89 protein-coding genes and 2 riboswitches (2 of these 91 running past the window's edge) are annotated in these 115343 nt (G+C 40.6%); of the genes, 46 read left to right on the top strand and 43 right to left on the bottom strand.

Annotated features, from left to right (window positions below; translation table 11 throughout):
* The 4 genes from gltB to HUS61_RS03190 form a co-directional block, all read left to right on the top strand.
* Positions 1–3716: the 3' portion of a glutamate synthase large subunit gene (gene gltB / locus HUS61_RS03205; RefSeq protein ID WP_175082187.1), read on the top strand. 742 nt of this gene lie to the left of the window's left edge; the window shows 3716 of its 4458 coding nt (coding positions 743–4458); its start codon lies off the left edge, out of view; the stop codon is at positions 3714–3716.
* A gap of 9 nt (positions 3717–3725) precedes the next feature.
* Complete coding sequence (locus tag HUS61_RS03200; RefSeq protein ID WP_058585227.1) at positions 3726–5141, top strand: FAD-dependent oxidoreductase; 1416 nt, start codon at positions 3726–3728, stop codon at positions 5139–5141.
* A 261-nt stretch (positions 5142–5402) separates the two neighbouring features.
* A complete protein-coding gene (locus HUS61_RS03195; RefSeq protein ID WP_235575464.1) occupies positions 5403–5615 on the top strand; it encodes a hypothetical protein in 213 nt (70 codons plus the stop codon).
* A 13-nt stretch (positions 5616–5628) separates the two neighbouring features.
* Complete coding sequence (locus HUS61_RS03190) at positions 5629–6321, top strand: response regulator (protein WP_175082188.1); 693 nt, start codon at positions 5629–5631, stop codon at positions 6319–6321.
* Positions 6322–6343: 22 nt separating this feature from the next.
* On the opposite strand, the gene HUS61_RS03185 is transcribed toward HUS61_RS03190, so the two are convergent.
* The 6 genes from HUS61_RS03185 to nadK form a co-directional block, all read right to left on the bottom strand.
* Complete coding sequence (locus HUS61_RS03185) at positions 6344–6805, bottom strand: hypothetical protein (protein ID WP_054561715.1); 462 nt, start codon at positions 6803–6805, stop codon at positions 6344–6346.
* A 66-nt stretch (positions 6806–6871) separates the two neighbouring features.
* Positions 6872–8914 carry an ATP-binding protein gene (locus tag HUS61_RS03180; RefSeq protein ID WP_175082189.1) on the bottom strand — a complete coding sequence of 681 codons (2043 nt, stop codon included), beginning with the start codon at positions 8912–8914 and terminating at the stop codon, positions 6872–6874.
* A 66-nt stretch (positions 8915–8980) separates the two neighbouring features.
* Complete coding sequence (locus HUS61_RS03175) at positions 8981–9379, bottom strand: hypothetical protein (RefSeq protein ID WP_175079086.1); 399 nt, start codon at positions 9377–9379, stop codon at positions 8981–8983.
* 47 nt (positions 9380–9426) lie between these two features.
* Complete coding sequence (gene recN, locus HUS61_RS03170) at positions 9427–11100, bottom strand: DNA repair protein RecN (protein ID WP_054561711.1); 1674 nt, start codon at positions 11098–11100, stop codon at positions 9427–9429.
* 68 nt (positions 11101–11168) lie between these two features.
* Positions 11169–11732: a hypothetical protein gene (locus HUS61_RS03165; protein WP_175079087.1), complete on the bottom strand. Its 564-nt coding sequence runs from the start codon at positions 11730–11732 to the stop codon at positions 11169–11171.
* A gap of 95 nt (positions 11733–11827) precedes the next feature.
* A complete protein-coding gene (nadK, locus tag HUS61_RS03160; RefSeq protein ID WP_175082190.1) occupies positions 11828–12712 on the bottom strand; it encodes an NAD(+) kinase in 885 nt (294 codons plus the stop codon).
* A 120-nt stretch (positions 12713–12832) separates the two neighbouring features.
* Here nadK and HUS61_RS03155 point away from each other — a divergent pair, with 120 nt between their 5' ends.
* Both HUS61_RS03155 and grpE read left to right on the top strand, forming a co-directional pair.
* Positions 12833–13777 carry an HrcA family transcriptional regulator gene (locus HUS61_RS03155; RefSeq protein WP_175079088.1) on the top strand — a complete coding sequence of 315 codons (945 nt, stop codon included), beginning with the start codon at positions 12833–12835 and terminating at the stop codon, positions 13775–13777.
* Positions 13778–13835: 58 nt separating this feature from the next.
* Positions 13836–14444: a nucleotide exchange factor GrpE gene (grpE, locus tag HUS61_RS03150; protein ID WP_054551515.1), complete on the top strand. Its 609-nt coding sequence runs from the start codon at positions 13836–13838 to the stop codon at positions 14442–14444.
* A gap of 68 nt (positions 14445–14512) precedes the next feature.
* Here grpE and HUS61_RS03145 read toward each other — a convergent pair whose 3' ends face one another.
* Complete coding sequence (locus HUS61_RS03145; RefSeq protein ID WP_175082191.1) at positions 14513–15703, bottom strand: Bcr/CflA family efflux MFS transporter; 1191 nt, start codon at positions 15701–15703, stop codon at positions 14513–14515.
* 192 nt (positions 15704–15895) lie between these two features.
* On the opposite strand from HUS61_RS03145, the gene HUS61_RS03140 reads away from it, so the two are divergent.
* Both HUS61_RS03140 and HUS61_RS03135 read left to right on the top strand, forming a co-directional pair.
* A complete protein-coding gene (locus tag HUS61_RS03140; RefSeq protein ID WP_054561706.1) occupies positions 15896–16693 on the top strand; it encodes a M48 family metallopeptidase in 798 nt (265 codons plus the stop codon).
* A gap of 113 nt (positions 16694–16806) precedes the next feature.
* Positions 16807–17310 (top strand): hypothetical protein, encoded by a 504-nt coding sequence (locus tag HUS61_RS03135; protein ID WP_175079089.1) that lies wholly within the window; start codon positions 16807–16809, stop codon positions 17308–17310.
* Between the two features lie 58 nt (positions 17311–17368).
* On the opposite strand, the gene HUS61_RS03130 is transcribed toward HUS61_RS03135, so the two are convergent.
* Positions 17369–18151 (bottom strand): outer membrane protein OmpK, encoded by a 783-nt coding sequence (locus HUS61_RS03130; protein ID WP_175079090.1) that lies wholly within the window; start codon positions 18149–18151, stop codon positions 17369–17371.
* A gap of 92 nt (positions 18152–18243) precedes the next feature.
* Positions 18244–19557, bottom strand: a complete 1314-nt coding sequence (locus HUS61_RS03125; protein WP_054561704.1) for a Na+/H+ antiporter NhaC family protein — start codon at positions 19555–19557, stop codon at positions 18244–18246.
* 280 nt (positions 19558–19837) lie between these two features.
* Between HUS61_RS03125 and dapB the strand changes: the two genes are divergently transcribed.
* From dapB to HUS61_RS03100, 5 genes are all read left to right on the top strand, one after another.
* Complete coding sequence (gene dapB / locus HUS61_RS03120) at positions 19838–20635, top strand: 4-hydroxy-tetrahydrodipicolinate reductase (protein WP_175079091.1); 798 nt, start codon at positions 19838–19840, stop codon at positions 20633–20635.
* 207 nt (positions 20636–20842) lie between these two features.
* A complete protein-coding gene (carA, locus tag HUS61_RS03115) occupies positions 20843–21979 on the top strand; it encodes a glutamine-hydrolyzing carbamoyl-phosphate synthase small subunit (RefSeq protein WP_055020805.1) in 1137 nt (378 codons plus the stop codon).
* Positions 21980–21995: 16 nt separating this feature from the next.
* Positions 21996–25214 carry a carbamoyl-phosphate synthase large subunit gene (gene carB / locus HUS61_RS03110; protein ID WP_175082192.1) on the top strand — a complete coding sequence of 1073 codons (3219 nt, stop codon included), beginning with the start codon at positions 21996–21998 and terminating at the stop codon, positions 25212–25214.
* 51 nt (positions 25215–25265) lie between these two features.
* Positions 25266–25742: a transcription elongation factor GreA gene (gene greA / locus HUS61_RS03105; protein ID WP_054561700.1), complete on the top strand. Its 477-nt coding sequence runs from the start codon at positions 25266–25268 to the stop codon at positions 25740–25742.
* 118 nt (positions 25743–25860) lie between these two features.
* On the top strand, positions 25861–26904 hold the full coding sequence (locus HUS61_RS03100; protein ID WP_175082193.1) for a S66 peptidase family protein: 1044 nt from the start codon (positions 25861–25863) through the stop codon (positions 26902–26904).
* A 36-nt stretch (positions 26905–26940) separates the two neighbouring features.
* On the opposite strand, the gene HUS61_RS03095 is transcribed toward HUS61_RS03100, so the two are convergent.
* Positions 26941–27597, bottom strand: a complete 657-nt coding sequence (locus HUS61_RS03095; protein WP_175079094.1) for a nitroreductase family protein — start codon at positions 27595–27597, stop codon at positions 26941–26943.
* A gap of 102 nt (positions 27598–27699) precedes the next feature.
* Here HUS61_RS03095 and HUS61_RS03090 point away from each other — a divergent pair, with 102 nt between their 5' ends.
* Complete coding sequence (locus HUS61_RS03090; RefSeq protein WP_175082194.1) at positions 27700–28638, top strand: LysR family transcriptional regulator; 939 nt, start codon at positions 27700–27702, stop codon at positions 28636–28638.
* Positions 28639–28685: 47 nt separating this feature from the next.
* Positions 28686–28833, top strand: a riboswitch (FMN riboswitch).
* 106 nt (positions 28834–28939) lie between these two features.
* On the top strand, positions 28940–29593 hold the full coding sequence (ribB, locus tag HUS61_RS03085; RefSeq protein ID WP_282658747.1) for a 3,4-dihydroxy-2-butanone-4-phosphate synthase: 654 nt from the start codon (positions 28940–28942) through the stop codon (positions 29591–29593).
* 48 nt (positions 29594–29641) lie between these two features.
* Here ribB and HUS61_RS03080 read toward each other — a convergent pair whose 3' ends face one another.
* The 6 genes from HUS61_RS03080 to HUS61_RS03055 form a co-directional block, all read right to left on the bottom strand.
* Positions 29642–31084, bottom strand: coding sequence for a serine hydrolase domain-containing protein (locus HUS61_RS03080; RefSeq protein ID WP_175082195.1), 1443 nt, complete (start codon positions 31082–31084; stop codon positions 29642–29644).
* A 22-nt stretch (positions 31085–31106) separates the two neighbouring features.
* Positions 31107–32108 (bottom strand): alpha/beta hydrolase, encoded by a 1002-nt coding sequence (locus HUS61_RS03075; RefSeq protein ID WP_175082196.1) that lies wholly within the window; start codon positions 32106–32108, stop codon positions 31107–31109.
* Positions 32109–32179: 71 nt separating this feature from the next.
* The gene (locus tag HUS61_RS03070) at positions 32180–33043 is read right to left on the bottom strand and encodes a D-Ala-D-Ala carboxypeptidase family metallohydrolase (RefSeq protein ID WP_175082197.1); all 864 of its coding nucleotides are present in this window, start codon (positions 33041–33043) and stop codon (positions 32180–32182) included.
* 8 nt (positions 33044–33051) lie between these two features.
* Positions 33052–34668 (bottom strand): murein L,D-transpeptidase, encoded by a 1617-nt coding sequence (locus tag HUS61_RS03065; protein WP_175082198.1) that lies wholly within the window; start codon positions 34666–34668, stop codon positions 33052–33054.
* Positions 34669–34825: 157 nt separating this feature from the next.
* Positions 34826–37978 carry an efflux RND transporter permease subunit gene (locus tag HUS61_RS03060; protein ID WP_175082199.1) on the bottom strand — a complete coding sequence of 1051 codons (3153 nt, stop codon included), beginning with the start codon at positions 37976–37978 and terminating at the stop codon, positions 34826–34828.
* Positions 37979–37981: 3 nt separating this feature from the next.
* Entirely contained in the window at positions 37982–39154 is a 1173-nt protein-coding gene (locus HUS61_RS03055; RefSeq protein ID WP_175082200.1) for an efflux RND transporter periplasmic adaptor subunit, read from the bottom strand.
* A gap of 158 nt (positions 39155–39312) precedes the next feature.
* Between HUS61_RS03055 and HUS61_RS03050 the strand changes: the two genes are divergently transcribed.
* A complete protein-coding gene (locus HUS61_RS03050; protein ID WP_054562006.1) occupies positions 39313–39561 on the top strand; it encodes a YkgJ family cysteine cluster protein in 249 nt (82 codons plus the stop codon).
* A 166-nt stretch (positions 39562–39727) separates the two neighbouring features.
* On the opposite strand, the gene HUS61_RS03045 is transcribed toward HUS61_RS03050, so the two are convergent.
* From HUS61_RS03045 to HUS61_RS03020, 6 genes are all read right to left on the bottom strand, one after another.
* Positions 39728–41566, bottom strand: coding sequence for a TonB-dependent siderophore receptor (locus HUS61_RS03045; protein ID WP_175082201.1), 1839 nt, complete (start codon positions 41564–41566; stop codon positions 39728–39730).
* Positions 41567–41729: 163 nt separating this feature from the next.
* A complete protein-coding gene (locus HUS61_RS03040) occupies positions 41730–42284 on the bottom strand; it encodes a DUF4136 domain-containing protein (protein WP_054561689.1) in 555 nt (184 codons plus the stop codon).
* Positions 42285–42609: 325 nt separating this feature from the next.
* Positions 42610–43152, bottom strand: coding sequence for a DUF4136 domain-containing protein (locus HUS61_RS03035; RefSeq protein ID WP_175082202.1), 543 nt, complete (start codon positions 43150–43152; stop codon positions 42610–42612).
* Between the two features lie 113 nt (positions 43153–43265).
* On the bottom strand, positions 43266–46052 hold the full coding sequence (locus HUS61_RS03030) for an ATPase (RefSeq protein ID WP_175082203.1): 2787 nt from the start codon (positions 46050–46052) through the stop codon (positions 43266–43268).
* Positions 46052–46597, bottom strand: coding sequence for a condensin complex protein MksE (locus HUS61_RS03025; protein WP_062564547.1), 546 nt, complete (start codon positions 46595–46597; stop codon positions 46052–46054). The genes HUS61_RS03030 and HUS61_RS03025 overlap by 1 nt, the downstream gene beginning before the upstream one ends.
* Positions 46598–46599: 2 nt before the next feature.
* Entirely contained in the window at positions 46600–47874 is a 1275-nt protein-coding gene (locus tag HUS61_RS03020) for a hypothetical protein (protein ID WP_175082204.1), read from the bottom strand.
* Between the two features lie 148 nt (positions 47875–48022).
* On the opposite strand from HUS61_RS03020, the gene nhaD reads away from it, so the two are divergent.
* Together nhaD and lysC are read left to right on the top strand one after the other, a co-directional pair.
* The gene (gene nhaD / locus HUS61_RS03015; RefSeq protein WP_054551492.1) at positions 48023–49273 is read left to right on the top strand and encodes a sodium:proton antiporter NhaD; all 1251 of its coding nucleotides are present in this window, start codon (positions 48023–48025) and stop codon (positions 49271–49273) included.
* Positions 49274–49361: 88 nt separating this feature from the next.
* Positions 49362–49534, top strand: a riboswitch (Lysine riboswitch).
* A gap of 81 nt (positions 49535–49615) precedes the next feature.
* A complete protein-coding gene (gene lysC, locus HUS61_RS03010; RefSeq protein WP_175082205.1) occupies positions 49616–50995 on the top strand; it encodes a lysine-sensitive aspartokinase 3 in 1380 nt (459 codons plus the stop codon).
* Here lysC and HUS61_RS03005 read toward each other — a convergent pair.
* Positions 50972–51709, bottom strand: a complete 738-nt coding sequence (locus HUS61_RS03005; protein ID WP_175082206.1) for a 4'-phosphopantetheinyl transferase superfamily protein — start codon at positions 51707–51709, stop codon at positions 50972–50974. The genes lysC and HUS61_RS03005 overlap by 24 nt on opposite strands.
* Positions 51710–51856: 147 nt before the next feature.
* On the opposite strand from HUS61_RS03005, the gene HUS61_RS03000 reads away from it, so the two are divergent.
* Positions 51857–53182 carry a sodium-dependent transporter gene (locus HUS61_RS03000; protein ID WP_105174002.1) on the top strand — a complete coding sequence of 442 codons (1326 nt, stop codon included), beginning with the start codon at positions 51857–51859 and terminating at the stop codon, positions 53180–53182.
* A gap of 105 nt (positions 53183–53287) precedes the next feature.
* Here the strand turns inward: HUS61_RS03000 and HUS61_RS02995 are convergent, their stop codons facing one another.
* Both HUS61_RS02995 and HUS61_RS02990 read right to left on the bottom strand, forming a co-directional pair.
* Positions 53288–54271 (bottom strand): 2-hydroxyacid dehydrogenase, encoded by a 984-nt coding sequence (locus HUS61_RS02995; protein WP_175082271.1) that lies wholly within the window; start codon positions 54269–54271, stop codon positions 53288–53290.
* Positions 54237–54752 carry a glutathione peroxidase gene (locus tag HUS61_RS02990; protein ID WP_054551485.1) on the bottom strand — a complete coding sequence of 172 codons (516 nt, stop codon included), beginning with the start codon at positions 54750–54752 and terminating at the stop codon, positions 54237–54239. The genes HUS61_RS02995 and HUS61_RS02990 overlap by 35 nt, the downstream gene beginning before the upstream one ends.
* 114 nt (positions 54753–54866) lie before the next feature.
* On the opposite strand from HUS61_RS02990, the gene HUS61_RS02985 reads away from it, so the two are divergent.
* Positions 54867–55748 carry an NAD(P)-dependent oxidoreductase gene (locus tag HUS61_RS02985; protein WP_175082207.1) on the top strand — a complete coding sequence of 294 codons (882 nt, stop codon included), beginning with the start codon at positions 54867–54869 and terminating at the stop codon, positions 55746–55748.
* A gap of 39 nt (positions 55749–55787) precedes the next feature.
* Here HUS61_RS02985 and sbcB read toward each other — a convergent pair whose 3' ends face one another.
* Positions 55788–57233, bottom strand: a complete 1446-nt coding sequence (gene sbcB, locus HUS61_RS02980) for an exodeoxyribonuclease I (protein ID WP_175082208.1) — start codon at positions 57231–57233, stop codon at positions 55788–55790.
* A 264-nt stretch (positions 57234–57497) separates the two neighbouring features.
* On the opposite strand from sbcB, the gene HUS61_RS02975 reads away from it, so the two are divergent.
* From HUS61_RS02975 to HUS61_RS02965, 3 genes are all read left to right on the top strand, one after another.
* Positions 57498–57683, top strand: a complete 186-nt coding sequence (locus HUS61_RS02975) for a hypothetical protein (RefSeq protein WP_175082209.1) — start codon at positions 57498–57500, stop codon at positions 57681–57683.
* 72 nt (positions 57684–57755) lie between these two features.
* Positions 57756–58343 carry a hypothetical protein gene (locus HUS61_RS02970; protein ID WP_175082210.1) on the top strand — a complete coding sequence of 196 codons (588 nt, stop codon included), beginning with the start codon at positions 57756–57758 and terminating at the stop codon, positions 58341–58343.
* 113 nt (positions 58344–58456) lie between these two features.
* The gene (locus HUS61_RS02965; protein WP_119851957.1) at positions 58457–58837 is read left to right on the top strand and encodes a hypothetical protein; all 381 of its coding nucleotides are present in this window, start codon (positions 58457–58459) and stop codon (positions 58835–58837) included.
* A 13-nt stretch (positions 58838–58850) separates the two neighbouring features.
* On the opposite strand, the gene HUS61_RS02960 is transcribed toward HUS61_RS02965, so the two are convergent.
* Positions 58851–59270 (bottom strand): hypothetical protein, encoded by a 420-nt coding sequence (locus HUS61_RS02960; protein ID WP_175082211.1) that lies wholly within the window; start codon positions 59268–59270, stop codon positions 58851–58853.
* A gap of 83 nt (positions 59271–59353) precedes the next feature.
* A complete protein-coding gene (locus HUS61_RS02955) occupies positions 59354–60295 on the bottom strand; it encodes a sodium-dependent bicarbonate transport family permease (protein ID WP_054561675.1) in 942 nt (313 codons plus the stop codon).
* A gap of 109 nt (positions 60296–60404) precedes the next feature.
* Between HUS61_RS02955 and HUS61_RS02950 the strand changes: the two genes are divergently transcribed.
* Positions 60405–61355, top strand: coding sequence for a LysR family transcriptional regulator (locus tag HUS61_RS02950; RefSeq protein WP_175082212.1), 951 nt, complete (start codon positions 60405–60407; stop codon positions 61353–61355).
* A 17-nt stretch (positions 61356–61372) separates the two neighbouring features.
* On the opposite strand, the gene HUS61_RS02945 is transcribed toward HUS61_RS02950, so the two are convergent.
* From HUS61_RS02945 to HUS61_RS02935, 3 genes are all read right to left on the bottom strand, one after another.
* Entirely contained in the window at positions 61373–62515 is a 1143-nt protein-coding gene (locus HUS61_RS02945) for a GGDEF domain-containing protein (protein WP_175082213.1), read from the bottom strand.
* 81 nt (positions 62516–62596) lie between these two features.
* Positions 62597–63490 (bottom strand): TIGR01777 family oxidoreductase, encoded by an 894-nt coding sequence (locus HUS61_RS02940; RefSeq protein WP_175082214.1) that lies wholly within the window; start codon positions 63488–63490, stop codon positions 62597–62599.
* A 96-nt stretch (positions 63491–63586) separates the two neighbouring features.
* Positions 63587–64876, bottom strand: a complete 1290-nt coding sequence (locus tag HUS61_RS02935; protein ID WP_175082215.1) for a diguanylate cyclase domain-containing protein — start codon at positions 64874–64876, stop codon at positions 63587–63589.
* A 216-nt stretch (positions 64877–65092) separates the two neighbouring features.
* Between HUS61_RS02935 and HUS61_RS02930 the strand changes: the two genes are divergently transcribed.
* From HUS61_RS02930 to HUS61_RS02920, 3 genes are all read left to right on the top strand, one after another.
* Positions 65093–67111 (top strand): ATP-binding protein, encoded by a 2019-nt coding sequence (locus tag HUS61_RS02930; protein ID WP_175082216.1) that lies wholly within the window; start codon positions 65093–65095, stop codon positions 67109–67111.
* A 122-nt stretch (positions 67112–67233) separates the two neighbouring features.
* Positions 67234–68502, top strand: a complete 1269-nt coding sequence (locus HUS61_RS02925; RefSeq protein WP_175082217.1) for a PotD/PotF family extracellular solute-binding protein — start codon at positions 67234–67236, stop codon at positions 68500–68502.
* A gap of 9 nt (positions 68503–68511) precedes the next feature.
* Positions 68512–70785, top strand: a complete 2274-nt coding sequence (locus HUS61_RS02920; RefSeq protein WP_175082218.1) for an ATP-binding protein — start codon at positions 68512–68514, stop codon at positions 70783–70785.
* A 248-nt stretch (positions 70786–71033) separates the two neighbouring features.
* Here the strand turns inward: HUS61_RS02920 and HUS61_RS02915 are convergent, their stop codons facing one another.
* Together HUS61_RS02915 and cspD are read right to left on the bottom strand one after the other, a co-directional pair.
* The gene (locus HUS61_RS02915) at positions 71034–73256 is read right to left on the bottom strand and encodes an NADP-dependent isocitrate dehydrogenase (protein ID WP_175082219.1); all 2223 of its coding nucleotides are present in this window, start codon (positions 73254–73256) and stop codon (positions 71034–71036) included.
* A gap of 432 nt (positions 73257–73688) precedes the next feature.
* Positions 73689–73904 carry a cold shock domain-containing protein CspD gene (cspD, locus tag HUS61_RS02910; protein ID WP_036968098.1) on the bottom strand — a complete coding sequence of 72 codons (216 nt, stop codon included), beginning with the start codon at positions 73902–73904 and terminating at the stop codon, positions 73689–73691.
* A 209-nt stretch (positions 73905–74113) separates the two neighbouring features.
* On the opposite strand from cspD, the gene clpS reads away from it, so the two are divergent.
* Positions 74114–74422: an ATP-dependent Clp protease adapter ClpS gene (clpS, locus tag HUS61_RS02905; protein WP_161804337.1), complete on the top strand. Its 309-nt coding sequence runs from the start codon at positions 74114–74116 to the stop codon at positions 74420–74422.
* A gap of 71 nt (positions 74423–74493) precedes the next feature.
* Positions 74494–76758 (top strand): ATP-dependent Clp protease ATP-binding subunit ClpA, encoded by a 2265-nt coding sequence (gene clpA, locus HUS61_RS02900; RefSeq protein WP_054561665.1) that lies wholly within the window; start codon positions 74494–74496, stop codon positions 76756–76758.
* 182 nt (positions 76759–76940) lie between these two features.
* Here the strand turns inward: clpA and infA are convergent, their stop codons facing one another.
* From infA to trxB, 4 genes are all read right to left on the bottom strand, one after another.
* Complete coding sequence (infA, locus tag HUS61_RS02895) at positions 76941–77159, bottom strand: translation initiation factor IF-1 (RefSeq protein WP_002962494.1); 219 nt, start codon at positions 77157–77159, stop codon at positions 76941–76943.
* A 90-nt stretch (positions 77160–77249) separates the two neighbouring features.
* Positions 77250–77954 (bottom strand): arginyltransferase, encoded by a 705-nt coding sequence (locus tag HUS61_RS02890; protein ID WP_175082220.1) that lies wholly within the window; start codon positions 77952–77954, stop codon positions 77250–77252.
* Positions 77947–78663 carry a leucyl/phenylalanyl-tRNA--protein transferase gene (gene aat, locus HUS61_RS02885; protein WP_175082221.1) on the bottom strand — a complete coding sequence of 239 codons (717 nt, stop codon included), beginning with the start codon at positions 78661–78663 and terminating at the stop codon, positions 77947–77949. The genes HUS61_RS02890 and aat overlap by 8 nt, the downstream gene beginning before the upstream one ends.
* A gap of 105 nt (positions 78664–78768) precedes the next feature.
* Positions 78769–79719, bottom strand: coding sequence for a thioredoxin-disulfide reductase (gene trxB / locus HUS61_RS02880; protein WP_054551466.1), 951 nt, complete (start codon positions 79717–79719; stop codon positions 78769–78771).
* A gap of 288 nt (positions 79720–80007) precedes the next feature.
* Between trxB and pssA the strand changes: the two genes are divergently transcribed.
* The gene (gene pssA, locus HUS61_RS02875; RefSeq protein WP_175082222.1) at positions 80008–81333 is read left to right on the top strand and encodes a CDP-diacylglycerol--serine O-phosphatidyltransferase; all 1326 of its coding nucleotides are present in this window, start codon (positions 80008–80010) and stop codon (positions 81331–81333) included.
* A gap of 59 nt (positions 81334–81392) precedes the next feature.
* Here the strand turns inward: pssA and HUS61_RS02870 are convergent, their stop codons facing one another.
* Positions 81393–82136 carry a YciK family oxidoreductase gene (locus tag HUS61_RS02870; protein ID WP_175082272.1) on the bottom strand — a complete coding sequence of 248 codons (744 nt, stop codon included), beginning with the start codon at positions 82134–82136 and terminating at the stop codon, positions 81393–81395.
* 227 nt (positions 82137–82363) lie between these two features.
* Here HUS61_RS02870 and HUS61_RS02865 point away from each other — a divergent pair, with 227 nt between their 5' ends.
* Entirely contained in the window at positions 82364–84796 is a 2433-nt protein-coding gene (locus HUS61_RS02865) for a VolA/Pla-1 family phospholipase (protein ID WP_175082223.1), read from the top strand.
* Between the two features lie 115 nt (positions 84797–84911).
* Positions 84912–85928 (top strand): protease SohB, encoded by a 1017-nt coding sequence (sohB, locus tag HUS61_RS02860; protein ID WP_175082224.1) that lies wholly within the window; start codon positions 84912–84914, stop codon positions 85926–85928.
* 71 nt (positions 85929–85999) lie between these two features.
* On the opposite strand, the gene HUS61_RS02855 is transcribed toward sohB, so the two are convergent.
* Positions 86000–87331: a dicarboxylate/amino acid:cation symporter gene (locus HUS61_RS02855; protein WP_055020834.1), complete on the bottom strand. Its 1332-nt coding sequence runs from the start codon at positions 87329–87331 to the stop codon at positions 86000–86002.
* A 192-nt stretch (positions 87332–87523) separates the two neighbouring features.
* On the opposite strand from HUS61_RS02855, the gene HUS61_RS02850 reads away from it, so the two are divergent.
* The 4 genes from HUS61_RS02850 to HUS61_RS02835 all read left to right on the top strand — a co-directional run bounded on the left by HUS61_RS02850 (position 87524) and on the right by HUS61_RS02835 (position 94723).
* Positions 87524–90958, top strand: coding sequence for a hypothetical protein (locus HUS61_RS02850; protein ID WP_175082225.1), 3435 nt, complete (start codon positions 87524–87526; stop codon positions 90956–90958).
* Between the two features lie 309 nt (positions 90959–91267).
* A complete protein-coding gene (gene topA / locus HUS61_RS02845) occupies positions 91268–93928 on the top strand; it encodes a type I DNA topoisomerase (protein ID WP_062564522.1) in 2661 nt (886 codons plus the stop codon).
* A 144-nt stretch (positions 93929–94072) separates the two neighbouring features.
* Positions 94073–94528 carry a carboxymuconolactone decarboxylase family protein gene (locus tag HUS61_RS02840; protein WP_175079546.1) on the top strand — a complete coding sequence of 152 codons (456 nt, stop codon included), beginning with the start codon at positions 94073–94075 and terminating at the stop codon, positions 94526–94528.
* Positions 94529–94537: 9 nt separating this feature from the next.
* Positions 94538–94723 (top strand): YrhK family protein, encoded by a 186-nt coding sequence (locus HUS61_RS02835; protein WP_175082226.1) that lies wholly within the window; start codon positions 94538–94540, stop codon positions 94721–94723.
* 67 nt (positions 94724–94790) lie between these two features.
* Here HUS61_RS02835 and HUS61_RS02830 read toward each other — a convergent pair whose 3' ends face one another.
* A complete protein-coding gene (locus HUS61_RS02830; protein WP_054561654.1) occupies positions 94791–95033 on the bottom strand; it encodes a hypothetical protein in 243 nt (80 codons plus the stop codon).
* Positions 95034–95272: 239 nt separating this feature from the next.
* On the opposite strand from HUS61_RS02830, the gene HUS61_RS02825 reads away from it, so the two are divergent.
* The gene (locus HUS61_RS02825; protein WP_058585177.1) at positions 95273–95821 is read left to right on the top strand and encodes a TIGR00645 family protein; all 549 of its coding nucleotides are present in this window, start codon (positions 95273–95275) and stop codon (positions 95819–95821) included.
* 61 nt (positions 95822–95882) lie between these two features.
* On the opposite strand, the gene HUS61_RS02820 is transcribed toward HUS61_RS02825, so the two are convergent.
* The gene (locus HUS61_RS02820; RefSeq protein WP_175082227.1) at positions 95883–97508 is read right to left on the bottom strand and encodes an alpha-glucosidase family protein; all 1626 of its coding nucleotides are present in this window, start codon (positions 97506–97508) and stop codon (positions 95883–95885) included.
* A gap of 683 nt (positions 97509–98191) precedes the next feature.
* Between HUS61_RS02820 and HUS61_RS02815 the strand changes: the two genes are divergently transcribed.
* The 9 genes from HUS61_RS02815 to HUS61_RS02775 all read left to right on the top strand — a co-directional run bounded on the left by HUS61_RS02815 (position 98192) and on the right by HUS61_RS02775 (position 112321).
* Positions 98192–100981, top strand: a complete 2790-nt coding sequence (locus tag HUS61_RS02815; RefSeq protein ID WP_175082228.1) for a TonB-dependent receptor — start codon at positions 98192–98194, stop codon at positions 100979–100981.
* Between the two features lie 105 nt (positions 100982–101086).
* Positions 101087–102583: a tryptophan halogenase family protein gene (locus HUS61_RS02810; RefSeq protein ID WP_175082229.1), complete on the top strand. Its 1497-nt coding sequence runs from the start codon at positions 101087–101089 to the stop codon at positions 102581–102583.
* 2 nt (positions 102584–102585) lie between these two features.
* Positions 102586–104436: a glycoside hydrolase family 13 protein gene (locus tag HUS61_RS02805; protein WP_175082230.1), complete on the top strand. Its 1851-nt coding sequence runs from the start codon at positions 102586–102588 to the stop codon at positions 104434–104436.
* A 94-nt stretch (positions 104437–104530) separates the two neighbouring features.
* The gene (locus HUS61_RS02800; RefSeq protein ID WP_371319656.1) at positions 104531–106405 is read left to right on the top strand and encodes an alpha-amylase family glycosyl hydrolase; all 1875 of its coding nucleotides are present in this window, start codon (positions 104531–104533) and stop codon (positions 106403–106405) included.
* Entirely contained in the window at positions 106398–107882 is a 1485-nt protein-coding gene (locus tag HUS61_RS02795) for an MFS transporter (RefSeq protein ID WP_055020845.1), read from the top strand. The genes HUS61_RS02800 and HUS61_RS02795 overlap by 8 nt, the downstream gene beginning before the upstream one ends.
* A gap of 12 nt (positions 107883–107894) precedes the next feature.
* A complete protein-coding gene (locus tag HUS61_RS02790) occupies positions 107895–110294 on the top strand; it encodes a glucan 1,4-alpha-glucosidase (RefSeq protein WP_175082232.1) in 2400 nt (799 codons plus the stop codon).
* 60 nt (positions 110295–110354) lie between these two features.
* Positions 110355–111248 carry a sialate O-acetylesterase gene (locus HUS61_RS02785; protein ID WP_175082233.1) on the top strand — a complete coding sequence of 298 codons (894 nt, stop codon included), beginning with the start codon at positions 110355–110357 and terminating at the stop codon, positions 111246–111248.
* 198 nt (positions 111249–111446) lie between these two features.
* On the top strand, positions 111447–111851 hold the full coding sequence (locus HUS61_RS02780) for a hypothetical protein (protein ID WP_175082234.1): 405 nt from the start codon (positions 111447–111449) through the stop codon (positions 111849–111851).
* A 41-nt stretch (positions 111852–111892) separates the two neighbouring features.
* On the top strand, positions 111893–112321 hold the full coding sequence (locus HUS61_RS02775; RefSeq protein WP_308418546.1) for a hypothetical protein: 429 nt from the start codon (positions 111893–111895) through the stop codon (positions 112319–112321).
* An 8-nt stretch (positions 112322–112329) separates the two neighbouring features.
* On the opposite strand, the gene HUS61_RS02770 is transcribed toward HUS61_RS02775, so the two are convergent.
* Together HUS61_RS02770 and HUS61_RS02765 are read right to left on the bottom strand one after the other, a co-directional pair.
* A complete protein-coding gene (locus HUS61_RS02770) occupies positions 112330–113049 on the bottom strand; it encodes a hypothetical protein (RefSeq protein WP_175082235.1) in 720 nt (239 codons plus the stop codon).
* A 182-nt stretch (positions 113050–113231) separates the two neighbouring features.
* Positions 113232–115343: the 3' portion of an OsmC domain/YcaO domain-containing protein gene (locus tag HUS61_RS02765; protein WP_175082236.1), read on the bottom strand. It continues 75 nt past the right edge of the window; 2112 of the gene's 2187 nt are visible here — the last part of the coding sequence; the start codon falls outside the window, past its right edge — the gene reads right to left on this strand; the stop codon is at positions 113232–113234.

Below are 115343 nucleotides of genomic sequence, written 5' to 3'. Positions count from 1 at the left end.
GCCAATGGGCTCGTGCCCGTGCGTATAAGTTTGCCTCACCACTTATTCCTGATTTGCAATCAGCAGCACCATTCGTGAACGAAAGTGGCTCTGACTCTTCAAGTTTAGATAATATGCTTGAATTGTTCTTAGCCGGTGGCATGGATTTATTCCGTGCAATGCGTATGCTTGTGCCGCCAGCATGGCAAAAAAACCGTGCTATGGATGATGACCTACGTGCATTCTACGACTTTAACTCAATGCATATGGAACCATGGGATGGCCCAGCTGGTATTGTAATGTCTGACGGTCGTTTTGCAGCTTGTAACCTTGACCGTAACGGTTTACGCCCTGCGCGCTATGTAATCACGCAAGATGGTTTTATTACCCTTGCTTCAGAAGTAGGTATTTGGGACTACGCGCCAGACGAAGTGGTTGAGAAAGGCCGTGTTGGCCCTGGTGAGTTATTAGTTATTGATACTCATCAAGGTAAAATTTGGCATTCAGATGAGATTGACCAAGATCTTAAGTCACGCCATCCATATAAAGCATGGCTTGAAGCAAACGTTAGGCGTTTAACGCCATTTGAACAGTTATCTGAAAAAGATGCGGGTAACCGTTCTTTTGATGACGAAACACTGCTTAAATATCAAAAAATGTTTGGCTACACCAACGAAGAGCTTGATAGCGTGATTCGTGTTATGGGTGAAAATGGTCAAGAAGCAACAGGTTCAATGGGTGATGACACGCCATTTGCGGTACTGTCAGAGGGTCATCGTTCACTGTTCGATTACTTCCGACAGAAATTTGCGCAAGTAACGAACCCACCAATTGACCCGCTTCGTGAAAATCACGTTATGTCACTGGCAACCTGTATTGGTAGTGAGCAAAACGTATTTAACGAAACAACCGGCCATGCTAAGCGTTTACAGTTTGATACGCCGATTTTGATGTACGCTGATATGCAACAGCTGATCAATGCTGACGATGAGCATTACAGTTACTGTAAAATTGATATCACTTACACACTAGAAGAAGGCTTAGAAAACGCAATCACACGTATTTGTGATGAAGCACAAGAAAAAGCAGCGTCAGGCTGTGTCATGCTTATTTTAAGTGACCGTAACTTTAGCGAAACGCATTTGCCAATCCCGGCTGCGATGGCGGTTGGTTCAATTCAAAAGCGTTTAGTCGATAATAACTTACGTTGTGAATCTAATATCATCATCGAATCAGGCAGTGTCCGTGATGCGCATCAATTTGCGGTATTACTTGGTTTTGGTGCAACGGCAATTTATCCGTACCTTGCTTATGAATCATTAGTTGCAATGAGCGACAAAAAGACCCTGAACAAAAGCTATTGCGAAGTAACGCTTGCTTATCGTAATGCGATTAATAAGGGTCTGTATAAAATTATGTCGAAAATGGGTATCAGTACTGTCGCTTCGTACCGCTGCTCAATGTTATTTGAGGCAGTTGGTTTATCAGATGCGGTTGTAGAAACTTGTTTTAACGGTGTAGCTAGTCGTATTAAAGGGGCATGTTTTACTGATTTTGATGATGACCAACGTAAACTTCATAAGCTGGCATTTAGTAAACGTAAGTTATTAAGTCATGGTGGCTTATTAAAATATGTTCACGGTGGTGAGTACCATGCTTATAACCCAGATGTTATTCAAACACTGCAAAAGGCAGTGCGCTCTGGGGATTATAAAGACTACTTGGCATATGCTGATTTAGTAAATAACCGCCCGATCACCAATTTACGTGACATGCTGGCGGTGAAAATTCCTGATACAGGTGTGAGTGTTGATGACGTAGAGCCAGCAACTGAGCTGTACAAACGTTTTGACTCAGCCGCAATGAGTATTGGTGCATTATCGCCAGAAGCGCATGAAGCACTCGCGATTGCAATGAACCGCTTAGGTGGTTGTTCAAACTCTGGTGAAGGTGGTGAAGACAAGCTACGCTACGGTACAGAGAAAAACTCACGTATTAAGCAAGTTGCTTCGGGCCGTTTTGGTGTAACACCACATTACTTACGTAGCGCTGATGTCATTCAGATTAAAGTGGCGCAAGGCGCAAAACCAGGTGAGGGTGGTCAATTACCGGGTGAAAAAGTAACGCCGTATATTGCAAAATTACGTTACTCAGTGCCGGGTGTGACCTTGATTTCGCCTCCGCCGCATCACGATATTTACTCGATTGAAGATTTAGCCCAGCTTATTTTCGATTTAAAACAAGTAAACCCAGATGCACTGATCTCGGTGAAACTCGTTTCTGAGCCGGGTGTAGGTACTATCGCAACTGGCGTAGCTAAAGCCTATGCAGATTTAATTACCATTGCTGGTTATGACGGTGGCACAGGTGCAAGCCCGCTTACTTCTGTTAAGTATGCAGGTAGCCCTTGGGAGCTTGGTCTTGCTGAAACCCAGCAAGCGCTGGTAGAAAATGGTTTACGTCATCGTATTCGTTTGCAAACTGATGGTGGTCTTAAAACGGGTTTAGATATCATTAAGGCGGCTATTTTAGGTGCTGAAAGCTTTGGCTTTGGTACTGGCCCTATGGTGGCACTAGGTTGTAAATATTTACGTATTTGTCACTTAAACAACTGTGCGACCGGTGTTGCAACGCAAGACGATACGCTGCGCCAAAAGCATTATCATGGCCTGCCAGAAATGGCGATGAACTACTTTAAGTTTATAGCCGAAGAAGCACGCCAAATTATGGCAAGCTTAGGTGTAACTCGTTTAACTGATTTAATTGGTCGTTTGGACTTACTTGAAGCAATTGAAGGCAACACAGAGAAACAAAAGAAAGTAGATCTGTCGTCTGTGATTGCTGTGCCTAACAACCCTACGGGTGAAACCTTATATTGTAGTGCGCCAAATAGCTCACACTACTTAGGTCAGCTAAATGAAACCTTGCTTGAAAAAGCCAAGCAAGCAATTGATGAAAAATCGGGTATTTCGCTGGTTAACCGTATTTGCAATACAGACCGCTCAGTGGGCGCTATGTTGTCAGGCTATATCGCCTCTAAACATGGTAACCAAGGTATGGCTGCTGATCCTGTCTCTATTGAGCTTCATGGTACAGCGGGTCAATCATTCGGTGTGTGGAATGCTGGTGGCCTTGAAATGACACTCGTTGGTGATGCTAATGACTATGTTGGTAAAGGCATGGCTGGCGGTAAGCTAGTAATTCGCCCACCGCTGGGTTCATCATTCGAAAGCCATAAAGCAACCATTGCCGGTAATACCTGTTTATATGGTGCAACAGGCGGTAAATTATTTGCTGCAGGCTGCGCTGGTGAGCGTTTTGCTGTGCGTAACTCAGGCGTACAAGCGGTTGTAGAAGGTGTTGGTGACAACGGCTGTGAATACATGACAGGTGGTGTGGTTTGCGTACTTGGCAAAGTGGGTATCAACTTTGGTGCAGGTATGACAGGGGGATTTGCTTATATTCTTGATGAAGGCAATGACTTTGAAAAACGCATTAACCCTGAGCTTGTTGAAATTGTCACGCTTGAAGGGTTGGCGTCACACCAAGAACATTTACGTGGACTCATTGCTGAGCATTTAGAGCTTACAGGCTCAAACCGCGCTGAGCAGATTTTAGCTAACTTCGATTTATACATGCCTATGTTTAAATTAGTTAAGCCAAAATCTAGTGATGTAAAAAGTTTACTCGGACACAGAGCGCGCAGCAGCGCAGAGCTTCGTGTTCAGGCTCAGTAAGGGGGTAGTATGAGCGAAAATGTATACCAGTTTATCGATGTACAACGTGTTGATCCGCGTAAAAAGCCAATTTCAGCACGTAAACAATCTTTCGTAGAAATCTACGAGCCATTTTCTGAGACACAAGTTAACTCACAGGCGGATCGCTGTTTAGATTGTGGTAACCCGTACTGTGAATGGAAATGCCCAGTACATAACTATATTCCACAATGGTTAAAGCTCATTCGTACTGGCCGTATTTTAGAAGCGGCAGAGCTGTCTCACCGTACAAATAGCTTACCAGAGGTGTGTGGACGAGTTTGTCCACAAGATCGCTTGTGTGAAGGCTCTTGCACACTTGAAGAAGAGTTTGGTGCTGTCACTATCGGTAATATCGAAAAATACATCACTGATACGGCCTTTAAGATGGGCTGGAAACCAGATATGTCGTATGTGGTTTGGTCTGACAAAAAAGTGGCTATCATTGGTGCAGGCCCAGCTGGCTTAGGTTGTGCGGATATTTTAGTACGTAACGGTGTTAAGCCTGTGGTGTTTGACCGTCACCCAGAAATCGGTGGTCTTCTTACGTTTGGTATTCCTTCATTCAAACTTGAAAAAGAAGTAATGCAAAAGCGTCGTGAAATTTTCACTGAAATGGGTGTCGAGTTTCAGCTAAACACTGAAGTTGGCGTTGATATTACGCTTGATGAAATCTTAGCAGAATATGATGCCGTATTCTTAGGTGTTGGTACTTATCAAAGTATGCGTGCAGGCCTTGAAAACGAAGATGCTGATGGTGTGTTTGATGCACTGCCGTTCTTAATTGGTAACACAAACCGAGTAATGGGCTATGCAGAAGATAAGCAAGCTTATATCGATATGGCGAACGAAAAAGTCGTTGTGTTAGGCGGTGGTGATACAGCAATGGACTGTGTGAGAACCTCCATTCGACAAGGTGCTGCAAAAGTAACCTGTGCTTATCGTCGTGACGAAGAAAACATGCCAGGCTCAAAGCGCGAAGTTAAAAATGCCCGTGAAGAGGGCGTAGAATTTACCTTTAACGTTCAACCTAAAGGTATCGTGGTTGACGAGCAAGGTAAAGTTGCTGGCGTTAAGATGGTGAAAACGCAACTTGGTGAGCCGGACGAAAATGGTCGTCGTCGTGCTGAAGAAGTAGCAGGTTCTGAGCATGTTATTGAAGCAACCAAGGTGCTCATGGCGTTTGGTTTTAAACCTCATAAAATGGATTGGCTAGAACCGTATGGTGTTGAAATCAATCACTGGGGTGGTATCAATGCACCAGAAAAAGGTGAATTTACTCACCAAACAACCAACCCTAAAATCTTTGCTGGTGGCGATATTGTCCGCGGTTCAGATTTAGTGGTAACGGCTATTTTCGAAGGCCGAAATGCCGCTGAAGGGATTATGGATTACTTAGACGTTTAATTCTAAGGCGCCATTCAACACTTTAAAAGCAAGCTATCGAGCTTGCTTTTTTATTGCCTATTTTTAAGCTGTTTTGAGAATCAAACCAAGATTCAGAAAAATAATGAAAAAATAACGCTTATTACCTACAATCTACGAATGAATTTTACAGTTAAATAGAAAAAATTCATTATTTCGTACTAACTCCATATTTGCTCCATATTGTTGCGTTTTAATGTTTATCAGAGGCAGAAGCCCATCTGAATATTTGATGCTAACAACATGGATAAAAAGAAAATGTTTTGCGAACACACAAATAACGAGCAGTTAAGCTTTTTTCAGCCAAGTTCAAAATCTGAAAATGATTTACTCAATGAGGTCATGAATAGTGAAGATTTGCACGATATTCTGACTATGGTTTTACTAGATGAAACCTTATCAGACGCCCTCAAAGCGATGGTGAAGCAACAACTAAAAACAATAAAAAAAATATAAAACGGAAATAAAAATGCCGCAGATATTAGTCGTTGAAGACGACTTAGATATTGCAGAACAAGTGCTGTTGTTCTTCAATGCATCTGGCTTTACTACTCACCACATCACTGATGGCAGTGCTGTGGTGTCGTGGGTTAAAGAAAATAGTCCGGATGCAATAATTCTAGATGTAATGTTGCCCAATTTAGATGGCGTGGAATGCATGAAGCAGATCCGCGCTTTTTCTATGGTGCCTATTATTATGGTAACCGCTAAAGTCGAAGAGGCTGATAGGTTGAAAGGGCTAGAACATGGCGCTGATGACTATGTCTGTAAACCTTTTAGCGGTGCAGAGCTGGTGATGCGTGTTAAAGCTATTTTAAGGCGCTGCGCGCCAGTATCTAGTCGCAATGAAACTGTTGAAACGCCAGCTACTATTTGTTTAAACGAAGATGCGCTTGAAGTTGAGATTAAAGGTGTGTCTTTGGGTTTAACTAAAGTGGAATTTGACGTATTTAAGCTTTTGTATAAAGCCCCTAAGCGCGTTTTTTCAAGACAGCAGATACTTGATCATATCCAACCCAATAACTTTGATATTACCGACCGCGTAATCGACAGTCATATCAAAAATATTCGCAAAAAACTAAAGAATTTACAGTTCTCTCCTAAGATAGTCGCTTCCGTTTACGGTGCAGGCTATCGCTATGATGAACGTCAAATCGATTGATTTGGCGTTCATCGCTTTCATATCAGTTACACAAAGTACGTTCACCTTTTCGAATAGAATGGCTGAACACATACACTGATAATTCTCTTGCTTGAATATCTTGCCAAATGCGTTTGCTAGGACTAGGGCACAACGCATAATGTAAATATTGACTTAACGCCTCACCTTCAAGGGCTATCGCAGTAGGCGTTTGTACATAAACCTGAATCGCATTAGTAGAGTACTTTATTTGATTTAAGCGCCACTGGCCCATTAAGAATTGCTTTGCAAAGAACTGAGAAATACGTTGTTTAGCAGCTTCAGATAGTGGAGGGTACTCTATTGGCTTTTCGTAGCTTGCATAATAGAGTCCTGCACTTAACATTATGCTGGCAAGGGCCGCGTAAATTGGCAGTGGCGACTTTTTGGTTTTTTTAACTTTGCTTTGGCGGTGTTTACGCTCAACAGATTTTGCCCATTGAGCGTGCTTTAATGACTCTGACATGGTTCCGTTCCACAGTAGTTTATAGTGCTATTTAAGCAATAAAATGTGGTGGAAAAATGGAGAGGCTTATTTATTGCCTAAAGGCAGTAATATTCTGATACATAAGCCACCTGACTTACCTGGTAACGCGTTAATATTACCTGACATCAACTCAACAAAACTCTGACAAATTGATAACCCTAAACCAGACCCCCCCGATGCACGGCTACGAGACTCTTCAACACGATATAATCGGTCAAAAAGTTTGCCTATATGAGCTTTACCGACACCGGGAGAAGTATCATCGACTTGAATAAATAGTTCTTGCTTGTTGACCCGAACTTTAAGTCGGACATGGCCTGGCGAGTCTGTGTATAGACACGCATTAGTAAAAATATTGTTGAGGATTTGGTCGAGCTTTTGTTTATCTATCGTGACCTCAACCTCATCAGCAATAACAATGTCAGCAAAAAATGTGAGCTGATGACTGCAAACATAACGGCGCATGTCTTGCTCGTATTCAGCAAAAATTTGCGCGGCATTATATTGGTGAAGGTTCAATGTCAGGGTTTTGTTTTCAGCTTGAGATAACTGATATACATCTGAAATTAAGTTATTAAGTTGCGCTATCTTGCCATTAATTTTGCTGTAGGCGAGATCGCGGTTTTCTTGAATATCGAGCTCAAGCGCTTCTATATGCAGTTTTAATACACTCAGTGGGGTACGTAATTCATGAGAGATATCAGCAAGCATTTTGTCTTTTTCAATTAAGTTATATTGATAAAGCTTGGCTTTAAATAACGCTTTTCGATGCTTGAAATAATAGAGTAATAACGCAAGTGTACTAAACAACAAAACAATACCAGCAGATAACAACCAAATTTGTTTTTCTAGTCGCTGGTTATTCATTTGTGCAGTTGCGAGTTTGTTTTTTTGAATTTCATCATCAATACGTTGCTGTTGCTCGATTGCTGTTAATTGCTTTTTATTCTTTTCGACGGCTTTATTTAAATGCTCTTCAAATAAAGACTCGGCCAGTTTATTTTCAAGCTTTAGCTGCTCAGCAGCTAGCTTGTAATCACCGATAAGTTCAGCATAAATTGCGGTATAGCCGTGCTGTTTTTGATTCAATAAGCGGTTATCAATATCAGTTAACAACTCTTTTGTTCGACTTAAATAGAGACCAATTAGCTCAGAGTTTTTAAGTGCTAAATGTAATTCAACTAAGTTAAAGTAAGAGTAAATTTTACTTAAAGCCGAGCCAGATTTAAGCGCTGCGTTGAGCCCCGACTCTGCACTACTCAATGCCATATGCTGGTTGCCTATTTTCAAATACAATTGCATCAACGTATGCTTCGCCGTCGCCATATTTTCATAGGCATTGATATCGGCTAATCGTGTATAGGCGTTATTTAATAAGGGAAGAGCCTGCTCTAAATCGCCTCGTTTATACACCAGCTTGGCAAGTTGTAAGCTGGTATCTGCAATATTCATTTGGTTTTTGGTTTTAATATCAAACTCGAGTGCTTTTTTATAGAAGTACTCAGATTGCGAAAGGTCATCAAGCCTGTGAGCAAGGTTTGCTAAGTTATAAAAATTAGTGGCAACTAGTTCATAATTATCGCTGTTTTCTAATAACGCTTGTGCTTTTACTTGATGATGCATTGATTGTTCAAGATCATTAAGCGTGTCGTAGAGTGAACCTAAATTGCTATGGCTTTGTGCTTGTAGGTTTTTGTCTTCAAGCTCATTTGCAAGTGCTAAGGCTGCCATATAATGATTTTTTGCTTCTATTGTTTTTACTTGGCGACGGTAGTTGATCCCTAGCTCTTTTTGAATGTGGTATTGGTCTTTTTTACTCAAACTAGCAAGCTTTTGTAATGGCGATAGCAGTTCTATCGCCTCGTTATAATGACCTTGTTTACGTAAAAGAGGCGCTTGTGCCATAGCAATTTCGGGGGGCGATGTAGCGCTATTATTATCTTTGTATTGCTCAAGAATAGTGAGTGCTTCACTGAGCTTGCCTTGGTTCTCAAGGTCAGTGACTTGATTTAATAGAGAGCTTGGCAGTGAAGCTGCTACACACAAGAAAGACAGTAAATACGTAGCAATAAGTAAAGAGTATTTCATTTGCAGTCAGAATAAGCTTAATGTGTGCTTATACTAACCAGCAAATGTGTGCAAATTATGGAGCGGCTACCAACAGCCTGTCAGAGAGCTTTTCACTCTATTAGTGTGCTGTTTAAGCAATAAATAACTAATACCAACAAGTAATGTATGGCCTATTGCAAATACAATTAACCATGACGAAAAGTCGAGTGTTAATTGATTAACAGCTAGCATGCTAATTAACATTAATACTAAAGATGAATTTAACACAGTTTGTAGTAACTGCTTAAAGCGTAAATGCTTCCAACGACTCCAAATAACCAACAAAAATGCGGTAGTCGGGAGGGCAATTAAAATACATTCAAATAAAATAACGATTAATTGCGCACCTTGATAAGCTGAATCAGCTGTTGAACCCTGTGAATGGTTTGAACTCAGCGCAATCAAGCCAAGCACTAAAGCGGTAAACATATTTTTAATATTCATTTCTAAACTCTAAACAACTTAAACTCTCAACAGTATTAATTATCAACTTATGCATGTGCGCTAATAAGCTCTTTGGCATTCGCTCGTGCCATTTTACTAATGTTGTCGCCAGCAAGTAGTCGGGCAATTTCATCGATACGGCCATCTTTTGAAAGTTTATTCATTTGTGTAAAGGTTTCGCCGTTTGCAATTTCTTTGGCTACAAAAAATTGCTGATGCCCAGAACTTGCAACCTGTGGCAAGTGAGTTACACAAATAACTTGGGTCGATTTACCTAGCTGGCGTAATAGCTTGCCGACTGCAGAAGCAGTAGGGCCTGAAATACCTACATCAACTTCATCGAAAATGAGGGTCGGCGTTGTAACACGCTGAGCAATAATTACCTGAATAGCTAAACTAATGCGCGATAACTCACCACCAGAGGCCACTTTAGACAGTGCTTGTAGCGGTTGACCCGGGTTGGTCGATACCAAGAACGACACAGTATCAAAACCCATTGCACTTGGTGCTTTATCGCTAGCTTGTTGAATATCAATAGCAAACTTGCCGTTTTCCATCGATAAATTCGCCATGCTATCACTAATTAACTGATTAAGCGTATCTGCATAACTATGGCGGCTTTCACTTAATAGTTGAGCTGCTTGTTTGTACTGCTCAAGGGCATCGCTGATTTCGCTTTCAAGTGCCACAAGGCGGTCGCTGTTATAACTAATTGATGCTAATTCTTCAGAGATTGACTGGTGAAACTCAACAAGCTCTTCTGGCTTTATGTGATGTTTACGGGCAAGATCCATAGCACCTGTTAAACGAGTTTCAACTTCGTCTAAGCGTGCTGGGTCTAAGTCGGTAACATCAACATAGCTGCGTATCTCGCGGCTTGCTTCTTCAACTTGAACGGCAGCTTCACTCAGTAGTGATGCTATGCTAGATAAGCTCTCATCGTAGCTTGCTAGCTCTGCAAATTGTTGAGCACTATGTTGCAATAATGAACACGCACTTTGCTCATCACTTTCGTATAAGTGTTGTAGCTCACGTTGGCATGACTCTAAAATAGTCTGGCTATGGCTTAGTTTATGATGCTCAGCTTCAATCTCTTCAAATTCACCCGGTTGCAGAGCAAATTCATCAAGTTCGGCTACTTGATACTCAAGTAATTGCTTTTGAGCTGCCTGTTGCTGCTGTTGTTGTTCAAGCTGGTTAAATTCTTTGAGTAAGGCTTGGTAGGCTTTAAAGCGTTCTTTAACATCAGCTAATAATTGATTGTGGCCGGCATAGGCATCAAGCAGATGTAGCTGGTGTTCAGCTTTTAATAAATGTTGATGGGCATGTTGCCCGTGAATAGAAATTAAGTACTGACCTAACTCTTTTAACTGTGCAGCGGTAACTGAGCTGCCATTAATATAGCTTTTGCTACGGCCATTTTTGCAAATAACACGGCGTAGTAAACATTCGCCTTCGTTGTTTGAGAGTAAATGTTGCTCTAAAAAGTGTTGGGCAAGAGGGAGTTGGCTAATATCAAATTGTGCGCATATTTCTGCACGATCAGTACCAGGGCGAACGGCACCAGCATCAGCGCGTTCACCTAAACATAAAGAGAGGGCATCAATTGCAATTGATTTACCCGCACCTGTTTCACCTGTAATGGCTGTCATACCATTGTGCCACTCAGTACTTAAATTACTTACAATGGCAAAGTTTTTAATTTCTAACCCGATTAACATACTGTTTATCCATCCAGCTAATTAACTGTTAATTTATACAGTGTTTTCGGGTTTTGCAAATTAAATTTTTAAGCTTTGCTTAATTCTGACAATTGATTTTCTGGTGTGGAATCATCTGACGCTTGTGTGCTCTGGGCTGGCGGCTGATCGTCTTGTAAATCGGCGGGGGGCTGATATTTAATTACTTCAATGAGTGATGGAAGGGACTCTTGGTAAAACGCTTTGTTATATTCAATGCCATTGTAAGGTAATTCAGCCATGAAATACTGTAACCTGTCTGCAAGCTGATCAATCTGTTCTGGGCTTTGTGCTTTACTGGCTTCCATAATGATTGTGTTAAGCAGTAAATCACTAATGTATTCAAGATATGTGAGGTTTTCTTCGTTATGGGCTTGCACAACAAAGTAATTGCTAGTGATCATGCTCAAACGCGAGATGTTCTTCGGACGAATGATTTTACTCTCGCTGAAATCAATTAACTTATCTTTAAAATCATTATTGATTTCTTTTACTCGTTGATTAAAACGTTTTTTTTCAGCTTCAATAGCCTTGCGACGGTTGCTCTCAACCATCCAGTAACAACCTAGCAAGGTGATCAGTAATAACAGAGCAAGAAAAACGATATAGCTCATTTCGCCTTAGAATCCTTAAAATAATACAGCATTAAGTTTGATTATTTTGCGCTATTCAATGTGCCTTGGCAATCAATTGAGATAAAAAAAGCCGCTTAAAATAAGCGGCTTCCCCAGTTTAATTTTTTTCTTAATACATTGTAGTAAGAGTATTCTTTAGGGTGGATCAAGCGCAGACGCTTATCTGCTTTTTTTATCACCACTTCATCGCCAGGTAATACAGCTAAAACCACATGGCTGTCACAACTGACTTGCAGGCTATCAGTATTGTCAAGACTGAGCTTTAAACGCACTTCGTTATCAGCATCAACCACAAGAGGGCGGCTTGATAATGTGTGCGGGAACATAGGCACAAGTGAAATCGCATTAAGCTCTGGCGTCAAAATCGGCCCGCCACCAGATAATGAATAAGCAGTTGAACCAGTTGGGGTTGAAACAATTAAACCGTCTGAGCGTTGCGAGAATACAAAGTCGTTGTTGATAAAGGCCTCAAACTCAATCATGTGGGCAACTTTATCAGCATGAAGTACTGCTTCATTCACTGCCAAGTTTGCACTTTTGAGTTCGGCATGGCGATATACTTCAACTTCAAGCAAGAAGCGTTTTTCTTCGAGGAACTGGCCACTTAATACTTGTTCAAGGCTGGCTTCGAAACCTTCTGGGTTTAAATCAGTTAAAAAGCCTAGATTACCACGGTTTACACCAATTACGGCAACATCAAAACGCGCTAAAACTCGAGCTGCGCCAAGCATATTGCCATCACCGCCGACGACTATGGCTAAGTCTGCACGTTCACCTAAATCGACTAATTTAACAAGGTTTTCTCGGGGAAGATCTTCAAGTTGGCGGCCGGTGCGCTGTTCTACTAGCACTTCAAAACCCAAGGCTCGCAAAAATGTGTGAAGGCGAGCAAGTGTGGCAGCTGCCCCGCTGTGATTAGGTTTGCCAATTAAACCTATGGTTTTAAACGGTGAATCCATGTTATTTGCACTTAAACTTTCATATCGCTAGATTACATTAAAAATTAATGCTTTGAAAATAACTTGAAATAAACTTGCGGCGCCCAAATATCCACTGGCAAGAAGCAAGATGTATAAATTATGAAATTAAATCCGCGTGACCAACAAATTTTTTCAGCTGTAATGAGCCTTTACTGTAACGGTGAAGGCCAGCCTGTTGCCTCTACCCGAATTGCCAAACAAAAAGGCATGGCGGTATGCTCGGCAACGGTTCGTAACGCAATGGCACGACTTGAAAAAGAAGGCTTGCTTTATTCGCCACATACTTCTGCTGGCCGCGTACCTACCAATGCTGGGTTTGATTATTGGCTTACTGAGTTTTTTGCTCTGCCTGAAATTGCAACATATTGGCAGCCCGAGCAAGCACAATTAGTTGAGCTCGCCCATGGTTTGAGTCAGCGCTATAAAGTGTGTTGTTGTGTGGGCTTACCTCAAGTCAGCTCACAGCTGGTCTTTCGAGTAGAGGTGCTTGATTTTGATGGTAGCAATTGGCTTATTCTACTGATCGATAGAGCAGGGCAAAGCCATAACATTTGCATTACCAAACCTGAAGATTCATCGGATGTCGTTCGTTACCAGTTTGCTACTTGGCTTAATACCGTATTTAGCCAGCAAACCTTAATGGAAGGCTTATATCGAATGCAGGCAATGGCAGCCACTGCACCACATAATTGCCATGACTCTTTAACACAATGGACTCGGCAATTAAGTCAAAAACTCGGTTCAGATAACAGCATTGTGGTAGGTGAAAACTACCTTTACCGCCAAGTTGATTGCCAAACCAGCTTAAATATTGGTGTATCGTTTTTAAATTTTGTTGAAGACAAACTCGCATTTAAAAATGGGTTATCGGTGTTAAACACAGAACAATTGCCATTTACAGACTGTAATGAGTTGATGGTGATCAGCGTTCCTTATTTCAATAACCATGAATACCAGAGCCGATTTTGCGTAATTTGTCCAAAATCAGCGCAAATAGAAGCAATCATCCAAGAATTTAAGTTAATCGGCTCATCAGCCTCTTGAATCTTTTAATTCAATCCCCATAATTACCGCAGTTGTAAAGAATTGGAGCATGTAAGCTATGTCTGAGCAGACAAAATCACCAGAGCAAGAAGTTGAACTAAACGAAGAATTTGAACAAATGCAAGCTGAAGTAGAAGCTGCAGAAAAAGCGGCTGAACAAGTTGACGGCGAAGAAATGAGCCCTGAAGCTGAAATCGCACTACTACACAGCGAATTAGAAGCGGCTAAACAAACAATCAACGATCAAAAAGACAGTGTTGTTCGTGCTGCTGCAGATGTTGAGAACATGCGTCGTCGTGCCGCTCAAGATGTAGAAAAAGCGCATAAATTTGCACTTGAAAAGTTTGCTAACGAATTACTACCTGTTATCGATAACCTAGAGCGTGCGATTGAGTTTTCTGATAAAGAAAATGAGCAGCTTAAGCCTGTGCTTGAAGGTATCGAAATGACTGTTAAGAGCTTTAATGATGCGGTATCAAAATTCGGTGTTGAAATTGTTAACCCACAGGGTGAACAATTTAACCCTGAATTCCATCAAGCAATGTCAATTCAGCCGAGCAATGATGTAGCGCCAAATACTGTTCTTGCAGTAATGCAAAAAGGTTATACATTAAATGGCCGTTTATTACGCCCTGCAATGGTTATGGTATCGAAAGAAGCTGAATAAGCTCTAAAGAGATATAAAAAATGCCTGTTAATTACAGGCATTTTTTTTATTACAATTGTGTTCAATATTTAAGTCGATTGGTATCGTTTTCGATGCCAAAGCTGTACAAGTAAGATCAGTATCAGTGCGCTGAACATCATAGCAGAAAATGGAATCGCACTTTGTGGGTGAACAAAAGCAAGGATAGGCCCAACTAAAGCGCCACTGCCGAATCTCAGGGTACCAATAACAGCTGTTGCAGTGCCTGACTTTTCCTCAAATTGCATCAGTATTAATGAGTCTGCATTACTCGCGACAATACCCAAGCTCATCATCAGTGGTGCGATGGTAGCAACGATAAAATACAGCGATAAATGCATCACACTGAATAACAACAATGCCCCGCCAGACACAAAGCCAATACCTAGCCCAATAAATAACAGTTTACGAGAACCTAAGCGCGGCACTAAACGTGTATTCATAAAGTTACCGAACATTAAAGCCAGCACGTTAAAGGCGAATAACACACCGAACAATTGTTCATCTACTTTGAAGAAATCGAGATATACATAAGGTACCGATGTTAAAAAGCAAAAGAATGCAAATGAGGCAAACATTGAGCTGGCAATATCGGCAAGGGCACTACGACGAGAAAATACCGTTTTATAACTATTAAAGAACAGTGCCAAACCACGTTGCTGACTCTTAAAGATTGGAATATCGATTAAATGAATTTGCACCAAAGCTAAAATGGCAAAACTGTAAGCAGCTAATGCAATGAAAATAACCTGCCATGTTGAAATTCCCATGATTAATGAGCCTAGAGTAGGCGCAATTAACGGGGCAACCATCATAATCATCGAGACATAAGACATGCCCTTGGCGGTGTTCTCTCGGTAAATGTGGCGAATAATACCTGGCACTACGACTGTCGCAGCGGCACCTGTGAATGCTTGCACGGCTCTTAAAGACCAAAATAATTCGATGTTGGTACAAAATGCCAGTGCTAATGAGCTGCTCCCAAATAGTGCTAAGCCCACCTTTGCGAGTAATCGTCTACCAAGTTCATCGGCTATCGGGCCAAAAAACAACATACCCAGAGCATAACCCGCCAAATAAATACTGAGCGAGATTTGCACATTTGGCATGGTAGTTTGTAAGTCGTTGGCAATCACCAACATTGCCGGTAAATATAAATCAATTGCTAAAGGCGTAATTGCGACAATACTTGCCAGTAAAGGTAATAAAATGCGTTTATTTAAAGTCTCAGGGGAAGGCATTGTTTACTCATTCATCAAACATTAGGTCACTATTGTAGCAGTGTGAGTCACTGTGGTGAACTTAGTTTGCCTGCTAAGTAAAAGAATTAACCAAATGATAACAAGTGAGCGGGTGATTGTTCATTTTCATATAAAATTAAGCAATGCTTTGCTATATTAGCCACAATTACACTAAGTATTTGAAGGACTAGTATGAAAAAGTTAATCATGGCAGTGTTAGCCACCGCTGTTTTAGCTGGCTGTAAAACCTCTCCAACAGGGCGTACACAAATCGCGCTTTATTCAGACCAACAAATGAGCCAAATGGGTCAAGCAAGTTTTGCTGAAATGAAAAAAACACAACCTGTTAATACCGATCCTGGCGTCAATGCTTATGTGAAATGTATTGCCGATGATGTTATTGCCGTTTTACCTAACGAGTATGCAAAGCAATCGTGGGAAGTAGTCGTGTTTGAAGAAGACTCAGCAAACGCATTTGCATTACCGGGGGGTTATATTGGCGTTCATACAGGTTTATTAAAAGTTGCTGTAAATCAAGATCAACTAGCAACGGTACTAGGTCACGAGGTTGCACACGTTATTGCTGAGCATTCTAATGAACGTGTATCACAAAATGCATTGTTACAAACAGGTCTGCAAGTTGGTGGTGCAGCACTTGATATGGGTAATGTGCAATATCGCGGTGAGATCATGCAAGCTTTAGGTTTGGGGGCACAGTATGGTGTTGTCTTACCGTTTAGTCGCTCACATGAATCAGAAGCAGATATTGTTGGCTTAGATTTAATGGCAAAAGCAGGGTTTAACCCAGAGCAATCTGTATCGCTTTGGCAAAATATGAGTGCTGCGGGCAGTAGCGGTACTCCAGAATTTATGTCGACTCACCCTGCACCGGGTAACCGCATTAAAGAGCTTCAAAAGCACATGTCGGATGCATTAAAAGCCCAACAAGCCGCTAAAGCAAAAGGCAAAACCCCACAGTGTAAACTGTAATTAAATCTTCCCAGAGCTGCTTATGCAGCTCTTTTTGTTTCATTTTTCGTCGATGTCTATTATCATCAAATAACTATCTGATTTAATAATAAAAACAATTAAATGGAATTAATATGAAGTATTCTATCCCTACTTTTTTGCTATGTACTTTAGTGTCTTTAACCGCCTGTAAAAGCACCAAACAGCAGCAAACTCAAGCAATTGCCTTAAAGCCTACACCTCCTATAGCGTTAAATGCAGTGCATTTTGCCCTTGGAGTTGAAGCAGATAAAGTTCAACGTGATTGTGTCATGCTTGATAAGTTAGCTAATTCAATTACTGATTCAGCAAAAAATTATTTAGTAACATTAGTTGAACAACAAGAAAAATCCAAAGCAGAGTATGTCGTTGAAGCGAAATATATTGAAATAAACTCGCATAGATGGGTTTTTCCATCGGTGAGACCAAGCTCATCAGCAACATTACATGTGCAACTTAAAAAAGGTGATGAGATTATAGCTAAAACAACGAAGGAAATTGGTTCAGGAGTTGCTTTTGGTGCCTGCGACCGTTTAGAGAAAATAGCTGTTGCAGGTGGTCGCTATGTGTCTAAATGGACTTCTAATCAATTTAATTAAAACAAAGCCCGTATTCTAGCTGACTATACAGGCTTTAATTTTTTCAGCTTTCAGCTTATTAGAACGTCCACTCAACGTGAAGTTGTGGTACTGACTCAGTTGTGTCTGTACCTAGCTTGTTGTGCCAGTATTGCCACTCAAGGCCTAGCAGTAAGGTGTTTTCTTTCATGCTCATTGCGTGACCTAAATCCCACGTAATGATTGGCTGCGCTAAAATCCACGCTTTAACATCTTCGCCAAATTCATTTTCACGCTCTGCAATGTATTCTACATGGCCTGTTACGTTGAACTTTTGTGAGCCAATAGTAAATGGGTAGCCCCAAGCAACATCAATCATCCAGCTGTTTGTTTCAGTTGGTGCGCCACCGCGTGCTACGCCTTCACTGTCATCGATGTAAGCGGTAAATAAAGTAGATAAAAAGCTAAAGCCCGGTGCTTGCCAGCTAAGCTTTACACCAGGTAAATACTTAAGAACTTTCGAGTCACCTGCGGCATTAAAACCTGCCGTTAAACCCACATCAGCAATTGCGCCGTATGAGAAATCACTGCCAGAGATTTTTGATAAGCTAAATGTTGAATACCACTCACCGTAAAAGTCTTTATCTTGATAGCCATCTTGACGGTCGTCGTCGCTGTAATCAATAAAAAAGAAGTTGTCGCCATAGTCATAACCAGACGCATGCTGTAGTGATACAACCGTGGTATTTGACTTAGTTAATGAAAACGGGTTTTTGTGTTCACCGTTATTAACGTGTAATTGCGTAGAGCTCCAATTAGCGGCATAGCCAGAAGTACTTACTGCACAAAGCGCAGCAACAGAAAGGATCTTTTTCAAGTTCATATCTCAATATTGATGGTGTAAAGGGGGATACAAAGGTTGGATTATAGCAGATACGCCCATATTTGGGCGTATCTTGAGAAAAATTATTTAACTTATGCTTTATTTCTGCGTAAGCAAATTACTGCAACGGCAGTAAAGGCAAGAATAAAGCAGTAGTAAGAAGAGGTAGAGACTTCCCATGGGCTAATTTTGAATGTTGCGCCGAGTAGAAGTGCTTGTGCGCCATACGGCAATGAGCCTTGCGTAACACAAGCAAAAATATCAAGTAAGCTTGCTGAACGCTTGCCTGTAATTTCGCCATCATCTGCTAATTTTTTAGCAATTGGGCCTGCAACAATAATAGACACGGTATTATTGGCAATACATAAGTTACTAGTCATAACCAGTGCAGCAATACCTAATTGATCTGCTACTTTACGGTGCCATTTTGCAATGATTTTTGTAATTGCCTGAATTTTGTTAGCAATATAATCAAGACCACCATTAATACGGATAAACTCTGAAAGACCGCCAATAAACATCGATAGCAAGAAAATTTCCTGCATGTCAGTAAAGCCTTTATAAACATCTTTAACAAAACTCGCACCTTCATAGCTGCCAGTAAAGCCCATAAGTGCAGCGAAGATTATACCGCTAAACAGCACCACGAATACGTTAAAGCCCATTACCGCGAGCACTAAGATAAAGGCATAAGGTAATACTAGTAAGATATCGAAGTCTTGTGTCTCTACAGCTTCTGCAGCAGGCGTTAAGAAGAATAACAAGCCGATAGTTAATGCCGCAGCAGGTAAGGCGATTTTTAAGTTCTCACGAAATTTATCTTTCATTTCACAGCCTTGCGTGCGGGTTGCAGCAATAGTTGTGTCAGAGATGATTGATAAGTTATCACCAAACATGGCACCTGATACAATCGTGCCTGCCATCAGGGATGGATCAATGCCTGTTTTTTGGGCGACGGCATAAGCAATCGGGCCAATCGCACCGATAGTACCCATTGAAGTACCCATCGCAGTCGACACTACCGCAGCAATTAGAAATAACCCAGGTAGTAACAGAGCAGGTGGAATAAGTGATAAACCGGCATTAACTACGGCATCAACACCACCGGTTGCACCAGCAACCGCAGAAAATGCACCGGCAAGCAAATAAATCAAACACATAGTGATGATGTTGCTATGGCCCGCACCTTTAATAAAGGTTTCAACACTGTGGTTGATGGTATTTTTATTTAAGATAAACGCCAGCATGATAGCTGGCAAAATTGCCACTGGAGCAGGCAATTGATAGAAGGCGTAATCGACACCTTGAGACTGTAAGTATAAGCCAGCGCCTAAAAATAAGCCGACAAACACCAAAAGCGGCAGCAAAGAAAGCTTTGCTTTTGTTTTATTAAATGATGGCTGCATCATATTCCTCGTTAGATAACCAATAACACAGCCAAACACTTCTTTTAGCTGTATTTAGTTGTGTCTAAAAGACATCAACAGCGCCCGCAAGCCAAAGACCAAATCGGCGCAAAGGAAGAAGTTTAAATGTATAGATGGCTAAATGCAAAGACTATCTGTTATTATTGTTGTTCTATTAATAAATCTAAAATTAGCTCTGTATTTTTTATAAGCTAACCTGACTATTACATGAGTTTTCGATAAAATCCAGCCAGCTAAGAAGAATAGATAAGGTAACTATATGAACCGCATAGGTGTATTTGGCGCAAACGGCCGCATGGGACTTGCACTTTTAGAAGCTGTCTCAAAAAAAGATGACGCAACATTAACGGGCGCGTACGTGCGTGATAACTCGCCACTTTTAGATATTGCGGTTAATCAATTAAACAGCGCTGCATCATCAGATGTAACATTTAGTAAAGAAACTGACGTAAAAGATGCTGATGTATTGATTGATTTCACTTTACCGGCAGGAATGCGCAACCATTTAAAAACAGCGGTCGAAAAAAATATCGCGATGGTAATTGGTACTACGGGCCTTAACCAAGATGATCTTGATGCGCTTAATGAAGCGGCGAAACACATTCCGATTGTTTTTGCCCGCAACTATAGCGTAGGTGTGAATTTACTGCTTAACTTAGTGCAGACTGCGGCTGTGAAGTTTGGCGATGACATGGATATCGAAATATTTGAAGCTCATCATCGTCACAAAATCGATGCGCCATCAGGAACTGCATTGGCAATTGGTGAAGCTATTGCCGAGGCAAAAGGTTGGCAGCATGATGAGGTCGCGCGTTTTGATAGAAGCAATGACGAACACGCAAAATCGCAAAATGAAATAGGTTATTCAGTCATGAGAGGCGGAGATATAGTAGGTGAACACACCGCATATTTCGCAACTTCTGGCGAAAGGCTAGAATTAACTCATAAAGCAAGTTCAAGAATGACCTTCGCGTTAGGTGCCGTAAGAGCTGCGGGCTGGTTGAAAAATAAACCAGCTGGACTTTATGACATGCAAGATGTGCTTGACTTGAAGTAGTTTAGTTTCTTTTTTGGCAGTTTCAGTGAATTTTTAGTTAATAACGCTTATTTTTACTATTTTATTAATTAAGATTAGATCTGAAAGCTAAATTGCTGTAGAATAGCGCCAATTTGCCAAAAATTCATAAATGCGTGTTTCCAATCGCTATAAACGGGCAGTAGAGCAAATGACTTTACTCCCGTTTTTTACTGTTAGGAGGTTAACTTGACTAAATCCGCTCTGTTAGTCCTAGAAGACGGCACAGTGTTTCGCGGTACTGCAATCGGCGCTGACGGCATGTCAGTCGGTGAAGTAGTATTCAATACGTCTATGACTGGTTATCAAGAAATTTTGACTGACCCTTCATACGCGGAACAAATCGTAACTTTGACGTACCCACATATCGGTAATACGGGTACTAACAGCGAAGACGAAGAAGCGGGTCAAATCTGGGCTAAAGGCCTAGTGATCCGTGATTTGCCACTGCTAGCAAGTAATTTCCGTAACGAGCAATCGTTAAGTGATTACTTAAAAGAACGCAATATCTTAGGTATTGCTGACATCGACACTCGTAAATTAACACGTATCTTACGTGATAAAGGCGCTCAAAATGGTTGTATCATTGCAGGCGACGAGTTAGATGAGAATAAAGCGCTTGAAGCTGCGCAAGCCTTCCCAGGCTTAAAAGGCATGGATTTAGCAAAAGTTGTCTCAACCAAGGAAAATTTTGAGTGGCGCGAATCAAGCTGGACGTTAGGTTCAGGCTTTAAAACGCTAGAAGCAGCAGACGAGAAGTTCCACGTTGTTGCTTATGACTTCGGTGTTAAACGTAATATCTTACGTATGTTAGTTGACCGCGGTTGCAAATTAACCGTTGTTCCTGCACAAACATCTGCAGAAGACGTACTGGCATTAAACCCAGACGGTATCTTCTTATCAAATGGCCCAGGCGACCCTGAGCCGTGTACTTACGCGATTGAAGCAATTAAAACTTTCCTAGAAACAGACACGCCAATCTTTGGTATCTGTTTAGGTCACCAATTACTTGCACTTGCTTCAGGTGCACAAACGGTGAAAATGAAGTTTGGTCACCACGGTGGTAACCACCCAGTTAAAGACCTTGACCGCAATGTTGTAATGATCACAGCGCAAAACCACGGTTTCGCAGCTGACGAAGCAACATTACCAGCGAATTTACGTGCAACTCACGTATCATTATTCGATGGCACGCTACAAGGTATTCACCGCACAGACAAGCCTGCATTTAGCTTCCAAGGTCACCCTGAAGCAAGCCCAGGTCCACATGATGCGGCACCATTATTTGACCACTTCATCGACCTGATGCAAGCACGTTCTAACTAATTTAACCGGAGTAACAATGCCAAAACGTACCGACATAAAAAGCATTCTTATCTTAGGCGCAGGCCCGATCGTAATCGGTCAAGCTTGTGAATTTGACTACTCTGGTGCACAAGCGTGTAAAGCACTACGAGAAGAAGGCTTTCGAGTAATTCTTGTAAACTCGAACCCTGCAACTATCATGACTGACCCTGAAATGGCGGATGCGACGTACATCGAACCAATTCACTGGGAAGTGGTAGAGAAAATCATTGAAAAAGAAAAGCCAGATGCAGTACTGCCTACTATGGGTGGTCAAACAGCATTAAACTGTGCACTTGATTTAGATAAGCACGGCGTACTGGCAAAACACGGTGTTGAGCTAATTGGTGCAACTGCTGATGCAATCGATAAAGCTGAAAACCGTGAGCGTTTTGACGAAGCAATGAAGAACATTGGCCTTGAGTGTCCGCGTGCAGAAATCGCTCACTCAATGGAAGAAGCACACGATGTACTTAGCCGCATCGGTTTCCCATGTATCATTCGTCCATCATTCACTATGGGTGGTACCGGTGGTGGTGTTGCATACAACCAAGAAGAATTTGATGAAATTTGTGAGCGTGGTTTAGATTTATCACCAACAAATGAACTTTTAATCGATGAATCATTAATCGGTTGGAAAGAGTACGAAATGGAAGTTGTTCGTGACAAAAACGACAACTGTATCATCGTATGTTCTATCGAAAACTTTGACCCTATGGGTGTTCACACTGGTGACTCAATCACGGTTGCACCAGCGCAAACACTAACTGATAAAGAATACCAAATCATGCGTAATGCATCGATGGCGGTACTTCGTGAAATCGGTGTTGAAACAGGTGGTTCAAACGTACAGTTTGGTGTGAATCCAGTTGATGGCCGTATGGTTATCATCGAGATGAACCCACGTGTATCGCGTTCTTCTGCATTAGCATCAAAAGCAACCGGTTTCCCAATTGCGAAAATCGCTGCAAAACTAGCAGTAGGTTACACCCTTGATGAGCTACAAAACGACATCACTGGCGGTAAAACACCAGCGTCTTTCGAGCCGTCAATTGATTACGTTGTTACTAAGATCCCACGTTTTAACTTCGAAAAATTCGCAGGTTCAAACGACCGTCTTACAACACAGATGAAATCTGTAGGTGAGGTTATGGCGATTGGTCGTAACCAACAAGAATCACTGCATAAAGCACTACGTGGTCTTGAAGTAGGCGCAACGGGCTTTAACCCAATTGTTGCCCTTGATGATCCGAAAGCAAAAGAAAAAATCATCCGTGAATTACGTGAGCCAGGTGCTGAGCGTATTTGGTACGTTGCTGATGCAATGCGTCACGGTATGAGCGTAGAAGACGTATTCGAATTAACTAAGATTGACCCTTGGTACTTAGTACAAATCGAAGACATCTTAAAAGACGAAGCAACAATCAGCGAAGTAGGTATGGCTGGTCTAAATGCTGAGTTTTTACGTAAGCTTAAGCGTAAAGGTTTTGCTGATGCGCGTATCGCTGAAATTGCCGGTGTTTCTGAAGCAGAAATTCGTAAGAAGCGTCACCAGTTAGATATCGTGCCTGTATATAAGCGCGTTGATACGTGTGCTGCGGAGTTCAGCTCAGACACAGCTTACATGTACTCATCTTATGATGAAGAATGTGAAGCGAATCCATCTGACAAAGATAAAATCATGGTAATCGGTGGTGGTCCTAACCGTATCGGTCAAGGTATCGAATTCGATTACTGTTGTGTTCACGCAGCATTAGCTTTACGTGAAGACGGCTATGAAACAATTATGGTTAACTGTAACCCTGAAACTGTTTCAACTGACTACGATACATCTGATCGTTTATTCTTCGAGCCAATCACGCTAGAAGATGTATTAGAAATCGTACGCGTTGAAAAGCCAAAAGGTGTTATCGTTCAGTACGGTGGTCAAACACCACTGAAACTTGCTCGTGAACTTGAAGCGAATGGTGTGCCAGTTATTGGTACTTCACCAGATGCAATCGACCGTGCAGAAGACCGTGAGCGTTTCCAACAGCTTGTTGAGCGTCTAGATCTTCTTCAACCAGAGAATGCAACGGTTACTTCTTTAGAAGAAGCGATTGTTAAGTCTGCTGAAATCGGCTTCCCACTGGTTGTACGTCCTTCTTACGTACTAGGTGGTCGCGCAATGGAAGTAGTTTATGATGAAGACGATTTACGTCGTTACATGACTGAAGCAGTATCAGCGTCAAATGAAGCGCCAGTACTACTTGACCACTTCTTAGATAACGCAATCGAAGTTGACGTTGACGCTATCTGTGACGGTGAGCAAGTAATCATCGGTGGTATCATGGAGCACATTGAGCAAGCAGGTGTTCACTCAGGTGACTCAGCGTGTTCATTACCAGCTCACTCACTAACTGCTGAAGTACAAGACGTAATGCGTAAGCAAGTGACTGATATGGCACTAGAGCTTGGCGTAGTAGGTCTGATGAATACTCAGTTTGCTGTGAAAGACGGTAAAGTTTACTTAATCGAAGTAAACCCACGTGCTGCACGTACAGTACCATTTGTTTCTAAAGCGACAGGTATTGCACTTGCTAAAGTTGCTGCACGTTGTATGGCGGGTCAGTCGCTAGCAAGCCAAGGTATTACAAAAGAAGTAATCCCTCCTTACTACAGCGTAAAAGAAGTGGTACTGCCATTTGCTAAGTTCCAAGGTGTTGACCCAATCCGTGGCCCAGAAATGCGCTCAACGGGTGAGGTAATGGGTGTTGGTGAAACTTTCGCCGAAGCATTCGCTAAAGCACAATTAGGTGCAAGCAACACTTTACCACGCGGTGGTCGCGCGTTACTATCGGTACGCAACAGTGACAAACCACGTATCGTTGAACTAGCTAAAACCATGACTGATCTTGGTTTCGAGCTAGATGCAACAGGTGGCACTGCAAAAGCACTTGAAGAAGCAGGCATTGCAGTTCGTCGCGTGAATAAAGTATACGAAGGTCGTCCTCATATTCTTGATAGAATTAAAAATGGTGAATACAGCTACATTGTAAACACTACTGAAGGCCGCCAAGCGATTGAAGATTCGAAGGTGTTACGTCGTGGTGCGTTACAGCATAAGACTAACTACACAACGACTCTGAACGCGGCATTTGCTAACTGTACTGCAAACCAAGCAGACGACCGTAGCAAAGTGACGTCAGTTCAGGAACTACACCAGCGAATGAACTAAGGAAATGTGCCAAGGGCGAGGCAATCGCCCTTGGGATTAAGTGAGAATAATATGCAATCAATTCCGATGACAGTTCGTGGTGCAGCATTACTGCGCGAAGAACTTAACGAATTAAAAACAGTTACCCGTCCAAAAATCGTTGCTGATATCGCTGAAGCGCGTGAGCACGGTGATTTGAAAGAAAACGCTGAATACCATGCTGCTCGTGAGCAACAAGGTTTCTGCGAAGGCCGTATTCAAGAAATTGAAGCGAAGCTTTCAAATGTGCAAATCATTGATGTAACTAAAATGCCTAACACAGGTAAAGTTATTTTTGGCACAACGGTCACTATCGTTAATGTTGAAACCGATGCTGAAGTAAAATACCGAATCGTAGGCGATGACGAAGCAGATATCAAAAATAACCTGATTTCTGTTAACTCACCAATCGCGCGTGGTTTAATTGGTAAAGAGGTAGATGATGCCGTTATCATTAAAACACCAAACGGTGAAGTAGAGTACGAAATCATTGAAGTTGAGTATATTTAGTAGCTTAACCAAGCATTGAGAAAAACCGCAGTTAATACTGCGGTTTTTTTATGCCTGTTTACAGGCGTGGATTTATTCGGTACGTTGGCTACAAGACTGTTGCAATGAAGGAGTAATAATGGCGAAAATTCAGTATCCTAAACCGCTTGAGCAAGGTGATAAAATAGCCATATGTGCTTTTTCATCAGGTGTTGATAAAGCCTTTCATGAACGCTTAGACATAGTACTTAATGGCTTAACAGCCAAAGGTTTTACTGTTATTGAAGGTGCCTGTTTACGTCAGTCACACAATAGTGCAAAGCAACGTGCTGATGAGCTAATGCAGTATTTAACTGATGATTCAATAGCAGCCATTATGCCGCCATGGGGCGGTGATCTCACCATGGAGATTTTACCTCTTCTGGATTTCAATGCCATAAGTAAAGCAAGGCCTAAATGGTTGGTTGGCTTTTCAGATATCAGCACGTTTGCATGTGCATTAACAACTCGTTGTGGCTGGGCAACCTTGCACGCTGCAAATTTAATGCAAATTCATCCTGGCGATCCCGATGTTTATTTAGCAAATATATTCAGTGCCATGTCACTTGAAGAAAAACAGCAACTACATCAAGTCGCGTCGCCTTTTTATCAGCAAAAGCCTATTGATTATAAAGCTAAGCCTGAGGCTCAATTTGACTATACCGCTCCAAGCCAATGGCGCTGTATTAACTATAAAGATAAACGCCAAATTGAAGTGTCTGGGCGCTTAATTGGCGGCTGTTTAGATACGTTAGGTCTGTTGTTACCCTCAAATTACTATGCATTGCATGAATTTAAAAAGCAGTATGCGCCTGAGGGGTTAATTTTATACCTAGAAAATGCAGAGCTTAGTCCGATGGCCCTTGCACGTTGTTTGTTATCGTTAAAGTTGAATGATGTTTTTACTGATGTAAATGCGGTGGTATTTGGCCGCAGCCCTGCAATTAATAACGACTGCTACTTTGATGAATACCAAGCAATAGAGCTCGCATTTAAAGGTAATTTATTCCCAGTTATCGTTGATGCCGACATTGGCCACGTAGCCCCTAATTTAGCACTAATAAATGGAGCTGTTGCCACAATAACAGCAGATTTGTGTGAAGGTATGGCGAGTAATGTGGTTGTGAAGACTAACCTAAAATAACAATTATGCAGGCAAAGCCTGCATAATCTTTAGGCTTTAAACTACAGTAATCACCGCATCTTTATCTAAGCGCGATTTTGGTAATGCAGCATTATAATCTTGCTCTGGCTCGTGATAACCAATAGCGAGTGCCACTTCACATACATAACCATCTAACTCATCAGCGAATAGCTCACCGAGTAAGTCTTTATCGACACCCTCCATCGGTGTTGAATCTAAACCTAAACGAGCCACTGTATGCATGGTATTACCTAATGCAATGTAGGTTTGAGCTTTAGTCCAAGCGGCGTTAACACCTTGCTCATCTGTATTTAAATCAACAAAGGCGAAGGCACCAAAAGCCTGCTCTTTGTTTTCAGCTTTTGTCCGGCCATTAGCAATATCGGCATCAATTACTTTTTCATAATCAGCACGTTTATAGCTTGGGTTATAAGCAAATAAAATGGTGTGTGATGCCGCTTTTGCATGAACTTGGTTAAATTGAAACTTATTTGCAAAACTATCATGCAGACGCTGTTTACCTTGCTCTGATTCAATGACCACAAATTTCCATGGTTGAGAATTAATAGACGATGGCGACAGGCGTAATGCTTCTATAATTACAGCTAAGTCTGCTTGGCTAATTTGTTTTGAAGCGTCGTAACGTTTACTTGTATAACGGCGTTGTAAGTCAGAAATGATTGGGTGTGTCATGATTTGCTCCCGCATGTATAACAATTAGGTGCAGTTTACGCCTTGCATACTTTGCGATAAAGCGCATAATCGAATAAACATTATCAAAAATTTTTAGTTAATATGTTGGTTGAAGATCTCAAATTAATCCTCAAGGTGGCTGAATTTCGTAGTATTACAACCGCAGCAGCAAAATTAGACATGCGAGCCGCTACCGCCAGCGCTGCAATTAAACGTGTTGAAGCAGCGCTGGGTGCTGAGTTATTTGTTCGTACAACTCGTCATTTGCGCTTATCTGCGGCTGGGGAGCGCTTTTTACCTCAGTGTCAGCAAGCAGTGCTTATGCTTGAGCAAGCCACACTTGCGTTAAAAGGTGAGCATGATGAAATTGAAGGGGAGCTAAGAGTCGCATTATCTTCAGATTTAGGCCGCAACATCATTATCCCATGGTTAGATGAGTTACTTGATGAGTATCCAAAGCTGAGTATGCGCCCGCATATTAGCGATAGTAATGTCGACTTTTACCGAGACTCCGTTGATTTTGCACTTAGGTATGGCTCGCCATCTGACTCAAATTTATATGGCTTTAAAATTTGTAATGTTCCGCGGCTGTTATGTGCAACCCCAGAGTATATTGCTGAACATGGCGCGCCGACACATCCAGATGAATTAAGTCAGCATCAAGGTCTATTTTATCAACTACAAGATATCATCAATAATGTTTGGGAATTTACCGATGGAACCGAGCGTTTTAAGGTGAAAATGCAAGGCCGTCGAGCATCTAATGATGGTGATTTGGTAAGGCGTTGGTGTGTGGCAGGTAAAGGCCTAGCGGTTAAATCTTGCATTGATATCAGTGATGATTTACTAAGTGGGCTGGTAGTGCCAGTGATGCAAAATTACCCTCACTTATGTGCAGAGCTTTGGCTAATATGCCCAAGTCGACAGTCCATTACACCCGCGGTTCGTCTAGTGCGTGATATATGCCGAGCAAAAACCAAGGCAATCCTCAATCAACTGATTGAAAAAGGCATATTAGATAAGCGGGTACTCGATAACTAATTACTTTAGGTATAGAATAGCTTGGCTTATTCATCTTATTGATTAAGCAACATTCTCAGGGCGGGGTGAAATTCCCCACCGGCGGTATACTTTAAATTTAAGTGAGCCCGCGAGCGCTTTAACTTTGGTTAAAGGTCAGCAGATCTGGTGAGAGGCCAGAGCCGACGGTAATAGTCCGGATGAAAGAGAATATAGTTTATCTATAAAACAGTAATTGGCTGCCTGCGGGTGGTCTTTTTTGCTGTGCCTTTCAATGTCCTGAATCTTTTCATATTTAATTTAATAGGTATTAAAAATGATGATTCAGTCTTCTTTACTCAGCCAATTTGGCGAACCACTTGAACGCGTTGAACGTGCGATTGCTGCTTTGCAGCAAGGTGAGGGCGTACTTGTGGTAGATGACGAAAACCGTGAAAACGAAGGTGATTTTGTGTACTCAGCACAGCACCTGACCACAGAGCAAATGGCCATGATGATCCGTGAAGGTAGCGGTATTGTGTGTCTTTGCATGGGCGATGAGCGTGTTAAACAGCTTGATTTAACACAAATGGTTGAGCATAACACCAGTCAGAACAAAACAGCGTACACAGTGACCATTGAAGCTAAAACGGGCGTGACAACTGGCGTTTCAGCAGCTGATCGTGTAACCACCATTAAAGCGGCAACAGCTGACAATGCAAAGCCTGAAGACTTATCTCGTCCAGGACATGTGTTTGGACTGCGAGCACAAACCGGTGGGGTATTAGTGCGCCGTGGACATACTGAGGCATCGGTTGATTTAATGCAGTTAGCGGGTTTAACACCGTTTGGTGTTATTTGCGAATTAACGAATCCAGATGGTTCAATGGCTCGCTTGCCTGAAGTTAGCAAGTTTGCCAGTGAGCACAATATGCCCGTTGTATCGATTGAAGATTTAGTTGCTTATATCCAAGCAACGCAAAAACAGGCTTGTTAAAAGCTTTAAGCTGTAAGTAAAAAGCTAGGCCACTATTGTGGCCTATATTTATTGTAATTTCTCAATCGCTTGTTTAGCACTTTCACTGTCAGGATTAAGTTTTAGCGCACTTTTGTAACTTGCTAATGCTTTTTGTTTATCACCAGCTGCTAAATATGCTTCACCTAAACTGTCAAACGTATTTGCTGATTCTGGATAAGATTGATTATTGAGTTCAAACACCGTGATTGCGGCGTCTAGCTCATCCATCTGCATTAATTCATAGCCAAAGTAGTTTAGCGACCTTTCTCTAGGCGTATTACCCTCACTCACCATTTGCTGATAGCTATTCTTCAGTCCTGCAATACCTTCACGTTTAAATGAGTTATAAAGTTTACTATCTACATGCTCTGTCGCTTTTTCGTAGGGTTTGCCATAGTAGATTGCAAGTAAGCCATTAGTCATGGGTGTGAGTGGCGCACCACCGGTGTTATTTAAAATGACAACCAGTAATTTGTCTTCGATTATTCTACTTATAAACGCATTAAAACCATTGATGCCACCGCCATGTTGAATACGGGTTAGCGGTTTTCCGTAGGTGCTTTTATCAAGGTTTGTAACTTCCCAACCAAGTGCATAATTTCTTTGCTCAGAAACTTGATACATCTGTTTTTTATATTCGTTGTTCAATAACTTATCTGTGTAGAGAGCTTGATCCCATTTTAGTAAATCTCGTGCTGTTGAATACATTGACCCAGCAGCATACGGGATAGACATATCTAAATAATCAGTATTGCTATAACCTGCTAGGCCATTGTCGTAACCCGATACGCGAAATTTAATGATTTTATTGTGAGAATCATAGCCTGTACTCTTCATATCGAGTGGATCTAAAATATTCTTCTGCAATACGTCTTGATATTTTTGACCTGTTACCTTTTCGATTACCGCACCCAAAATAAAATAGCCAGAATTGCTATAACGAAATTCAGTGCCAGGCTCGAACACTAGATCATCACTACATAATAAGCGAATAAATTCATCAACACTGTAAGGGTTTCGGCTGTACTCATCACGAAAAGATTTTGCCTGAGTATAATTTCCAAGACCAGAGGTGTGATTAAGTATTTGGCGAAGGGTAATTTTAGTGGCTATATCTTTTCTGTAATCAGGGAGGTATGTTGCAAGGTGATCATCGAGTTTAAGTTTTCCATCTTGTGCCAATTGCAGAATTAACATGGCGGTAAATTGTTTGGTAATTGAACCAATTCTAAATTTACTTTTATTACTATGTCTTATATCCCATTCAAAGTTGGCATAGCCAAAGCTTTGCTCAAACAGTACTTTCCCATCCTTAGCAACTAATACATTGCCATTAAACTGCTTAAAGTTATGAAAGCCATTAATAAAGTCAGCCATCTGTGCTTGCATGTTTTGGCTATGTGCGAGGCTTGAAATTGCGACTAAATAAAAAACTACAAGCAACCTTAGTTTATTAAAGAATATGTTCATTGCTGTCCTTGTTATTTGTTGGTTACATTAATCGATGTAAAACCTCATTGCGCATGGCTTGATTGATAAGGCTTACCATTCTGGTGTGGTTCAAATTACTGTAATGCACTATGGATACACTCTTATTTTGAAGTGCTTGCCAATAACTAGCGGGGCTTATTGGGTCAGCGTTACTGACATAGAGTGTGGTTCTATTAGCTGATTGTTTGCCGTTCAGTAGGGCGATTAAATCAAGCTGTGTTTCATCAATACCACTGTTTTGAATTACATTTTTTGCTGCATTTTTAAAATCATTATCTTTGACAAAGTAGCTTAAGGTTGGGTGATAACTTTTAGCTACGGACATTAATGCGGTGTCAAAGTGCATCATTGGTGCAACCATTATCTGTTGCTTTACATTAGGTATTTGCTTTGCAAGTTGCATAGCAGCAATACTGCCCATTGAATAACTTAAAATATCAATTTGTTGGTATTGGTTGGTATTTAAAAAATGCTTTAATACATCAAGACTATTTAGACCAAACTTGAATTCACTATACTGATTGCTCGCAGGCATGAGGATGACATCTTTGCCGGTAAAATGGCTAAGCCAACGGGCTTGAAAGCTATAAATTAAACTACTCACATCATAACCAGGGAATACTATAATCGCTGAATCGTTTTTCCGTTTAGCGCCATTTATAGAGGTCAAAGTTGTTTCAAATGTTTCCATTTCCTCTTTAGATTTTAGTTTAAAAGTTATGCCAAATTGTTCACCTTGCTCAAAATATTCTATTAAATCATTATGGGAAAATATTCTAACTGCTATACAGTTATGCGTAGTGTTACATGTTTTGTGAGGTATACCTTCGTAAACGGTATTTAACATTTGGTCGTCAGGGCCACCGTAAGATATTTCTTCTACAGGTTGAGTGATTTGATAAGCAATAAAACTTTGACAACCACTGAGGACTGAAATATAAAAAATGCAGAGGATAAAGCGCATAATTCCCTTTGTTGTTATTGTAGTATTTCCATTAATCACAACAACTTACCAATCAAGCAGTAATAATGCAATTGGATAATATTTCTTCAAGGGTTATATTAAGCTTGCAATTACCACCTAGCGGTAAATCCACGGTTATCTATGTGAACAAAACCACCGTGGTGGGAGGCGGGTTTATAGCGGCCAATACCGCCATTATAGCGACTGTGTTTTTGGAACTTTTCAAACACTTTATAAAGCACATCAACATCAGCAATCGTTAGTTTACCATCGCCATTTAAATCGTCCATTCGGCCATCACCATCTTCATCTATATATAGGTCAAAGGCATCGCCATATTGGTGTCGGCTGTGTTTGCCATTACCAATTGATCGATTGTAGTAGGGTGTTCTATAGCCGCTGATAAAGGCAAACTTGCTAACTTTAATCCCTTCATTTTGTACAAACGTGAGCAGATCTTCGAGCATCATCAAGCCATCGTTGTTGACATAAAGATACTTCGGAAAGCCACTTATTTGCTTACAAATTACATTTTTAACTTGCACATGAGGAGTCAACTGGCGTGTTAGGTCTTTCTCAAAAATTTCTATAAACCCGTTTGGCGCACCGTATTGTGGGTAGCCTTTATAAGGGGCAGGGTAGAGGCCTATTTGATAATTATTCAATTGCTTATTGTTAGCATTGAATGGTTTTTTCACTATAACGAGTAAGCGTTTGCTGGTTTTGTTGTTACTCAGTACTAGGCTATAAAACCCTGCATTTTCTGGGGCATAAACGGCAATGCTATTTGGCCCTAATCGCTCAGTCTCAACATCTGATACTGTAGTAGCTGTAAAATCAGCCGTGTTATCAAGTGTGAGCACTTGTTTTGCATCAAGTACAAGGCTGTGCAGCGAGTCAGTTAATTCAATGGCAGCAACAGAGCATGTAGTTAACGCTAAGCACACACTAAAAATAATACGGCTGAAATACATAGTGACCTCTAAATTGTATTGTTTGCTAATGGTGTGGTGAGTGCTTTTAATAACGCACCATCGCGATTATAAACGTCGGTATAAAATTGTAGGCCCTCGTCGTTACCCGCAACGGTCCAATACATTAAAAGTACGTCTAGCGGTTTTGATAAGCTGACTTTTTTAGTTTCTTTTGCAGCAATGGCGTCATCAATTTCACTACGGCTCCAATTATCCGAGGTTTCTAAGATTTTCTCAGCTAAGGTGAATGGATCATCAACTCTTACACAGCCGTGGCTAAATGCACGTTGGTCTTGCTGGAATAAACTTTTTGCAGGGGTGTCGTGCAAATAGATTGAGTATTTATTAGGGAACATAAACTTGATTTGCCCTAATGAATTATTCTCTGAAGGCTGTTGTACAAACCAATATGGGAAGTTTTTTCGGCTAGTATTCGGCCAATCAATACTCTCGCTATCAACTGGGTTACGGCGACTATCAACCACAACAAAGTCTTTCTCGTTTAAGTAGTTTGGGTTTTCTTTCATTTTTTTGATGATGCCACCTGAAATACTCCGCGGTACTGTCCACGTTGGATTCATCACGATATAACTCATTTGCCCTTTAAATATTGGCGTTTTGGTGTAGTTTCTGCCTACGACTACATTGGTTTGCCATTTTAATTTATTGTCTTCAAATAAATACAGCAGGTAACCTGCGATATTTACCACTAAGAAGCGCTCTGTTAGCGTGTTGTCAACCCAACGAATGCGCTCTAGGTTTACTAAAATATCATTAACGTACTCACTGTAATCTTTGTTGAGTAGTTTTAACGTCGCATTGCCAATCACACCATCATCAGCAACTTGATGGGCATTTTGAAAACGTTTAACTGCTGCGACTAGCTCATCGTTATAATCAGTGGCATCACTGTTACTGCCGTCAAAATACTTTAGTCGTTTTAACTTTTGTCTTAAAAGCGGCACTGCTGGGTCTGATTGCCCGGGTTTTAATACTTTATTTTGCAGTGCGAAGTCAGGTAACTCGCCGGTAGCATCAAGCTCTCGATAAAACACAAGGGCGTCTTTTAAACGCTTATAATGAGGCAAAACAGGTTTTAGATTTTCAAGTCCCTTATCAAGGCTTTTGGATTTTACATGTTTAAGTAATGAGGCCGCTGCAGCATCTGGGCTGACATCAAACTGTTCATAGTTCCATGTGGCTGCTAGTTGTTTAGGGTTTACTTTTCCGCGAATTAAGTGTTTTGCATAGGTCATCACTGCATCTGTCATTAGTACATCAAACTGGGCTTCTACGGCATCCGCTCCGCGTTTATCTATTTCGCTGGCCAGCGCCATTAATGTATCAAAGTGATAGTCGTTAGGAGATAGCCCTTCAAGTTCTGCTTGCGCAATTAAGTTGAGCGCTTGCTTGGCATATTTTGCGTTGTCCCATACTCGTTCAAAATTATTTGCTTTATAGGTGGCAACGGTCATTTCAGGAGAGTGGATTTGTTGTCCTTCTATACTGTGAGATTCACCAATCAGAATAGGCTCAAGCTGTTGTTGTAAGTATTGGTTTTCAGCCAGCACAGGCATACAAATGGATAAACAACTTACCAAAGCTGTGTAGCGTAGAATTTTCATAGCTATGTCCTTATAACGTATTTAGTAATTTCTTGAATTGTTTCTTTTTTGCTCATTTAAGCTTAGCAAAACAATACGATTTATAGGAACATATTTTTAAATAAAAAACGCTTGGCAAATTTATTGCCAAGCGTTCGGTTGGGATCTTGAGAGGGGCTTAATTACTGGTTGTTTGTAATTTTGCTTCTGGTTCTGCTTTTTTACCTCTTAGCTTGCCAATTAAGCGTTTAAAGTCTTCTAACGCGACGTACTGACAAGGGATTAAAATAAGCGTAATGACCGTTGCAAATAACACCCCGAATGCTAGAGATACAGCCATTGGGATAACGATTTTTGCTTGTAAGCTTGTTTCCATAATGATTGGTAATACACCAATAAAGGTCGTTATTGAGGTCAGTAATATTGCTCTAAAACGACGCGCACCGGCTTGCATTACAGCCTCTTTGATTGCTACACCTTCGGCGCGAGCTTTATTGACAAAGTCGACCATCACTAGCGAGTCGTTTACGACCACACCTGCAACAGCGATGATACCGAATACCGATAAGCTACTCATTGTCATACCTAAAATCATATGACCAAACATCGCACCAATGACACCGAATGGAATAACCGACATGATAATAAATGGCTGTGAGTACGAGCGTAGTGGAATAGCAAGTAACGCAAAGATAATCATCATTGATAAAGCAAAGTCACGTACTTGTTCTGCCACACTGTCCATCTCTTCTTGAATACGACCGGCTACATTACTTTCTACACCTGGGTAGCTTTTCAGTAGGCTAGGTAAGTATTCGTCACGAATTTCTTTTGCAATGGCAAATGGTTCAGCTTGATCAGTATTAACCGCAGCCCACACGTTTACAGTACGTTTAGCATTTTCACGACGAATACGGTTTACACCATCTACAATGTTTACTTTAGCAACTTCAGCAAGCGGTACTTCAACACCTGTTGGTGTAATGATACGTGCATCTGTGATGTCACTTACTGCGTTTCGCGATTCACGAGGGTAGCGGATCATTACTTTGATCTCTTCGCCGTCACGTAAAATACGTTGCGCTTCTATACCGTAGTAGCTAAAGCTAACTTGTGATGCCACATCTGAAAGGGTTAACCCTAAGCTGTAAGCAAGCGGTTTAAGTTCAAGTTGAACCTCGTCAGTTGCAGATTGTAGCGAGTCATTTACATCACCTACGCCTTGCATGCTATTTAGCTTTTCTTTTAACTTTGCAGCAACTTCTTTGAGTTTATTGATATCTTTGCCTTCTAAGCGAAAGCTAACATCACCGTCATCACGGCCGCCATTCATGATACTGTCTTCAATATTCAGCGTTTTCACACCTGGCAGTGGTGGCATTTGTTCGCGCCACATTGCACTTAATTGGAAGGTATCAATAGGACGTAAGTCCGGTTCAACCAAAATCGCCATAATGCGTGCACTTGTACGACCGCGTAAACTAACCGATAAGTCGCGGATCATCGCTTGACCATATTGCTCTTCAAGTTGCTTATCGACATCTAAAATCAGCTTTTCAATGGTTTGCGCTGTTTCAAGGGTTGCTTGCTCAGAAGAAGATAAGTTCATTTCAACTGAGATACGCGGGAAATCATGTGGAATTTTAGGATTCGCAACAAATTTCACTAAACCACCCGCGAACATACCGCCACTAACAATAAGCACACAGATAAAGCCAACAATCACGGTGTAACGGTAATGAATACAGCGGCCAATAAATGGTGTGTAGTAATTATCAACAAAGTTCTTGAGGCCTTTATCCATACCTAAACGTAAGCGATGTAATGGATTTTTAGGGTTCGCAGGTTTATTTTTCATGGCTGCTAAGTGAGCCGGTAAAATTAGTTTTGACTCAATTAGTGAGAAAATTAAACATAGGATAATTACACCACCAATGGCTTTAGAAAACGCAGAGCCAGGCCCTGTTGCCAGTGTTTGTGGTAAAAATGCGGCAATTGTAGTTAACACCCCAAAGGTTGCAGGAATAGCAACGCGTTTTACGCCGCGTACTACGTTATCTAGGCTGTGACCGTGTTTTTCAATTTCAGCACTGGCTGACTCACCGACGACGATAGCATCATCAACGACTATCCCGAGCACCAGTATAAATGCGAATAAAGAAGCTAAGTTAACAGTGATGTCTATAAAGCCCAGTGGCATCATTAAAAATGCACCTAGGAATGACACAGGTAAGCCCATCATTACCCAAAACGCTAAGCGTAGTGGTAAAAATAGCGCCAGTACCACCATCACTAAAATACCACCCCAAATCATGTTGTCGATCATCATGTTTAGACGACCTTCAAGGTAGTAAGTTAAATCAACAATCGGTGATAGTTTTACGCCTGCTGGTAACTGTGGTGCTTTATCTGCTAGATATTTTTTTAATACCGCAGCAACTTTAGTGATGTCTTGATCTTTCGACGCATTTACTTCAAAAGTTAGAGAGTTTTTACCGTTGTACTTAGAGTATTGTAAGCCTTCTTCAAAGCCGTCATTAATTGTTGCTACATCACCTAATAACACCTGTGCGCCATCAGGTAGGTGTAATAAAGGCAGATTTTCGAACTCTTTACCACGATACGCTTGATTTTCAACACGCATCGAAATGTAGCCATTTTCAGAGCGAATTTGACCTGCAGACATATTGGCAGAAAAGCTGCGAACGGCTGTGGCAATATCACGGAAAGTTAAACCATACTCACGTAGTTTATCTGGGCTGATTTCAATGCCAATTTCGTAGTTTAAGCCACTGTAAAAGTTGACCAAGTTAATTTGTGGTAAAGCTTGTAGCTCATCTTTTATGTCGTTACCAAGTTCTTTGAGCTGGTAGTTACTCATATCGCCATATAGCGCGAGTATCATAACTTCTTGCTCAAACTTTTCACGGCGAACAATTGGGCGTTCCATCTCCGCAGGGAAGGTATTGATTGAATCAACCTGCATTTTGATTTCATCGAGTACTTCTTGCGGGTCGTACTTTTCTTCGATTTCTATCCAAGCTTGTGAAAAACCACGGTTCGAATAGGTAATTAAACGCTTAATGCCTTCGAGACCTTCTAAAGACTCTTCGACCTTAATGGTGATGCCTTCTTCTACTTCTTGCGGCGCAGCCCCCGGATAAACAGCTTGAATACTGATCCAGTTACTTTCAAATTGTGGGAACATTTGCTTACGCACCGACATTGCTGTCAATAAGCCTCCCACTAAAATGAAAATCATAAGTAAGTTTGCTGCTACTGGGTTGCGAGCAAACCAGGCAATAAGCCCTTTTTCTCTGTGCGTGGTCATGACTTATTCCTCTTTTAACGCTAACTGTGTTGTTGGCACACTCAGTGTTGCGTCATCTAGCTTGACCGCCATGCCTTCAGTTGGGTATTCAAGTGCCGAGGTAATAAGTTGCTCACCGTTAGCAAGGCCATTATCGGCGATCACCATGCCATTTTGTTCGCGAACGATGTTAAGTGTTTTAAAGGTAAGCGTTTCGCCATCTTGTAAAACAGCGACTTTTTTGTCTTTAACTAAATGATGCGGAACAACAATCGCATTATCCAGCGCACGGCCTTCGATAGTGGCATTAATGTATGAGCCAAAACGTAATGGCTGCTTTTGCTCATAAGGCGTTGCTACTTGTGCTACTAAGTAATTCATGCGGCTACGTTGGTCTACAACTCCTTCGCTACGTACGATAGTTGCTTGCCAGGTTGTTTGTTTACCTGCAAATTCAGCATTAATTGATACGCTGGCACCAATTCCTTGGTTATTTAGGTATTGCAGATCTTTATCAGCAACAGGTAAACGAATTTCGGCCAGTGACGTTGAGCTCAGGCTACCAAAGCTGTTACCAGGGTTTACTACACTGCCTAAACTAATTAGACGCTCGTCAATAATCGCATCGTAAGGCGCTTTAATGTATGTGCGCTCAAGATTACGTTTAGCTCGTTTTACACTTGCTTGCGCTGCACGGTAACTTGCAAGTTTTTCAGCAAGTTGTGGTTTACGTAAATAAAGCTCAGATGGAATAATTTGGTTTGAGTCACCTTTGATGCGGTCCCACTCAGCTTGCGCAACTGACACCTGTGCACGTTCTATCTCAAGCGCTGAGCTTGCTTGTGCCAAACCGGCTTCAGCTTCAATGAGTGCCGCTTCGTAATCATTTGGGTCAATACGTGCTAGAATGTCGCCTTGCTTAACAAATCCACCTTGTACAAATTGATCTGATAACGACACAACCTGACCACTCACTTGCGCAACAAGTTCAGTTTGGTTTTTAGGTTTAACGATACCGTATGATTTTACATCAAGGGTAATAGCGTCAAAACTTAACGGTTTGATTGATACAAGCGGGCGCAGATCTTGTTCTGGTTTTTCGACTGGCGGTTGCTTCATAGAGGCAAATGCGAATGCCATTCCAAGTCCGCCGACTAATACGGCGATAGGGAGAATGATTTGTTTTTTACTAGCCACGGGATAGTCCCTCACGGTTGACGGTAATTAAAAATAAATTTGATAGGCTAAGCATACGCAATAAAGTGTTTACAAGGCGTTTGAAGATGTAACAAACCATTACACATATTACAAAGGCGCTACAAAGGTTCTATAAGAGGTACTCAATGACAGATAAAATGGCATGTAGATTAGGCTGTGGCGCCTGTTGTATTGCACCCAGTATTAGCTCACCGATCCCAGGAATGCCCAACGGCAAAGCAGCGGGAGAACGCTGTATTCAACTTGATGATAATAACCTATGTAAATTATTTGGTGATGAATCAAGGCCTAAGGTGTGTAGTGACTTTTCTGCCACTATTGATGTGTGTGGCACCACTAACGAACAAGCACTGTATTTAATTACCGAACTTGAGCAGATGACTTAAAAAAGATTAAACCTTTAACACTTTTTAACGGTTGCTGAGGTGTATTTTTTATAAGCAAAGTTTTCTTTATGGCGTTTAATTTAATTTTGGTTATGGTTTGATAGATACCTCGAAAGGTAACGTGACACAATAATGCCAGTCAATTGACTGGCATTATTGTTTTTGCTTACCACGTATAAGTAGCGCTAAGAGTATATTGTTCGCCGCGGCCTGGGGTACCCGGTACTTCTTCGAAAGATTCATCCCAAATGTTGTCAGCTGCAAAGGTAACAAACACATTATCAAGCTGAGCTGGGGTGAATTTTAGCGTTAACTGCGTGAAGAAGGCTTCATCATCAGAGTTACGTAAGCGGTTACTATGTTGCTTACGCCATTCGTTATCGATACGCAGCTCAAGTACATCCATTGGTTGCCATACTGCACCCAGTGTTACACGATGATCAGGGTAGTTAAGCGCATAAAAGCTCGCATCAATATCTGCCGTGCCATAGTCTTCTGACTTTTCTAAATAGGTGTAGCTGGCAATCAACTCAGTGCTTTCAAACGACTTATTCGCTAAAAACTCAACGCCTAAGGTGTCTATATCAACCGGGTTTGCAAAACGAGCTGAGGTTGCATCAAAGCGATATGTCCAATCCGTAAGGTTTTTATCTTTACGGTAGAAAATAGCTGAATCTAAACGCCATGAAGACTGTTCAATCAGTAAACCTAATTCAAGGTTATCGGTAGTTTCGCGCTCAAGGCTGTAGTTACTTCTGAATAATCCGCCTGTTTCACTGCCGCCGATGGCGGTATAACCGGGAACTTGTGTTGCTTCTGCGTATGACGCATACCAAGTATGTTCACTGCCATTTTGATTAGCTACTTTAAGGCTGGCATCGGCAATAAATGAGGTATCTGAGCTATCACGGTTGGTATCATCAAATGCAGCGCCAACACGTAAAGTAAGCTCTTTGTTCGCTGTAAGGGCTGATTTGTACTCAGGCAAGATACTTAGCTTAGTGTAATTACGTGATGTAAAATTGTTTTCAAGAGATGTTGATTCAATTTCATCAGCAATAAATTGCCCAGCATAATTAATTGCATAGCGGTCATTTAAACGGTGGCGTCCAGAGAGTCCCAATGACTTAACCGTGGTTTCGTGAAACGCTTCAAAAATAGCTGGGTTTTCACGAGACAATACGTAATGGTCGTTATGTTTACGATAATAACCAGTCACTTCAAGGCTATTGCTCTTACCATACATTTGTTTGTGATTGAGCATGAAAAGCTTGGTTTCAAGATCTTCGGTTTCGTTAAAATTAAATGGTGTGTAAAGGTTTGGCCAACCAAAAAACTTCTCTTGGCGCCCGAACATTAAATCAGTTTGCGAGGTAGAGCTTGCAAGCTGAATGCGCGCTGAGGCACGTTCAAAGTCGTGGTCGCCATTATCAATTGAGCCATCACTTTTTGAGTGCGAGTACTCACCCTCAAAACCTAATCGCCAATCAGGTTTGCTATCAAGCTTTTGGCTATGGGCAGCATGTATGCTTTGCAAATTAAAGCCATTCGTACCTGTGCCAAGTGAAACACTGCCAGTGCTTGTGATAGGGCGCCAGCCAAATGAAACCGTACCAACCGAGCTATTCATTCCATAAAGGGCATTATCAACACCTGTAAGTACTGAAGGGCCTGTTAGCATTTGTGGTGCAATTGGAATTTCAGCAAAGTAGTGACCAGATTGTGGGTCGAATAACGTACTGCTGCCTACACGAAAGCCAGTATTTTCAAAGATACCACCGCGAATGGTGACATCAGCTTGTGCTTCAGCCATATTACGCGATTGCAAATCGACACGAGGATCATATTCTAAATTTGATACTGGCGCATCAAAAGTACCTACAGGTTCTTTATTTGCGGTTGCTGAAACTTCAACGGTGATTTGTTCAATATTGTTGGTGTCTTCTGCTAGCACTGAGCAAGTGACGAATAATGCGGGAAGTGTAAGCTGTACTGCGCGTACCATCTAAAACTCTCTTGATTTTGTTTAATCTGGGGTAGTGGGCTAGTTAGGCGCACTGAAAATTGCGGGTATTGTATCTGAATCACTGAGTTATACCACTCCAACCAGATTTAAACAGGCAATAAAAAACCGCGCTAATTGCGCGGTCTTTTGACTAAAACAGTGTTTAGTTTTGATTAATTGATTGCGGTGGGAAGTTACTTAGAATGTTAGCAACAGTCTCTTTGATAACTTCAGTGCGCTTTTCAGGTGATTGGTTCTTTTGCAAACGACCTTCTTTAGCACCACGCCAAACTAATTGGTTAGAAGCACGGTCAACTACGTCTAGAATTAACGTACCCACTTCATATTCGCGAGTGGTTGTTTGCGTGTTATAACCCATACCCCAGTAATTCCAGCGTGCGCCGTAACCTACGTTGAAGGTATCAACATCAATTTTTGTATCAACTGAGGCATGATAGTTAATTAGTACATCTGCTTGCGCTAAATCAACTAGCTTCATACCGCTTTTTTCAAGTTCAGCATTTACAGCGTCACGAACACGTTTTTCCATTAAAGGGCTAATTTGGTAATTCGCTACGTTTTTAGTCAAGCTGGCATTAGGTACCCAAGAGAAGGTTTTATAATTACTAAAATCTGCTGATTTGTCGTAATCCCAATCAGGCGTTTTAGCACAAGCCGCTAAAAATAATACAGCCGTCGCGATTAATAAGTTCTTCATATTGTTTGCTCCTTGGCAAAATTTCCACTACTTGATTGATAACATAACACAAATAATACTCAACTGAATGATTATTTAAAAACTATGGCACATTTACAAAAAAGTACTGTAATAGTTTGTAAACATAATCATCCTTGACTGAATCAATGATTAATTTTCGGGTTAAATACTGTGTTTGAGCTCTAACTTGCTCTTTTGTCCAGAAAGTTTGCGAACTATTTATAGTTATTTTGACTTATAAAGTACGACGAAGGAAAGAAAGGTGAACTTTTTAAACGACAATAAAAAACCGTGCTAGGCGCACGGTTTTTATCTAAAACAGAATTTAGATGTTATCAGTTTTTTGTGGAGGGAAACTACTGAGGATATCAGAAACTGTATTTATGATAACTTCAGTTCGCTCTTGCGGAGACTGTTTCTTTTTTAAACGACCTTCTTTAGCACCACGCCAAACAAGTTGATTAGAAGTACTGTCAACAACATCTAAGATAAGTGTGCCAACATCATATTCATTTGTAACAGTATAAGTATTATGGCCTACACCCCAGTAGTTATAACCCATGTTCATTGTCTGAGTATTAATTTTAGTATCAACAGATGCGTGGTAATTTATAAGTACATCAGCTTGTGCCATATCAACTAATTTCATGCCATTTTTTTCTAGCTGAGCATTTACGGCTTCACGAACACGTTTTTCCGTTAAAGGACTAATTTGATAATTTACTACGTTTTCAGTCAAGCTTGCATTGGGTACCCAAGAAAAGGTTTTGTAATTACTAAAATCAGCTGTTTTGTCGTAATCCAAATTAGGTGACTTAGCGCAGGCCGCTAAAAGTAATACCGCTGATGCAATTATTATGCTTTTCATATTCTTTTCTCCTTGGTTAAATTTCCATCATTTAAATTAATAACATAAAACAGTAATAGTTCAAATAAATTAGTTACGGTAAATTTACAAAAAGAGTCAGTAATAGTTTGTAATTAAACAGTGTGTTCCACCTCTATCCAGTCTTTTTCATCCACCCAGTTTTGTGCACCATCTTTAACAGTACGAATAGGGACGATGTAATCACAGCTAACTTGTGGTTTAACTGAGGCAAAAATCGGCACAAAGCCAAAGCTAAGAGCGGTTTCGATAATTGCTTTTTGGTTTTGTGGGTCGATATCGGCTGCTTCATCGATATAAATCGGAATACGATACAAGTTTTGTTCTTGGTCGCTTAATAAGTAACGAATAAACAGCATGCCACAAAGTAGCTTAATGGTGATACGGGTACCGTTAGAGCCGGCTGAGTCAATTTTTTCGAAGTGCTCAGTTTCACCAGCACGGTTCACGACTTCAAAACGAATATCGAATAAGTCGGTCAATGTTAAACCGGCTTTTTCTGAGGCAAGCTTAATCAAATGATCTTTCGCTTCGTTTACAGCAGATTCGCTATAAGGCTCTTGGCTTAATAGGTCTAGGGTATCGCCTTGCTCAAACTGATTTGAGGTACTAATAATGGTATCAATGCTATCAACCAACATCTTGCGCGGAATAACATTAATTTTGAATGCTTGAAGATTAGAGATACGGTGCTGACTAATCCCTTTATTAAAGCTGTTCATTTCGCGGCGTAAGCGATCTAAGTCTTCACGCAAGCCTTTAATAGTAGCGGCTACTTCGGTTAACGCAACTCTGCCTTGACGTTCAACCGCATCGCGCTCGTTATCGATGTTATGAAACGCGCTAATAAGCTTTTCGTATTTAGTAAACTCATCGTTTTCGTTATCAAATTTAGTAATACCCGCATTGTAAATATGCATGTAGGTGTTACGTATGTTGATATCAAAGTTGCGTAGCTCTTGGCAGTCTTTGTTAAAGTGATGAATGAGGTCACTTAAGTTATCAAAATCAATATTGATTTCAATCATATATGGAGTGACTTTGCCTGAGTAAAAATCAAGCGTGTGATCGATACGTTCAGATTTAACTTGGCGTAAACGGTCAGCTTGGCGGGCAAGCAGATCTTTTTTCGACTTGATAATTGAGCGACGATCGCTAATTGAGCCACTGTTCTTTTGAATATCTTGCAGGTAGTCGTCAACTTGCTCGCGCTCTGCATTTAACTGCTCTTTTAGCAGAGTTTGTGCATCGACAGATTGCTGCATCACTTCAAATTGTTCAAAGCGTTTTAACGCTTCTTCTGAGGCCATTAGCTCATCATACAAGGCATCTTTTTCTTTTTGCTTTTCGGCGACATTGGCAGCAACCTCGCGCTGCTGTTTAAACTCTTTTAGTGAGTTTTCAAGGGCAGCGAGTTGCGCGGTTAATTGCTCTTTATTTTCACCCGTTTGCATTTGCACTGGACTTAGCTTTTTAAGTTTAATCGTCGCACCAGGCAGAGTTAGTACACCGCCTTTCACGTTAGCCGATAACTGCTCTAAGAACTCACCAAAGGCATCTTCGTCTGTGATCTCAACATCACCATTGCTGGTGGTGGCAAACGATAAGATATCTGGGTTCAGAATACGCGAAATCTCTTCAACTTCTTTTAAAGATAAATCTTCACGCATACGGGTGAATAAATTGAACTCAAGGTTCTTTAACTGCAGTTTTAAGCTCTTAATTTGCTTTTGTGTTTCGCTGATACGGTAATCTAGCGTGTGCAAGCTTTGACCTTGAGCACTGCTTAATGAATGCGATAGCGATTCATAATCTTGTTTAAGCTGCGTAAGGCTTACTTTTAAAGTGGCTTTATTAACCAATTCAAACTCAGATTTAAGTGCTCGATAGTCTAAAAACCATTGTTCAATTTGAGTTTGTTTACGTTCAATATCACGGGATTGCTGAATATACAGCTGCTGCTTTTGGTCGAACTCATGTTTTTCGTGTTCGATATCCTCAAGGGCAATATTTAGCTCAGTGAGTTGCTCTTGTTGATAGGTTTCAAAGTCAATCAGTGCTTGGTCAATTTTTGGCGCATAGGCAGCAAGCTTACCTTTTAAAACGGTTTGGTTTTCAAGCATAGATTCAAGAGCTGCGATTGGCTCTTGCATTGACTCAAGGGCTTTTAATTCACGTTTAGCGCGATTCACTTTATCGAATGAACGTCGCCAAACTTCATAAAAATCAACCCGTGAGTTTGACATATGGCGCTCAAATACACGTAGCATAAAGCGTTTAACATCGCTGGCACCTAACTTATGCAAGTTAAGGATACGGCGGAAAATTTCTTTGTAAATCGCTGAGTCTTGCACGTTATTGAGGGGGATCATCTTTAAGTTGATATCGCCATCAAACGGCGTTGCGCCGCCAGTGAGTAGGGCGTTTAGCTCTTGCGCTTTTAATTCAATTGGATTGAAACCTTGCTCTTTTAAGTGATTAAAAAGCTTGGTGAATTTTACAATGGTTTTGCCTTGAGTATAGTGTTCAAGGTTCAACTTACCTTGGTAGCAAAAAAACTGATGCGCGTAACCAGCAATTTTACCAAGGCCGGCAACACCAATCACCACAGGGCCATTAGGTAGGTCAGCTTCGAGTAAAATATAGGATTGATCTGACGAAAAGTAGAATTTTCTGGTTTCGTCTAAATCGTGGCCATCCCATTCTGTTAAGCGCAAATCATTAATCAATGGAAATTGCAGGGCATTAATTACCGAGCTTTTACCGGTATTATTAGGTGCACAGATTGAACTACTTTTATCCAGCGGGATCACGCATTTTGCATAGCCAGCAGTATTTAAAAGCGCAAGTTTACTGAGTCCGTATAGGCTTTGGCTTTGCATTATTCGTCATCTCCTAGGTAGGTTTCTTCGTTTACTTCCATTAATGCATCGATATAACGATAAATAGGTGCTTGTAGCATAAAGCCGTTTTCTACTTCGCGAGCAAGACCTAAACGCACCATACGAAGGTAGACGTCTTTGCGTAAATCTGAGCCTGAGAAGATTTCTAATTGATCGAACAGGTGCTTGTTGATTTGCACTAAGGTTTGCATCAGTTCAAGGTCGTTGACTTCGTCAAACAAGGCACGCATTGGATCTTTACCGGTATTGGCATAGTGCTCAATCAAGATGTAGATAGTCAGTGCGATGGCACGCGAAATTTTACCCATATTTGGGGTGCTTTCATCACTGCCAAAATAGTAATAGCCACGGCTATCGTGTTGTAGGTCATGGCCTAGGGCGTTAAATAACGCGCGATAAGCATCTATGTGTTGATCAAGCTCTTGCCACATCAGCGTGTCTTGTTCGCTAATGTGATAGCCTGATGTGAGCTTTTTATTAATAGCTTGCAGATGCGTTAAATCATCTAAATTAATATCTGTCATGGTTATTGCTCTGTTGCTTTTTTATCGTCAGCAATCGATGAGTTAAATGGGTAAAGAGAGAAGTGTTGCTGGGCAATTTTTATTTTTACTTTCTCTTGGCTTTGGCTGATTTCAAGGTCGCCATCGCTAATCAATTTTTGATACAAGAACAGCATTTCGTCAGCCTCTAGATCTGGATAGCTTTCATCTAAGAAACTAAGCAGCGGCTGAGCTTTTTTGCTGGCTTTTTTAAAGCGTTTTCTAAATTGTGTTTTAACATCGTTGTAATCAGGAATATGCGGGCTTTGATAGGCGGGCACATCATCATGTTCTGGTAGTTGATATTCATCGTGCTCAAAGTCAACTAAGCCTGCCATATAGGCAACGATATGACGTTGCTGACCAAGTGAAAAGCGTTGCGCGTCTGAGACAAAGTTAGGCTGTACTGCACTTAACATGTTATCGACACCATTTTTACGCACTAAACCAAGCACTTTAGCCGCTTGACGCGTAATTAGGTTGTTGCGGCGTAACTCTTCACGTAGTGGCATCAACATATCGGCGCTTTTACGTAAACTTTCACGACCAACTAAATGCATTTCTAAAATACGGGTACGTAATTGTTCAAGCATGCGCTTGTCTTGATATGACTTACCAAGGCGGTCAATTTGCTCTATTTGCGCGCTAATTTGTTCTTCGATGGTATTAAAGCAAGCGTGGAAGTCACCACGAATATCAACCATTTCAAGCATAGGCTCGATGTATTCATCGAACGCTTCAATTACAGCCTGATAGCGTTTTTGCAGTGATTGCACTGCGTTATCAGCTTTTGCTTGCTCAACAATATTTAAAATCGCGTTTTCGTTGTGGGCAAACAATTTCATTATTTTGCGTACCCGATCATCCATAATGCGGCTAAAACGGCGAAGCTCGTCGTAATCTTCAATTTCACCGGCTTTAGCAAGGCGATTACCAAGGCGAGCTAAGTCATCAACGAGCACGCTAATTTCTTGGGCAAGACCTAAGTGCTCTTCTTGTAGCAAGAAAGTCGCAAAATCGGCGATCGCACGGTTGATTTCTAATTGCGATGATTTTGCCAGTGGAATGATAATATCTTGATTCAATAAACGATTTGTTTCTTTATAAATGCGTTCATTTGACCATGAAGGTTGTTTTTGTTTTATCGCATTTTGTACGTCTTTCAAGCTGAAATCAGCCATCTTAAAACGTTTAAATAGCAGTTCTAACACCCCCCAATGTTCAGTAAGGGTATTTAATAACTTTTTAGCTGGGATCATAAGGCTCCAGTAAATTCAGACTTTGGTGTTAGCGATTAGTATTAAATTATGTAATTGAGAATAGTTTTATGCTTTCTATGCTGCTAGAATCCGCGCCGAAACACTCGACTTACAATTTTTACATTATTATAAAGGTTGTTCAAACACCATGGTAACCCCACTTATCCTAACCCTGATAGCGGTGGCATTTTTGCTTATCGTTATAGAGGATATTATCCATGTAAACAAGGCCAAAACGACGCTTTTTTTTGGAACTTTATGCTGGATTATCTTATTTATCTCTCCAATTCATGGGCAAAGCCCAGAAACCATACAACATCAACTGGATCACAACATATTAGAAATCGCGACTTTGTGGCTGTTCTTAATGGCTGCGATGACCTTTGTAGCCTATTTAAACTCTAAAGGTTTTATCCAGAATATTGTTCATAAAATTATGCCAAATCAAATCAGTGAACGAAAGCTGATGTTTCTGATTGGTGGCTTTGCGTTTTTATTTTCATCAATATCAGACAACATAACTGCAACTTTAATCTCGCTTGCGGTGGTGATGTCACTGAAATTAGATCCTAAAAAATTAATAAAATATGCGACCTTAATTGTATTTAGTGTTAATTCGGGTGGGGTGTCGTTGATTACGGGTGATGTTACAACCCTGATGATTTTCTTAGACGAAAAAGTCACTATTGCTAATCTACTATTATTAATTGCCCCTGCACTGACAAGTGTTGCTCTGCTCGCGGCGATGTTGTCGGTGGGTATGTCGGGTAATGTTGTGTTTGAAAAACAAGCTGCCCGTCGTATCGAAAAGACAGATATTACCATTGCGGTTATCTTCTTCTCGACGATTATTGCTACGTTAACTTTGAGTGTGCTTTATAGCGTGCCGCCGTTACTAACTTTTTTATTTGGTTTATCTCTGATGTTTTTGGTTGCGCAATTCTTAATGCGCAAAAAAGACGTTAACAAAAAAATCATCGATTATATTCGTGAAATTGAATACGACACCTTATTGTTCTTCGTTGGTGTTTTATTGCTGGTTGGCGCATTAAAAGAAGTTGGCATGCTTGCTAAATTTACTCACTTATATGAGTTGATGGCACCTGAATATGCCAACTACTTGATGGGGCTATTATCAGCAGCGGTAGATAACGTACCTCTCACTGCAGCACTTTTAAAAGCAGATATTGTGATGAGTCCTCAGCAATGGCTGTCGTTTACTTACGCAACTGGGGTAGGTGGCTCAATGCTTATTATCGGCTCTGCGGCAGGCATTATTGCCATGAGTAAGGTTAAGGCACTGACCTTCATGAGCTATCTTAAAATGTCGGTTTATTTATTAATTGCTTATACCGTTGGTTATTACGGTTCGCACTTAGCGGGCAGTTTAATTTCATAAAACAACTTGACAGCTAGACGTCTAAACGTTAACTTTCGAAGCCTGCTTCTAACAGCAGGCTTTGTTATTTTAACCAGGTGTTAACTTAACATTCAGAAGAGGTGCGATACTTAGGTAATTAATGTGAGGTGACGAACGCCGATGACCATTAATGAGGGAAGTACTCGCCGAGAAAATTAACCGGACGTCGCGGTTATTTTTCGGTTTATGGGGCTGAATCCTCAAAACTGTCACCAAACTAGGTGGAGAGCTTCTGGCATGGACTACTCTTTATTTTCAAAGCACCCCCTTGCCGAGTTCTTCTTGAATTACTGTGGATAGTTTTCCACAAAAGGAGACGACATGAATACCCAATTAGCCGCCAACACAAAATCAGATTACGTTGTTGCAAAATTTGGTGGCACCAGTGTAGCTAACTTTGATGCTATGAGCCGCTGCGCTGAAATCATTTGTGCTGATAATCAGGTACGTATAGTTGCTGTGAGTGCCAGTGCGGGCGTGACAAACCATTTAGTTGCATTGTGTAAAGCTGATTTGAGTGCGGCTGAACGTGACGAGCACATTACTGGCGTTGTCGCCATTCAAGAAGCAATATTAGCTGAACTGTCACTGGATGCTGATTTAGCACATGGCTTTAATGAAACGCTTAAGGCTTTTCAAAAGCTAGCATCAGACGGGGCTAAGTCAGTAGTAGATCAAGATGAACTACTGAGCTTTGGCGAGCGTTTATCATCGTATTTATTTACTCAAGTATTACGCGGGCAAGGTCTTGATGCGGTGCGTTTTGATGTACGTAAGGCACTGAAAACAGATAGCCAATTTGCTAAAGCTACTCCAAATGTTGCAGCAACCGCTGCGGCTGCTAAAGAGCATTTAGTGCCGCTACTTGATGACCATGTTGTGGTAACTCAAGGTTTTATTGGTAGCAATGAGCACAATCAAACGACCACTTTAGGCCGTGGTGGTTCAGATTACAGCGCTGCATTACTCGCTGAAGCAATTAACGCAAAAAGCGTGCATATTTGGACCGATGTTGTGGGTATTTTCAGTACTGATCCGCGTTTATGCGCTAAAGCAAGCCCAATTGCACGCTTAAGCTTTGATGAAGCGGCCGAAATGGCAACGTTTGGTGCAAAAGTACTTCACCCTGCAACCATTTTACCTGCAAGCCGAAGCCACATTAGTGTGTTTGTTGGTTCAAGTCGTGAACCACAGTTAGGTGGTACATGGATTGAAAAAGAAAAATCTCAGCAACCAGGTATTCGTGCCGTAACACAGCGTAAAAATCAAATTCTGTTAACGGTTAAAAGCCCAGAAATGCTCTTAGCGAGTGGTTTCTTAGCGCGGGTTTTCACCATTTTAAGTGAGTTTAATATTTCGGTTGATTTGGTTACTACCTCCGAAATCAGTGTTGCAATCACTTTAGATAACGCACCAAATGCATCACGCCCTGAGCTTGATCAAGCTTGTTTAGATAAGCTTTCTGAGTTTTGTCATGTGTCGGTTGAGAATAACTTAACGCTGGTGGCTTTAATTGGTTCTGAAATTCAATTACGTCAGCAAGAAATGAACTTAATGCAGGTATTGAGTGATTTTAATATTCGTTTAATTTGCCACGGTGCAAGTAAACATAACCTGTGCTTCTTAGTTGAGCAAAGTGAGTCAGATGAAGTCGTGCAGGCTATTCACAGCCGACTATTAGAAAGCCAAGTCGCGGCGTAAGTCGTTAAAATTAATAAAAGAGCACTGCCAGTCAGTGCTTTTTTGTGCCACAACACTTATATCAAAGCCTTCAACAGAGTTACTACTCGCGCTGAAATTATGTTTGCTCAATTCTTCAAATACATTAGGAGCAAGTAGTTTCGCAATTGGCTGAGCACTTGCTTTGGCAAGCGCTTCTTTTAATGTCCAAATTCTAAAAAAGCACTGTGCCTGTTCATCGGGAGCGTCAAAACGGCTAATTAAGTCAACTTCATCTTGATGATAAAAATGCTTTGCGAGTTTGATAAAAGGGCGAGGCTTACTGCTTTGTTCAATATCAAAACCAAATAGCTGTTGTTCAGGGTTAAGGGCTGCGCCAATTAAACCATTTGAATGTGATAAACAGGCCCACACAGGTTCTCTAACCGGGGTATGTAATTTTAGCTTGCTGTCTTTGTCATCAAACTGGCTCGATATTTCACTGAGCGCTAAATCATCATGAGGGTAAGCATGTTGATACAAATACTTTAACGTTAGGCGAGTCGCTAAGTACTCTTGCTTTGCGCTAGGCACTTTACGTTTTTCAAGCACACTTAATTCAAACTCACTTAGTAATTTATTAAGGGGTAAACTTGCAACATCAATACGTGCTGCATCCATAAGCATGACTTTTTTGGCCGTTGTTTGGCTTTGCTGCTCGATGATAAGGGTGTTCGAAAAGTAGTGACTGCTCATGGTATAACGCTTACACGGGGATTGAATTTAGTTTTGTTTATTTTTACAGCAAATGCACTTTTATAGGCACGAACAAACGCAAATAGTTTACGCAGTTGACTGTAATTATGGTTTAATGAGGAAAAATAATAACAGATTTGTAGATGTATGGCACAAGTTCGTGACGGCTTTCAAAGTCGATTAGGTTTCGTTTTAGCAGCTTCTGGTGCGGCGGTAGGTTTAGGTAATATTTGGGGCTTTCCAACACAAGCGGCAAACCATGGCGGCGGTGCATTTTTACTTGTTTATTTCATTGTTATTTTCTTATTAGCGCTTCCGGCTCTTTATACTGAGCTGTATTTAGGCCACCAAGCACAAGCGAATCCAGTAAAAGCATTATCAAGTGCATGGCAAGACACAGCACCTAAAGTGGGGGCCGCAGCAGGCTATATTGGCCTCTTTGGTGCGATTGTGATGCTGAGCTTTTATTCGATAGTTGCAGGGTGGATGCTCGCTTATGCGCTCGAGCCAGTCGCAAGCTTCTTTGGTTTTACTGAGTTAAGTAACTTTTTGCACAGTGACTCCATGGCGCGCAATTTTGTGTTTACGCCACTGATGCTTATTCTTACAGCGAGTATTATTTTAAAAGGCGTTAAATCAGGTATCGAAACCTGGTCACGCCGCTTAATGCCATTATTGCTAGTGTTGTTAGTGGCATTAATTGCTTATATTGCGACCCTAGATGGTGCAATGGATGGTTTTGCAGCATACTTAGTGCCAGATTTTAGTCAAATTCTTGATGCAAACTTAATAATTGCGGCAATGGGACAAGCGTTTTTTTCATTGTCGTTAGGTGTTGGCTGTATGATGGTCTACGGCTCTTATTTAAAACCAGATGCCAATCTGCCTAAACTAACTGGCACAGTGGCACTGCTAGATACCGGTGTGGCCTTTTTAGCAGGTTTATTGATTATTCCGGCTATTTTTGTTGCCCAACATAACGGTGTAGAGGTATTTAGCGGCGGTAAATTGGTCGGTGAAGGGCAGTTAATTTTTGCGATTTTACCTGAGCTGTTTAGCACAATGGGCCAAGTGGGTTTACTCGTTGGCTTATTATTTTTTGTACTAATGTCGATAGCCTCAGTGACATCAACTATTTCATCGACTGAAATTCCAGTGGCATTTTTAGTTGAGAATCACAGTGTAGAGCGCAAAAAAGCAACCTTATTTGTAACGCTAATCGTGTTTATTGCCTCATCACTTATTATCTTAAATTTTGACTGGTTATTTGGTTTAGTCATTATGGTGCTCACACAGTACCAATTACCTTTAATGGGACTGTTCTATTTCATTACTGTTGGCTGGTTATGGCAGCGTGGTAATAAATTGCATCAAGTATCGAGCGGCCCCCATTATTGGTTTGCCCAGTACATTCGCTTTGTCTGCCCGTTATTAATGACGGCGGTATTCGTGAACGTGGCGTTGTTGAAATAGAAACTCGAGTTGCTAGTTACAAGTTTCTAGTTTCAAGGTGAAAGAAAAAAGTAAAAGGCGTGGGGTTTAAACCTCACGCCTTTTTTAATTTAAGGTGCGCTTGCTTTAAATAACTTCGTTAGTTAATGGTAAGCCTTGGCTTATTTCATTAGCACTTTGTAATGTGGTGCAGGCTATTTCGCTAAGTGCTTCTTGGGTGAAGAAGCCTTGGTGGCCTGTCACTAATACATTCGGAAAACTAATAAGGCGTGAAAAAATATCGTCTTGCATGATTTCTTCACGGTGATCTTTAAAGAATAACTCTGACTCTTGCTCATACACATCAAGTCCTAAGTGTCCGAGCTTTTTAGACTTAAGCGCTTGAATACATGCTTGGCTATCAAGAAGTGCACCACGAGAGGTGTTAATCAGCATGACACCGTCTTTCATCTTCTTAAATGCGCTAGCATCAATTAAATGATGGGTGTGCTCGTTGAGCGGACAATGCAATGAAATGACATCACTTTGGGTAAGCAATGTGTCTAAATCGCATAGGGTGTAAGGGCCTTCACCAGCCATAGGGTCGCACACGAGCACCTTAGCTCCAAAGCCATTTAAGATATTAACCAGTGCTAAGCCTATTTTGCCACAGCCTATAATCCCAATAGTTTTTTTAAACAGATTAAAACCAAGTAAACCGTTTAAATCAAAGTTGCCTTCACGTACTCGGTTAAAGGCTTTATGAGTTTTTCGGTTGAGCGTTAGCATAAGGGCAATACAATGCTCTGCTACTGCTTCTGGGCTGTAAGCGGGCACGCGGCAAACCTTGATGTTATGCTCTTTGGCAGCATCAAGGTCTACATTATTGAAGCCTGCACAGCGTAATAAGATTGCTTTAATGCCAACAGCCGCCATATCTGCAATGACGTGTTTGTCGACCGTATCGTTTACAAACACGCACACTGCATCGAAACCTTGGCAGAGGGGCGTGGTATTGCTGTTTAAGGATTGCTCAAAATAACTGAGCGAAACAGACTCAGCGTATTCAGTTAGATTCCTTTCAAAAAACGGTTGCTCATACTTTTGCGCACTGAATAAGGCCAGTTTCATCATTTAAATTACTCTCTATCACCATTTTGAGGGTTTCGGGTTTGGTGCGCGGGGCATATCGCGCAACGAGTTGACCCTCTGAGTTTATAAGAAATTTGGTGAAATTCCATTTAATTGCGCGGTTTTGTGCAATTCCACGGGTATGACACTTTAAATAATTAAATAACGGATGGGCGTCTGGGCCGTTCACTAACACCTTGTTAAAAATAGGAAAGCTGACGTCAAAGTGCTGCTGATAAAAGGCTTTAAGCTCATTGCCATCAAGTGGCTCATTGTGGCCAAATTGATTGCAGGCAAAACCGAGTACGGTAAAACCTTGTTGTTTATATTCTTGATACAGCTTTTCAAGGCTTGCCATTTGCACTGAAAAATTACATTTGCTGGCAATATTGACGATAAGCGCTGTTTTTCCTTGTAGCGATTCAAGGCTAAAGTTTTCACCAGATGCAAGCTGGGCATTGAAACGATATATACTATCCATGTTTTACCTGTGTGTTTTTAAACGGTTTAAATGAACTTTTTTTCATTCGCTTTTTAGTTATTCGGTTGAGATAATGAAATTGTTACTAATTTATCACTCAAATAGGTCAGTTTTATGTCAATGAAAGTCGCCTTCATCGGATTAGGTGTAATGGGTTACCCAATGGCGGGTCACCTTGCCAACGCAGGTCATAGCGTGACAGTTTACAACCGCACAACGGCTAAAGCGCAAAAATGGGTATCAGAGTATCAAGGTGAATACGCTGAAACACCAAGTGAAGCAGCAAAAGGGGCTGATATCGTTTTCATGTGTGTAGGCAATGATGATGATTTACGTTCAGTTGTTTATGGTGAAAATGGTGTGCTGGCAAGCATGCATGAGGGCAGCTATTTAGTTGACCACACTACAACATCAGCTGAAGTGGCGCGTGAAGTTGGCGCTCAGGCAAAATTACAAGGCATCGCATTTTTAGATGCGCCGGTTTCTGGCGGCCAAGCGGGTGCAGAAAATGGTGTATTAACTGTGATGGTTGGTGGCGACGAAGCTGATTTTAATGTTGTTCAACCTGTCATGGCTGCTTTTAGCCGTTTTAGCCAATTATTAGGTGAAGTAGGCTCTGGTCAACTGTGTAAAATGGTAAATCAAATTTGTATTGCGGGTGTGGTACAAGGCTTGGCTGAGGGGTTACACTTTGCAAAACAAGCTGGCCTTGATGGTGAAAAAGTAATTGAAACCATCTCTAAAGGCGCTGCAGGCTCGTGGCAGATGGAAAACCGCTACAAAACAATGTGGGCTGGCGAATACGAATTTGGTTTTGCTGTTGATTGGATGCGTAAAGATTTAGGCATCGCTTTGGATGAGGCAAAGGCCAACGGCGCAACTTTGCCGATGACGGCAACAGTTGATCAATATTACGCCGATGTACAAGCTTTAGGCGGCGGCCGCTTCGACACCTCTAGTTTATTAGCGCGCATCGAAGCATTACATAAAAAGTAATATCCATAAAAAACGCGACAACTATTGTCGCGTTTTTTATTACATGCTTTGTGCGTAATTGTACAAGGCTTTTAAAATATGCAGGTTCTTCTCATTATCATCATTTTCATGAGCTAGATTTTCGAGAGTGATCATGAAATCTTGGCCACTGATCGACGGGCTATCTTCACCATGCATTAGCTTGTTTTGGCAATATTGGCGCCATTTTGCCAGTTCATCTTGGCTAAGGGTGTGTGGCCAGTTTCGCGCGCGGTATCTAAATAACAAAGTAGCAAACTTTTTATCATCAAAATCTAGCTGCATAGTGGCTAATTGTTCAGGGCTTGCATCTCGAATAATGGCAAATTTAGCTTTATCAGCGTGGCTGGTAAAACCATCATAAAGTTGATAATCAGGGTTAGTGGTTTCGCCGTAATCACGTTGTTCGTTAAACACTTCGGTCACTTTGTCGCGAAGTTCTGTGTTGGCTTTTAAAGTAGCGAGGTTTTGTAAGCATTTTTCGCGGTCAATACCTAAACGGGCTGCGTTCTCCGGCAACAAGGTTTTTGCTGGTGCAAGAATAGGGCACTTGTTTAAATGCACGAGTTTTAAGCCTACCGGTGCTTCGTCCTCGCCAAGGTCGCTGTGTTTTGTGTAAAGACGCGTGCGTAGCTCTTCAACAGATAAATCTAATAGCACTTGCGGATCTTCAGTTAAATTAAAGCAAATAATGGCGTTTTTATTGACTGGGTGAAAGCTCATTGGTGCAATCCAGCTGGTACAGCCTTGGCTTGCTGGAATTCGTGATGAGGTGTGCACCAGTGGTGTCATGTTAAATACATCAACTAAATCAGCCAGTGCTTTTTTAGAGCGTAAGCTAAAGAAGAACTGATACAACTTAGGTTGTTTTTCTTTTATTAATTTTGCCAACGCTATGGTTGCCGTTACATCACTTAATGCATCGTGAGCAGCAGCGTGTTCAATGCCATTGGCAACGGTTAAGTGCTCGAGTTTAAAGCTAGGCGTACCGTCTTCTTTGAGCGGCCACTCAATGCCTTCTGGGCGTAGTGCATAACAGGCACGCACTAAGTCAATAATATCCCAGCGACTATTATTGTTTTTGTATTCACGCTCGTATGGGTCATAAAAGTTACGGTATAAGCTGTAACGAGTGACTTCATCATCAAAACGGATACTGTTATAGCCCGCAACACAGGTGTTAGGTTGGCTAAATTCAGCATGGATCTTTCCCATAAACTCAGCTTCAACTAGCCCTTTTTGCATCGCAACTTGCGGGGTAATACCCGTTATTAAACACGCCTCAGGGTGTGGCAAGTAGTCGGCAGCTGGCTTGCAATACTCAATTAACGGCTCACCAATAATGTTCAAATCGAGATCGGTACGAATACCTGCAAATTGACTCGGGCGGTCCTTTTGCGGGCTTGCGCCAAATGTTTCGTAGTCGTGCCAATAAATTGTTGGTTGCTGTTGTTCTGGATATGCCATGCATTAAACCTTGCTAAGCGTAGGACCGCTTTGACTTATTTTTTGAATTAACAGAATTATGGCATAGAGCCTAGCTAGTTTATAGAGCTAAACGGTTTGATGCTGTTCAGCGTACGTTTTGCATACGTGGATAGTATAAAAAATGGCCTAACGGTTTAATTTTATGCTTATATAGGGGCTAGTCGTTAGTTTTTACCCAATTTGTATTTTAGTGGCTCGGTATTTGCTAACGAAAACTATCTTTAACAATGAAGGAACAAAAAAATGACTTTATCAGCTTTATTACTATCTACTTTAGCATTCGACGCAGCACCAGCTCATAACTTTGATACTACAAAACTTCAAGGCTCAGGTGGCATCATCATCATCAAAGATCCAAAGAAAAATGAAGAACTAAATGGATCTGGCGGTATTATCATCATTAAAGACCCAAAGAAAAAAGAAAACTAATCGTCAAACCAGCTGAATGGCTGGTTTTTTTTATATTATCGATATATCCTATTCTTTGTTAAAGGGTAGGATATGATAAATTACATCATTGAATTGTATAATGAATTTATGTTTGCAAGTGAAACTAGAGATGCTTTTTCACTTCAAGTGGTTATTTCATTACTATATTTATTTGCTTTAGTGCTTTCTGTCTTTAGAGCTATCAAAAATCGAGAGCTTTTTAGCGACTTTTTGTCAATTGGAGTCGTAGTAACCAAGTATCTATTAACTTCTCTGTTAATGGAGAAAGTATTACTGTACATCCATAACAGCCATGCAGTTGAAAATGCACAAAATGTTTACTTAGCACTTTGTCTCTTTAATTTGTTAAGTCTTTGGCTTTTGTATCTACTACACAAAAAATTTAGCTATAAATTTGGCTTACTTTTCTTTTGCGTAATCAAGCTAACAGTAGTTCTTTCAATAGCTCACTTTATTCTTTGGTTTAAGTTTGTTGTGTTAGACATACAAGCTGAACACGCCTACATACACTACATGTATAGCTTTATTGTGCTCTACATTAGTATTGTCCTTGCTGTTGTAATGTTGTTTCCGGGTCTTTTGAAAACCAAATTAAAACTATTACTTAGTCCAAGCTGGCCGTTTGGAACAAAAACTTAACATTAATTATTAGATGATTTTCAGTCTCATACCATCATTTATAATGCTTTTTCCTGATGTATTACGGACCAAGTTTGGGTGTATAGTAACATTTAGTTTACCGAGGGATCGTAATGCTTGAACTAATTTACATAGCCATTGCCGTTTTAGCCATCTTGCTGATTGCAAGTACATGGTTGATTGCGCGCAAAAATATCTTTGAAGATCAAATCAGGTCTAAGTCTGTTGAGGTGGTTTGGTGCACATTACAAGCCGAGCATGAAACAGATATCAGCAAAGCAATTAAACTATTTAATAAAGCTGAACAATTGAAGGGCGAAATTGCAACCTTAATGGGCAATTCACCACACGCTGCACATTTTAAATTAGCAGAACCGACTGGGCTTGATAGCGATAAAATAAAGGAGTTATCGCTTGGGGAGCTGCAGCGATACTACGATAAGCAAAACAACATATCTGACATTTACGAGAAAATGTACAAAGGTAAGAACTAGTAAAAAAGCCAGGTTATTTAACCTGGCTTTGTATTTTGAGCTCTTTTGCTATTTGTTTTAGCTGAATATCTGCAAGTTGGCTAAGTGCTTCTTGTGTTTGGTTTTCACCCTTAATTAACCCCGCCATTGATAGCTTTTTTATACTCTTGATAATACCGTTACTCACTGCTTCTAATACCGGCCCATCGAGTGTAGCTGTGGTTTGGTTATTACCATTTAGTAGAGAATCAAAGCTAACCTCAGAAGCTTTAGCCACTTTATCAATTAACTCATAAGGCACAGTTGCAAGCTCAATACTTTGCTCACAAAAGCCACGTTGTAATGATAAATGTTGCTCTAATTCTAAATTATTTTGCACCTGGCAAAGCGTACATAAGCGCATAAAAATATCACTTACATGCTGTTGCTCAGTGCTAAGCGTTTGATTGAACATAGCATGTCCTTGCACTGCTTTTTTATTTATATTAAACGACTTTTTAAAAAATCTCATGCATAAAGTGATAGTTAGCGAATCTTTTAATTCATATACAATGCTATTTGATGATACAAGCCAATTCCTAGTAATACATTGAAAGGAAAGGTAATACCTAAAGAACATAACATGGCTAAGCCTATATCAGCATCAGGAATCGCTGCTTTAATAGCTGCTGGAGCAGCAATATAAGAGGCACTAGCAACTAGGCTTGCTAATATTACTACCGAGCCCAGTTCGAGTTGCAGGGCTGTACCAACACAGACGCCGATAGCACCCAATAGGTTAGGTGTTATAAGTGCAAATAATGCTAAACGCCAATGATGCCATGGAATAGGGCGCAGTGTTTGTGCGGCCATTAAACCCATTTCGAGCAAGAATAACGCTAATACAACTTTAAAGCTGTTTGTTAAAAGGCTAGTTACTTGGCTACCTTGTTGTGTGCCATACATCATGCCAATAATTACACCACCTACAAGCAGAATCACGCTTTTGTTAGTCAGTGTTTCATGCCATAGCGCTTTGAGTGATAGGTTTTGCCCAGACCCATTTCCAAGACGGCGGAATAGTAATAAACCAACGATGATGGCAGGTAACTCAAGCATTACTAAGTAAAGCGTGACTTCAGCACCCACATTAAGTGAGTTCGATTCGGCATATGCTAAAGCAACGGCGAATGTACCTGCACTTACAGAACCATAGTGGGCGGCAATACTTGCGCTATTAGCAACGGAGAGGTTTAGCAGTTTGTTTAAAACTGGGTAAAGCATTAAAGGTATTAAGCCGCCAAGCAGTAACACAGCACCCATTTCGGGTAGAAGTTGCCAATGCAAATTGCCATGCAGCACCATGCCGCCTTTTAAGCCAATGGTGAGCATTAACAATAGGCTAAGGGTTTCATAGGTTGCTTGCGGAATTTTAAGATCAGAGCGAAGTAATCCAGCAGTGAGTCCTAAAACAAAAAACATTACAACAATATCAGGCACTTTGTTCTCCTCTTGGTTAAAAGCGCCGCTATTCTAGATAAAAATTCACATAGCAAATAATTAAATAAGTGATACTATCTTATAGATAATAATCTATTGGTTGGGTTTTATGGACTTAAGACATATTTCTTTTCGCTTACTAGAAGTGTTTATGTGTGTGGTAAAAACGCGCTCTATCAGTGAAACAGCAAGGCAGTTACACTTAACGCAACCAACGGTTTCACAACAAATTAAACGCTTACAAGAAACAGTGAATGAGCCATTAGTGATGGTTAATCAGCAGCGTATTCATGTTACAGAAGCGGGGTTTGCGTTGTTTCAGACTTGTCAGCAGGTGTTTGGTCATTTTGATGATTATCAAGATTATTTAGCTGAGCTTAGAGGCGGTGAGCGCGGGCGCTGTAAAATAGCCATGGTTAACACGGCACAATATATTTTACCTAAATTACTTGGACCGTACAGTAATTTACATCCGCATGTTGAGTTGCCACTCGAGATTGGCAATCGTGCTGAGGTGCTTGCCCGGTTTGAAAGAGGCGAAGACGATATTTATGTATTTAGTCATCCGCCTTCGTTAGAACACGCAAAAGCGGGGCGGTTTTTACAAAATCCATTGGTGTTTATTGCGCCAAATAACCATAAGCTTGCGAGTAAAAGTCATGTAACTTTACATGACTTAGTGAGTGAACGTTTTTTGCTTCGAGAGCCAGGTTCAGCTACGCGAATGCTGTTTGAGAGTGAACTGCAAAGCAGAGGTTTTGTCCTTAGCAACACAGTGCAAATGGCGAGTAACGAGGCTATTCGTGTTGCTGTTGGCTCAGGAATGGGGCTGGGGGTGGTTTCGCGCCATGTATTGCCACCTCACGATACGAGTTTTTGCATGCTAAATGTTGAAGATGTGAATTTGGCCAGCCATTGGTATTTTGTGGTGCGCACCGATCGCCATTTATCACATGCGGCGCGCAACTTTTTAAAATTTGCCCAACTGAACTTAGAGCAATGCTTAGATAAACAGTGGGTGACCAATGAGCTAAGCCGGCTAAATGAGAGTTTAAATTAAACTAATAAGTTGTTGCGTTAAAATGCCATGGTCACAACCTGATTACGGCCATTTAATTTTGCTTTGTATAAGCCTTTGTCGGCTTCTGCCAGTAACTCGTTAACATTATTGGTGCCCGACTTATGGTTGATGATACCGATACTGATAGACAGGTTTATTTCATGGTGATTGTGCACAAAGCTATCATTATGAATGGCTAAACGAATTCGCTCTGATAAGATTTCTCCTTGAGCTTGGCTAGTATTGGGTAGTATCACTGCAAACTCTTCACCGCCAATCCTAGCCACTAAATCGTGCTCACGTAGCTGGCTTTTAATCTTTTTAGCAACCCACTTAAGTGCTTCATCACCCGTTTCATGGCCATGCTGATCATTAACTCTTTTGAAGAAATCGATATCTATCATCAAAGCGCAAAGTTTTGTTAGGTTGTTGTTTGCTTGTTCCAAATAATTGTTACTAACGCTAATAAACGCTCGACGATTCAATAAACCGGTTAGCGAATCACGATTAGCAAGGTCACTCAGTACCTGCTCATGCTCTAAGAACATCATTAATGGCCAGATCATGGCGGTTAGTGTGGTAATAACAATATGGCTTATGAGAATAACAGCTAATACTTGTTTCAAGTCTGTTTGCAACAAACCTAGGTAATCACTAAGTAGTAGTGAAAACTGGGTCACCATAATCAAAGCGTGAATGACGAAACATAACTTGAGTAATACTAAATGCATGATGCGCTTAACATGCAATTTCCTCAGCGCGAAAGCAGCATAGCTAAAACATGCTGCAATTATGGCTGTTGTGATTAATTGGCTAAATTGTGAATCAAAAGCAAGGAGCAATATTACTGCAGCTGCAACTAACACATACGCACATGTATTTCGACATTTTTTGTCTGATTGACTGTAAGCATGAATACCTAGTATGGCTGCTAAAGGTGCTGAAATTATAAATAAATCAGCTAGATAATGTGTAATTATAGGGAAGTCGATAAAAACACGCAGGGAAGCTGCGATTTGTGCGCATACAAATATTAGACACGAGCTACCCCAATATAAATAACTTGATTGTTGTCTTAAAAAATACAAAGACAATAAGAACGACCCAATAATCACATTCAATAAAATTGAAATGCTAATTATGGTGGGTAAATGCATCATGGCTTTCCCTGAAGAATCACTCGACTAAAATCTATTTAATTATTATGTATTAGTTAAGTATTAGCAACCAGTACATTGCAACTATAATTTAAGACTTTCTAATGCTGGTTTCAATGTTGGGTAATGAAAGCGGTAATTATGACTAAGTAGTTTATTGGGTAGTACAAATTGACCATGAAGCAGAAGATCAGACATCTCTCCCATCATCAACTTTAATACCCAGCTGGGCATGCGTAGCATAGCTGGGCGTGAGATAACACTTGCGAGTGTTTGACTAAATTCATTATTATCAACAGGGTTTGGCGCAGTGGCATTGATTGGCCCGTGAATATCTTGATGTGAAAGCACAAAAAGGATAAGTTGGATCATGTCGTCAATGTGGATCCACGACATTCCTTGTTGACCTTGGCCTAATGGACCGCCCAAGCCAAATTTAAAGGCGGGCAGCATTTTACCTAAAGCTCCACCTTGCTTAGCTAGTACGATACCTGTACGAAGTAAGCATACTCGAGTTTGGTCAGATTGTGCTTTCGTCGCTGCATGCTCCCAATCACGGCAAAGAACATGGCTAAATTCAGGATAAATATCATTAAAGCTTTCATCAATTGGCTGGTTTTCTTGACGGCCATAAAAGCCAATCGCACTGCCAGAAATAAAGGTATGAGGCGGCGATTCACAGCGACTAATTGCTTTAGATATCTGTAAAGTAAGATTGATCCGGCTATTCAGCAAAGTGCGTTTTTGCGACTCGCTCCAGCGCTTGTTGACGATTGGCTCTCCAGCTAGATTAATGACAGCGTCAACCTCTTCAAAGTTAACTTCATCGAGTGATTTAACAGTGTGTACTTGATGAGTCAGTATGACAGCGGCTTGAATAGGGTTGCGTGTTAGCACAGTAACCTTGTGGTGATTCAATAAAAAAGGGCACAAATGTCTACCAATGAGGCCTGTTCCACCTGTTAATAAAATATGCATAGTGCTGCCTTAATTAATATCTGTGTATTTTTTATACATAGTGATGGTGATTTTTGCAAATATATACGTATAAAGCAGTAATTTAGATTAGTCTTCTTAATCACTATTTTGGTAAATGTGAAAGCCATTCTTTGATTCATGTTTTGCTTTGTACATTGCTTGGTCTGCAAGCTTGAGCAGTTTTTGAGGGTCTTGACTGTGATCAGGTGCTAGGGCTACACCAATACTGAGTGACACCGTAATTGTGTGTTGTTCGAATATAAAAGGACTATCAAATCGTTCAATTAGATGGGTAAGCATGGCATTTACGTAACTACTTTTGGCAATGTTGTGGGCAGCAATAACAAATTCATCCCCTCCATAACGATAGACACCATCATCAGCTCTAACAGATGACGTAATTCGTTTTGCGGTTTCAATAAGAACTTGGTCACCAATTAAATGACCATAGTTATCGTTGAGTTTCTTGAATTTATTAATATCAATAAAGATTACAGCCAGTTTGTTATCTTCAGAACAAAGTCTAGTGGCGTGTTTCAATTCAGGCTCTAGTTCCGTCCGATTTAAAACACCAGTCAAATGATCGTGACTTACTTGAAAGTTTAATTTACTTGTTCGTTTATTAATTATGTTGCTCATACGTATAAAGCGTTTGAAAAGGTAACCTATTTCATCATGAGAATTAATCGTCATCATTTTTGCAGGAATGCCTTTTTCAAGTTGTTTGGTATTTTTTATTAATATTTTCATTGGCTTGAAAAGTTTAGAATTGATATAAAAAGCGCAAAAAACTAACAAGATGACCATTAATGGTATTTGCAAAGTTACGAAGCGAGTTATAAACACTCTGTTTTTTTGGTAGTCAGCATTTTGTTGCTCTAGCGTTGCACGCTCAGTATTTTGAAACAGTAAAATATGCTTGCGGATTTGGTCCATATACTGTTTACCTTCATCAGTTAACACAATCGCTTTTGCTTCTTCAAGGGTATAAGGCGTGCCTTGCATTACGAGTGTCACAGTTAATGCCAACTCAGCTAATTTTTTGTTAATTAGTTCATCAATTAAAGCAAGCGTATTTTGTTGTTCGGGGTTATTTAGCGTTAGCTTATTGATAGCCAAAAAGTGTTGTTTTACTTGTTCAAGTGCCGTGTAGTAGGGTTCTAAATAGTTGAGGTCTTGAGTCAATAAATAACCACGTTGCCCAGTTTCTGCGTTCGTTATTTGATTGTAGAGCTTTTCAGATTCATCGAGAACATCATGAGTATGGATCACTGCCTCAAGCTTATCCTGACCTTGCTTATCTAATACATAGATGATGAAGGTATTGGCTACCACTACTAAAAAAACAATAGATAGTAGAAAGATGAATTTAGCTCTTAGCGACATTGAAATAGCGATAGCCTAAAGTTATTAATTTGTAAGAATAAAGTATTGACTAAACAGCGAGCTTTGCAAATATATCAACAAAAAATAGCTGTCTTAGTACTATTTCGTGGCTTTTTGGATGAATTTTGGTTCTTTAGGCTGTTTTAAGTGTACGCTCAGTCATTTATTGATATGCTATTTTGAACTAAATGCAGTTTTAAGTGACAAGGAGTGACTGTGAACTTTCTGCGCCAATTCCACGATATAGTATCAAATCAAGAAATTGATTTTTCAGACAAAGTAATCAAACTACTTGAATTTGGTTTAGAGGTATTTGATCTCGAGTTTGCGATTGTGAGTCAAGTTGATGACAAGCTCTATACGGTCATTCATGTTGTTGCGCCTGAAGATGCAATTGCTGTTGGAACGCAGTTTGATATTGAGGGAACCTATTGCGCCCACACCTTAGAAGCTAATAAAGCACTTTCATTTCATCATGCATCGAAAAGCCGGATTGCACAGCACCCTTGTTATATAAATTTTCAACTCGAATCTTACATTGGCGCGCCTATTTTTGTTGGTAAAAAGGTATTCGGCACAGTTAACTTCTCCGCCCCGAATGTCTCAGAGCCCTTTAGTGAAGAGTCCCATGATTACGTTGAACTTTTTGCTCAGTGGTTAGGCAATGAATTAGCGCGTAATGCTTCTTCTGAACGGTTAATAAAAAAGAACTACATGCTGGCGCAAGTTGAAGAAGTTGCTCGTATTGGCTCTTGGGAACTCGACCTGCTAGAAAATAAGCTCTACTGGAGCAAACAAACTAAAGCTATCCACGAAGTCCCTGCAGATTATTCTCCTAACCTTGAAACGGCTATTGAGTTTTATAAAGAAGGTGAAAGTCGTGATTTAATACAACAAGTAGTCCAAGAAGCAATCGAGCATGGTAAAGATTGGAATATTGAAATTCAGCTCATCACAGCGAAAGGTAACCCTGTATGGGTTTCAACGTATGGCGAAGCAGAGTTTGAAAACGGGCGATGCGTTCGTTTAATAGGCACTTTTCAAGATGTCACGAAAGAGGTGTTACTTCGTGAAGAGCTTAAAAAGCAAAAAGCGGATGCTGAGCGTACACTTGAAGACAGAAGTATCTTGCTTGCTAAGATCAGCCATGAACTTCGCACGCCGTTAAATGGTATTACAGGCATGCTAACGACTTTACTTTATGAAAAGTCAGAGCAAAAGCGAGAAGAAAAATTAAAAGTTGCCCTTCGCAGCGCAGATATCTTATTAAATATAATCAACGAAGTACTCGACTTTTCTAAAATAAATCATGGTGAACTGAAATTAGAGCCGAGTCACTTTTTGTTAAAGACAATTTTTGTTGATTTAGCGTCGTTATATTTACCTTTATATCAAGAAAAGAATCTTAATTTTGACGTCGATATTAATATAAGTGAAGAATGTTGGACTTACTGTGATAACACCCGACTCACTCAAATCGCCTCTAACTTATTGAGTAATGCATTAAAGTTTACTGAACAAGGCACTATTAAATTATCTGTTACGGCTAAAGTTCAAAGTGGCGATGTCATTTTGAATTTGCAAGTGAGTGATACGGGCATTGGCATGACAGAAACCTTTATGAAGTCACTGTTTTCACCATTTACCCAAGAGCTAAATAAGGACCGAAAAAAGGGAGGAACGGGGCTTGGCCTTGCAATAGTGAAGGAGCTGATTGATTATATGGGTGGCACAATACAGGTCAGTAGCGAATATCTAAAAGGCAGTTGTTTTGATATTCAACTACCTCTAAAGCTCGGGCAGTCACAATCACATGATGCGCTACTTGCCTGTGATATCGACTTTTCAACCTTGCCTCTATCAATATTGGTTGTTGATGACAATCAAATAAACCGATTTGTTTTGAAAGCGCATCTTGAAAAATTAGGTTTAACGGCCGATTATGCCTGCGATGGTATTGATGCAATAAATAAGTGCAAGCAAAACAAATACAATCTGATTTTTATGGATTGCGTAATGCCAGAGATGGATGGTATCGAAGCAACTCGTATTTTAAGAGAAGAGCAAATTTGCCCAACTGATAAAACTTATATCATTGCTCTAACAGCCAATACCTCTGCAGATGATAAAGCTGCTTGTAAACAAGCTGGAATGGATTTATTTGTTTCAAAGCCTGTTAAAAATACGGCTATTGAACAAGCAATTGTGACAGCTAAAGAGCATTTTTTAATGTAAGTAATTGTAGTTTGTGAATACTCGGCTTAGAAACATTATTGCTGGGTAAATGAGTAGTTATTTTAGGCAATTTTCAAATTTAACCTATACTTTTAACGGGTTTAATATGTTGGAAATACTAAATGGGCTACTCAGATAACCGCCGAGACTTTTTAAAAACATTAGGTGTTGGTGCTGTGGCTTCAACACTTGCCTTCAAGGCTCCCTATGTATTCGCTAAGAATACTCCCACAATTAGGGTAATGGGCACACATGTTACTTTGCAAGAAGAGCTCAGACAAAAAGCCATGCTTGAGCTGGGTATTAATATTGAATTTACCCCAATGGGCAGTGCTGCAGTGCTGCAAAAAGCTGCGGCAGATCCAAGCAGTTTTGACTTATATGAGCAATGGTCAGATTCAATTAATATTCTTTGGCAAGCAGGGGCTATTCAACCTATCGAAACAGAGCGGTTAATCTATTGGCATGAAATCAATCCACTTTCCAAAACAGGTAAAATTGTACCTGATGCTAAGTTAGGTGCTGGCGATTCTCCGAACAAAATTCTGTATGTACAGCCAGATGGCACGCTTGCAACTAAACCAACTAATGCGATTAGTTTCTTGCCCTACGTGCATAATGTCGACTCGTTTGGTTACAACACTCAGTTCATAGAAAAGGGGATTCCTTACCAAACCGAGTCTTGGTCTTGGCTACTCGATGAAAAGAATAAAGGCAAAGTCGCCCTTGTTAATGCGCCAACAATCGGTATTTTTGATGCAGCCTTATCTGCCGAGGCGCAGGGACTGATGACCTTTAAAGATATGGGCAATATGAGTATTGGCGAAATTGATCAGTTGTTTGCAATTTTGCTGCAAAAGAAAAGGCAAGGTCACTTTGCTGGCTTTTGGACTTCGGTGCCGCAGTCGGTCGACTTTATGAAAATGAAACGCGTCACTATTCAAAGTATGTTTTCGCCCGGTGTCAGTGCCTGCAAAGGGCAAGGTATCCCGGTTGTTTATGCTTCACCCAAAGAAGGTTATCGCGCTTGGCATGGAGTAATGTGCTTATCTGCTAATGCACAAGGTCATGTTAAAGATGCTGCTTATGAATACATGAATTGGTGGCTTTCTGGCTATCCAGGCGCATTTATCGCTAGACAAGGGTATTACATTTCTAATCCTGAGCGGAGTCAGCCTCTCATGTCAAAACCAGAGTGGCAATATTGGTATGAAGGCCAAGAAGCATCCATCGATTTACGTGGAACAGACGGCAAAATATCTGTGCAAGCGGGTCAAGTACGTGATGGAGGTAGCTATATCAAACGCTTTTCGAACATAGCTGTGTGGAATACGGTTATGCCGAATTATGATTATAGTTTAGATAAATGGTATGAATTATTGAACTCATAAGGGGCCGCTTTGATAACCATTTTTTCTAGGTCATTAGCCGCTAAGGTTTTATTAGCATTGACGCTAGTTCTGTTTGCAATGGGGGCGAGTTATTTCGTTCTGAACAAGCGATTACATAGCATTGAGGCCTCTTTTAACGATATAAGCCGTATTAGTAACTATGCAGTTGCTATTCTTCGCATCAATAAAGATATAGTTGAAATGCAGCGAGATATTTCGGTTTACGGGTTTTCTGGAAGCAAAACCGTATTTAGCAAAATCATAGAGAATTTCGAAAGCATAAAAACACGGTTAGAAAGCGTTGATTTAACAAGCGATGAGCTTCAAAGCCAAGTTTACCTCAATTCGATGGCGCAACTTATAAGTAGATATGGCGACAATTTAGAAGTACTTGCAAAGCGCTATGAAATCAAAACACAGCTCGCTGACGATAAACTTCCGGGAATATATTTAGAGGCTATTAATCTTTTAGATAGCCTCAAATTAAATGCGGCTTCAAGCGAAGAGAAGCTTGTTATCACAGAGCAACTTAATGTCTGGCATGGACTACATCGCGACGCCTCATTGTTTCTTGCTAAAAAAGATTACTCTAAAAGAGCAGCAGTTAACCGAGCATTAAGAGTGTTATCTATCAGTGGGCAATCAAATTCTAAATTTACGAAAAGCAGTCAGCTCGCAAAAACATACCAACAGGCATTTTCTAGGGCAGTACAAGCCAATCGAAACTATTTAAGTTTAGTAAATGTAGTCATGGCTGGCGATGCAATAGAATTTAGTACTCTTGCAGATAAATTACGTGAAGAATCTTTAGCTCGTTTGCAGATGATTAAAAGAAAAGCGCAAGATACTGTAATTAAGACAGATCAGACTCTTCGAGTGCTTGCTATTGGCGTACTTATTTATATTATGGCCTTAGCAGCATTTTTCCATCTACAAATAACCCACGCAATAAAACGTTTAACGGTCAGTTTTCAACACTTTTTGGGTGGCAACTTATCGGCGCCTATTAATGATTTAACACGTAAAGACGAAATAGGTGTTCTAGCCAAGGCTGCAGATAGATTTCGGGTGCTCAGTCAAGATTTAACTCAGGCGAAGAAAACAGCCGAGCATACAACTAAAGTGAAATCAGAATTTTTGGCAAATATGAGCCATGAAATTAGAACTCCTATGAATGGAATTTTAGGAATGGCGAGGCAGTTGAGTCGTACCAGTTTGTCTCATGAACAAATGAAGATGCTTAATATTATACAATCTTCAGGGTCGGGTTTATTGGTAATCATCAACGACATTTTAGATATAAGTAAGATCGAAGCGTCCAAAATTGAGCTAGAGTCAGTGCCTATACATTTAAATTCGCTACTAGATGAGTTACAGCATTTATTTAAAGAGCAAGCCCAAAGTAAGCATATTAAGTTGAATATTTCTGTTGCTGAAGAGTATCAACATTGTGTTTTCTTTGCTGATGAAGCCCGCCTAAAACAAGTGTTGATAAACCTTATAGGGAATGCAATTAAATTCACCGAGAAAGGCAATGTTACGCTAAACGTAAGAATTAATGAGCTAGACGGCGATGATCTGAGCATCAATTTTAGTGTGATTGATACAGGAATAGGTATAGCAAACGAAAATCTCGGTAAGCTATTTGAAGCGTTTTCTCAAGCGGATACCTCAATTACACGCCGCTTCGGTGGTACAGGACTTGGCCTTGCTATCTCAAGTAAGTTACTAAATTTGATGGATGCCCCTTTACAAGTTGAGAGTGAAGTTGGGCAGGGGTCTCACTTTTATTTTGACCTAAAAACAACACAGGTTATTGAGCAATCTAAGTTTGAAGCCGAAACTAGGCAAGAAAGCGAAGAGGAACAAGCAGACTTTTCATCATTACATGTGCTTGTAGTAGAAGATAATGACATTAATCAGGTTGTTATCGAAGCTATGTTAAATGAGTTTGGTATAAGCTCAATAAAAATAGCAGGGGATGGCGAGCAAGCTATTGCGCTATGTAAGGAACATAGTGGGGAAAATAATCTGCAAAATAGTTTTGATATTATATTTATGGATATGCAGATGCCTGTACTTGATGGCCCGCAAGCAACAATACGTATAAGAGAAATGCCAGAGTATAGAGCTATCCCTATTATTGCCTTAACAGCCAATGTACTTGAAGCTGATAAGCAACGATGTTTTGCCGCAGGAATGAATGATTTTGTTGCCAAGCCGATTGACTACCAATGTTTTAAAACGGCTTTATTAAAGTGGTCTAATACCAATCCGCAATAATACTTAGTCATTTTGAGGGATTAAACCTGTCGCTATCTGCGTTAAAAATTTCTAATTAAGAACAACTAAATAACGAAATTTTTGCCTTGCTATCAACGAGGTTTTATTGCCTCAAAATAGATCACTTAATTAAGCGAATTGGTATTAAAAATTGATTTTAAGTCGCTAAAATAAAAAGAGTTACCTCTTTGGTGGTAAACACACACTGAGGTAACTCTCTTATAGCTAATTGATTAGGTTTAAATGAATTAAACCAGTTTAGCTAGGATGTCATTAAATGTTGAGCTTGGACGCATTGCTTTGAATGCTAACTCATCATTTGGTTGGAAGTAACCGCCAACACTCATTGCTGGACCTTGTGCATCGTTTAATTCAGTAACGATTTGGTCTTTTTGAGACTCAAGATCAGCAGCGATTTGTGTGAACTGTGCTTTTAATTCCGCATCATCATTTTGTGCAGCAAGTTCTTGTGCCCAGAATAAAGAAAGGAAGAAGTGCGAACCACGGTTATCAATCTCTTTCACTTTACGTGAAGGTGATTTGTTTTCAGCCAGGAAAGTACCAGTCGCTTTATCAAGCGTATCAGCAAGAACTTGTGCTTTCTTATTACCAGTATTAACTGCTAAATGCTCTAAAGAAGCCGCTAGCGCTAAAAACTCACCTAGTGAATCCCAACGTAAGTGGTTTTCTTTTTCGAACTGTTGAACGTGCTTAGGCGCTGAACCACCTGCACCTGTTTCGAATAAGCCACCACCATTCATAAGTGGTACGATTGAAAGCATTTTAGCACTTGTACCAAGCTCAAGAATTGGGAATAAGTCAGTTAGGTAGTCACGTAATACGTTACCAGTTACTGAAATAGTGTCTTTACCTTCTTTGATGCGCTCTAATGAGAACTTAGTCGCTTCAATTGGTGCTAAGATGTGGATCTCAAGACCATCAGTATCATGTTGTGGTAAATACGCGTTTACTTTTTTGATTAGCTCAGCATCGTGTGCACGGTTTTCGTCTAACCAGAAAACTGCAGGCGTGTTAGTTGCGCGAGCGCGGTTAACAGCAAGTTTAACCCAATCTTGAATTGGTGCGTCTTTCACCTGACACATACGCCAGATATCACCTTGCTCAACAGCATGCTCAAGTAAAGTTGTACCAGCTGTGTCAACTACACGGATTGTACCAGCAGCAGCTACTTCAAACGTTTTGTCGTGTGAACCGTACTCTTCAGCTTTTTGAGCCATAAGACCAACGTTAGGTACGCTACCCATAGTTGTTGGATCGAATGCACCATTTTCTTTACAGAAATCGATAGTTGCTTGGTAAACACCTGAGTAACAACGATCTGGAATTACAAAGCTAGTGTCTTGTAATTTACCTTCGCTATTCCACATTTGACCGCTAGAACGGATTGCAGCAGGCATTGATGCATCGATGATCACATCACTTGGTACGTGAAGGTTAGTGATACCACGGTCAGAATCAACCATTGCAATAGCAGGGTTGTTGTCGTATACCGCTTGGATATCAGCTTCGATTTCAGCTTTCTTAGCTGCATCTAGGCTTTCGATTTTTGAGAAAACATCACCAAAGCCGTTGTTTACGTCAACATCTAGTTCTTTGAAAAGATCAGCGTGTTTTGTGAATACATCTTTGAAGAACACTTTTACAGCGTGACCGAAGATAATTGGGTCAGACACTTTCATCATTGTTGCTTTCATGTGTAATGAGAACAACACGCCTTTGTCTTTTGCTGCTTGAATTTCTTTTGCAAGGAAAGCTTGAAGCTTAGCAGCGCTCATGCGAGAAGCGTCAATTACTTCACCCGCTAGTAATGGTGTGCTTGCTTTAAGAACAGTAATGTCACCATTTTGTGCAACATGCTCGATACGTACGTCAGTTGCTTGTGCAACAGTGACTGATTGCTCAGAACCGAAGAAATCACCTTCTTCCATGCTAGCAACGTAAGACAGAGAATCTTTGCTCCATGCACCCATTGAGTGTGGATTGTTGCGAGCGTATTCTTTTACTGAGCTTGGAGCACGACGGTCTGAGTTACCTTCACGAAGAACTGGGTTTACAGCAGAACCTTTGATTTTGTCGTAAGTTGCTTTAACTTTCTTTTCTTCATCAGTTTTTGGCTCTGAAGGGTAGTCAGGTAATGCATAACCTTTTTCTTGTAACTCTTTGATTACTGCACGTAGCTGAGGGATAGAAGCACTGATATTAGGTAGTTTGATAATGTTAGCTTCAGGTGTTTTCGCCATTTCACCTAATTCTGCAAGTGCATCATCAATACGTTGATCTTCAGTTAAGTACTCAGGGAAGTTTGCAATTACACGGCCCGCTAATGAAATATCGCGAGTTTCAACTTCAACACCAGCAGCATTAGTATATGCTTGGATGATTGGTAACAATGAATACGTCGCAAGAGCTGGCGCTTCATCTGTTTTAGTATAGATAATTTTTGATGTCATCATCATTCCTAGATAGTTGGCGTAATGTTTGGTAATGACTGCTAACAGTAACCCTTAATTAGCCATATTCAACAATGCAATAGATAGCCTTGAATTACCAAGCTTAAGTGCCTAGATAAAACAACAGCAAGCAGTCTGTTAGCTGTTGCAACTCAATACATAGTATTAAAATAACCACAGCTGACAGACTGTAAAATTCTTATAGCTCAAATAAGCAAATTATGAAATTAGCCAAAAGCCTTACGTCAAAATGACGAAAAAGCTAAATTTAAGCAACAAGAGTGTAACAAGCTTGGCTCTAAAGGGCTAATAACAATTAAACAATTGGGGTAAAGAAATGGAATTTCAAGGTAAGTGTGAGGATAAATTTTAGTGGAAGAGTAAGCGAGGAACTTAACAAGGTCGCTCGCTTGATACTCGAATAGGTTTTACCTAAGAGATTTCATCGTTAGGCGCAATATTCGTTGCGTGTAACCCTTTTGGACCTTGTTGCAATTCGAATGTTACATCTTGACCAGCTTTAAGTGTTTTATAACCGTCCATTACAATCGTTGAGTAATGAGCGAATATATCAGTCTCGCTGCCGTCTTCTACGATGAAGCCAAAACCTTTGGCATTGTTGAACCATTTGACTTTTCCACAAGCCATACTTCTACATCCTTCTATAAGTTGACTAATTTAGTTATTCTAAACCGTGTAATTTGCTAGACTGACTAATGATTAATCAATCTATATTTGACTGTAGTTTATTTAGCCAGTCAGTCAAGTGTTTTAGACTATTTTTTAACAATTTATTTATTTTTTTATTCAAGTTTGCTTGAGTTCTAAAGACAAGACTATATTTAATTATGAGTGGCATGAAAGATTCTGGTGTTATTGAAACGGTTCGCGATAGTGAAAAGCAAAAATTGCAACCACCGCGAAAATATAAAGTCATTTTAAATAATGATGATTACACGCCTATGGACTTTGTGATAGAAGTACTAATGACGTTTTTTAATATGGATAGCGATAGAGCAACAGATGTGATGCTTCAAGTTCATCATAATGGTAAAGCGATATGCGGTGTTTACAGCGCCGATGTAGCTCATACCAAAGCTGAACAAGTTAATCGTTACGCACGAGACAACGAGCATCCACTGCTATGTAGTTGTGAGCAGGAATAAATACCAAGGTAGGGTGAAACAATTAGCCCGTCACAACGGTATATAAATATTATCTCAGTAAGGGGTTGCCAATGCTAAACAAAGACTTAGAACTAACCTTAAATGCGGCGTTTCGCGAAGCGAGAACACGCCGTCATGAATTTATGACCGTCGAGCATCTTTTACTTGCACTGCTCGATAACCCTTCTGCTGGAGAAGCGCTAAACGCCTGCGGCGTTGATATGGGCGCATTAAAAGTCGAATTATCAGATTTTATTGACGAAACAACACCGGTTATTCCTGATCTTGAAGAAGACAGAGAAACTCAGCCGACGCTAGGTTTTCAGCGTGTATTGCAGCGCGCTGTATTTCACGTGCAATCATCAGGCAAAAACGAAGTAACTGGCGTTAATGTGCTAGTGGCAATTTTTTCTGAGCAAGAAAGCCAAGCAGTATATTTACTTAAAAAATCAGATGTAAATCGTTTAGATATTGTTAACTTCATTTCGCATGGCATCTCTAAAACAGATGATGATATTGGCGGAGAAGACCACGATGACATTCATGAAGAAGTACAAGAAGTGCAAGGCGAAGAGCCGACTAAGCTTGAAAACTTTACGACTAATCTGAATCAACAAGCAATTGATGGCAATATTGATCCATTAGTGGGTCGCGATAACGAAGTTGAACGCACTGTACAAGTGCTATGTCGTCGTAAGAAAAATAACCCACTATTGGTTGGTGAAGCAGGGGTGGGTAAAACAGCCATTGCTGAAGGCCTTGCTTATCGAATTGTAAACAAAGAAGTACCTGAAGTGATTGCCGATGCAGTGGTTTATTCACTCGACATGGGCGCATTATTAGCCGGTACTAAATACCGTGGTGATTTTGAAAAACGTTTCAAATCTCTACTTAAAGAGTTACAAGCTAAACCAGGTTCAATTTTATTCATTGATGAAATTCATACCATCATTGGTGCCGGTGCAGCATCGGGTGGTGTAATGGATGCATCGAACTTAATTAAACCGCTACTTTCAAGCGGTAAGTTACGTTGCATGGGCTCTACTACTTACAATGAGTTCAAGAATATTTTTGAAAAAGACCGTGCGTTAGTGCGTCGTTTCCAGAAAATTGATGTGCTTGAGCCAAGTGTGGCTGATACCACGAAAATTCTTAACGGTTTAAAAGAGCGTTACGAAGAGCACCATGGTATTCGTTATACACAAAAAGCATTGAAAGCAGCTGCAGAACTTAGTGCTAAATATATTAATGAACGTCACTTACCAGACAAGGCTATTGATGTTATTGATGAAGCAGGTGCTAATCAGCGTTTACAGCCCGTTTCTAAGCGTAAGAAAACAATCGGCGTGGCTGATATCGAGCTAATTGTATCTAAGATGGCGCGTATTCCTCAGCAAAGCGTTTCATCGAGCGATAAAGAGACGCTTAAAAACCTTGACCGTAACTTGAAAATGCTGGTGTTTGGTCAAGACCAATCAATCGATGCATTGACCTCAGCAATTCGTTTATCGCGCTCAGGCCTTGCTAACGAAGATAAACCAGTGGGTTCGTTCTTATTTGCAGGCCCAACAGGGGTTGGTAAAACAGAAGTCACTAAGCAACTTGCTAAGTGTATGGGTGTTGAGTTTATTCGCTTTGATATGTCTGAATATGTTGAACGTCATGCGGTCAGTCGTCTAATTGGTGCTCCTCCTGGCTATGTCGGTTTTGAGCAAGGTGGTTTATTAACTGAAGCGGTAATTAAAAACCCGCATGCTGTTGTGCTACTAGACGAAATTGAAAAAGCACATTCAGATATTTACAACATCCTATTGCAAGTAATGGATCACGGTACGCTTACTGACAACAACGGTCGTAAAGCCGATTTCAGAAATGTGGTATTAGTGATGACGACAAATGCGGGTGTTCAAGAGACTGTACGTAAGTCAATCGGTTTTACCGAACAAGACCATTCTCATGATGCGATGAGTGAAATCAATAAAGTGTTTTCACCTGAGTTTAGAAACCGCTTAGATAATATCATTTGGTTTAATCACCTTGAGAAAGAGATTATCTTGCAAGTGGTTGATAAGTTTATTGTTGAGTTACAAGCACAACTCGATAAGAAGTCGGTTAACCTTGAACTTACATCCAAAGCAAGAGAGTGGTTGGCAGATAAAGGTTACGATAAAGCGATGGGGGCTCGCCCGATGGCGCGTGTTATCCAAGATGAGCTTAAAAAGCCACTGGCAAATGCAATCTTGTTTGGTGAACTGGCCGATGGTGGTTCAGTTAAGGTATCGGTTAAAGACAAGAAAATCCACTTTGACTTTGAGACTAGCCTAGAAACAGCTTAATTTATTACGTTGTTTCTAGCTGAAAACAAAAAGCCCAGCAATTGCTGGGCTTTTTGTTTATTAAATGGAATTAAAACTAAGTTAGTTTTAACACCATTTAACAAACGCTTTTAGCTCTTTGTAATAAACACACCTGCTCATTCAAAGCAGCAAAAAGCTAAATCTCTCGTTAACGCACTAACTTAGCGAGCACGGAATACGATGCGACCTTTCGATAAATCGTAAGGAGTCATTTCTACGGTTACTTTGTCGCCAGTTAAGATGCGGATGTAGTTTTTGCGCATTTTACCAGAGATATGAGCCACAACAACGTGACCATTTTCTAGCTCAACTCGGAACATTGTATTTGGTAAAGTATCAAGGACCGTACCTTGCATTTCGATTACGTCTTCTTTCGCCATGTTTAGCGTAACACCTCTTTAATAGTTAAACGCTGCAGATTTTGCCGAAAATACAGCAATAAGTAAAGCTACAGGGCTCAATTTTGTAAATTAAATCGCCAACCACTCGTCGCCAATGTGCTTTTGTGCAGGCAAAAATTGGGTTTTATATTTCATTTTAGTGCATTCGTCGATTTGATAACCTAAATAGACGAATTGTTTTGCTTGTTGTTTTGCAAATTTGATTTGTTCCATGATCATAATGCTACCAATGCTGTATTGCTCATAATCGGGGTCAAAAAAAGTATAAATAGCTGATAGGGCATTGGTCATGCAATCGGTTACCGCGACAGCAACTAACTTATCGCCATCCTTTAACTCAATAAACGTAACGGGTAGCCACTGGCAAAACAAAAAGCTCTCGTACTGACTTTGGTCAGGCGGAAACATTGAACCATCTTGATGCCTTTGTGTGATGTATTTGCAATATAACGGGTAGTATTCTGCGCGTTCGTATTCACTATAACTGACTGTGAAAATCTTATTTGCTTTATTTAATTTGCGCTTTTGTGATTTTGAAGGGGTAAATTGTTGGGCCAAAACGCGCACTGAATTACAGGCATTACATATAGGACAATGTGGACGATAGATTTGGTCGCCACTGCGTCTAAAACCCAATGCTAATAATTGTTCAAATTTATCAGGGCAATAACAACTTGGATCAAGTATAACAAGTAGTTGTTCCTGACGGTCTGGTAAATAACTGCAATCAAATTGCTGGCTTAAACCAAGCCTAGCGGGTAAGTGCTCAGTCATAAATATTAATCAACTCTTGTGGTTGCCACATATCTTTTTTAGGCACATAACTGTGCGCTAATTTAAGTCTAGTTAAAAATTCTTTGCGTGGGATAACTTTTGCACCTAAAGTGATTAAATAAGGGTTTTCTAGTTGGCAATCAATAAAATAAGCTTGATGTTTTTTAAGCCAATTAACTAATGCCCACATCGCTAGCTTTGAGCCATTACTGACTTCATGAAACATTGATTCACCACAAAATATACCATTTTGCATAATGCCATAAAGGCCAGCCACAAGTTCATTTTCGTGCCATATTTCAAGGCTATGAGCCAAACCCTGATGGTGCGCTTCAATGTAGGCATGCATCATTTGCTCAGTGATCCAAGTACCTTCTGCATCGATACGTTGCTCACGACAAGCATTGATAACGTGGGCAAATGCGTGATTAATAGTGACACGCACAGGAAAACGCTTTAAATGCTTTTTTAAACTGCGACTAACATGAAATTCATTAAGCTCAATAACACCACGCATGCTAGGTGACCACCACATAATAGGCTCATAGTCACTAAACCAAGGGAAAATACCGGTGTTATAGGCATTTTTAATGCGCTCAACTGATAAATCCCCGCCAATTGCTAACAGGCCATCGGGCTCATCAAGGGAGAGTTCTGGGTCTGGAAAATCAACAGTCTCGGGCGAGAGTTGGTATAGTTGCTTGATCATATCAGCGTATCGTTGTTATTTGCTCTGATTTTAACAAAAATTTAGCTATAAAAAAGGGGCTGTTTTACAACAGCCCCTAGTATTTAGTGCTTTAGATCAACTATTTTATAGGTTATCTAAGAAGCGTTCTGCATCAAGTGCAGCCATACAGCCAGTACCTGCTGATGTGATTGCTTGGCGATAAATGTGATCAGACACATCACCTGCCGCAAATACACCTGGTACGCTTGTTTGTGTTGCGTTACCGTTTAAACCAGACTGAACGACTAAATAGCCGTCTTTCATTTCTAGCTGACCTTCAAACATGTCAGTGTTTGGCTTGTGGCCAATTGCAATGAATACACCGGCAAGATCTAAGTTTTCTGTTTCTTCAGAATCAGTTGCTTTAATACGGATGCCAGTTACGCCCATTTCATCGCCAAGTACTTCATCTAATGTACGGTTATAATGTAAAACAACGTTACCGTTTTCAGCTTTTTCTTTTAAACGATCAGCCAAGATTTTCTCACTACGGAAGCTGTCACGACGGTGGATAACGTGAACTTCATCAGCGATATTTGATAAGTAAAGTGCCTCTTCAACAGCAGTGTTACCACCGCCTACAACCGCTACTTTTTGACCACGGTAGAAGAAACCGTCACAGGTTGCACAAGCAGAAACACCACGACCTTGGAAGTTAGTCTCTGATTCTAAACCTAAATATTTAGCCGACGCGCCTGTTGCGATAATTAATGCATCACACGTATATGTGCCAGAGTCACCAGTTAAAGTGAAAGGGCGCTTTGAAACATCAACCTTATTAATGTGATCAAAAACAATTTCAGTTTCGAAACGTTCAGCATGCTCTTTCATACGGTCCATTAATGCTGGGCCTGTTAAACCGTGTGCATCGCCTGGCCAGTTTTCAACTTCAGTGGTTGTCGTTAACTGACCACCTTGCTGAATACCAGTGATAAGAACAGGGTTAAGGTTGGCGCGTGCTGCGTATACCGCTGCCGTATAGCCCGCAGGGCCAGAACCTAAGATTAATAGTTTACAGTGTTTTGCGTCACTCATGGTTTTTCCTAAAAACGTTTCAATACGATGTCTATGCGCCCGATTCTAAGAAAAACAAGGCGGATGTAAACAAAAGCCCTGATTATTTTTTTAGTCAAATCGCTAAGCTGTCAAATAATCCTTACTTATTATAATTTAAATACCTCTTTTTGCTCATAAAACAGGCTAATTACAAATTGTTCTGTGATCAAAGTACGGTAATTCATGACCAAGCAATATTTTTTTGGTATGTTTTAGCTAATTTTGATATTAGCTCTTGGTATGAGCTAACTAAACGAACAGGCAATTATGGTATTTTGGCAGGAAAAGCCCGCTTTTGGGCTGACTACAGAAGACGTACAGGTCTTAACCAATGCAAAAGAGTATCGCACTGAACTATTGCGTTTAATTGGTGCAGCGAAAAAAAGAATTTATATTACTGCTTTATATTTGCAAGACGATGAAGCTGGGCGAGAAATATTAACGGCGCTACATCAGGCATCACTTGCTAACCCTGATTTAGAAGTAAAAGTACTCGTTGATTTTCACCGAGCTCAACGTGGTTTAATTGGTGCGGCCAAGTCCGATGGCAATGCCAGCATGTATTGTGATTTTCAAGAGCAGTACCAATCAAATGTCAAAGTTCATGGTGTTCCTGTAAAAGCCAAAGAGCTTTTCGGGGTACTGCATTTAAAAGGCTTTGTTATTGATGACACTTTATTATATAGCGGCGCAAGTTTAAATAATGTATATCTGCAGCAAGACGAACGTTATCGTTTAGATCGCTATTTTTTAGTTCGCCAAGCTGGTTTGTGTAATTCGGTCATCGAATTTATAGAAACACATCTTTTAAGCTCAGCTGCAGTGCCACGTATTGATGTGCGTCCACTGGTAAAATTTAATGATATTAAAGTCGCGCAAAAACAATTGATGCGTGAACTTAAATCGGCAAGTTACGAAAGTGCTGCAGAAGCCAGTGCCAGTGAGCTGGGTGTGCGTTTATTTTTAGGTTTAGGACGCAGAAGTAATAAGCTGAATCGTTTAATTAAGTCGTTATTCGATACCACAGAGCAAGAACTCGTTCTTTATACCCCTTACTTTAACTTTCCTGCCCCATTAATGCGTTCATTACGCCGTTTATTGAAGCAAGGCAAGCAGGTAACTATTGTGGTAGGGGATAAAACCGCAAACGATTTTTACCTGCCGCCAAGTGAGCCGTTTAGTAAAATTGGTGCATTACCTTATTTATATGAAACCATTTTGTATAAATTTTTAAAGTCACAAAAACGCCACATCAGTAATGGTAATTTGAATGTTTACCTTTGGAAGCATGAAAGTAATTCTTTTCACTTAAAAGGGATTTGCTCAGATAAGCGGTTACATTTATTGAGTGGACATAATTTAAATCCACGCGCATGGGGCTTAGATATTGAAAACGGTATTTTAATTGACGACCCTAAGCAGCATATTCTTGAGCAAATAGAAAATGAAAAACAAGCTATTTTGCAGCACTGTCGTCGTTTGACAGGTCCACAGGATTTAGAGACGATGGATGATTATCCTGCACCGGTTAAAAAGCTATTGGGGCAGGCTAAACGTGTAAAAGTTGATTTTATTATCAAACGTTTTATTTAATCGAAAACTAAAAAAGCAGCGAAAGCTGCTTTTTTGTGTCTGGATATTAGTTATCTACTTTACTTCTGTTGAGCATCTAAAGACTGGCCGTTCACCTCTTTAGAGTCGTCGCTCATCAAGTATAAATAAGTTGGCATTAAATCTTCTGGTGTTGCTAACTTATCTCTATCCTCACCTGGGTATGCTGATGCACGCATCGATGTGCGAGTAGCGCCTGGGTTGATACAGTTTACGCGAATATTGGTTTTACCCACTTCACAAGCCCAAGTTTGCATCATACCTTCAACAGCAAATTTTGAGATTGCATACGCCCCCCAGTGTTCACGGCCTTGGCGACCAACACCTGACGAAGTAAAAATAACAGATGCGCTATCAGATTTGCGAAGCAGCGGAAACATGAATTTAGTGATCAAAGCTTGTGCAGTTACATTCACTTTCATGATGTTTTCAAAGGTAGAAACACAGAAATGCTCAAGTGGACCTAATGAACCTAAAATACCTGCGTTATTGAGTAAACCATCTAACTTACCGAACTGCATTTCGATGGTTGCAGCTAAGTCACGGTAGTTTTGTTTTGTGGCACCCTTTAGATCCATTGGCACAATAGCCGGTTGCGGATAGCCTGCGTTTACAATTTCATCGTAAACACATTCAAGTTTATTGGTTGTTTTTCCAAGTAAAATAACAGTGGCACCATGCTTAGCATAAGTTAATGCGGCAACACGACCAATGCCGTCACCAGCACCTGTTATTAAAATTACTTTGTCTTTTAGCGCATTCTCTGCGGCTTTATAAGTATGCATAAACGTACCATCGATTAGATTTTTCATCATTTTACCATAGCAAAAAGCCAAGTTATCGAATTTATTGCAAATTAAGGTGGCGAAAATTGAAACTTTACGTTAACTTTAACTGGTCTAATGTCTCATTAATAACCTAATTACATTAAATTAACTTAAAATGAAGGTAGTAGAATAACTACTTTAACCTTGAACACACAATAACAATAAGATTTGCGCGGAGCGAAATTATGAAAAAACTGCTACTCTCACTAGCCATTGCGTCAGCCATTACTGGCTGTGGCGGAGGAGAAACATTAGAAGATGTAAAAAATGATAATCCTCCTGTTCTCCCAACCGCGACAGTAAAATTTGACCCAGCGAATAGTGTAATCTCGGTACCGAACGATTTACTGATGAGTGGTACCCTTGATGGTACTTTAAACATGCCGGGTGAATTAGACGACAACAATGTCAGTGTTGAACGAGCAGCTTATGCTGATCCTCAGCTTGCACTAGGTGCCCTTGATGGCTGGTCAACACAAACTCCGTTTAAAATCGATTTAACTTTTCCTGCGGGTATCTCTCTTGATATGACATCTGCTGCTTCACCAGGAGCTGTGCGTATTTTTGAAGTTGTAATGGGTGCAAGCCAAACTGATGAAACTTGCTCGCAAGTGCCAGCGGGTATTGCTTGTAAACTAGTGTCTGAATTAACCTTTGGCGTAGACTTCATCACTCAAGGTTCAGGTGATGCAGTAGCTGTGATACCACTTAAACCATTTAAAGCTGGCAGCACTTACATTAATGTTTTGACTACGTCATTAATGGACTCAGAAGGTCGTTCAATCGAGCCATCTTCAACATATGCGCTAGTGAGCGAAGAGACAACACTTATCACTGATTCGCAGAAGTCACTTCAAGCGGTTATCAATAGCTACGAAAATGCAGTGACATCGGGTGGTGCCATCACAAAAGATGAAATTATTTACTCTGCTGCGATGACTATGCAATCTGCAGGTCAAGTGCTTGGCACAGTAAAGCAACTTCTTGCCGCAAGTTTAACGCAAGATGCACTTCCAACGCCGATGGTGCAAATTCCTGAGCAACCAGTTATTACAGTTGAGCAAGTATTCGCATCACAAGGTATTACCGGTGTGTCACCTGTATTTGGTGGTGTGCAATATCAAAAGGGTAGCGTGATGTTACCTATGTATTTAGCCACTCCAACAGGCACAACGGTCGATGATTTATCAGCGACTTATTGGCAAGGTTTGTGTGACAGTGGTGTAGCTGTATTAGGTTATGCAGCAGCTGCGGGTGATTCATTCCCAACAGACCCTATTAGCGAAACTGATGGCCTTTGTATGGCGTTAAGTGGTGGCAAGTTACGTGATTTAGGCTTAGATCAAACTAAACATCTAACTAAGTACAACACAATTCCAAAAACACAAAGCATCGCTAATGTGCCAGTGCAAATTACAAAACCAATTTTACCTGTGATCAATGCAATACGTGGTCAGTTAGGTATGGATGAGTTAGCAATGCCTGAGACAGGTTGGCCTGTTGTTATCCTTCAGCACGGTATTACTTCTAAAAAAGAAGATATGCTAGCAATTACAGCGCAGCTAACAATGCAAGGCTTTGCAACAGCAGCAATCGATCACCCTATGCATGGTGAGCGTGGTGTTGATGTAGATGGTGACGGTACTGATGATTTTAATGCTTCTACAGGTTCTGTATTAAGCTATATGAATTTACAGTCGTTATTAGTAGCGCGTGATAGCTTACGTCAATCAGTTGCTGATTTACTTGGCTTGCGCTTAGGCCTTAACTTTACAGGTGCTGCTGATTTAAATACACAAGATGTTTCATTCTTAGGCCACTCATTGGGCTCTGTGGTTGCTCCTGCATTTGTTGCTGTGACTAATGCACCGCTAGCTGACCAAGTTGATCCAATGTTCAACGTGAAAAGCGTAGCACTTGCCAGTGGTGGCGGTGGTATTGCAAGTTTCCTAATTGAGTCAAATACATTTGGCCCATTTGTACAAGGCTCTGTATTACTTGCAGCAGGCACTGCTGAATCTGCGGAGTTTGGTGCTTATGCTCAAAATGAAGCGCTATCGAACTGTGGCTCACTTGCATCTAACCAAACGGCTTTCGTTACATGTGCTTATAAAGAATACGTTAGCTCGTTAACTATGGCGGGTGAAACAGCAAAACTAGCTAATATTCAAAGCGTGATCACTCAGTTTGCCTTTGCTGCGCAAACAGCACTTGATAGCGGCGACCCATCTAACTACGCAGCATCAGTTGCGGCGCTTGGTACGCCAGTCTACATGAGCGTAGTAGTAGGTGATGGTGAAAATAATAATGCTGATATGGTTATTCCACCTATGGTGGCGAGTAACCCAATTGCTGGCAGCTTACCTCTTGCTAACCTAATGGGCTTATCAACCGTGGCTGAAACTCAAGGGCCAACAGCTGATGCAATGAGCTATGTGGTTAAATTCACTAAAGGCCATCACAGCTCAGTGTTAACACCAGTTGCAACAGCAGATTCAGGTGCAACAGCGGAAGAAAGTGCAGCGGCAACTGCTGAAATGCAATTGCAAATCGCGACTTTCTTAGCAAGCCGTGGTCAGTATCTTCAGGTTACAAACTCAGACGTTGTTACTGAATAAACGAAACCTTATTAACTAAGTAATAACCAATTAAGTAAAAAGCCACATCATGTGGCTTTTTTTTGCTTTAAAGCGTGGTAAATTGTGCCGATGCATTAATAAATGGAGAGTTTGATTGGAATTTTTATATGAATACGGGTTATTTTTTGCAAAGACCCTGACATTTGTCATCGCAATTGCTGTGATTGTTTCCATTATCATGGGCGCTGCAGTGAAACCCAAAGCGAAGAAAGGGGAGATAACGATTGATGATTTGAGTGAGCAACTTGATGATCTAAAACAAAGTTTTATCGAAAATACCCTTTCAAAAAAAGAGCTCAAGGCTCACCAAAAACAGCAAAAAAATGAGGCTAAAAAACAGCAAAATGACGAGCCTAAATCACGTTTATATGTAATTGATTTTAATGGCAGCGTTGATGCCCACGAAGTAGAAAGCCTACGAGAAGAAATTACCGCTATTTTAACCATTGCCGACAAAGAAAAAGATCGCGTGCTGGTTCGCCTTGAAAGTGGTGGTGGTGTGGTGCATGGCTATGGCCTTGCTGCTTCTCAATTACAACGCTTACGTAATGCTGGAATTCATTTAACTGTTGCTATTGATAAAGTAGCAGCAAGTGGTGGCTATATGATGGCGTGTGTGGCCAATGAGATTGTTGCAGCACCCTTTGCAATTGTTGGCTCGATTGGCGTTATTGCACAAATTCCTAACTTTAATAAAATCTTGAAAAAGAATGATGTTGATTTTGAGCAAATCACCGCAGGTGAGTACAAACGCACGTTAACTATTTTTGGTGAGAATACTGATAAAGGCCGTGAAAAATTCAAAGAAGAAATTGAACAGACTCACGGTTTATTTAAAACCTTTGTGAGTGAGCAGCGTCCATCTCTTGATATTGACACTGTTGCAACCGGAGAGCATTGGTTTGCTACTCAAGCGTATGATAAAGGTTTAGTTGATAAGATTGACACAAGTGACGATATCTTATTGAGCCAAGCGAAAGAGCGCCAAATTTATAAAGTGAAATACCGTATTAAGAAGAATTTAAGCGATAAGCTAGCCGTCGGTTTAAGTTCAGGGGTAAGTAAAGCAGGTGTTAGTTTAATGTCTCGCTTAAAAGGCTTGAACCCATAACCTGTGTAAAATACAAATCACAATAAAAACCCGCTAATTTAGCGGGTTTTTTATTGGCTGAAAATAAGTCATTACTTAATTGATTTATGATAGTCTTCTAAATCTTTAGCTGCATTAGGGTCGTTAAATACGTCCTCATCAAATTCACCTTCAGATTTTGCAACCACACAGGTCACCATACAGTCACCTGTTACGTTGACAGCGGTACGTGTCATATCGAGTAAACGGTCAACACCAATGATGATAGCAATACCTTCTACAGGTAAGCCTACTTGGTTTAACACCATGGCTAACATGATAAGACCAACACCAGGCACGCCTGCAGTACCTACAGAAGCAAGTGTTGCGGTTAAAATTACCATTAAGTAATCAGAAATTGTTAAATCAACTGAAAATACCTGTGCGATGAACACGGTCGCAACACCTTGCATAATTGCTGTGCCGTCCATGTTAATGGTTGCGCCTAAAGGCACAGTAAACGAAGCAACTGAGTTGTGCGCACCTAATTTTTTGCTCGCAGTTTCAAGGGTGATAGGCATAGTGGCACTTGAGCTAGATGTACTAAATGCAAATAGGCAGGCGTTTTTCATCTTCTTTAAAAACGTAATTGGGTTAAGGCCGGTAAATAACTTCAACAATACACTGTAGTTAACTAAACCGTGGAATAGAAGGGCAAATACAACCACACCGAAGTATAAAGCAAGGCTCTTAATTAGCTTTAAGTCGATGGTTGTAAATAGTTTTGCCATTAAGAAAAACACACCATAAGGTGCAATGTTCATAAGTAAGGTAACTAGCTTTAAAATAACAGTGTTTAAGTCTTCAAAAACATTTGCAACACGTTGGCCCGCTTTACCGCTAAGGGCCATAGCAACACCGAATAATAATGCAAAAACAATAACCTGTAGCATGTTACCACTTGCCATAGCATCAATAGGGTTTGTTGGGAACATACCAATGATGACTTGTGCAAGGGTCGGTGCTTCTTTTGCACTGTAGTTAGCATCCGAAGGTAGATTGATTCCCTCACCCGGGTTTACTAGTAAGGCTAAGGTAATAGCAACAGTAATCGCGATTGCGGTCGTGGCTAAATAAAGCAAAATAGACTTGCCACCTAAACGGCCTAATTTTTTAGGGTCGCTTAAGCTACAAGTACCGCAGACTAATGATACAAAAACCAGCGGCACCACAAGCATCTTTAAGCTTGCAATGAAAATTTGGCCACCAACATGGAAAATACCATCAACAAAAAATGCTTTAATTGGTAAAGAGAATAACCCTAATGGAATAAGGAAATCGTCTTCACCCGCTAAAATGGCTTGAAAGATAAAACCAACGATTACACCCAGTACCATACCTACCATGATACGAGATGTAAGGCTTAAAGATCGTACTTTTGACATACACCCAGTCTATTTTTTTATAAATTTTGCCATAGACTACCAGCATGAAGATTTTTATACAGAAAAATTCGATAAATAGTTAAATAATTTCGTTGCCTTTAAAGGAAAAAAATTATGATCTTCGTTTAATTTTTAGGTTAATATTAGGTAAACATACATATAAATAAGAAATAGCTAACTAGGGAGAGGGCAATGCCTTTATTACGATGGCTAAGTATTTTGTTTTTCAGCTCATTGTTAGCCGCCTGTGGCGGTGGTGGATCATTGGAGAATGATAGTGGTTCTCTTGATGGAGGTGATGGTGGTACGAGCGATAACCCAAGTTTTGTTGTCGAAGTACAAGGTTTTGTAGAGGGCGCTGATCAAGAGTCGAACTCTGTATCATCAGAATCACCATTAACTATATTAGCTTCTCTAACCATTAATGGTGATGCGGTTTCATCTGAAGTTATAAGCTTTAGTTTAGATGGTGACATTGGTTTGCTTGATCCTGTTTCTGGAACTTCTCTAACTAATGCTGGTGGTGTGGCGTCAATTACACTAACTGCGGGTGATACGGCTGGTGCTGGTATTTTAACTGCTACTTATGTTGTTGGTGGTGAAACGTATAGTGACACGTTTGGCTTTACATCAGATGGTTCTGAAACAGATGACTCAAGTGTTAGTGGCAGTATTACTCTTGATGTATCAATTTTAGACAGCGCTGGCTCGCCATTTACAGTTGAAAACCCTGTTAGCAAAGATAATAAAGGGACAGTTACAGCAACTTTATTAGAAGAAGATCAGCCTTTACAGGGACAGCTAATTTCTTTTACAACAAATTATACAGGCAAAATTACTCCCGTATTAGGCACTGCATTAACTGATTCAAATGGTGAAGCTTCAGTAACGTTAAGCAGTGGTGATTCTAAAGGGGCTGGGCAAGTTGTTGCTACCTACACGGATGAAAGCGGTAACACAATCACTAAAATCGCAGGCTTTATTTCAAATGGTGATGATGCCCCTGTTGAAAGTGCTGAAGCTGAGCTTGATATTAAACTACTTCAAGGCTGTGCGACTGATTGGGATGCCAATCGCAGTACAACATCTCTTGAAACTACTTACTTAACGTCAGGGTGTACGGTTGTAAATCAATTCTCATCTGACGAACTTATCGATGTAATGGTTAAAGTGACAGATACAAGCTCGGGCGACGGTATCGATGGTATTATCGCTGAGCTTTCAACAGATCTTGGTGGTTTATTACCAGAATCTGGAAAAGCCCTGACTGACAACTTTGGCTTTGCCATTTTAAAATTACAGCCTGGCGCTAATAGTGGTGCGGGCGAGGTTACTGTGACTGCTAAGTCTGTGACTTCTTCAAAAGCATTTGAAATTGCGACAGCTGAATTAAGCGTTGAAATTTCAAATGGTTTATATAACAAGCTTGATGACTCAGGCAATGTTATTGATGACGAATTTGTGCCGCTTGCTGCAGGTGCGACTACTGTGATTACAGTAACAATTTATGATGCAGCTGGTGCTTTATATGTTTCTCCTCTTGATGTTGAGTTCACTTCAGGGTGTGTTGAATCAGATTTATCTGTAATGGATGAAACCGCCACGAGTATTAGCGGCATTGCTACAGCAACATACAGAAGCAACGGCTGTAACACTTCACAGGGCGATACAGTAACTGCGACAGTACTAACTGGTGGAACACCAAAAGTGGTATCAGTGAATGTGCCTGTATCAGCAGCTGAAGTAAGCTCAATCGAATTTGTAGAAGCGACAGAAAATGTGCTTGCTCTAAAAGGGACGGGTGGTGTTTCACGCCAAGAAACAAGCCAACTTACTTTTAAACTTACCGATGCAATTGGTAATGTTGCGAAGCAAAAACGTTTAGATTTTCGTTTAAGCTCTACCAATGGTGGAATTTCACTCTCTGAAGTTACAGATGCAAGTGGTTATTCTCATGCCAGCGTATCAACCGACTCAGAAGGTTTAGCTCGAATTCAGATAAACTCTGGTTTTGTTCCACAAGCAGTGCGTGTACAAGCCTGTTATATTCCTGATGACCAAATCCCAGCAGATCAAAATGATAATGTAACTTGTTGGAAAGAGCTTTATGACGAATGTCTTCTAGATGAAGCAGACCGTGATAGCAGTGTTTCATGTCCTTCTGGTGAGCTTTCGTTGGTTTCATTAGATGAGCAAGTAACAAGCGTATCAGATCTTGTTTCAATCAGCTCAGGCTTACCTGATGGTAATAGCTTTACCGCAGGCCCGGAAATCATCAACATTGAAGCATTAAATTACATTGGTGATACCACAGATATTTCGGTTTATGTTGCAGATCACTTTAATAACCCAGTACCAGATGGGACTTCGGTTTATTTAACGACAGAAGGTGGCGCTGTAGGGACATTAGATGGTGAGGAGTTTAACCCTCAACTTGAATGTAACACGGTTGATGGTGCGTGCGTTGCACAGTGGCGCTCACAAAACCCGATTCCATTTAGTGAAGATAAATGGGGCAATAAAATCAATAGCACTAACCCAAAAACAAGTGCAATTAACTGCGACCTATATTTTGGTGTGGCAGCACCTTGTATGGCGGGTATTTTAAATGCTGCGTTTGATGATGATGGTGTACCTCTCGGTGGTCGCGCAACAGTACTTGTGACTGCAAAAGGTCAAGAGTCATTTATCGACATCAATGGTAATGGACGTTATGACAAAAATGAGTATTACAGTGGTTATGACTTACCTGAAGCGTTTGTCGATCATAATGAAAATGGCGTTTATGACGGTCTAGCTGCAATTTATGACCCAGTTACAGCAGCGGTCACTAAAGCTGCTGAAAACTGTCAAGAAGGTGATGCAAGCGACCCATGTAGTGCAACGAATACTAATGCAGGTCATACAGAAGAAAATTTCGATATTGACTTAAATGAGATGCATACACTTGCTGATGGTAAATACAATGGTCTTGAGTGCTCTGCAGCCGCGACAGAGCCTGATGCAGACGCAACATTTGAGACTTTATGTACCAAAGAGCTTATTGATGTTCGTGACTCATTTGAGATTATTATGTCAGGAAGCTTTGCATACAGTCGTTTTGTAGTAACAAAAGATGAGCTACGTAATCGCTTTGCTGAAGCACTTGCTGAAACAACAGAAGACGATCCAACTGTATTTACAGATAATGCAATGCAACTTGCTGTTGATATTGAGAACTGTAGTACAATTTATCGACAAGCAGATACGCAGTCAGGTGCTATTATTGCTCGTTTAGAAGCCACAGCGAATACAGACTACTGTGATTTAGGCTCAATTAACATTACTACCGCTGATTCAGGTAACCAGCTGTCGGCGCTGAGTTTTGAGCTTTATTTCTCTGATATTTACAACAACCCAATGCCTTCAGGCACCGCGGTTGCAATTAGTGCAGATAATGGTGATTACAGTGGTACATCTGGTTTTGATATTGGTAATACAAGCCAAACAACAGCGACTGGGGTTGCCCTTACGATTAGCCGTGAAGCTGATCCAAATGATAAAACAGATGGTTTCTTAACTGTTGAATTCACAACAGGTAAAGACAATGTATCAACTGCTACAATAGCAATAAGTGACGATGGCTAATTAAGTAGTTAATTGTTTAAATTTAAAAAAATGCCAACCAGAAGGTTGGCATTTTTGTTGCTGTTCTATATATTCCCCTTGAAATTACCGCAAAACACCACATTGACTAAATTAGCAACAAAAATTGTTTAATTATTCACTCAATGAAGAAAAGTTTCTATTAAAAGCTTGTAACAATTGGTGTTTGTAGATATACCTATAAATATTCGTGCTCCAATGTTAAAAAATCATACTTATTTGTTTAATGTGATGGATATACATTTATAAGGGCAAAAAACTTTTAAAATACTCGGTCAGAAATAGGCAGCTATGGGCAAATCACTTGTAATTGTAGAGTCTCCAGCAAAGGCAAAAACAATTAATAAATACTTAGGTAACGATTTCATCGTAAAGTCCAGCGTTGGACATGTGCGTGATCTACCAACTTCAGGTTCAGGCAAAACGAAGACTGCAGCGACGAAAACGCCTGCTGAAGTTCGAAAAATGTCACCAGAAGAAAAAGCTGCCTATAAAAAGCAACGCGATTACAAAAATCTTGTTGCTCGCATGGGTATTGATCCTGAAAAAGGCTGGGAACCACATTACGAAGTCTTACCGGGCAAAGAGAAAGTTGTTCAAGAATTAAAAAAACTTGCAGAAAACGCCGATAAAATCTATCTCGCAACCGATTTGGATAGAGAAGGGGAAGCCATTGCATGGCACCTTGAACAGATTATCGGTGGTGAACCTGAAAAGTATAAGCGAGTTGTTTTTAACGAAATCACTAAAAATGCAATTCAGCAAGCATTCGAAACACCCGGTGAATTAAACACTGACATGGTTTACGCGCAACAAGCGCGTCGTTTCCTTGACCGTGTAGTGGGCTTTATGGTGTCTCCATTGCTATGGGCTAAAGTGGCCCGTGGTTTATCAGCCGGTCGTGTGCAATCTGTTGCAGTGCGTTTACTTGTTGAACGTGAACGCGAAATCAAAGCATTTATTCCTGAAGAGTTCTGGGATATCCACGCCGATGTTAAAAATACAGAAGCAGCTTTACGCCTGGAAGTGACCAAACACGCTGACAAGCCTTTTAAGCCAGTTAATGAAGAGCAGGCGATGTCTGCCGTTAGTCAACTTGAAAAAGCTGACTACAAGGTCATTAGCGTTGAAGAAAAGCCTAGTAAGAGTAAACCAAGCGCACCATTTATTACTTCAACCATGCAACAGGCAGCAAGTACACGCCTAGGTTATGGTGTTAAGAAGACCATGATGCTGGCTCAACGCTTATATGAAGCAGGTCACATTACTTATATGCGTACCGATTCAACTAACTTATCGAAAGATGCGGTTGAAATGTGTCGTGATTACGTGACAGAGCAGTTTGGTGAAAAGTATTTACCGAAAGCACCGATTAGTTATAGCTCTAAAGGCAATGCACAAGAGGCGCACGAAGCGATTCGTCCTTCTAGTGTTACCGTGTTGTCTGGTCATTTAGACGGTGTTGAAGCGGACGCTAAAAAACTCTACGAATTAATTTGGCGTCAGTTTGTTGCCTGCCAAATGGTTCCAGCAGAATACGATTTAACAACTTTAACGGTTGGTGCCGGTGATTATCAGTTAAAAGCAAAAGGCCGCGTACTTCGTTTTGATGGTTGGACAAAAGTTCAGCCAGCTGTTCGTAAAAAGAACGAAGAAGATCAATCACTGCCTGCGGTTAAAGAAGGTGATGTACTGACCCTTGTTGAGTTAGATCCTAAACAACATTTTACAAAGCCACCTGCACGTTTTAGTGAAGCAAGTTTAGTTAAAGAATTAGAAAAGCGCGGTATTGGTCGTCCTTCTACGTATGCATCAATTATTTCAACGATTCAAGACCGTGGTTACGTGCGTGTTGAAAACCGCCGTTTCTTCGCCGAAAAAATGGGTGAGATTGTTACAGACCGCTTAGTTGAAAACTTCGAAGATCTGATGAACTTTGATTTTACCGCTAAGATGGAAGGTCGTCTGGATGATATCGCAGAAGGCGAACGTGTTTGGACACAAGTACTTGATAAATTCTATGCGGACTTTTCAACTCAGCTTGAAATTGCCTCTGGCGACGAAGAGCACGGTGGTATGCGTCAAAACCAAATGGTTGAGACTGATATCGATTGTCCGACTTGTGGTCGAAAGATGGGTATTCGTACCGCATCAACCGGTGTGTTCTTAGGTTGTACAGGTTATAACCTGCCACCAAAAGAACGTTGTACTACAACAATGAATTTAGTGCCAGGCGATGAAGCCATTGCGGCAGATGTGGAAGACGTTGAAACAGAGTCACTAATGCAAATGAAGCGTTGCCCAATCTGTGAAACGGCAATGGATTCATACCTGATTGATGAAACGCGTAAATTGCATGTGTGTGGTAATAACCCAGCATGTAAGGGTTATATCGTTGAACAAGGTACCTTTAAAATTAAAGGTTACGACGGCCCAATTATCGAATGTGATAAATGTGGCTCAGATATGCAGTTAAAATCGGGTCGTTTTGGTAAGTACTTCGGTTGTAGTAATGAAGAGTGTAAAAATACACGTAAGTTACTTAAAAACGGTGAAGCTGCTCCACCAAAAGAAGATCCAGTTCATTTACCTGAACTTGAATGTGAAAAATCAGAAGCTTACTTTGTACTGCGTGATGGTGCATCAGGTATTTTCTTAGCTGCAAATACCTTCCCAAAATCACGTGAAACACGTGCGCCAAAAGTTGAAGAATTAAAACGTTTTAGAGATCGTATTTCTGAAAAGTTCTATTACCTTGCGGACGCACCTGCAAAAGACCCTGATGGTAATCCTTCAGTCGTTCGTTACAGCCGTAAAAATAAAGAGCAGTATGTAATGAGTGAAGTAGATGGTAAAGCCACAGGCTGGACTGCTCACTACCAAAATGGCAAGTGGGTAGAAGAGAGTAAAAAGAAAGCGCCAGCTAAGAAAAAAGCGGCGGCTAAAAAGTAAGTTTACATCTATCTTGATTATAAAAAGGGGTTGCAGTTGCAACCCTTTTTTATGCTTGTATGGCATTGTTAATGTCGTTTTTTACCAATATTTGCTTTTAGGCTGTTGTTATTCTGTCATCAACATCAAGACAGGAGATTCAAAATGCAAACACGTTTATCACAACAGCAGGTTTATTCACTCAACCCAGGACTTGTTAAACATTTAACTGGGCTCAGCGCACTGCCAGAAGATACAAACATAACCGCGAAGCTCGCTGATTTAGTAAGACTAAGAGTGTCGCAAATTAATGGCTGTGGGTTTTGTCAGCATATGCATTCAGCAGAGCTGAGAAGCCAAGGTGAGTGTCAACAGCGACTTGATGTACTAGCCGCTTGGCGTGAAGTCCCTGTGTTTTCAGAACAAGAAACTGCAGCACTCGCTTGGGCGGAAGCCTTAACAAATATCATTGATAAACATGTTGAAGACGATGTTTACAACCAAGTGTCTGCTATCTTTAACGAAAAAGACATTGTTGTATTAACGACGGTAGTACTTGAGATAAACAGCTGGAATCGCATAGTTAAAGCGTTTCACTTTATCCCTGAGTTAACAGAATAAGGAATGGTCATGAAGTTTACACTCGCACCTAAAGTTAATGCGTTGGTGAATATCATATCAGCATGCGCCTTTTTCTTTGGTAGTGCCTTATTTTTACCAGCATTTATAGAGTATGCCACAGTGGGGGTGGTGTTATTCATGGTAGGTTCGTTATTATTTTTATTAAGTGCATTAGCTGATTATTACAGTCATTAAAAACAAAAAACCGGAGCGTACATCATTGTGTCATTCCGGTTTTTCTATATTCTAAGCAGGCGTAAAATTAGATTTGTACGTCTTTTACTTTTTTATAGCCTTCAGCTTCAAGCTCATCGTTTAAACATTTTAATACGTATGGCTTTAACTCTTCGTTGCTGATGTCATCATCTTTTGCCCAGTTTAAGCACATTTCAGTGTATTCTTTGATCATTTCAGCTGATGCTTCAGGTGCTTCGTTAGCGATTGCATTCGTTGCTGACACGCTTAAAACAGGTGCCAAAATTAGTGCTAGCAATGCTTTTTTCATTTAATTATTCCTAATCAACAAAAGTAATTATTACCGGCTAAATTGCACAGTAATGGTGCGCAATGTGTATCTCACTTTGCTTGAGTGAATTTATAAACTAAATTTCAAAAAAAGATAACGAAATATTTTTATCGTAAAGATAAGCAAAAAATAACCACTCTTTTTGCCTCTAATGCTGGTAATCGTAAGGTCAAAACACGTATTATCGCGCTAATTTTAAAAGAAAAGTGAACTAAGTTATGTCTGAACAAGTGACTCATTCAAAAATAAAGAAAGTACCAACCAAACTAGAGCAAGTTGTGGAGAGTTTTATCTTTCGCTCGCGTTGGTTATTAGCACCATTCTTTATTGGCTTATTAGTCGCTGTGGTATTACTGCTGCTAAAGTTCTTTAAATATTTATACAGTATGGCCTTAAATACGTTCACTGCGTCAAACCAAGAGCTTTTGGTAGGTATTTTGACTTTAGTTGACACTGCGCTACTAGCAGGGCTTTTGCTTATCATCATTTTCAGTGGCTACGAAAATTTTGTGTCAAAGTTGAATATAGACAACCATGAAGACAGGCCTGTGTGGATGGGTAAAGTTGGTTTCTCGGGTCTGAAGATGAAACTGATAAGCGCTATTGTCGCTATATCGGCTGTGGAGCTTTTAAAAGTCTTTATTAGCTCGAACAACCATTCAACAGATGAGCTACTCTGGAAGGTGTTAATTCATGTCACGTTTGTGGTGTCGGGGGTGTTGTTTGCGCTCACAGATTACATTAATAGTAAAACCATGAACCACTAATCCCACGAATAGTAATAAAAAAGCCCTGCAATTGCAGGGCTTGGTTTTTAACAACTGATTATTAATTCAGGGTTGCGTAAAAGCAACCGAACCCGGGCAGAGTGACTGTATTATTGTTTAATTCAGCTGTGTGATGAGAGATCTCAGTATGCTGTGAAGACACAGTATCAGAGATTGTCAGTTCACTACTTTGTGCACCTAAGTTGAATGCACAAAGCATTTTAGTGTCGTTCAGCGTTCTATAAAAAGCAAGCACTGGCTCTTGCGTTTCGATAAATTCAATATCGCCTTCTAACAATACGTTCTTATCTTTACGCCATGCCATAAATTCACGATACGCATTTAAAATTGAATCTTTATCTTGATCTTGCGTATTTACTGCAACAGATTTGTGCGCATCGCCCACAGGTAGCCAAGGTTTTACTGTTGAGAAGCCAGCTTGCTCAGCATCTGCTGCATCCCATGGCATTGGTGTACGACACCCGTCACGGCCTTTAAAGTTTGGCCAGAATGTAATGCCATATGGGTCTTGTAAGTCTTCAAATGCGACTTCTGCCTCACCTAAACCAAGCTCTTCACCTTGGTACATACATACACTACCACGTAATGAAGCAAGTAGGGCTGTTAGCATCTTACATTGCTGAGGCTCAATTTCTTCACCTTGACTCCAACGGCTAGCAACACGTTCAACGTCGTGGTTGCTAAATGCCCAACATGGCCAGCCTTCAGTCATACGCTGCTCTAAAGTGCTAACTGTGGTACGAATATATTCCGCGCTATAGTCGTTAGTTAGTAACTCAAAGCTATAACCCATATGAAGTTTGTCACCACCTGATGTGTACTCTGCCATGGTTGCCAGTGAATCTTCAGATGAGATTTCGCCTAATGCAACTGTACCAGGGTACTTGTTTAGTAGGGCACGAATGTCCTGCATAAAACTAAGGTTCTCAGGTTGCGTATTATTGTAGTAGTGATACTGGAAAGCGTAAGGGTTGTCTTCGCTAAAGCCACGGCCTTGACGTTTCTCTGGTGGCTTAGCCGGATTATCACGTAATTGAGCATCGTGATAGCAAAAGTTGATTGCATCTAAACGGAAGCCATCAACGCCTTTCTTAAGCCAAAACTCAACATTATCTAATACTGCTTTACGAACTTCAGGGTTATGGAAGTTTAAATCTGGCTGCTCAGCAAAGAAGTTATGTAAGTAATATTGACCACGACGCGGTTCCCATTGCCATGCAGGGCCACCAAAAATTGATAACCAGTTATTTGGTTGTGTGCCATCAGGCTTTGCATCAGCCCACACGTACCAATCTGATTTGTCGTTAGTTTTATCTTCACGGCTATCAAGAAACCATTGATGTTGATCTGAGGTATGGCTCAATACCTGATCAATAATGATCTTAATATCACGTTGGTGTGCTTGCGCAATGAGTTCATCAAAATCGTCAAGGTTACCAAACAATGGGTCGATATCACGATAGTCACTGATGTCATAACCAAAGTCTTTCATTGGTGATTTAAAGAAAGGCGAAACCCAAATAGCATCAACACCTAGGCTTTTAATATAATCAATACGATCAATGATACCTTTGATATCACCAATGCCATCGCCATTGGTGTCTTGGAAACTGCGCGGGTAAACTTGATAAATAACCGCACCTTTATACCACTGCTTTTGAGCCATGTTTTTCTCCATCGTGACACTCAGTGTATGTAAACTGTTAGGCAACCGTTAATGCAATATGTTGCCGGAATGTCAAAAGCATACGTGAAGGGTGAGATACTGTAAAAACTCTGCATACGTATGCACGCCAAATTCATCTTTGTTCTCAGTAAAATTCATTAACTTGATTTAAAAGTAATCAACTCGAATTTCTATCAATAAAATTTACCAATTAGGTTTGCTGGGTTTTAATTATGATCGCGAACGCCAGCTTGGTGCATAATATAGCTGGCTTACACCATAATGGTGCAGGGGTTATATTGGTAAGACCAATTATCATTGGTATAGACTAGTACCTTTAATAATTGCGTTAAGTCACCATTTAAGCGAGATAAATGGCTTAGTACCTATTTGTGTAACCAAATTAGGGGCGAAAATATAGCGAAAATGTTTCAATACTATTAAATCACACAATAAAATTGATAAATCATTTATATTCATATGGTTACAATTCTATTTTGTAAAAATGTTGTTAATGTTCGTGGTGGTGGACTACGCTGAATACGTATGCATAAATTTGTTAAGAAAATAATCAGAGCGTTAATATTCAATTCGACAACAAAATCAGTCAGCGAATTACAGCTATTATGTTAATGAATAACTGCAACACGTTGGCATTACAATTTGGGTAATGGGAAAACATCATGTCTATGTTCAAACCAAGTATATTAACTCTGGCTTTAACAGCCGCAGGTTTAAATAGCTTTGTAGCTTATGCTGCAGAAGAAGACCAAAAAGCAAAAAACGATAACGTTGAAGTTATCGAAGTAAAAGGTTTTCGTGGCAGTGTTGTAGAATCTATTAATACTAAACGCTTCACTCCTGAAGTTGTTGAGTCAATCTCAGCAGAAGATATCGGTAAATTACCTGACTCATCAATCGCAGAATCAATCGCGCGCCTTCCTGGTTTAACAGCACAACGTCTAGACGGTCGAGCTAGCCGTGTAAGTGTTCGTGGTTTCAGTGAAAACGAAAGTGCAACAACATTCAACGGTCGTGAGCAAGTTTCAATCGGCGACAACCGTGGCGTTGAATTTGACCTTTACCCATCAGAAATTATGAGTGGCGTAACGGTATATAAAACTCCAAGCGCAGGCATTGATGCTGAAGGTATCGCTGGCGTTATCGACATGCAAACTGTTAAACCTTTAAGTAAAGGTGAGCAAGTTATCATGTTCAACGGCCAATACGAGCAAACGGGTTTTGACAAATTAAACCCAGACGGTGACGATAAAGGTTTCCGTGGTACGGTTTCTTACATTGACCAATTTGCAGATGACACAATCGGTGTTGCATTTGCTTACAACACGATGAGCTCTCCAAACCAAGAAAAACGTTGGAACTCTTGGGGTTACCCTGAATTTACAGGTGAAGATGGTAATACGTACTCAATTTTAGGTGGTGCTAAGCCATTCGTACGTTCATCGACTCTTGAGCGTGACACAGCCATGCTTGTTATTGAAGCTGCGCCGACTGATCGCCTAAACATGACATTTGATGCTTTATATGTAGATTTCTCTGATGAGAAAATCTTACGTGGTATCGAAGTGCCATTTGCATGGGGCCAAGGTTCAATTGACCCAAGTTCAGCTGTTGTTGACGCAGATTCTGGTTTCATCACAAGCGCAGTAACAGAAGGCCAACGTGTAGTTGTTCGTAATGACTACGAAGAGCGTAACGCAGAACTAACTCAGTTTGGTTTTAATGCAAAATACGACATCAGCGATGATTGGTCAGTAGAATTTGACGTAAGCCGCTCTGAAGTTGAGCGTCAAATCTGGAGTATCGAAAGCTACTCAGGTACAGGTCGTGGTGATGCAAATGGTGTTGCTGATACGATTGGTTATGAGTTTGACGGTGGTAACACTGGCGCACAATTCAGCCATAACCTTGATTACAGCGATTATGACTTAATTCAACTTGGTGGCCCATTATCTTGGGGTGCAAGTGCTGCACTTAACGATAAGTACGGTCTAACTGATACTGCTTATCAAAATACTGCGCAAGATGGTTTCATCAATGCGCCAGAAATCAATGATGAACTAAGCACATTGAAACTTGCGGCTAGCAAAGTACTTGATAACGCTTACATCAGCCGTGTGTCATTTGGTATGTCATACCGTGACCGTGAAAAGAGCAAGTTGTCTGAAGGTTACTTCATGACACTAAAAGACTTCTCTTTATCAAACCCGGGTATGCTATCTATCCCAGAACAATACCGTTTAGGGTCAGCTAGCCTTGATTTCATTGGTATGGGCAACATGGTTGCTTATGATACCAACGGTCTGGTGAATGATGGTTACTATAGCCTTCTTCAAGAAAGCTTAACTGATTCAAAACACAAGACACAGTCTTGGACAGTTCAAGAGGAAGTAACAGCGTTCTTCGCACAAGCTGACATTAATGCAGAGCTGGGCTCTATCCCTGTAACAGGTAACGTTGGTGTGCGTTATGTGAAAACGGAACAGTCTTCACAAGGCTTCGCTGCTAATACTGTGGATGGTTTAGTTGTTGTATCTCCAACAGATGTAAGCCATGACTACAGCCACTTCTTGCCAAGCATCAACTTATCATTTGCAATTGATGAAGAGCAAACTGTACGTTTTGGTGCGGCAAAAACGATTTCTCGTGCTCGTTTAGACGAAATGAACTCATCAGTTAATGCTTCTTACAATCAACAACCAGATGAAAACGGTAACTACTGGAGTGTATCAGGCGGTAACCCAGAGCTTGAGCCAAAAGAAGCAACTGGTTTTGATTTAAGCTATGAAAACTACTTCCATGAAGAAGGTTACTTCGCTGCAGCTGTATTCTATAAAGATATCACTCAGTGGATTTTTGACGGTACTTATGAAATCGACATGAGCGGTGTAGCTGACCCGTCTACTGGTGAAATCCCTGAAACTTCAACAGGTACAGGTTCAGGTAAAGTGAACGGTGGTTCTGGTGACCTATGGGGTTACGAGCTTTCATTAACTCTACCATTCACTATGTTCAGCGAATCACTTGATGGTTTTGGTTTAATCGCAAGCCATACAGGTGTTGAGCAAGACCTAACTGACCAAAATGGTAACGATTATGAGCTACCTGGTCTATCTGACCAAATCGATAGCTTAACAGTTTACTTTGAGCGTAACGGTTTCCAAGCGCGTACTAGCATGCGTAAGCGTAGCGACTTTAAAGGTGACGTATACGGTTTAGGTTTTGCGACTACGCAAGTTGACATTAAAGGCGAAACAATTTGGGATGCTCAAGTTGGTTATGACTTTAGCGAAGGCGGTGTAGAGAGCCTTGACGGTTTATCTGTAACATTCCAAGTACAGAACATCACAGAAGAGCCGTTCACGTCACTACAAGGTGATAACTCACTTCAAGTACGTGACTACCAAGACTACGGTCGTACATTCCTGTTAGGCTTCAGCTACAAGCTGTAATTAGCTAAAACAGCGATAGAAAATTGCCCTTGTGATTTGTTTTACAAGGGCTTTTTTATATCAGTGAGCTACACTCAATGAATTGAAATTGGCGTTAGGTGTACTATGGAAACAAAAAAAATAACCAAGGTCGTGATTGCCGGTGGTGGTACTGCAGGTTGGATAACCGCTGCATTACTTAATAAAGTGCTGGGCAAAGTAATTGATATCACGCTGGTAGAGTCAGCAGAGATTGGCACTGTTGGTGTAGGCGAAGCAAGCATCCCACCTATTTTGCATCTAAATGGTGCGCTAGGCATTTCTGAAAAAGAATTTATTAAGGCTACTGGTGCCACGATAAAGCTTGGTATTGAGTTTGAAAATTGGCGCAGCCAAGACCACAGCTATATGCATGCCTTTGGTGAGATAGGTAAAGATTTTCCGTTTTGTGAGTTTTATCATTTTTGGCTAAAAGCAAATCAAGCTAATAATGCGTCTGATTTTTGGGATTTTTCACTTAATTATCAAGCTGCAAAAGCGCATAAATTTGCTCACCTCAAACACATTCCTAACACTCAATTGGCGGGCTTACATTATGCCTACCATTTTGATGCCACTCGATATGGCGAATTCTTAAAGGAATTAGCGCAATCACGAGGCGTAAAACGCATTGAAGGCAAAATTGAATCGGTTAACCAATGCCATGAAAGCGGGTATATTCGCTCTTTGCTACTTAAAAGTGGCGAGCAAATAGACGGCGACTTATTTATTGATTGCACCGGTTTACGTGCTTTATTAATAGAACAAACTCTTAATACCGGCTTTGAAGATTGGTCACATTGGTTACCATGTGATAGTGCGATTGCGGTGCAAAGTGAATCAGCTTCTGATGCAATTCCTTATACACGTTCAATTGCAAGAGACTCGGGTTGGCTGTGGCAAATTCCATTACAGCACCGTGTAGGCAACGGACTTGTGTATTCTTCTCGTTTCTTATCAGATGAAGCGGCAAAGCAACAGCTCTTAGAAAACCTACCTGCTAAACCTCTGACAGAACCCCGCGTTATTAAGTTTAAAACAGGTCGTCGCTTAAAACAGTGGCATAAAAATGTAGTATCAGTTGGCTTATCAAGCGGATTTTTAGAGCCATTAGAATCGACCAGTATTCATTTAATTCAAAGTGCAGCTATTCGTTTAATTAAGTTTTTTCCTCATCAAGGTATTAAACAAAGCCTTGTGGATGAATTTAATCAACAAAGTAAAACAGAATTTGAGCGAATTCGTGACTTTATTATTCTTCATTACAAGATTACTGAGCGTGATGACAGTGCGTTTTGGCGTTTTTGTAAAGGCATGGATATTCCACGCAGTCTTAAAAAGAAAATTGAGCTATTTAAAACCAGTGGCAAACTCATTAGAGAAGACGATGAGCTATTCGCCGAAGTTGCGTGGCAGCAAGTGATGATAGGGCAAGGGCTAATTGCAGAGGATCACCATCCATTAACTGATGCGTTATCAGATGAGCAATTAAATGAGTTATTTAGCAATTTAAAAACCTTGATTAACAGCACTGTCGAGCAGCTGCCGAGCCACAGTCAATTCTTAGAAAAAGTACAAAATTAATTATGAGAAAAACACAATCATTTTTAGCGCTAACGACCGCATTTACACTTTTTAACTCAACAGCAAGTTTTGCGATTACTGCGTCACCAGAAAACTGGTGGGTAGGGATGCAAAATGATTCATTACAAGTCATGCTTTACGATAACAATATTGCTCACAAAACGTGGCAAATGAAGCCTTACAAAGGCGTTGAGTTTAAAGGGGTGACAACAACAAATAACCCTAATTACGCGTTTTTAGATTTAACCATTAGCGATAATGCAAAGGCGGGTACACTGACTTTTAAAGCTAAAGATGGCACAGAATTTACTTACCCATTAAATACCCGTGATAAGCAAAGTGCCAATCGTCATGGCTTTACAAATAAAGATACACTTTATTTAATCAATCCTGATCGCTTTGTAAATGGTGACCCAAACAATGACACCGTTGCTGGTATGAAGGAGGCTGCAAACCCAAGTTTTAAAGGAGGTCGACATGGTGGTGATATTCAAGGTGTTATCAATAGCCTAGATTATCTTGAGGACCTCGGTGTGACTCAACTTTGGTTAACACCAGTGCTTGAAAATGACATGCCAAGTTATTCTTATCATGGTTATGCTATTACTGATTTTTACAAAGTTGATCCGCGTATGGGCAGTAATTCGCTTTATAAAACCTTATCTGCAGAAGCGAAAGAGCATGGTATCGGCTTAGTGATGGACATGGTACTTAACCACTTTGGTTCATCACATCAGTGGATGGCTGATATGCCTACTGCTGATTGGGTTAACTTTGATGGCAAGTTTGAAAACGGTAAAAATGCAACCAGTCACGCCAGACAAACAATCCAAGACCCTCACGCAAGCCAATACGACAAACGTCAATTTAACGATGGTTGGTTTGTTGAGTCTATGCCTGATCTAAATCAGCGCCAGCCGTTACTATCAACGTATTTGATTCAAAATGCCATTTGGTGGATTGAATACGCCAACTTAAGCGGCATTCGTGTTGATACCTATTCATACTCAGATAAAGCATTTTTAGCCGATTGGACTAAAGCGATTATGACCGAGTATCCAAACTTTAATATTGTTGGCGAAGAGTGGACAACCAACCCGGCTATTGCATCTTATTGGCAGCGCGGCAAAGTCAATCAAGATGGTTATACCTCTGATTTACCAAGTGTGATGGACTTTTCATTACAAGAAGCCTTAATCCAAGCACTTAACGAAGAAGAAAGCTGGAATACAGGTTGGGTAAAAGTATATCAATCGCTGGCTAATGACTTTTTATATGCTGATACAGATAACATTTTAGTGTTTGCAGATAACCATGACATGAGCCGTGTTTACACTGAGCTGGGTCAAGACCTCGCAAAAACTAAATTAGCCATGACGCTGCTGTTAACAACTCGTGGTATTCCACAAATTTACTACGGCACTGAGCTGCTGCTCGATAACACGCCAAGCAATGACCACGGTGATATTCGTATTGACTTCCCTGGTGGGTTTAAAGGTCAAAAAGCGAATGCCTTCACAGGTAAGGGGCTTTCAGCTGATCAGCAAGAGATGTTAGCTAGCATGAAAAAACTGCTTAAGCTGCGCCAAGAAAAACCAGCGTTAAGCGAAGGTCGTTTAATGCATTTTTCACCCAAGCAAGGCGTTTACAGCTATGTGAGGGAGCACAATGGCCAAACTGTATTGGTTATTCTTAACAAAAACCAACAAGCCATTGATTGGGATTTAAGCTACGTGCAAGAAGTGCTGAAAGGCAATAATAAAGGACGCGATTTAATCAGTGAAAAACGCGTTGATCTTGCAGCGCCAATCCGCTTAAAAGCTATGCAAGCGCGCTTAATCGAGCTTGAATAATTGCAACTAATAGGCTGAATACGTATGCATTTACTGTCCGTATGCAGCCCTTAACATTAGTATGAACTGATATTTACAGAAAAATGAAGTAATGATGACAACATACAAACTAACTGCGTTAGTAGTGGCTTCGGTTTTAGGTTTAACTGCCTGTGGTAACGATGCGCCAGTACAGCAGAACACGCAACAGCAACAATCAGAATCTAGCCAAGCAGCTATCTCTAAGCCTGTGGTTTACCAAGTATTCACTCGATTATTTGGTAACACTAACACCACCAATAAACCGTGGGGCACATTAGAAGAAAATGGGGTAGGCAAATTCGCTGATTTTAATGATGCAGCATTACAAGGCATTAAAGAGCTAGGAACAACACATGTTTGGTACACTGGTGTACCGCGTCATGCTTTAGTAACTGACTATACCGAATACGGTTTGTCACAAGATGACCCTGATGTTGTAAAAGGCCGTGCAGGCTCACCTTATGCGGTGAAAGATTACTACGATGTTAATCCTGATTTAGCAATTAACCCTGAGCGCCGCTTAGAAGAGTTTGTAGAGCTAATCAATCGTACTCATAAGCACGGTATGAAAGTTGTTATTGATATTGTGCCAAATCACGTAGCGCGTAATTACGAGTCAGTCGCCAAGCCTGAAGGCGTAAAGGATTTTGGTGCTGAAGATGACACGACGAAAACCTATGCTCGGGATAATAACTTTTACTATGTAACAGGGCAGTCATTTCAAGTTCCTACCAGCGATAGCTACCAAGTCTTAGGTGGTAACCCGCATCCTCTTGCAGATAATCAATTTGCCGAAACCCCAGCTAAATGGACGGGTAATGGGGCCCGTGCCGCTAAACCTGACATTAATGATTGGTACGAAACCGTTAAAATCAATTACGGTGTGAAACCAGATGGCAGCTACGACTTCCCGACGCTACCCGCTGATTACGCAGATAAAGATTACCGTGCGCACTATGCATTTTGGCAAGATAAAGATCTACCAAATAGCTGGTATAAATTCCGTGATATCGCGCTTTATTGGTTAGATAAAGGTGTTGATGGTTTCCGTTATGATATGGCCGAGATGGTGCCTGTTGAGTTTTGGAGCTTTTTAAATTCATCAATCAAGATGCAAAAAAGCGATGCCTTTATTTTGGCTGAGGTATATAACCCAACGCTTTACCGCCCATATATCCAACAAGGTAAGATGGATTACCTTTACGACAAAGTCGGTTTTTACGACACGGTTAAAGCTGTGATGCAAGGCAAGCAATCAGCGGATACTATTTTCGATATCCAAAGCCAAGTGGCGGATATTGAAGAGCATATGCTGCACTTTTTAGAAAACCATGATGAGCAACGTATTGCTAGCCCAGATTTCGCTGGTAGTAGTGAAAAAGGTAAGCCAGCGATGGTGGTATCTACATTGATGTCGCGCTCGCCAACCTTACTTTATTTTGGTCAAGCTGTCGGTGAAGATGGCTCTGAGGACGGTGGTTTTGGTGACCCAACGCGTACCAGCATTTTCGACTACATGGGTGTACCTGCACATCAAGCGTGGATGAATAATGGTAAATTCGATGGCGGTGCGCTTTCAAAGCAGCAAGCTGATCTTCGCGCTTACTACACGAAGTTAATGTCATTAAACACACTGCCTGCAATTGTTGGTGGTGACATGCAAGCGGTTGAATTGACAGGCTCAGAGCAAGTGATTGCCTTTACGCGTAAGCTAGGTCAACAACTGGTGCTTGTAGTAAGTAACTTTTCAGAAAACCCACAAAATGTTGAGCTTACTCTTAACCAAGCGTTATTACCTAAACTTAACCACAGTGGTTTAACGTTAACTGATAACCTAGAAAATCATGCCGACATTGTGATTTCTGAGGCAGCATCGAAGGCGCCAATTCAATTACAACTAAACGGCTTAAGCAGTGCAGTATTTACCTTAAAGGCTGACTATGAATAATAACAAACCAACGCTAAGCTTTTGGCAAATATGGAATATGTGTTTTGGATTCCTTGGAATCCAATTTGGCTTTGCATTACAGAACGGTAATGTAAGCCGTATTTTTCAAACCTTAGGTGCCAATGTTGATGATATTCCAATTCTTTGGGTTGCAGCACCATTAACAGGCCTTATTGTTCAGCCGATCATCGGTTATTGGAGTGATAAAACATGGAATAAGTTAGGTCGTCGTCGTCCGTTCTTTTTCTATGGCGCTATTTTAACGACGTTATCGTTATTCATTATGCCTAACTCACCAAGCCTGTGGATTGCGGCGGGTATGTTATGGATCATGGATGCGTCAATTAACGTAACTATGGAGCCATTCCGTGCTCTTGTCAGTGATAACTTACCGAAAAAGCAACGTGCAACTGGTTATGCAATGCAAAGCTTCTTCATTGGTGTTGGTGCGGTTGTCGCGTCTGCATTACCTTGGATGATGACTAACTGGTTCGATATTGCCAATACTGCACCTGCAGGGCAAATTCCAGATTCTGTGAAATTCTCGTTTTACTTTGGCGCAGTAGTTTTAATTATTGCTGTGTTTTGGACTGTCTTTACTACTAAAGAATATTCACCAGAAGAACTTGAAAGCTTTCATGAACAAGAGCAAAGCGATGACTCGGGCGATGTTCAAAGTGATGTAAACTTTAACAAAGGCGCTGCAATCTTTACGGTTCTTGGCCTTGTAGTACTTGGTATTGTTACGGGTCTATCGCTTGAAAAAGAGCTTTATTTACTTGCTGGTGGTTTGATTAGCTTTGGTGTTATTCAATTTATTGCCGGGGCTTTAAAGGCTAAAAACGCAACCAGTGGTGGCTTTTATCAAGTTGTGAATGATGTATTCACTATGCCAGAAACAATGAAACAATTGGCTTGGGTACAATTTTTTAGCTGGTTCTCATTGTTTGCAATGTGGATTTACACCACATCGGCAGTAACTAGCTTCCACTACGGCAGCAGTGATACAAGCTCTCTTGCTTACAATAACGGTGCGGATTGGGTTGGTGTATTATTTGCCGCTTACAATGGTTTTGCTGCCATTGCAGCACTGTGTATTCCGGTTATCGTTAAAAAAGTAGGGCTAAAAATGGCTCACGCTATCAACCTAGTGCTAGGTGCATTGGGTCTGGTCAGCTTCATTATTATCAAAGATCCAAGTTTACTGATCTGGCCAATGATTGGAGTAGGGTTTGCTTGGGCGTCAATTCTATCTTTACCATACGCAATGTTAAGTACCTCAGTACCAAGTAAAAAAATGGGTGTGTACATGGGTATTTTTAACTTCTTTATTGTTATTCCGCAGCTTTTAGCAGCAAGCGTATTAGGCCTAATTTTACGTCACTTTTTTGATAATCAACCGATTTATGCGTTAGTGCTAGGTGCAGTGTCATTCGTACTAGCAGCGGTCGCTGTACTGCGCGTTAAGCAACAATAATAAGGACACACCATGAAAAAATTTAATCTTATTACCGCAAGCTTGTTAGCGTTAGGTTTAACAGCTTGTAGTTCAGAACAATCAGCTAATACAGCAGTTGAGCAGGTGTCTGCACCAGGAGCACCGGGTGTTGAGCCTTTTTGGGCATACTCTGGTAAAACGGGGATTGGTACCTCTTACGAGCAATACCAAGACGGCCACTATAGCGATGCAGCTGCTACAGGGAAAGTATCAAAAGTCTGGTTTTCAATCGCTAAAGGCATGATCACAGAAACCATGTTTGGTTTAATTCACCAAGCACAAATCAAAGATATGCAGTTTGTTGTAGTTGGTAAAGACTTTACCGTAACAGAAAACGATGATCTCGATGTAAGCATTGATTATTTATACAAAGACGATGCGGGTCGCCCATTATCGCTTGCTTACAAAGTCGTTAGTAAAGATAAACAAGGTCGTTTCACTTTAGAAAAGCATATTTTTACAGATCCAAACGGCCAAACATTGTTTGTTCGTAGCGTATTTAATACAGACCTTGAAGGTGTGAAAGCCTACGTTAATGTAAACCCTTACATTGATAACAACGGCTTAGACGATTTTGCAAAAGTGACTGATAAGGGTCTAGTTGCTTGGCAAGATGATAGCTTTTTATCTTTACAAGCCGCTAAACCATTTAAGCAAGCAAGCGTTGGCTTTACGGGTGTAAGTGATGGCTTAAAAGAGTTAAAAACATCGCAATCACTCTCAACGACTTACCAAAATACTGGTGATAAGTCGGGTAATGTAAGCTTACTTGCAGAGCTTGGTGAAGTATCAAAAAACACCACCTTTGATTTAGCTTTAAGCTTTGGTAACTCTGAAGCTGCAAGCTTAAAAGAAGGTCAAGCAAGTTTAAATCAAGGCTACCAAAAAGTACTTGCTGCATATAACGGTGAAGGTGTTGCAATTGGTTGGCAAGACTACTTAGCAAGCCTTGAACCTTTGAGCACATTAACTAACAGCACCGCAGATAATGGTAAGTTGCTTTATACCAGCGCCATGGTGTTAAAAGCGCAAGAAGATAAAACTCATGCTGGTGCTTTAATTGCGTCACTTTCTAACCCTTGGGGTGAAACAGTATCAGCCAAAACAGGTTCTACCGGTTATAAAGCGGTTTGGGTACGTGATTTCTATCAAGTAGCAATGGCATTTATGGCCATGGGTGATACACGTACCGCAAAAACGGCGTTTGAATATTTAGAAAAAGTACAAGTAACAGATAACACACCTGGCAATGGTGGTGACACGGGTTGGTTCTTACAAAAGACTCATGTTGATGGTGAGCTTGAGTGGGTAGGTGTTCAGCTTGACCAAACAGCAATGCCAATTATGTTAGCGTGGAAACTACATCAAGCTGGCGTACTGAGCGATCAAGAGCTGACAGATTGGTATGGCAAAATGTTAAAACCAGCTGCTGATTTCTTAGTTGATGGTGGCCTTGCGAAAATTCTTTGGAATGACACGCAAATCACACCGCCAGCAACGCAACAAGAGCGTTGGGAAGAACAAAATGGTTTCTCTCCATCAACAACTGCAGCGGTTGTTGCAGGCCTAGTGACGGCTGCTGATATTGCTAAAAAAGCAGGTGACACTAAAAATGCAGAGCGTTACCTAGCAACGGCTAAAACTTACAACAGTGAAATAGAAAGCACCATGTTTACGACACAAGGTAACCTTAAGTCTGAAAATAGCGATGGTGAATATTTCATTCGTATTGGTCAAGACAAAGATCCAAACTCATCAACCACACTTAACGCCAATAATGGCCGTGAAGGCTTTGATAAAAAGCAAATCCTTGATGGTGGTTTCTTAGAGCTTGTACGTTACGGTGTTCGTGATGCACTTGCGCCAAGCATTGTAAAAACATTACCAGAGTACGATGACGAAACCTTAGTCGATAATCTGCAAGTGCGTTACACCTTTAATTTTGCTGATGGCTCAGGTTCATTCCCAGGCTACCGTCGCTATGGTAACGATGGTTACGGTGAAGATGAAGTGACAGGTAGCAACTATGCCGAAGGTGGTAACAACACCCCTGGTCAACGTGGTCGTGTATGGCCGTTTTTCACAGGTGAACGTGGTCACTATGAAATCGCTGCTGCAAACGCAACTAATAGCCTTGATGCGATGAAGCAACAAGCGATTAAAGACACCTATGTAAAAGGTATGGAAGCATTTGCCAATGAAGGCATGATGTTACCTGAACAAGTTTGGGATGGCGTAGGCAACAATAAAGCAGGCTATCAGCTAGGTGAGGGTACAAACTCAGCCACACCACTGGCTTGGACTCACGCTGAATACATTAAGTTACTCCGCTCAGTGAGCGATAAACATGTATGGGACCATTACCCCGTTGTTGAAGACGCATTGAAGTAAAAACGTAATTAACATGCCCAATATTTATTGGGCATGTTGCTTTTGGCAAAAGGAAAAATAATGTTAAAAAAACTAGCTTTATGTGCTCTATTAGCAGTAAGTACGCAAAGTAAAGCGGATGATTACTTGCTTTACTTTATGGGTGGCCAATCAAATATGGAAGGATTTGGCTTTAATAAAGATTTACCTGCGCAGTATAAAAAACCAGTTGAAAATACCTTACTCTTTTTTGGTAACCCTGTTGCTGATGATGCATTAAATGGTGGTAAAGGTGTTTGGACTAATTTAATGCCTGGTTTTGGAACAGGCGCAAGATCGACAGATCATTCAATTATTTTATCTGAAAGGTTTGGTCCTGAATTGAGTTTTGGTAAACGCTTATCTGAGCTCACAGATAAGAAAATAGCCATTATTAAATATGCGCGTGGTGGTTCATCTATTGCGCTTGGGGCATCTGGTTTTGGTACGTGGGGGCAGAACTATGCTGACAACACCAAGATCAACCAATGGGATAACTTTCAAACTACCGTAAGAGCTGCGTTAGCTAACAATGATATAGATGGTGATGGTGAAGCCGATACTTTAGTCCCAGCAGGGATCATTTGGATGCAGGGTGAGGCAGATGCCTATCATGAGCAAGCATCTAAGGTTTATTTAGCTAATTTAACAAGCCTGATGAATGATATGAAGATGACTTTTGGCAATAAAGAGTTACCAATCATACTTGGCAGAATCGAAGACTCTGGTAAAACACCTCAAACACGCATGATGCCATATATAGAGAGTGTATGGGATGCTCAGAAAAAGTATGTTCAATCAAATGCTAATGCTCATTTAGTCGCCTTTGATGAGCCTGTCGAATTCATTGAAGATAAATGGCACTATAAAAGTAATTACTATATAAAACTAGGTAACCTTTTTGCAGAAAAAGCAGCCGAAACATTAGCTAAGTAAGCTGTTTTTAAATAACTACTTAAATAATTAAACCGCCGAATTAACCTCGGCGGTTTTTTGTTTTGCACTTTTTTACAATTTAACTGTGTTTTCCTTATATGGGTACGTTAAGATAGGTTAACTTTAATTCAGTAAACAAAAGCCATTACTATTTGGTGTAATTTGTAGCTGAACAATTAATTCAGGGAAGGTGCAAATATGTTCAAGGCTTTATCTACTTTGTTGGGTGTTGGTTTATTGTGTTCTTGTGCAATAAATACAAACGTGGGTGAGTATGTACTTGGTGATGTTGAAACTTCAGTCCGAGGTCACAATGTTGAAGTATTTACAGAACGCCAATTAGTGAGCCACAGAGCAACATTTCTTGGCCAGGTTTCGAGCTATTATTGCCAATTAGAAAGTGATATGCATTTACCACAAGCGGGTCCGTTTGATGATATTGATGGTTCTAGAAGTCAACTTCAAGACACTCTTAAAAGTAAAGTACAGCAAAGGGGTGGCAACGCGATTGTTTATGGACAGTGTTATATCAGTGCTCATGCAGATACTGATTGCCAAAAAGCGCTGAGTTGTGATGGGTTTGCGTACCAAGTTGAATATTAAAAACTTTTACTATTTCCATCTCGCTAATTAAGGTCTGGACTGTGGCGAATTATCCTAACGTTATCCTAGGTTTGATGTTACTTTTTCATGCTTCTATTACCAGTTGTGCTGAACTTAAACCCTTCACTACAGATGGTTGCAGTTCTTTTCCTGATGGAACAATAGAACATAAAAACTTATGGTTGGCGTGCTGTACAGCCCATGATCTTGCATATTGGCAAGGCGGTACTTTCAAGCAACGTGAGCAAGCTGATATAGATTTAAAAAAATGTGTTGCTAAGGTGGGTGAGCAAGAAATTGCAGTATTGATGCTTGCCGGTGTTAGAGTGGGTGGAACACCTTTTTTACCTACTAGCTTTCGCTGGGGTTATGGCTGGCCATACCCCAAGTTTTATGGCGAACTAACAGCGCAAGAGCGCTTACAAGTTGAAAGCCGTTTAGCCGAGCTTAAAACTGAGCAAATTAAATAACCTATCGTTTATCTAACTTCTTTACAGGTTTTTGATGCATCGTTGATAGCAGCTGCTTCAGCGCTTTTAGCAAAACGTGATGACATGTAAAGTCCTAATTGATGGTCGGGCATTTTAATGCGTGTAATGCCATTAAAGTGGTGAGGCTCGATATCTTTTGCAATCACAGCAGGAAGAGCTGTTATACCAGCTCTGTTCTTAGCCACAAAATCAACGGCTTGTTGCCATGTACTGACTTGATGTTCATGGCTTATCGATTCATTTTTATCAATGCCTAAATATTTAAGCATTAAGGTACGTGCCCCAGTTCCGCGTTTATAGACGATACCATTCAAGTTTGCCTGTCTGCGTAAATTCTCGATACTCAAATCTGGGTTAGTACTGTGGCTGATTAGCTCATATCCAACTTGATAAATTGTCTCTGAGCGAGTCGCAAATAAATCTCTGTGTGGTAACAATAAAAGTGGCATGGCAATATCAACTTCATTGTTTTGCAGCATTTTAATAAGCCGTGCTTGCGGTACAGTGATTACGTCGTAGTTGCTATCAAGTTGATTGATAACGCAGCTATAGGCTGATTTTAATTCACCGTAAAATTGTTTGCGTGAGTACTTTAATGACTCGCCATTTTCACTTGATATACCAATTGTTATTTTTGCAAAACAAGTATGAGTGCAAAACATAACAAACAGGATAAGAGGGGCAGTAATAGAGCCTTTTAAGTCCATTTAATAAATCGAGAGGGTGAAACTTGAGTGAAATTTACCAGTTTAAATAGAACTGGACAAGGTAGGGGGCTTACAGTGCAAATACATAAAAATCTAAGTGCTTTATTGAGGTATTAATTAATTTTCTTAATAAACAAAGGGGTGGAGCTGTAAGTTGGTTGCTTACAGCTCGATTTACCTGATTATAATCCTGCTTTTTTAGCGCGAGCAGTGTGTAGCTTTTTGTAGCTTTCGATTAAACGAAGGTGTCTATCTAAGCCCTCTAGTTTCATGCTGGTTTCTGTTAAACCATAGAACATTACATCGCCGTTGATTGAGCCAACGACTGCATCCATCGTTTCTTGACCAAACATACGGGTGAAGCTATGAATGTAATCTTGAATCTCAAGGTCATCGCTGAGTGCAACTTCTAACGTTGCATGCATTGCTTGGTAGAATAGGCCGCGTTCAACAATGGTATTGTCGTTATACTGTAAGAATGCTTCAACAAGCTCCATTGCTGCTTCTAAATCACCAAGTGCTAAGTAAATAAGTAGCTTCAGCTCTAGAATCGTTAACTGACCCCATACTGTGTTTTCATCAAACTCAATACCGATTAAGGTAATGATGTCAATGTAGTTATCTAGTTCACTTTCTTCTAGGCGCTCAACTAAATCAGCAAGTTGATCTTCTGATAAACGATGCAGGTTTAAGATATCCTCGCGGAAGTTAAGTGCTTTATTGGTATTGTCCCAAATTAAGTCTTCCACAGGATACACTTCTGAGTAATCAGGCACTAAAATACGACATGCGGTACCAAGATCTGAGAACTCAGCAATGTAAGCTTCTTTACCTAAGCTTTCTAAAATACCGAATAAGCTCGCTGTTTCTTCTTCATTGCTACCTGAGAAATCCCACTCGACAAACTCATAATCGTGCTTAGCGCTGAAGAAGCGCCATGAGATCACGCCCGTTGAATCAATGAAGTGCTCTACAAAGTTTTCCGGTTCAGAAACTGCCATACTATTGAACGTTGGCTTAGGTACATCGTTTAAGCCTTCGAAGCTTCTTCCTTGTAATAACTCAGTTAAGCTACGCTCTAACGCAACTTCAAAGCTTGGGTGCGCACCAAAAGAAGCAAATACACCGCCTGTTTTAGGGTTCATGAGTGTTACGCACATTACTGGGAACTGACCACCTAACGAGGCATCTTTTACTACAACAGGGAAACCTTGTTCTTCAAGACCATTAATACCCGCAACAATACCTGGGTATTTGTTTAAAACCTCTTGAGGTACGTCTGGTAAAACAATTTCTTGCTCAATGATTTGGCGCTTAACTGCACGCTCGAAAATTTCAGATAAACACTGTACTTTTGCTTCGGCAAAGTTGTTACCAGCACTCATACCATTGCTTAAGAATAAATTTTCAATTAGGTTTGAAGGGAAGTAAACCGTTTCACCGTCTGAGTGGCGCACATAAGGAATAGAGCAAATACCACGTTCTTTATTGCCAGAGTTGGTATCAATTAGGTGTGAGCCACACAGCTCACCGTCTGGATTATAAATTTCACGGGTATAGTCATCTAAAATGCCCTCTGGTAGAGAGTCATCGTCAGTCAGAGCAAACCACTTTTCATTTGGGTAATGAACAAACTCGCTATTGGCAATGTCTTCGCCTAAGAACTGATCGTTATAGAAGAAGTTACAGTTTAAGCGCTCAATAAATTCGCCCAAAGCTGAGCATAGCGCGCTTTCTTTAGTTGCACCTTTACCATTAGTAAAACACATAGGCGAGGCTGCATCACGAATATGAAGTGACCATACATTTGGCACAATATTACGCCAAGAAGAGATTTCGATTTTCATCCCTAACTCTTCAAGGATGGCCGTCATATTTGCGATGGTTTCTTCAAGGGGTAAGTCTTTACCTAAAATAAAGGTATTACTGTCATCACCTGGTTTTGCCATCAACATTGCTTGCGCGTCTGCTTCGATGCTTTCAACAGTATCGATTTTAAATTCTGGGCCAGTTTGAATAACACGTTTTACTGTACAACGCTCAACAGAACGTAAAATACCCGTGCGGTCTTTCTCAGAAAGGCTTTCTGGTAACTCAACCTGAATTTGAAAAATTTGGTTATAGCGGTCTTCTGGATCAACGATATTGTTTTGCGCAACACGAATACCGTCAGTCGGGATATCACGTGAATTACAATACACTTTAATAAAGTAAGCCGCACACAATGCAGAAGATGCTAAGAAGTAATCGAATGGACTTGGTGCAGTGCCATCACCCTTATAGCGAATAGGTTG

Source organism: Pseudoalteromonas sp. 0802, assembly GCF_013350085.1.
Taxonomy (GTDB): domain Bacteria; phylum Pseudomonadota; class Gammaproteobacteria; order Enterobacterales; family Alteromonadaceae; genus Pseudoalteromonas.
This window is presented reverse-complemented; position numbering and strand designations above follow the sequence as displayed.

Excerpts from the sequence above, each read along its gene's own strand:
- HUS61_RS03200 (WP_058585227.1), top strand. The coding sequence starts at position 3,726 with ATGAGCGAAAATGTATACCAGTTTATCGATGTACAACGTGTTGATCCG.
- HUS61_RS03195 (WP_235575464.1), top strand. The coding sequence starts at position 5,403 with ATGGATAAAAAGAAAATGTTTTGCGAACACACAAATAACGAGCAGTTA.
- HUS61_RS03190 (WP_175082188.1), top strand. The coding sequence starts at position 5,629 with ATGCCGCAGATATTAGTCGTTGAAGACGACTTAGATATTGCAGAACAA.
- HUS61_RS03185 (WP_054561715.1), bottom strand. The coding sequence starts at position 6,805 with ATGTCAGAGTCATTAAAGCACGCTCAATGGGCAAAATCTGTTGAGCGT.
- HUS61_RS03180 (WP_175082189.1), bottom strand. The coding sequence starts at position 8,914 with ATGAAATACTCTTTACTTATTGCTACGTATTTACTGTCTTTCTTGTGT.
- HUS61_RS03175 (WP_175079086.1), bottom strand. The coding sequence starts at position 9,379 with ATGAATATTAAAAATATGTTTACCGCTTTAGTGCTTGGCTTGATTGCG.
- recN (WP_054561711.1), bottom strand. The coding sequence starts at position 11,100 with ATGTTAATCGGGTTAGAAATTAAAAACTTTGCCATTGTAAGTAATTTA.
- HUS61_RS03165 (WP_175079087.1), bottom strand. The coding sequence starts at position 11,732 with ATGAGCTATATCGTTTTTCTTGCTCTGTTATTACTGATCACCTTGCTA.
- nadK (WP_175082190.1), bottom strand. The coding sequence starts at position 12,712 with ATGGATTCACCGTTTAAAACCATAGGTTTAATTGGCAAACCTAATCAC.
- HUS61_RS03155 (WP_175079088.1), top strand. The coding sequence starts at position 12,833 with ATGAAATTAAATCCGCGTGACCAACAAATTTTTTCAGCTGTAATGAGC.
- grpE (WP_054551515.1), top strand. The coding sequence starts at position 13,836 with ATGTCTGAGCAGACAAAATCACCAGAGCAAGAAGTTGAACTAAACGAA.
- HUS61_RS03145 (WP_175082191.1), bottom strand. The coding sequence starts at position 15,703 with ATGCCTTCCCCTGAGACTTTAAATAAACGCATTTTATTACCTTTACTG.
- HUS61_RS03140 (WP_054561706.1), top strand. The coding sequence starts at position 15,896 with ATGAAAAAGTTAATCATGGCAGTGTTAGCCACCGCTGTTTTAGCTGGC.
- HUS61_RS03135 (WP_175079089.1), top strand. The coding sequence starts at position 16,807 with ATGAAGTATTCTATCCCTACTTTTTTGCTATGTACTTTAGTGTCTTTA.
- HUS61_RS03130 (WP_175079090.1), bottom strand. The coding sequence starts at position 18,151 with ATGAACTTGAAAAAGATCCTTTCTGTTGCTGCGCTTTGTGCAGTAAGT.
- HUS61_RS03125 (WP_054561704.1), bottom strand. The coding sequence starts at position 19,557 with ATGCAGCCATCATTTAATAAAACAAAAGCAAAGCTTTCTTTGCTGCCG.
- dapB (WP_175079091.1), top strand. The coding sequence starts at position 19,838 with ATGAACCGCATAGGTGTATTTGGCGCAAACGGCCGCATGGGACTTGCA.
- carB (WP_175082192.1), top strand. The coding sequence starts at position 21,996 with ATGCCAAAACGTACCGACATAAAAAGCATTCTTATCTTAGGCGCAGGC.
- greA (WP_054561700.1), top strand. The coding sequence starts at position 25,266 with ATGCAATCAATTCCGATGACAGTTCGTGGTGCAGCATTACTGCGCGAA.
- HUS61_RS03100 (WP_175082193.1), top strand. The coding sequence starts at position 25,861 with ATGGCGAAAATTCAGTATCCTAAACCGCTTGAGCAAGGTGATAAAATA.
- HUS61_RS03095 (WP_175079094.1), bottom strand. The coding sequence starts at position 27,597 with ATGACACACCCAATCATTTCTGACTTACAACGCCGTTATACAAGTAAA.
- HUS61_RS03090 (WP_175082194.1), top strand. The coding sequence starts at position 27,700 with ATGTTGGTTGAAGATCTCAAATTAATCCTCAAGGTGGCTGAATTTCGT.
- HUS61_RS03080 (WP_175082195.1), bottom strand. The coding sequence starts at position 31,084 with ATGAACATATTCTTTAATAAACTAAGGTTGCTTGTAGTTTTTTATTTA.
- HUS61_RS03070 (WP_175082197.1), bottom strand. The coding sequence starts at position 33,043 with ATGTATTTCAGCCGTATTATTTTTAGTGTGTGCTTAGCGTTAACTACA.
- HUS61_RS03065 (WP_175082198.1), bottom strand. The coding sequence starts at position 34,668 with ATGAAAATTCTACGCTACACAGCTTTGGTAAGTTGTTTATCCATTTGT.
- HUS61_RS03060 (WP_175082199.1), bottom strand. The coding sequence starts at position 37,978 with ATGACCACGCACAGAGAAAAAGGGCTTATTGCCTGGTTTGCTCGCAAC.
- HUS61_RS03050 (WP_054562006.1), top strand. The coding sequence starts at position 39,313 with ATGGCATGTAGATTAGGCTGTGGCGCCTGTTGTATTGCACCCAGTATT.
- HUS61_RS03045 (WP_175082201.1), bottom strand. The coding sequence starts at position 41,566 with ATGGTACGCGCAGTACAGCTTACACTTCCCGCATTATTCGTCACTTGC.
- HUS61_RS03040 (WP_054561689.1), bottom strand. The coding sequence starts at position 42,284 with ATGAAGAACTTATTAATCGCGACGGCTGTATTATTTTTAGCGGCTTGT.
- HUS61_RS03035 (WP_175082202.1), bottom strand. The coding sequence starts at position 43,152 with ATGAAAAGCATAATAATTGCATCAGCGGTATTACTTTTAGCGGCCTGC.
- HUS61_RS03030 (WP_175082203.1), bottom strand. The coding sequence starts at position 46,052 with ATGCAAAGCCAAAGCCTATACGGACTCAGTAAACTTGCGCTTTTAAAT.
- HUS61_RS03025 (WP_062564547.1), bottom strand. The coding sequence starts at position 46,597 with ATGACAGATATTAATTTAGATGATTTAACGCATCTGCAAGCTATTAAT.
- HUS61_RS03020 (WP_175082204.1), bottom strand. The coding sequence starts at position 47,874 with ATGATCCCAGCTAAAAAGTTATTAAATACCCTTACTGAACATTGGGGG.
- nhaD (WP_054551492.1), top strand. The coding sequence starts at position 48,023 with ATGGTAACCCCACTTATCCTAACCCTGATAGCGGTGGCATTTTTGCTT.
- lysC (WP_175082205.1), top strand. The coding sequence starts at position 49,616 with ATGAATACCCAATTAGCCGCCAACACAAAATCAGATTACGTTGTTGCA.
- HUS61_RS03005 (WP_175082206.1), bottom strand. The coding sequence starts at position 51,709 with ATGAGCAGTCACTACTTTTCGAACACCCTTATCATCGAGCAGCAAAGC.
- HUS61_RS03000 (WP_105174002.1), top strand. The coding sequence starts at position 51,857 with ATGGCACAAGTTCGTGACGGCTTTCAAAGTCGATTAGGTTTCGTTTTA.
- HUS61_RS02995 (WP_175082271.1), bottom strand. The coding sequence starts at position 54,271 with ATGAAACTGGCCTTATTCAGTGCGCAAAAGTATGAGCAACCGTTTTTT.
- HUS61_RS02990 (WP_054551485.1), bottom strand. The coding sequence starts at position 54,752 with ATGGATAGTATATATCGTTTCAATGCCCAGCTTGCATCTGGTGAAAAC.
- HUS61_RS02985 (WP_175082207.1), top strand. The coding sequence starts at position 54,867 with ATGTCAATGAAAGTCGCCTTCATCGGATTAGGTGTAATGGGTTACCCA.
- sbcB (WP_175082208.1), bottom strand. The coding sequence starts at position 57,233 with ATGGCATATCCAGAACAACAGCAACCAACAATTTATTGGCACGACTAC.
- HUS61_RS02975 (WP_175082209.1), top strand. The coding sequence starts at position 57,498 with ATGACTTTATCAGCTTTATTACTATCTACTTTAGCATTCGACGCAGCA.
- HUS61_RS02970 (WP_175082210.1), top strand. The coding sequence starts at position 57,756 with ATGATAAATTACATCATTGAATTGTATAATGAATTTATGTTTGCAAGT.
- HUS61_RS02965 (WP_119851957.1), top strand. The coding sequence starts at position 58,457 with ATGCTTGAACTAATTTACATAGCCATTGCCGTTTTAGCCATCTTGCTG.
- HUS61_RS02960 (WP_175082211.1), bottom strand. The coding sequence starts at position 59,270 with ATGTTCAATCAAACGCTTAGCACTGAGCAACAGCATGTAAGTGATATT.
- HUS61_RS02950 (WP_175082212.1), top strand. The coding sequence starts at position 60,405 with ATGGACTTAAGACATATTTCTTTTCGCTTACTAGAAGTGTTTATGTGT.
- HUS61_RS02945 (WP_175082213.1), bottom strand. The coding sequence starts at position 62,515 with ATGATGCATTTACCCACCATAATTAGCATTTCAATTTTATTGAATGTG.
- HUS61_RS02940 (WP_175082214.1), bottom strand. The coding sequence starts at position 63,490 with ATGCATATTTTATTAACAGGTGGAACAGGCCTCATTGGTAGACATTTG.
- HUS61_RS02935 (WP_175082215.1), bottom strand. The coding sequence starts at position 64,876 with ATGTCGCTAAGAGCTAAATTCATCTTTCTACTATCTATTGTTTTTTTA.
- HUS61_RS02925 (WP_175082217.1), top strand. The coding sequence starts at position 67,234 with ATGGGCTACTCAGATAACCGCCGAGACTTTTTAAAAACATTAGGTGTT.
- HUS61_RS02915 (WP_175082219.1), bottom strand. The coding sequence starts at position 73,256 with ATGACATCAAAAATTATCTATACTAAAACAGATGAAGCGCCAGCTCTT.
- cspD (WP_036968098.1), bottom strand. The coding sequence starts at position 73,904 with ATGGCTTGTGGAAAAGTCAAATGGTTCAACAATGCCAAAGGTTTTGGC.
- clpS (WP_161804337.1), top strand. The coding sequence starts at position 74,114 with ATGAAAGATTCTGGTGTTATTGAAACGGTTCGCGATAGTGAAAAGCAA.
- clpA (WP_054561665.1), top strand. The coding sequence starts at position 74,494 with ATGCTAAACAAAGACTTAGAACTAACCTTAAATGCGGCGTTTCGCGAA.
- infA (WP_002962494.1), bottom strand. The coding sequence starts at position 77,159 with ATGGCGAAAGAAGACGTAATCGAAATGCAAGGTACGGTCCTTGATACT.
- HUS61_RS02890 (WP_175082220.1), bottom strand. The coding sequence starts at position 77,954 with ATGACTGAGCACTTACCCGCTAGGCTTGGTTTAAGCCAGCAATTTGAT.
- aat (WP_175082221.1), bottom strand. The coding sequence starts at position 78,663 with ATGATCAAGCAACTATACCAACTCTCGCCCGAGACTGTTGATTTTCCA.
- trxB (WP_054551466.1), bottom strand. The coding sequence starts at position 79,719 with ATGAGTGACGCAAAACACTGTAAACTATTAATCTTAGGTTCTGGCCCT.
- pssA (WP_175082222.1), top strand. The coding sequence starts at position 80,008 with ATGGTATTTTGGCAGGAAAAGCCCGCTTTTGGGCTGACTACAGAAGAC.
- HUS61_RS02870 (WP_175082272.1), bottom strand. The coding sequence starts at position 82,136 with ATGCATACTTATAAAGCCGCAGAGAATGCGCTAAAAGACAAAGTAATT.
- HUS61_RS02865 (WP_175082223.1), top strand. The coding sequence starts at position 82,364 with ATGAAAAAACTGCTACTCTCACTAGCCATTGCGTCAGCCATTACTGGC.
- HUS61_RS02855 (WP_055020834.1), bottom strand. The coding sequence starts at position 87,331 with ATGTCAAAAGTACGATCTTTAAGCCTTACATCTCGTATCATGGTAGGT.
- HUS61_RS02850 (WP_175082225.1), top strand. The coding sequence starts at position 87,524 with ATGCCTTTATTACGATGGCTAAGTATTTTGTTTTTCAGCTCATTGTTA.
- topA (WP_062564522.1), top strand. The coding sequence starts at position 91,268 with ATGGGCAAATCACTTGTAATTGTAGAGTCTCCAGCAAAGGCAAAAACA.
- HUS61_RS02840 (WP_175079546.1), top strand. The coding sequence starts at position 94,073 with ATGCAAACACGTTTATCACAACAGCAGGTTTATTCACTCAACCCAGGA.
- HUS61_RS02835 (WP_175082226.1), top strand. The coding sequence starts at position 94,538 with ATGAAGTTTACACTCGCACCTAAAGTTAATGCGTTGGTGAATATCATA.
- HUS61_RS02830 (WP_054561654.1), bottom strand. The coding sequence starts at position 95,033 with ATGAAAAAAGCATTGCTAGCACTAATTTTGGCACCTGTTTTAAGCGTG.
- HUS61_RS02825 (WP_058585177.1), top strand. The coding sequence starts at position 95,273 with ATGTCTGAACAAGTGACTCATTCAAAAATAAAGAAAGTACCAACCAAA.
- HUS61_RS02820 (WP_175082227.1), bottom strand. The coding sequence starts at position 97,508 with ATGGCTCAAAAGCAGTGGTATAAAGGTGCGGTTATTTATCAAGTTTAC.
- HUS61_RS02815 (WP_175082228.1), top strand. The coding sequence starts at position 98,192 with ATGTCTATGTTCAAACCAAGTATATTAACTCTGGCTTTAACAGCCGCA.
- HUS61_RS02810 (WP_175082229.1), top strand. The coding sequence starts at position 101,087 with ATGGAAACAAAAAAAATAACCAAGGTCGTGATTGCCGGTGGTGGTACT.
- HUS61_RS02805 (WP_175082230.1), top strand. The coding sequence starts at position 102,586 with ATGAGAAAAACACAATCATTTTTAGCGCTAACGACCGCATTTACACTT.
- HUS61_RS02800 (WP_371319656.1), top strand. The coding sequence starts at position 104,531 with ATGACAACATACAAACTAACTGCGTTAGTAGTGGCTTCGGTTTTAGGT.
- HUS61_RS02795 (WP_055020845.1), top strand. The coding sequence starts at position 106,398 with ATGAATAATAACAAACCAACGCTAAGCTTTTGGCAAATATGGAATATG.
- HUS61_RS02790 (WP_175082232.1), top strand. The coding sequence starts at position 107,895 with ATGAAAAAATTTAATCTTATTACCGCAAGCTTGTTAGCGTTAGGTTTA.
- HUS61_RS02785 (WP_175082233.1), top strand. The coding sequence starts at position 110,355 with ATGTTAAAAAAACTAGCTTTATGTGCTCTATTAGCAGTAAGTACGCAA.
- HUS61_RS02780 (WP_175082234.1), top strand. The coding sequence starts at position 111,447 with ATGTTCAAGGCTTTATCTACTTTGTTGGGTGTTGGTTTATTGTGTTCT.
- HUS61_RS02770 (WP_175082235.1), bottom strand. The coding sequence starts at position 113,049 with ATGGACTTAAAAGGCTCTATTACTGCCCCTCTTATCCTGTTTGTTATG.